99 protein-coding genes, 1 tRNA gene and 3 pseudogenes (2 of these 103 cut by a window edge) are annotated in these 115,343 nt (G+C 58.1%); 69 read left to right on the forward strand and 34 right to left on the reverse strand.

What is annotated here, in order from left to right:
* Positions 1-2,970, reverse strand: the 5' portion of a protein-coding gene (rne, locus tag CQ002_RS09625) for a ribonuclease E (protein WP_177431160.1). Its footprint begins 186 nt before the window's first position; 2,970 of the gene's 3,156 nt are visible here — the first part of the coding sequence; its start codon is at positions 2,968-2,970; its stop codon lies beyond the left edge, outside the window.
* A 768-nt stretch (positions 2,971-3,738) separates the two neighbouring features.
* On the opposite strand from rne, the gene rluC reads away from it, so the two are divergent.
* From rluC to CQ002_RS09645, 3 genes are read left to right on the forward strand one after another with little or no spacing between them, the layout of a single operon-like run.
* A complete protein-coding gene (rluC, locus tag CQ002_RS09635) occupies positions 3,739-4,698 on the forward strand; it encodes a 23S rRNA pseudouridine(955/2504/2580) synthase RluC (RefSeq protein WP_033901273.1) in 960 nt (319 codons plus the stop codon).
* Positions 4,685-5,347, forward strand: coding sequence for an HAD-IA family hydrolase (locus CQ002_RS09640; protein WP_034108368.1), 663 nt, complete (start codon positions 4,685-4,687; stop codon positions 5,345-5,347). Before rluC ends, CQ002_RS09640 begins: the two co-directional genes overlap by 14 nt.
* A gap of 21 nt (positions 5,348-5,368) precedes the next feature.
* Positions 5,369-6,358: a S49 family peptidase gene (locus CQ002_RS09645; RefSeq protein ID WP_105162749.1), complete on the forward strand. Its 990-nt coding sequence runs from the start codon at positions 5,369-5,371 to the stop codon at positions 6,356-6,358.
* Positions 6,359-6,491: 133 nt separating this feature from the next.
* Here the strand turns inward: CQ002_RS09645 and CQ002_RS09650 are convergent, their stop codons facing one another.
* On the reverse strand, positions 6,492-7,070 hold the full coding sequence (locus CQ002_RS09650; protein WP_034108364.1) for a nucleoside triphosphate pyrophosphatase: 579 nt from the start codon (positions 7,068-7,070) through the stop codon (positions 6,492-6,494).
* 105 nt (positions 7,071-7,175) lie between these two features.
* On the opposite strand from CQ002_RS09650, the gene CQ002_RS09655 reads away from it, so the two are divergent.
* From CQ002_RS09655 to CQ002_RS09750, 20 genes are all read left to right on the forward strand, one after another.
* Positions 7,176-7,706: a YceD family protein gene (locus tag CQ002_RS09655; RefSeq protein WP_034108362.1), complete on the forward strand. Its 531-nt coding sequence runs from the start codon at positions 7,176-7,178 to the stop codon at positions 7,704-7,706.
* Between the two features lie 13 nt (positions 7,707-7,719).
* Positions 7,720-7,902: a 50S ribosomal protein L32 gene (gene rpmF / locus CQ002_RS09660; protein ID WP_003179396.1), complete on the forward strand. Its 183-nt coding sequence runs from the start codon at positions 7,720-7,722 to the stop codon at positions 7,900-7,902.
* A 4-nt stretch (positions 7,903-7,906) separates the two neighbouring features.
* Complete coding sequence (plsX, locus tag CQ002_RS09665) at positions 7,907-8,917, forward strand: phosphate acyltransferase PlsX (protein WP_080758310.1); 1,011 nt, start codon at positions 7,907-7,909, stop codon at positions 8,915-8,917.
* A 126-nt stretch (positions 8,918-9,043) separates the two neighbouring features.
* Positions 9,044-9,988 carry an ACP S-malonyltransferase gene (gene fabD, locus CQ002_RS09670; RefSeq protein WP_034108358.1) on the forward strand — a complete coding sequence of 315 codons (945 nt, stop codon included), beginning with the start codon at positions 9,044-9,046 and terminating at the stop codon, positions 9,986-9,988.
* 30 nt (positions 9,989-10,018) lie between these two features.
* Positions 10,019-10,762 (forward strand): 3-oxoacyl-ACP reductase FabG, encoded by a 744-nt coding sequence (fabG, locus tag CQ002_RS09675; RefSeq protein ID WP_034108356.1) that lies wholly within the window; start codon positions 10,019-10,021, stop codon positions 10,760-10,762.
* A 191-nt stretch (positions 10,763-10,953) separates the two neighbouring features.
* The gene (gene acpP / locus CQ002_RS09680) at positions 10,954-11,190 is read left to right on the forward strand and encodes an acyl carrier protein (protein WP_003175607.1); all 237 of its coding nucleotides are present in this window, start codon (positions 10,954-10,956) and stop codon (positions 11,188-11,190) included.
* A 128-nt stretch (positions 11,191-11,318) separates the two neighbouring features.
* Positions 11,319-12,563, forward strand: a complete 1,245-nt coding sequence (gene fabF / locus CQ002_RS09685) for a beta-ketoacyl-ACP synthase II (protein WP_034108354.1) — start codon at positions 11,319-11,321, stop codon at positions 12,561-12,563.
* Positions 12,563-13,378 (forward strand): aminodeoxychorismate lyase, encoded by an 816-nt coding sequence (pabC, locus tag CQ002_RS09690; RefSeq protein WP_105162748.1) that lies wholly within the window; start codon positions 12,563-12,565, stop codon positions 13,376-13,378. The genes fabF and pabC overlap by 1 nt, the downstream gene beginning before the upstream one ends.
* A gap of 1 nt (position 13,379) precedes the next feature.
* Positions 13,380-14,525, forward strand: coding sequence for an endolytic transglycosylase MltG (gene mltG / locus CQ002_RS09695; RefSeq protein WP_034108350.1), 1,146 nt, complete (start codon positions 13,380-13,382; stop codon positions 14,523-14,525).
* A 19-nt stretch (positions 14,526-14,544) separates the two neighbouring features.
* Positions 14,545-15,177, forward strand: coding sequence for a dTMP kinase (tmk, locus tag CQ002_RS09700; protein ID WP_034108348.1), 633 nt, complete (start codon positions 14,545-14,547; stop codon positions 15,175-15,177).
* On the forward strand, positions 15,170-16,159 hold the full coding sequence (locus tag CQ002_RS09705) for a DNA polymerase III subunit delta' (RefSeq protein ID WP_105162747.1): 990 nt from the start codon (positions 15,170-15,172) through the stop codon (positions 16,157-16,159). Before tmk ends, CQ002_RS09705 begins: the two co-directional genes overlap by 8 nt.
* Positions 16,160-16,222: 63 nt before the next feature.
* Positions 16,223-17,053, forward strand: a complete 831-nt coding sequence (locus CQ002_RS09710; RefSeq protein WP_105162746.1) for a TatD family hydrolase — start codon at positions 16,223-16,225, stop codon at positions 17,051-17,053.
* Positions 17,054-17,528: 475 nt separating this feature from the next.
* A complete protein-coding gene (locus CQ002_RS09715) occupies positions 17,529-18,197 on the forward strand; it encodes a TetR/AcrR family transcriptional regulator (RefSeq protein ID WP_069078071.1) in 669 nt (222 codons plus the stop codon).
* 115 nt (positions 18,198-18,312) lie between these two features.
* The gene (locus CQ002_RS09720) at positions 18,313-19,281 is read left to right on the forward strand and encodes a GTP 3',8-cyclase MoaA (protein ID WP_105162745.1); all 969 of its coding nucleotides are present in this window, start codon (positions 18,313-18,315) and stop codon (positions 19,279-19,281) included.
* Positions 19,282-19,424: 143 nt separating this feature from the next.
* Positions 19,425-20,030, forward strand: coding sequence for a DUF4823 domain-containing protein (locus tag CQ002_RS09725; RefSeq protein ID WP_034108340.1), 606 nt, complete (start codon positions 19,425-19,427; stop codon positions 20,028-20,030).
* A gap of 16 nt (positions 20,031-20,046) precedes the next feature.
* The gene (locus tag CQ002_RS09730; protein ID WP_034108337.1) at positions 20,047-20,607 is read left to right on the forward strand and encodes a DUF1285 domain-containing protein; all 561 of its coding nucleotides are present in this window, start codon (positions 20,047-20,049) and stop codon (positions 20,605-20,607) included.
* A gap of 70 nt (positions 20,608-20,677) precedes the next feature.
* The gene (locus tag CQ002_RS09735) at positions 20,678-21,391 is read left to right on the forward strand and encodes a GntR family transcriptional regulator (protein WP_034108335.1); all 714 of its coding nucleotides are present in this window, start codon (positions 20,678-20,680) and stop codon (positions 21,389-21,391) included.
* Positions 21,388-22,389, forward strand: coding sequence for an ADP-ribosylglycohydrolase family protein (locus CQ002_RS09740; protein ID WP_098467232.1), 1,002 nt, complete (start codon positions 21,388-21,390; stop codon positions 22,387-22,389). The genes CQ002_RS09735 and CQ002_RS09740 overlap by 4 nt, the downstream gene beginning before the upstream one ends.
* 184 nt (positions 22,390-22,573) lie before the next feature.
* Positions 22,574-24,040: a cytosine permease gene (locus CQ002_RS09745; RefSeq protein ID WP_025854160.1), complete on the forward strand. Its 1,467-nt coding sequence runs from the start codon at positions 22,574-22,576 to the stop codon at positions 24,038-24,040.
* Positions 24,033-24,950, forward strand: coding sequence for a PfkB family carbohydrate kinase (locus CQ002_RS09750; protein WP_105162744.1), 918 nt, complete (start codon positions 24,033-24,035; stop codon positions 24,948-24,950). Before CQ002_RS09745 ends, CQ002_RS09750 begins: the two co-directional genes overlap by 8 nt.
* 119 nt (positions 24,951-25,069) lie before the next feature.
* Here the strand turns inward: CQ002_RS09750 and CQ002_RS09760 are convergent, their stop codons facing one another.
* Genes CQ002_RS09760 through CQ002_RS09770 form a run of 3 tightly spaced genes read right to left on the reverse strand, consistent with a single transcriptional unit; the run spans position 25,070 to position 27,002 of the window.
* The gene (locus CQ002_RS09760; protein ID WP_034108328.1) at positions 25,070-25,336 is read right to left on the reverse strand and encodes a hypothetical protein; all 267 of its coding nucleotides are present in this window, start codon (positions 25,334-25,336) and stop codon (positions 25,070-25,072) included.
* 51 nt (positions 25,337-25,387) lie between these two features.
* On the reverse strand, positions 25,388-25,720 hold the full coding sequence (locus CQ002_RS09765; RefSeq protein ID WP_034108326.1) for a hypothetical protein: 333 nt from the start codon (positions 25,718-25,720) through the stop codon (positions 25,388-25,390).
* A gap of 34 nt (positions 25,721-25,754) precedes the next feature.
* Positions 25,755-27,002: an MFS transporter gene (locus CQ002_RS09770; RefSeq protein ID WP_105162743.1), complete on the reverse strand. Its 1,248-nt coding sequence runs from the start codon at positions 27,000-27,002 to the stop codon at positions 25,755-25,757.
* A 194-nt stretch (positions 27,003-27,196) separates the two neighbouring features.
* On the opposite strand from CQ002_RS09770, the gene CQ002_RS09775 reads away from it, so the two are divergent.
* The 6 genes from CQ002_RS09775 to CQ002_RS09800 all read left to right on the forward strand — a co-directional run bounded on the left by CQ002_RS09775 (position 27,197) and on the right by CQ002_RS09800 (position 33,218).
* On the forward strand, positions 27,197-27,676 hold the full coding sequence (locus CQ002_RS09775; protein ID WP_069078065.1) for a GNAT family N-acetyltransferase: 480 nt from the start codon (positions 27,197-27,199) through the stop codon (positions 27,674-27,676).
* Positions 27,677-27,912: 236 nt separating this feature from the next.
* The gene (locus CQ002_RS09780) at positions 27,913-28,734 is read left to right on the forward strand and encodes an SDR family oxidoreductase (protein ID WP_034108320.1); all 822 of its coding nucleotides are present in this window, start codon (positions 27,913-27,915) and stop codon (positions 28,732-28,734) included.
* Between the two features lie 30 nt (positions 28,735-28,764).
* A complete protein-coding gene (locus CQ002_RS09785) occupies positions 28,765-29,745 on the forward strand; it encodes a substrate-binding domain-containing protein (RefSeq protein ID WP_105162742.1) in 981 nt (326 codons plus the stop codon).
* Positions 29,742-31,241 (forward strand): L-arabinose ABC transporter ATP-binding protein AraG, encoded by a 1,500-nt coding sequence (gene araG, locus CQ002_RS09790; protein WP_105162741.1) that lies wholly within the window; start codon positions 29,742-29,744, stop codon positions 31,239-31,241. The genes CQ002_RS09785 and araG overlap by 4 nt, the downstream gene beginning before the upstream one ends.
* 17 nt (positions 31,242-31,258) lie before the next feature.
* Positions 31,259-32,224, forward strand: coding sequence for an L-arabinose ABC transporter permease AraH (gene araH / locus CQ002_RS09795; RefSeq protein WP_028617559.1), 966 nt, complete (start codon positions 31,259-31,261; stop codon positions 32,222-32,224).
* A gap of 190 nt (positions 32,225-32,414) precedes the next feature.
* Entirely contained in the window at positions 32,415-33,218 is an 804-nt protein-coding gene (locus CQ002_RS09800; RefSeq protein WP_034108310.1) for an IclR family transcriptional regulator, read from the forward strand.
* On the opposite strand, the gene CQ002_RS09805 is transcribed toward CQ002_RS09800, so the two are convergent.
* The gene (locus tag CQ002_RS09805) at positions 33,219-34,271 is read right to left on the reverse strand and encodes an NAD(P)-dependent alcohol dehydrogenase (RefSeq protein ID WP_034108307.1); all 1,053 of its coding nucleotides are present in this window, start codon (positions 34,269-34,271) and stop codon (positions 33,219-33,221) included.
* Between the two features lie 224 nt (positions 34,272-34,495).
* Between CQ002_RS09805 and CQ002_RS09810 the strand changes: the two genes are divergently transcribed.
* The 3 genes from CQ002_RS09810 to CQ002_RS28815 all read left to right on the forward strand — a co-directional run bounded on the left by CQ002_RS09810 (position 34,496) and on the right by CQ002_RS28815 (position 38,029).
* On the forward strand, positions 34,496-35,389 hold the full coding sequence (locus CQ002_RS09810; protein ID WP_105162740.1) for an AraC family transcriptional regulator: 894 nt from the start codon (positions 34,496-34,498) through the stop codon (positions 35,387-35,389).
* A 153-nt stretch (positions 35,390-35,542) separates the two neighbouring features.
* On the forward strand, positions 35,543-37,129 hold the full coding sequence (locus tag CQ002_RS28810) for a hypothetical protein (protein ID WP_177431161.1): 1,587 nt from the start codon (positions 35,543-35,545) through the stop codon (positions 37,127-37,129).
* A 39-nt stretch (positions 37,130-37,168) separates the two neighbouring features.
* Positions 37,169-38,029 carry a hypothetical protein gene (locus CQ002_RS28815; RefSeq protein ID WP_177431162.1) on the forward strand — a complete coding sequence of 287 codons (861 nt, stop codon included), beginning with the start codon at positions 37,169-37,171 and terminating at the stop codon, positions 38,027-38,029.
* Positions 38,030-38,165: 136 nt separating this feature from the next.
* Here CQ002_RS28815 and CQ002_RS09820 read toward each other — a convergent pair whose 3' ends face one another.
* The gene (locus CQ002_RS09820) at positions 38,166-39,830 is read right to left on the reverse strand and encodes an electron transfer flavoprotein-ubiquinone oxidoreductase (protein ID WP_034108303.1); all 1,665 of its coding nucleotides are present in this window, start codon (positions 39,828-39,830) and stop codon (positions 38,166-38,168) included.
* A 522-nt stretch (positions 39,831-40,352) separates the two neighbouring features.
* On the opposite strand from CQ002_RS09820, the gene CQ002_RS09825 reads away from it, so the two are divergent.
* From CQ002_RS09825 to CQ002_RS09890, 14 genes are all read left to right on the forward strand, one after another.
* On the forward strand, positions 40,353-41,102 hold the full coding sequence (locus CQ002_RS09825) for an electron transfer flavoprotein subunit beta/FixA family protein (RefSeq protein ID WP_024076934.1): 750 nt from the start codon (positions 40,353-40,355) through the stop codon (positions 41,100-41,102).
* Positions 41,103-41,104: 2 nt separating this feature from the next.
* Entirely contained in the window at positions 41,105-42,034 is a 930-nt protein-coding gene (locus CQ002_RS09830; RefSeq protein WP_034108301.1) for an electron transfer flavoprotein subunit alpha/FixB family protein, read from the forward strand.
* A gap of 73 nt (positions 42,035-42,107) precedes the next feature.
* A complete protein-coding gene (locus CQ002_RS09835) occupies positions 42,108-42,923 on the forward strand; it encodes an ABC transporter substrate-binding protein (protein ID WP_034108300.1) in 816 nt (271 codons plus the stop codon).
* Positions 42,924-42,932: 9 nt separating this feature from the next.
* Positions 42,933-43,295, forward strand: a complete 363-nt coding sequence (locus tag CQ002_RS09840) for a DUF4398 domain-containing protein (protein ID WP_034108298.1) — start codon at positions 42,933-42,935, stop codon at positions 43,293-43,295.
* On the forward strand, positions 43,292-44,107 hold the full coding sequence (locus CQ002_RS09845; protein WP_034108296.1) for an OmpA family protein: 816 nt from the start codon (positions 43,292-43,294) through the stop codon (positions 44,105-44,107). Before CQ002_RS09840 ends, CQ002_RS09845 begins: the two co-directional genes overlap by 4 nt.
* 248 nt (positions 44,108-44,355) lie before the next feature.
* Positions 44,356-45,795, forward strand: coding sequence for a PLP-dependent aminotransferase family protein (locus tag CQ002_RS09850; RefSeq protein WP_017527404.1), 1,440 nt, complete (start codon positions 44,356-44,358; stop codon positions 45,793-45,795).
* 104 nt (positions 45,796-45,899) lie between these two features.
* Positions 45,900-46,367, forward strand: coding sequence for a translation initiation factor 2 (locus CQ002_RS09855; RefSeq protein WP_105162739.1), 468 nt, complete (start codon positions 45,900-45,902; stop codon positions 46,365-46,367).
* Between the two features lie 162 nt (positions 46,368-46,529).
* A complete protein-coding gene (locus CQ002_RS09860) occupies positions 46,530-46,784 on the forward strand; it encodes a YkgJ family cysteine cluster protein (protein ID WP_034108292.1) in 255 nt (84 codons plus the stop codon).
* Between the two features lie 41 nt (positions 46,785-46,825).
* On the forward strand, positions 46,826-47,431 hold the full coding sequence (locus CQ002_RS09865; RefSeq protein ID WP_098467227.1) for an START domain-containing protein: 606 nt from the start codon (positions 46,826-46,828) through the stop codon (positions 47,429-47,431).
* Positions 47,432-47,534: 103 nt separating this feature from the next.
* Entirely contained in the window at positions 47,535-47,771 is a 237-nt protein-coding gene (locus CQ002_RS09870) for a hypothetical protein (RefSeq protein WP_015885396.1), read from the forward strand.
* 213 nt (positions 47,772-47,984) lie between these two features.
* The gene (locus CQ002_RS09875) at positions 47,985-48,326 is read left to right on the forward strand and encodes a ribonuclease E inhibitor RraB (RefSeq protein ID WP_015885395.1); all 342 of its coding nucleotides are present in this window, start codon (positions 47,985-47,987) and stop codon (positions 48,324-48,326) included.
* 415 nt (positions 48,327-48,741) lie between these two features.
* Positions 48,742-50,151 carry a circularly permuted type 2 ATP-grasp protein gene (locus CQ002_RS09880; protein ID WP_034108288.1) on the forward strand — a complete coding sequence of 470 codons (1,410 nt, stop codon included), beginning with the start codon at positions 48,742-48,744 and terminating at the stop codon, positions 50,149-50,151.
* 4 nt (positions 50,152-50,155) lie between these two features.
* Positions 50,156-51,106, forward strand: a complete 951-nt coding sequence (locus tag CQ002_RS09885; RefSeq protein WP_034108286.1) for an alpha-E domain-containing protein — start codon at positions 50,156-50,158, stop codon at positions 51,104-51,106.
* Positions 51,103-51,906, forward strand: coding sequence for a transglutaminase family protein (locus CQ002_RS09890; protein WP_105162738.1), 804 nt, complete (start codon positions 51,103-51,105; stop codon positions 51,904-51,906). The genes CQ002_RS09885 and CQ002_RS09890 overlap by 4 nt, the downstream gene beginning before the upstream one ends.
* 65 nt (positions 51,907-51,971) lie before the next feature.
* Here the strand turns inward: CQ002_RS09890 and CQ002_RS09895 are convergent, their stop codons facing one another.
* Entirely contained in the window at positions 51,972-52,778 is an 807-nt protein-coding gene (locus CQ002_RS09895; RefSeq protein ID WP_105163159.1) for a cytochrome c, read from the reverse strand.
* A 647-nt stretch (positions 52,779-53,425) separates the two neighbouring features.
* Between CQ002_RS09895 and CQ002_RS09900 the strand changes: the two genes are divergently transcribed.
* The 3 genes from CQ002_RS09900 to CQ002_RS09910 all read left to right on the forward strand — a co-directional run bounded on the left by CQ002_RS09900 (position 53,426) and on the right by CQ002_RS09910 (position 57,617).
* Positions 53,426-54,631 carry an acetyl-CoA C-acetyltransferase gene (locus CQ002_RS09900; RefSeq protein WP_105162737.1) on the forward strand — a complete coding sequence of 402 codons (1,206 nt, stop codon included), beginning with the start codon at positions 53,426-53,428 and terminating at the stop codon, positions 54,629-54,631.
* A 16-nt stretch (positions 54,632-54,647) separates the two neighbouring features.
* On the forward strand, positions 54,648-56,795 hold the full coding sequence (locus CQ002_RS09905; protein WP_105162736.1) for a 3-hydroxyacyl-CoA dehydrogenase NAD-binding domain-containing protein: 2,148 nt from the start codon (positions 54,648-54,650) through the stop codon (positions 56,793-56,795).
* A 96-nt stretch (positions 56,796-56,891) separates the two neighbouring features.
* Positions 56,892-57,617 carry an amidotransferase gene (locus CQ002_RS09910; protein WP_069078056.1) on the forward strand — a complete coding sequence of 242 codons (726 nt, stop codon included), beginning with the start codon at positions 56,892-56,894 and terminating at the stop codon, positions 57,615-57,617.
* On the opposite strand, the gene CQ002_RS09915 is transcribed toward CQ002_RS09910, so the two are convergent.
* The 3 genes from CQ002_RS09915 to CQ002_RS09925 form a co-directional block, all read right to left on the reverse strand.
* Positions 57,614-58,585 carry a magnesium and cobalt transport protein CorA gene (locus tag CQ002_RS09915; RefSeq protein ID WP_034108278.1) on the reverse strand — a complete coding sequence of 324 codons (972 nt, stop codon included), beginning with the start codon at positions 58,583-58,585 and terminating at the stop codon, positions 57,614-57,616. The genes CQ002_RS09910 and CQ002_RS09915 overlap by 4 nt on opposite strands.
* 138 nt (positions 58,586-58,723) lie before the next feature.
* Entirely contained in the window at positions 58,724-59,464 is a 741-nt protein-coding gene (locus CQ002_RS09920) for a 1-acyl-sn-glycerol-3-phosphate acyltransferase (protein ID WP_034108277.1), read from the reverse strand.
* A 211-nt stretch (positions 59,465-59,675) separates the two neighbouring features.
* Positions 59,676-60,368, reverse strand: a complete 693-nt coding sequence (locus CQ002_RS09925; protein WP_034108276.1) for a crotonase/enoyl-CoA hydratase family protein — start codon at positions 60,366-60,368, stop codon at positions 59,676-59,678.
* Positions 60,369-60,689: 321 nt separating this feature from the next.
* On the opposite strand from CQ002_RS09925, the gene CQ002_RS09930 reads away from it, so the two are divergent.
* Positions 60,690-60,779: transfer RNA gene (locus CQ002_RS09930), tRNA-Ser, on the forward strand.
* Between the two features lie 632 nt (positions 60,780-61,411).
* Here the strand turns inward: CQ002_RS09930 and CQ002_RS09935 are convergent.
* Entirely contained in the window at positions 61,412-63,097 is a 1,686-nt protein-coding gene (locus CQ002_RS09935) for a YfjI family protein (RefSeq protein ID WP_146117464.1), read from the reverse strand.
* A 233-nt stretch (positions 63,098-63,330) separates the two neighbouring features.
* Here CQ002_RS09935 and CQ002_RS09940 point away from each other — a divergent pair, with 233 nt between their 5' ends.
* The 7 genes from CQ002_RS09940 (at position 63,331) to CQ002_RS09970 (ending at position 74,348) form a co-directional block, all read left to right on the forward strand.
* On the forward strand, positions 63,331-63,519 hold the full coding sequence (locus CQ002_RS09940) for an AlpA family transcriptional regulator (RefSeq protein ID WP_105162734.1): 189 nt from the start codon (positions 63,331-63,333) through the stop codon (positions 63,517-63,519).
* A gap of 607 nt (positions 63,520-64,126) precedes the next feature.
* Complete coding sequence (locus tag CQ002_RS09945; RefSeq protein WP_305977928.1) at positions 64,127-64,714, forward strand: inovirus-type Gp2 protein; 588 nt, start codon at positions 64,127-64,129, stop codon at positions 64,712-64,714.
* A 534-nt stretch (positions 64,715-65,248) separates the two neighbouring features.
* Complete coding sequence (locus CQ002_RS09950; RefSeq protein ID WP_054920657.1) at positions 65,249-65,431, forward strand: helix-turn-helix domain-containing protein; 183 nt, start codon at positions 65,249-65,251, stop codon at positions 65,429-65,431.
* Positions 65,432-65,448: 17 nt separating this feature from the next.
* On the forward strand, positions 65,449-68,658 hold the full coding sequence (locus CQ002_RS09955) for a helicase-related protein (protein WP_105162732.1): 3,210 nt from the start codon (positions 65,449-65,451) through the stop codon (positions 68,656-68,658).
* A 15-nt stretch (positions 68,659-68,673) separates the two neighbouring features.
* Positions 68,674-69,453 (forward strand): DUF4391 domain-containing protein, encoded by a 780-nt coding sequence (locus CQ002_RS09960; protein ID WP_054920533.1) that lies wholly within the window; start codon positions 68,674-68,676, stop codon positions 69,451-69,453.
* Positions 69,453-71,315 carry a site-specific DNA-methyltransferase gene (locus tag CQ002_RS09965; protein ID WP_054920536.1) on the forward strand — a complete coding sequence of 621 codons (1,863 nt, stop codon included), beginning with the start codon at positions 69,453-69,455 and terminating at the stop codon, positions 71,313-71,315. Before CQ002_RS09960 ends, CQ002_RS09965 begins: the two co-directional genes overlap by 1 nt.
* Before the next feature lie 12 nt (positions 71,316-71,327).
* Entirely contained in the window at positions 71,328-74,348 is a 3,021-nt protein-coding gene (locus CQ002_RS09970; RefSeq protein ID WP_105162731.1) for a type III restriction-modification system endonuclease, read from the forward strand.
* A 170-nt stretch (positions 74,349-74,518) separates the two neighbouring features.
* On the opposite strand, the pseudogene CQ002_RS09975 reads toward CQ002_RS09970, so the two are convergent.
* The 3 genes and pseudogenes from CQ002_RS09975 to tnpB all read right to left on the reverse strand — a co-directional run.
* Positions 74,519-74,851, reverse strand: a pseudogene (locus CQ002_RS09975) (JAB domain-containing protein); the annotation flags it as partial.
* A gap of 140 nt (positions 74,852-74,991) precedes the next feature.
* On the reverse strand, positions 74,992-75,318 hold the full coding sequence (locus CQ002_RS09980) for a hypothetical protein (protein ID WP_105162729.1): 327 nt from the start codon (positions 75,316-75,318) through the stop codon (positions 74,992-74,994).
* Between the two features lie 483 nt (positions 75,319-75,801).
* Positions 75,802-76,157 (reverse strand): annotated as a pseudogene (gene tnpB / locus CQ002_RS28820) (IS66 family insertion sequence element accessory protein TnpB).
* Positions 76,158-76,406: 249 nt separating this feature from the next.
* Between tnpB and recC the strand changes: the two are divergent.
* From recC to recD, 3 genes are read left to right on the forward strand one after another with little or no spacing between them, the layout of a single operon-like run.
* Complete coding sequence (gene recC / locus CQ002_RS09990; protein WP_105162728.1) at positions 76,407-79,877, forward strand: exodeoxyribonuclease V subunit gamma; 3,471 nt, start codon at positions 76,407-76,409, stop codon at positions 79,875-79,877.
* Entirely contained in the window at positions 79,874-83,545 is a 3,672-nt protein-coding gene (gene recB, locus CQ002_RS09995) for an exodeoxyribonuclease V subunit beta (protein ID WP_105162727.1), read from the forward strand. Before recC ends, recB begins: the two co-directional genes overlap by 4 nt.
* A complete protein-coding gene (gene recD / locus CQ002_RS10000; RefSeq protein WP_105162726.1) occupies positions 83,542-85,635 on the forward strand; it encodes an exodeoxyribonuclease V subunit alpha in 2,094 nt (697 codons plus the stop codon). Before recB ends, recD begins: the two co-directional genes overlap by 4 nt.
* Here recD and CQ002_RS28300 read toward each other — a convergent pair.
* The 3 genes from CQ002_RS28300 to CQ002_RS10015 all read right to left on the reverse strand — a co-directional run bounded on the left by CQ002_RS28300 (position 85,623) and on the right by CQ002_RS10015 (position 87,508).
* The gene (locus CQ002_RS28300; protein ID WP_017528830.1) at positions 85,623-85,787 is read right to left on the reverse strand and encodes a hypothetical protein; all 165 of its coding nucleotides are present in this window, start codon (positions 85,785-85,787) and stop codon (positions 85,623-85,625) included. The two genes, recD and CQ002_RS28300, sit on opposite strands and share 13 nt — an antisense overlap.
* A gap of 25 nt (positions 85,788-85,812) precedes the next feature.
* A complete protein-coding gene (locus CQ002_RS10010) occupies positions 85,813-86,529 on the reverse strand; it encodes a hypothetical protein (protein ID WP_177431163.1) in 717 nt (238 codons plus the stop codon).
* Between the two features lie 103 nt (positions 86,530-86,632).
* On the reverse strand, positions 86,633-87,508 hold the full coding sequence (locus CQ002_RS10015; protein ID WP_105162724.1) for a YafY family protein: 876 nt from the start codon (positions 87,506-87,508) through the stop codon (positions 86,633-86,635).
* Positions 87,509-87,610: 102 nt separating this feature from the next.
* Between CQ002_RS10015 and CQ002_RS10020 the strand changes: the two genes are divergently transcribed.
* The 4 genes from CQ002_RS10020 to CQ002_RS28310 all read left to right on the forward strand — a co-directional run bounded on the left by CQ002_RS10020 (position 87,611) and on the right by CQ002_RS28310 (position 89,656).
* Positions 87,611-87,886 carry a hypothetical protein gene (locus CQ002_RS10020; RefSeq protein ID WP_017528827.1) on the forward strand — a complete coding sequence of 92 codons (276 nt, stop codon included), beginning with the start codon at positions 87,611-87,613 and terminating at the stop codon, positions 87,884-87,886.
* Between the two features lie 74 nt (positions 87,887-87,960).
* Positions 87,961-88,791, forward strand: coding sequence for an HNH endonuclease (locus CQ002_RS10025; RefSeq protein ID WP_105162723.1), 831 nt, complete (start codon positions 87,961-87,963; stop codon positions 88,789-88,791).
* A gap of 116 nt (positions 88,792-88,907) precedes the next feature.
* Positions 88,908-89,231, forward strand: a complete 324-nt coding sequence (locus CQ002_RS28305) for a hypothetical protein (protein WP_177431164.1) — start codon at positions 88,908-88,910, stop codon at positions 89,229-89,231.
* 209 nt (positions 89,232-89,440) lie between these two features.
* Positions 89,441-89,656: a hypothetical protein gene (locus tag CQ002_RS28310; protein ID WP_177431159.1), complete on the forward strand. Its 216-nt coding sequence runs from the start codon at positions 89,441-89,443 to the stop codon at positions 89,654-89,656.
* A gap of 300 nt (positions 89,657-89,956) precedes the next feature.
* Here CQ002_RS28310 and CQ002_RS10040 read toward each other — a convergent pair whose 3' ends face one another.
* The 8 genes from CQ002_RS10040 to CQ002_RS10075 all read right to left on the reverse strand — a co-directional run bounded on the left by CQ002_RS10040 (position 89,957) and on the right by CQ002_RS10075 (position 101,096).
* Positions 89,957-90,988, reverse strand: a complete 1,032-nt coding sequence (locus CQ002_RS10040) for a YafY family protein (RefSeq protein WP_105162721.1) — start codon at positions 90,986-90,988, stop codon at positions 89,957-89,959.
* 95 nt (positions 90,989-91,083) lie between these two features.
* The gene (locus CQ002_RS10045) at positions 91,084-93,174 is read right to left on the reverse strand and encodes an AAA family ATPase (RefSeq protein ID WP_105162720.1); all 2,091 of its coding nucleotides are present in this window, start codon (positions 93,172-93,174) and stop codon (positions 91,084-91,086) included.
* A gap of 300 nt (positions 93,175-93,474) precedes the next feature.
* Positions 93,475-94,125, reverse strand: a complete 651-nt coding sequence (locus tag CQ002_RS10050) for a HEPN domain-containing protein (protein WP_105162719.1) — start codon at positions 94,123-94,125, stop codon at positions 93,475-93,477.
* A 130-nt stretch (positions 94,126-94,255) separates the two neighbouring features.
* Entirely contained in the window at positions 94,256-94,594 is a 339-nt protein-coding gene (locus CQ002_RS10055; protein ID WP_105162718.1) for a YkvA family protein, read from the reverse strand.
* Positions 94,595-94,685: 91 nt separating this feature from the next.
* Positions 94,686-96,614, reverse strand: a complete 1,929-nt coding sequence (locus CQ002_RS10060; RefSeq protein WP_105162717.1) for a dynamin family protein — start codon at positions 96,612-96,614, stop codon at positions 94,686-94,688.
* Positions 96,611-98,848, reverse strand: a complete 2,238-nt coding sequence (locus CQ002_RS10065; protein ID WP_105162716.1) for a dynamin family protein — start codon at positions 98,846-98,848, stop codon at positions 96,611-96,613. Before CQ002_RS10065 ends, CQ002_RS10060 begins: the two co-directional genes overlap by 4 nt.
* On the reverse strand, positions 98,845-100,602 hold the full coding sequence (locus CQ002_RS10070; protein ID WP_105162715.1) for a dynamin family protein: 1,758 nt from the start codon (positions 100,600-100,602) through the stop codon (positions 98,845-98,847). The genes CQ002_RS10065 and CQ002_RS10070 overlap by 4 nt, the downstream gene beginning before the upstream one ends.
* A 71-nt stretch (positions 100,603-100,673) precedes the next feature.
* Positions 100,674-101,096: a hypothetical protein gene (locus CQ002_RS10075; protein ID WP_105162714.1), complete on the reverse strand. Its 423-nt coding sequence runs from the start codon at positions 101,094-101,096 to the stop codon at positions 100,674-100,676.
* Between the two features lie 429 nt (positions 101,097-101,525).
* Between CQ002_RS10075 and CQ002_RS10080 the strand changes: the two genes are divergently transcribed.
* From CQ002_RS10080 to CQ002_RS10090, 3 genes are read left to right on the forward strand one after another with little or no spacing between them, the layout of a single operon-like run.
* A complete protein-coding gene (locus tag CQ002_RS10080; protein WP_105162713.1) occupies positions 101,526-102,812 on the forward strand; it encodes a hypothetical protein in 1,287 nt (428 codons plus the stop codon).
* The gene (locus CQ002_RS10085) at positions 102,809-104,800 is read left to right on the forward strand and encodes a hypothetical protein (protein WP_105162712.1); all 1,992 of its coding nucleotides are present in this window, start codon (positions 102,809-102,811) and stop codon (positions 104,798-104,800) included. The genes CQ002_RS10080 and CQ002_RS10085 overlap by 4 nt, the downstream gene beginning before the upstream one ends.
* Before the next feature lie 53 nt (positions 104,801-104,853).
* Positions 104,854-107,424, forward strand: a complete 2,571-nt coding sequence (locus tag CQ002_RS10090) for a DEAD/DEAH box helicase (protein ID WP_158260141.1) — start codon at positions 104,854-104,856, stop codon at positions 107,422-107,424.
* Positions 107,425-108,357: 933 nt separating this feature from the next.
* Here the strand turns inward: CQ002_RS10090 and CQ002_RS10095 are convergent.
* The gene (locus CQ002_RS10095; RefSeq protein WP_234010345.1) at positions 108,358-109,047 is read right to left on the reverse strand and encodes a hypothetical protein; all 690 of its coding nucleotides are present in this window, start codon (positions 109,045-109,047) and stop codon (positions 108,358-108,360) included.
* A 174-nt stretch (positions 109,048-109,221) separates the two neighbouring features.
* On the reverse strand, positions 109,222-109,581 hold the full coding sequence (locus CQ002_RS10100; RefSeq protein ID WP_105162709.1) for a hypothetical protein: 360 nt from the start codon (positions 109,579-109,581) through the stop codon (positions 109,222-109,224).
* Positions 109,582-109,707: 126 nt separating this feature from the next.
* On the opposite strand from CQ002_RS10100, the gene CQ002_RS10105 reads away from it, so the two are divergent.
* A complete protein-coding gene (locus CQ002_RS10105; RefSeq protein ID WP_081007120.1) occupies positions 109,708-109,953 on the forward strand; it encodes a helix-turn-helix domain-containing protein in 246 nt (81 codons plus the stop codon).
* 82 nt (positions 109,954-110,035) lie between these two features.
* Here the strand turns inward: CQ002_RS10105 and CQ002_RS10110 are convergent, their stop codons facing one another.
* The 6 genes and pseudogenes from CQ002_RS10110 to CQ002_RS10135 all read right to left on the reverse strand — a co-directional run bounded on the left by CQ002_RS10110 (position 110,036) and on the right by CQ002_RS10135 (position 114,910).
* Entirely contained in the window at positions 110,036-111,004 is a 969-nt protein-coding gene (locus tag CQ002_RS10110) for a DUF932 domain-containing protein (protein ID WP_105162708.1), read from the reverse strand.
* 94 nt (positions 111,005-111,098) lie between these two features.
* Positions 111,099-111,371, reverse strand: coding sequence for a hypothetical protein (locus CQ002_RS10115; protein WP_177431167.1), 273 nt, complete (start codon positions 111,369-111,371; stop codon positions 111,099-111,101).
* Positions 111,372-111,539: 168 nt separating this feature from the next.
* A complete protein-coding gene (locus CQ002_RS10120) occupies positions 111,540-112,802 on the reverse strand; it encodes an integrase arm-type DNA-binding domain-containing protein (protein WP_105162707.1) in 1,263 nt (420 codons plus the stop codon).
* Between the two features lie 260 nt (positions 112,803-113,062).
* Positions 113,063-113,182 (reverse strand): annotated as a pseudogene (locus tag CQ002_RS28530) (short-chain dehydrogenase); the annotation flags it as partial.
* Positions 113,183-113,392: 210 nt separating this feature from the next.
* Positions 113,393-113,971 (reverse strand): DUF4337 domain-containing protein, encoded by a 579-nt coding sequence (locus CQ002_RS10130; protein ID WP_034108274.1) that lies wholly within the window; start codon positions 113,969-113,971, stop codon positions 113,393-113,395.
* 54 nt (positions 113,972-114,025) lie between these two features.
* Complete coding sequence (locus CQ002_RS10135) at positions 114,026-114,910, reverse strand: LysR family transcriptional regulator (RefSeq protein ID WP_105162706.1); 885 nt, start codon at positions 114,908-114,910, stop codon at positions 114,026-114,028.
* 93 nt (positions 114,911-115,003) lie between these two features.
* On the opposite strand from CQ002_RS10135, the gene CQ002_RS10140 reads away from it, so the two are divergent.
* On the forward strand, positions 115,004-115,343 hold the 5' end (the start) of the coding sequence (locus CQ002_RS10140) for an NAD-dependent epimerase/dehydratase family protein (RefSeq protein WP_105162705.1). Its footprint extends 629 nt past the window's final position; only the first 340 of its 969 coding nucleotides appear in the window; the start codon lies at positions 115,004-115,006; its stop codon lies beyond the right edge, outside the window.

Consider the following 115,343-nt stretch of genomic DNA (forward strand, 5'->3'; position numbering starts at 1 on the left):
AACCACTGGCGCAGCCTCAACGACCGGAGTTGGCTCGACCACTGGGGCTGGCTCAGCCACCACGACTTCGGCAACCGGTGCTGGCGCTTCTTCTACCACTGGGGCAGGTTCTGGCGCTTCAACCGGAGCGGCAGGTTCGGCAGTCCATTGGAAGGCGGTCTGTTCTTCACGAACTTCGCGAGCTTCACGTACTTCTGGCGCTGCTTCGACAGCCGGTGCTTCAACAACGGCTTCAACCACTGGCTGGGGCTCAACTACCGGTGCGGGTTCAACCGCGGCCACTTCAACTTCTGGCTGGGCTTCAGGAGCCTGCGCAACTTCCACTTCCGGAACGACCGGCGCTTCGATTGGGGTGGTGGCTTCTACAACCGGTGCTTCGACGACGGAAGTTTCAGCAACCGGCGCTTCAACCACCGGTGCTTCAACGACTGGCGTCTCGGCAACAGGTGCTTGCACTGCGGCGGTTTCTTCGACAGCGGCAGTCGCGCGTTCAGCCTGCTCGTGAGCCTGGGCTTCAGCCGGGGCGCTGATGACCGAGCTGGCAACGGCAGCGGTAACGGCCAGGCCAGCAGCCAGTTCGGCGCCAGTTGGTTCGCTGGTAGCGGCTTCTGCGTTTTCGCCGGTCTCTTCCGAGCCTTCGATCACGTTGCCGTTGGCATCACGCTGACGCTCACGACGGTTGCTGCGACGACGCTGGCCACGGGAGCGGCGGCGTGGACGATCGCCTTCGGCGCCTTCCTGGCCGTCTTCCTGCAGTTGCTCTTCGCCGGTCAGTACTTCTTCTTCGCTGGCGGCAGCAGCCTGTTCGGCACGTGGTTGACGCTCTTCACGCGGTGCGCGAGGTTGACGTTCTTCACGTGGTGCACGCTCTTCACGCGGCTGGCGAGCCGGGCGCTCTTCAGCAGCAACGGCAGCGCCGGCAACGGCTGGCGCGGCGTCCAGTGGCTCGCGCAGTTCACGCACGCGTTCTTCACGCTCGCCACGTGGCTTGCGGTCTTCGCGCGGAGCACGTGGAGTACGCGGTGCGCGTTCTTCACGCGGTGCACGTTCTACGGTCGGGGTTTCTTCACGGGCTTCGCGAGGTGCGCGTTCTTCACGTGGGGCGCGTTCTTCACGCGGTGCACGTTCCTCGCGCGGCTTGCGCTCTTCGTCACGACGGCCGTTGCGGTTGCGGCTCTGCTGGCGACCGTTGCGACGCTCCTCGTTGCGCGCTGGGCGCTCGGAGGCAGGTTTTTCAACCACTACCGGCGCGGCTGGCTCTTCCTTGGTGGCGAACAGGCTCACCAGCGACTTCACCAGGCCTTTGAACAGGCTTGGCTCAGGCAGGGCAGCTGGCGCGGCAACCGGAGCCGCGGCTTCGGTCGGAACCGGCGCGTTGGCGCGGGCTGGCGCGGTCTTGACGGCAGCTTCCTGGCGAACCAGGGTGCGGGTCGCGGCGGCTGGCTGGACTTCTTCCACTTCGGCAGCGGCAGCGGCGATTTCGTAGCTGGACTGGCCGCTGTGGGCTTCCGGGCTGTCATCACGCAGGCGCTGCACTTCGAAGTGCGGCGTCTCGAGGTGATCGTTCGGCAGGATGACGATGCGGGCACGGGTGCGCAGTTCGATCTTGGTAATCGAATTGCGCTTTTCGTTGAGCAGGAACGCGGCAACCGGGATCGGCACTTGCGCGCGGACTTCGGCGGTACGGTCTTTCAGGGCTTCTTCTTCGATCAGGCGCAGGATCGCCAGGGACAGCGATTCAACGTCACGGATGATGCCGGTGCCGTTGCAACGCGGGCAGACGATGCCGCTGCTCTCGCCCAGGGATGGACGCAGGCGCTGACGGGACATTTCCAGCAGGCCGAAGCGCGAGATGCGGCCGACTTGCACGCGGGCACGATCCGCTTCCAGGCATTCGCGGACTTTCTCTTCCACGGCGCGCTGGTTCTTGGCAGGGGTCATGTCGATGAAGTCGATCACGATCAGGCCGCCGATGTCACGCAGGCGCAGTTGGCGGGCGATTTCTTCAGCCGCTTCCAGGTTGGTCTGCAGGGCGGTTTCTTCGATGTCGCTGCCTTTGGTCGCACGCGCCGAGTTGATGTCGATGGACACCAGGGCTTCGGTCGGGTCGATCACGATGGAGCCACCGGAAGGCAGTTCGACCACGCGCTGGAAAGCGGTCTCGATCTGGCTTTCGATCTGGAAACGGTTGAACAGCGGAACGCTGTCTTCGTACAGCTTGATCTTGCTGGCGTACTGCGGCATCACCTGGCGGATGAAGGTCAGGGCTTCGTCCTGGGCTTCAACGCTGTCGATCAGTACTTCGCCGATGTCCTGGCGCAGGTAATCGCGGATGGCGCGGATGATCACGTTGCTTTCCTGGTAGATCAGGAACGGCGCGGAACGATCCAGGGACGCTTCTTTGATGGCGGTCCACAGTTGCAGCAGGTAGTCGAGGTCCCACTGCATTTCTTCGCTGCTGCGGCCCAGGCCTGCAGTGCGAACGATCAGGCCCATGTCGGCCGGTGCGATCAGGCCGTTCAGCGCTTCACGCAGTTCATTGCGCTCTTCGCCTTCGATGCGACGGGAAATGCCGCCGGCACGTGGGTTGTTCGGCATCAGGACCAGGTAACGGCCTGCCAGGCTGATGAAGGTGGTCAGGGCGGCGCCCTTGTTGCCACGTTCTTCTTTTTCGACCTGGACGATGACTTCCTGGCCTTCGCTCAGGACGTCCTTGATGTTCACGCGGCCTTCGGGGGCTTTCTTGAAGTATTCGCGGGAGATTTCTTTGAGGGGCAGGAAGCCGTGGCGCTCGGAGCCGAAATCGACAAAGGCAGCCTCAAGGCTTGGTTCGATGCGAGTAATACGGCCTTTATAGATGTTGGCCTTCTTTTGCTCGCGTGCACCGGATTCAATGTCCAGGTCGTAGAGGCGTTGGCCATCTACCAGTGCAACACGCAACTCTTCGGGTTGAGTTGCGTTAATCAGCATTCTTTTCATGTTGTACCGTCGGTTTCCGGGCTGCCGGAAACGGCGTTCGGCACACACGACTTCTCACGGTCGGTGTCAGGTGCGTCAAGAGTGGTTGGCCACTCCAGTGTCCAGCAAAACCCGCCAATGTGGGCCGGTATCGCGACGGACGCGTCCTGCTTGTTAGCGGTGGTGACAAAGGCACCACTTCAACAAAAGCTAAGGTCAGGAGGAGGAATCAACCGGCGACTGTGGACGAGATGAAGCGTCTAAATATAAGCCTAGTGCTACACGGTCCGACGGTTGTGCATCTCCACCCTACACGTATCCCTGATAATTCGGGTGCTGCCGCGCGCAGAATCCGCAGCGGGTTGGCATTTACCGTGTGCTCCAATGGGGAGTACACGCTCATGGCTAAACAAGACTAGGTGTGGGCGATTGCGCTCTCACTCAGCTCTTAACAGGCGTTGTTTCCGAAGCATTCGCCGTGGTCTGGCTCCAGACTGACTGCACTTTGTGAACTGGCCGTAAATATCGGCGCAAAACGCGAGTATTCACTCTGCTTTCTGCACTCGCTTCAGGCCTCATGTCACCTGCGCTTGTTACAATCTCGAGCCTTCCAGGGTGGCAAAAGCCCCGTAGGACGGCCTCGCGTCCTGATGAATTGCGATGGTCAGGGCCGGCAGTTTGCCGCATGTCCTCTGTCCAGGCCGCTTTTGGCGGCGTTCGCGACTATAGCAGCAATGATTAAGTGCTTCAATTCCATAAAAAATTGTTATCATCGCCGCCATGACGACTACCGCCCCCCAGACCCCCAGCGTCCAGCTGCTCGAGGTCTCGCCGGAATATGCCGGCCAACGCATCGACAATTTTCTCCTGGCCAGGCTCAAAGGCGTGCCCAAGACCTTGATTTACCGCATCTTGCGTAAAGGTGAAGTGCGGGTGAACAAGGGTCGGATCAAGCCCGAGTACAAGTTGCAGGCGGGCGATATCGTCCGTGTGCCGCCGGTTCGCGTGCCGGAGCGTGATGAGCCCGTGCCTTTGGCGCAGGGGTTGCTGCAGCGCCTGGAAGCCTCGATTGTCTTCGAAGACAACAAGCTGATCGTGATCAACAAGCCTTGTGGCATTGCGGTTCACGGCGGCAGCGGCCTGAATTTCGGCGTGATCGAAGCCTTTCGTCAGTTGCGTCCGGACGCCAAGGAGCTGGAGTTGGTCCATCGCCTGGACCGCGACACGTCCGGCCTGCTGATGATCGCCAAGAAACGCAGCATGTTGCGCCATCTGCACACCGCCCTGCGTGGCGATGGCGTGGACAAGCGCTACATGGCGCTGGTGCGCGGCAACTGGGCCAGCTCGATCAAGAGTGTCCGGGCGCCGTTGCAGAAGAGCAACCTGCGTTCTGGCGAGCGCATGGTGGAGGTGGACGAGGAGGGCAAAGAAGCCCTGACCCTGTTCAAGGTGCTGCGCCGCTTCGGTGACTTTGCCACCATGGTCGAGGCCAAACCTGTGACTGGCCGTACCCACCAGATTCGTGTGCACACCCTGCACGCGGGCCACTGCATCGCCGGCGATACCAAATACGGCGACGAGGATTTCTCCAAGGAAATCCGCGACCTGGGCGGCAAGCGGCTGTTTCTGCACGCCTACATGCTCACCGTGCCGCTGCCCGATGGTGGCGAATTGAAACTGCAGGCGCCGGTCGATGAGATGTGGGCCAAGACCGTGGAGCGTTTGAGTGTCGCACCTTGATTACAAACTGCTGATTTTCGATTGGGACGGCACCCTGGCCAATTCCATTGGCCGCATTGTCGAGTCCATGCACGCCGCGTCGACCCGTTCGGGATTTGCGCTGTGCACCGATCACGCGGTCAAGGGCATCATTGGCCTCGGCTTGCCCGAGGCCATTCGCACCTTGTACCCCGAGATCAGCGATGCTGAACTGGTTGCATTCCGGGACCACTACGCCGATCACTACATCGCCCTGGAGGCCACGCCTTCGCCGCTGTTCGACGGTGTCGTGCAGTCCCTGGACGCGTTCCGTGCCCAGGGCTACCACTTGGCGGTCGCCACCGGCAAGGCTCGTCGCGGGCTGGATCGGGTGCTCAAGGCGCACGGTTGGGAAGATTATTTCGATATCACCCGCGCCGCCGATGAAACTGCCAGCAAACCTCATCCTCTGATGCTGGAGCAGATCCTGGCCCATTGCGGTGTATCGCCACGCCAGGCCTTGATGGTGGGGGATGCCTCTTTCGACCTGATGATGGCGCGCAATGCTGGCATGGACAGTGTGGCGGTCAGTTATGGCGCCCAGGCGGCCGAGGCCTTGCAGCAATATGAGCCCAGGCTGACGATTGATCATTTTTCTGAATTGCAGGCCTGGCTCAGTCGGGCCCAATAAGTCTTTGCTGGGGTTGATGGCATGAGTGACGAGTGGAAAGCGCCCGAAAAGGCTGAAGGCAATAGCCGTGATGACAAGAGCTGGAAGCTGCTGGAGAAAACCCTCCTGGCCAGTATCCAGGAGCAGCGCCGGGCGCGGCGTTGGGGGATTTTCTTCAAGCTGCTGACGTTCGTTTGGCTTATTGCCATGCTCGCACTGTTCAGTCCGCTGGTGGACATGGAGAAAAGCGCGACCCGTGGCGCCAGCTACACCGCCCTGATCGAGGTGCGTGGGGTGATTGCCGACAAGGAGTCCGCCAGCGCCGACAATATCGTCAGCAGCCTGCGTGCCGCGTTCGAGGACCCCAAGGTCAAGGGTGTGATCCTGCGCATCAACAGCCCGGGCGGCAGTCCGGTGCAGTCGGGTTATGTGTATGACGAGATTCGTCGTCTGCGCGGCCTGCACCCGTATATCAAACTGTACGCGGTGATTTCTGACCTGGGCGCTTCCGGTGCCTATTACATCGCCAGTGCCGCAGACCAGATCTACGCCGACAAGGCGAGCCTCGTAGGTTCCATCGGCGTGACGGCAGCCGGTTATGGTTTTGTCGGCACCATGGAGAAGCTGGGGGTGGAGCGTCGTACCTATACCTCGGGCGAGCACAAGGCGTTCCTTGATCCCTTCCAGCCGCAAAAGGCGGATGAAACACAGTTCTGGCAGGGGGTGCTCGACACCACTCATCGTCAGTTCATCGCCAGCGTGAAGCAGGGGCGTGGCGAGCGTCTGAAAGACAAGGATCATCCAGAGCTGTTCTCCGGGCTGGTGTGGTCGGGCGAGCAGGCATTGCCGCTGGGCTTGATCGACGGACTGGGCAGTGCCAGTTCGGTGGCCCGGGATGTGATTGGCGAGAAGGAATTGGTGGATTTCACCGTCGAGGAGTCGCCGTTCGATCGGTTCTCCAAGCGACTTGGTTCAAGTGTGGCTGAGAAGCTGGCCTTGTACATGGGCTTCCAGGGGCCGTCCCTGCGCTGAAGTCCTGAGGCTGGCATAGCTCAAAATGTGGGGGCGGGCTTGCTCGCGAATGCGGTGGTTCAATCAGCACATCAGTGACTGATACATCGTTTTCGCGAGCAAGCGCGCTCCCACATTTGGTTGTGTGATGGGCTTAAGGGATCTGCATGCCCTCAGCCAGCAGCATGTCCACCAAGCGGATCAGCGGTAGCCCAATCAGGCTGGTCGCATCCGGCCCTTCGGTGCTCTGGAACAGGCTCACGCCCAAACCCTCGGCCTTGAAGCTGCCCGCGCAGTCGTACGGCTGCTCGGTCCGCAGGTAGCGCTCGATGCGCCCGGCGTCCAATATCCGCATATGTACGGTGAAAGGTACGCAGTCCACCTGGCAGTGCCCCGTCTTGCTGTTGAGCAGAGCCAGGCCGGTGAGGAAGCTGACGCGCTTGCCGCTGGCCGCCAGCAGTTGCTCGCGGGCGTTCTCGAAGGTGTGAGGCTTGCCGATGATTTGTCCGTCGAGCGCGGCCACCTGGTCGGAACCGATGATTAAATGCCCAGGGTGACTGGCGGCCAGGGCGCGGGCTTTCTGTTCGGCCAGGCGCTTGACCAGCTCGACGGCAGATTCATTTGCGTGGTGGCTTTCGTCGATGTCCGGCGAGCTGCAGATGAACGGCAGGTGCAGGCGGCTCAGCAATTCCCGGCGATAAACCGAGCTGGATGCAAGTAATAAAGGCAGCATGGGCGTCTCCTCAAGGCAGCCAGGGATTCTAGCGGGGCGACCGGCTGACGCACAGGGCCGAATTTCCTTTGACATGGCTGGGTGCATCCCTATAATGCTGCGCCTATGTTGAATGACCCGATTCCACCTCACGTTGACCCGCGCAAATTGGCTGATCGTGGCACCTCCCTTCAAGGTGAGTTGCTGCTGGCCAATTTGGAGAGACTCTGCGACCCGCTTTCCGACACTGTCGGTACGGTGCAGGCCAAATTCGTTTTTGAACGAGATGAACGTAAATCTGTGGTTATTCACAGCTTTATCGACACCGAAGTCAAAATGGTTTGCCAGCGTTGTCTTGAGCTGGTCACCCTGCCGATTCACAGCGAGTGCAGTTATGCTGTGGTGAAGGAGGGTGCGAATACCCAGTCGTTGCCGAAAGGTTATGACGTGCTGGAACTGGGCGAAGATCCTTTGGATCTGCATGCACTGATCGAGGAGGAGCTTCTGCTCGCCTTGCCCATTGTGCCTGCTCATCATCCGGAAGAATGCCAGCAGCCGGCGGGCCTCGATGACGAGCCCGAACCGAGCGAGGACGAGGTAACGCGGTCCAACCCGTTCAGTGTATTGGCGCAGTTAAAGCGTGACCCAAACGTTTAGGAGTTAATCAATTATGGCTGTTCAGCAGAACAAAAAATCCCGCTCCGCCCGTGACATGCGCCGTTCGCACGACGCTCTTGAGGCTAGCACCCTGTCCGTAGAAAAGACCACCGGTGAAGTTCACCTGCGTCACCACGTATCGCCAGAAGGCGTATACCGTGGCCGTAAAGTGATCGACAAGGGCGCTGACGAGTAATCACTTGTCTGCTCTAGTCATCGCGATAGACGCAATGGGCGGGGACTTCGGTCCCCGCAGCATTGTTCAGGCTTGCATTGCCAGCCTGTCAGCAACGCCCTCGCTGCACCTGACCCTCGTCGGTCAACCCTCCTTACTTGAAGACCTGATTGCCAGCCATCCGGCGGTGGATCGCGCGCGCCTGACGATTACGCCGGCCAGCGAAACCATCAGCATGGATGACAAGCCGGCGACGGCCCTGCGTGGCAAACCCGACTCTTCGATGCGTGTGGCCCTGGAGCTGCTGCGTGATGGAAAGGTGCAGGCGTGTGTCAGTGCCGGCAATACCGGGGCACTGATGGCGTTGTCGCGGTTTGTGCTCAAGACGCTGCCCGGCATTGACCGGCCTGCGATGGTGGCGGCGATTCCGACGCAAAAAGGCTATTGCCAGTTGCTGGACCTGGGCGCGAACGTCGATTGCAGCGCCGAGCATCTGTTCCAGTTCGCCGTAATGGGCTCGGTGGCCGCCGAAGCGCTTGGCGTGGCTCGCCCGCGTGTGGCCTTGTTGAACATCGGCACCGAAGACATCAAGGGCAACCAGCAGGTCAAGCTCGCCGCCACATTGCTGCAAGGCGCGCGGGGCCTTAACTACATCGGCTTTGTCGAGGGCGACGGCGTGTATCGCGGCGAGGCGGACGTGGTGGTGTGCGACGGGTTTGTCGGCAACATCCTGCTCAAATCCAGCGAAGGCCTGGCAACCATGATCGCCACGCGTATCGACGCGTTGTTCAAGCAGAACCTGGCATCGCGCCTGGTCGGTGCCCTGGCGCTGCCGCTGATGCGTCGCTTGCAGGCTGACCTGGCCCCGGCGCGCCATAATGGCGCGAGCTTTCTGGGGTTGCAGGGCATTGTGGTGAAAAGCCATGGGTCGGCAGGCGTGGAGGGCTTCCAAAGCGCAATTGCGCGGGCCGTGATCGAGATCCAGGAGAACCTGCCGCAACGCTTGCGCGGCCGTCTTGAGGACCTGTTGCCTTAGGCGAATCGGCTCGGGAGTGCTTAAATGTGACCGGCCAGTTCAATTGACCATCCAATCTGTCAGTTTCGTGCGCTCCCACCGTAGGAGTGCGCGTTTTTGACGACCAGATCATTAGGGGCTTGTTACATGTCTACATCCCTCGCATTCGTCTTTCCAGGGCAGGGTTCGCAGTCCCTCGGCATGTTGGCCGAGCTGGGCGCGCAATACCCGTTGATCCTGGACACCTTCAAGGAAGCTTCCGACGCCCTGGGTTATGACCTGTGGGCACTGACCCAGCAGGGGCCGGAAGAGCAACTCAACCAAACCGATAAAACTCAGCCGGCCATCCTGACCGCTTCGATCGCCCTGTGGCGCTTGTGGCTGGCAGAAGGCGGCGCGCGCCCGGCGTTCGTCGCCGGTCACAGCCTGGGCGAATACAGCGCCCTGGTGGCGGCGGGTAGCCTGACCCTCGGTGAAGCGGTCAAGCTGGTCGAGCGTCGTGGCCAACTGATGCAAGAGGCCGTTCCGGCCGGTCAGGGCGGCATGGCCGCGATCCTGGGCCTGGACGATGCCGTCGTGATCGAAGCCTGTGCCGAAGCGGCCCAGGGCGAAGTCGTCAGCGCAGTGAACTTCAACTCCCCTGGCCAGGTGGTGATCGCCGGTGCGAAGGCTGCCGTTGAGCGTGCCATCGAGGGTTGCAAGGCCCGTGGCGCCAAGCGCGCCTTGCCGTTGCCGGTGAGCGTGCCGTCGCACTGCGAGCTGATGCGCCCGGCTGCCGAGCGTTTTGCCGAGTCCATCGCCGCCGTCAACTGGCAGGCGCCGCAGATCCCGCTGGTGCAAAACGTCAGTGCCGCCGTGGCTGCCGACCTCGACACCCTCAAGCGCGACCTGCTGGAACAGCTGTACAAGCCGGTACGCTGGGTTGAGTCGGTCCAGACCCTGGCGGCCAATGGCGCCACCGAGCTGGTCGAGTGCGGTCCGGGCAAAGTCCTGGCCGGCCTGAACAAACGCTGCGCCGACGGTGTGTCCACCGCTAACCTCAATACGCCGGATGCCTTCGCTGCTGCGCGCAGCGCTGGCCTGAGCTCTTGATCCTGACCCCCGAACTAAGGAGAAGCCTGCATGAGTCTGCAAGGTAAAGTTGCACTGGTCACCGGCGCAAGCCGTGGCATTGGCCAGGCCATCGCCCTGGAACTGGGCCGTCAGGGCGCCATTGTGATCGGCACCGCCACGTCCGCCTCGGGCGCCGAGCGGATCGCCGCGACCCTGAAGGAAAACGGCGTGCAAGGCACCGGCCTTGAGCTGAACGTGACCAGCGATGAGTCCGTGGCTGCCGTACTGGCCGAGATTACCGCACAGTTCGGCGCGCCGGCGATTCTGGTCAATAACGCCGGTATCACCCGCGACAACCTGATGATGCGCATGAAAGACGACGAGTGGTACGACGTGGTCGACACCAACTTGAACAGTCTGTTTCGCCTGTCCAAGGGCGTTTTGCGTGGCATGACCAAGGCGCGTTGGGGCCGAATTATCAATATTGGCTCCGTAGTGGGTGCCATGGGCAACGCAGGCCAAGTAAACTACGCCTCCGCCAAGGCCGGTCTGGAAGGTTTCAGCCGTGCATTGGCACGTGAGGTTGGTTCGCGATCCATTACGGTCAACTCGGTGGCCCCAGGGTTCATCGACACCGATATGACCCGCGAACTGCCGGAAGCACAGCGTGAAGCGTTGCTGACGCAGATTCCGCTGGGCCGTCTGGGCCAGGCCCAAGAGATCGCGAATGTGGTCACTTTCCTGGCATCCGACGGTGCGGCATACGTGACTGGGGCTACAATCCCGGTGAACGGCGGGATGTACATGAGTTAAATTGTGACGGATCGCTTCAAAAAAATGTCATACGAGCTGTCTAAAATCCGTTATAAAGCTGCAACTTAATTTATAGGCAGGTGGCCGACCGGGTACAGGGTGAAGCTTTCAGTTGAAAAGCTGAAATGGCTTTCTATACACTTACCCACTGGCCAGCTGCCTGAATTTGTCCATTAGGAGTTAAACAAGGTATGAGCACCATCGAAGAGCGCGTCAAGAAAATCGTCGCCGAGCAACTGGGCGTTAAGGAAGAAGAAGTGGTCAACACTGCTTCCTTCGTAGAAGACCTGGGTGCCGATTCCCTTGACACCGTTGAGCTGGTGATGGCTCTGGAAGAGGAATTCGAGACCGAAATCCCGGACGAAGAAGCTGAAAAAATCACTACTGTTCAAGCTGCTATCGACTACGTTACTAGCCACCAGGCGTAATAGTTTGTAGTCGTCGCTTGCTGTCAGGGAAAAACCGCACTGCTGTAACGGCGTGCGGTTTTTTCTTTAGCCCTGATGAAAAGTACGCGCTGAAGCAAAAGTGTCGTCATTAGAAAAAGGAGAGTGCTGTGTCGCGTAGACGCGTCGTAGTCACCGGTATGGGTATGTTGTCGCCACTGGGCACGGATGTGCCAAGCAGTTGGCAGGGCATTCTGGCTGGCCACAGTGGTATTGGTCTGATTGAACACACGGACCTTTCTGCCTATTCCACCCGTTTTGGCGGCTCGGTAAAGGGTTTCAATGTCGAGGAATATCTCTCGGTCAAAGAATCCCGCAAACTCGACCTGTTCATTCAATACGGCCTGGCAGCCGGTTTTCAGGCAGTGCGTAACGCTGGCCTGGAAGTCACCGACGCCAACCGTGACCGCATCGGCGTGGCCATGGGTTCGGGTATTGGCGGTTTGACCAATATCGAAGAAACCAGCCGCACGTTGCACGATTCCGGCCCCCGTCGAATTTCACCGTTCTTCGTGCCCGGCTCGATCATCAATATGATTTCCGGTTTCCTGTCCATCCACCTGGGCGCACAGGGACCTAACTACGCCATTGCCACGGCGTGCACCACTGGCACGCACTGCATCGGCATGGCGGCGCGCAACATCGCCTATGACGAAGCCGACGTGATGATCGCCGGCGGTGCCGAAATGGCGGCCTGCGGCCTGGGCATGGGCGGCTTCGGCGCGTCCCGCGCGCTGTCGACCCGCAACGACGAACCTACCCGTGCCAGCCGTCCGTGGGACAAAGGCCGTGACGGTTTCGTCCTGTCCGACGGTGCCGGTGCCTTGGTGCTGGAAGAGTTGGAGCACGCCAAGGCGCGTGGTGCGACTATCTACGCCGAGCTGATCGGTTTTGGCATGAGCGGCGACGCCTACCACATGACCTCGCCACCGTCCGACGGTGCCGGCGCTGCGCGTTGCATCACCAACGCCCTGCGCGATGCCAAGGTCAATCCGGACCAGGTGCAGTACATCAACGCCCATGGCACGTCGACCCCGACGGGCGATCTGGCAGAGGCCGAAGCCATCAAGTCGGTATTCGGCGAGCACGCCTACAAGCTGGCGGTCAGCTCCACCAAGTCCATGACCGGCCACTTGCTGGGCGCGGCGGGTGCGGTCGAAGCGATCTTCAGCGTCATGGCCATCAAGGATCAGGTCGCTCCGCCGACCATCAACCTGGATGAGCCGGATGAAGGCTGCGACCTGAACTTCGTGCCGCACGAAGCGCAACCCATGCCGATCGACGTGGTGATCTCCAACTCGTTCGGTTTTGGTGGCACCAACGGTTCCCTGGTGTTCCGCCGGTTCGCGGAGTGATGCACAGCTGGGTCGACGGTCAGCCAGAGGACAACGTGCCCCTGAAGGATCGCGGCCTGGCGTATGGCGATGGGTTGTTCGAGACCATTGCCGTCAGGGCCGGGCAGCCCGTGCTGCTCGATCGCCACCTGCAACGCCTCGATGAGGGGTGCAGGCGGCTCGCCTTGGCTGTGGATCACGTATTGATCCGCAGCGAAGTGCTGGCTTATGCCGCCGCCCTCGGCGACGGTGTCCTCAAATTGATCCTGACCCGTGGCGACAGCCTGCGTGGTTATGGCATCAACCCTGGCGCGCCGGTGCGCCGCATTCTGCAGGGCAGTCCGCCCGCCACCTATCCCCACGCCCATGGAACCGACGGCATCCGCCTGTTTCCCTGTGCCACTCGCTTGGCCGAGCAGCCAGTGCTGGCCGGTCTCAAGCACCTCAATCGCCTGGAACAGGTGATCGCCCGTGCCGAATGGCAAGACGCTGAGCATGCCGAAGGCTTGATGCTGGACATGTCCGGTCGTGTCATCGAAGGGGTGTTCAGCAACGTTTTCCTGGTGTGCAACGGCTTGTTACTAACCGCTGATCTGACGCGTTGCGGGGTCGCCGGGGTGATGCGCGCTGAGATTCTGGCCCAGGCACACGCCCTGGGCATCCCGGTGGCCGTGGCCGACATCGGTCTTGAGCAGTTGCGGCAAGCCGACGAAGTCTTTGTGTGCAACAGCGTTTATGGCATTTGGCCGGTGCGCGGGTACGCTGCGATGAGCTGGTCGGTTGGGCCGCTCACCCGTAAACTGCAGGGCATTGTTCGCGCGCTATTGGAAATTTGAGTTGATACGAAAACTGGTTGTACTGCTGCTGATCGGTCTGTTCTCGGCGGCTTTGCTGTTGGGCTATTCGGCCTGGAAGTTCGACGCTGCCTTGAAGCAGCCCTTGAACCTCGCCCAGGAGCAATTGCTCGACGTACCGGCAGGGGCGACCCCTACCGGCACTTTCAATCGCCTGGAAGCCGATGGTGTGCTTGAAGGCGCCTTCTGGCTGCGCCTGTACTGGCGCTTCAACCTCGACGGTCAGCCATTGCACAGCGGTGAATACCGCATGACGCCTGGCATGACGGCGCAGGGCCTGATCGGCCTGTGGCAGCGTGGCGAAGTGGTTCAGTACAGCCTGACCCTGGTCGAAGGCTGGAACTTCCGCCAGGTGCGCGCAGCCCTCGCCAAGCATGAAAAGATCGTGCAGACCCTGTCGGGCCTCAGTGACAGCGACGTCATGGACAAGCTCGGTCATCCCGGCGTATTTCCCGAAGGGCGATTCTTTCCCGATACCTACCGCTTCGTGCGTGGCATGACCGACGTCGAGTTCCTGAAAAAAGCCTACAACCGCCTGGACGATGTACTCGCCCAGGAGTGGAGCAAGCGCGCTGCCGACGCGCCGTACACCGACCCTTATCAAGCGCTGATCATGGCCTCCCTGGTGGAGAAGGAGACCGGCGTGCCTGAGGAGCGTGGGCAGATCGCCGGCGTATTCGTGCGGCGCCTGAAGGTCGGCATGCTGTTGCAGACTGACCCGACGGTGATCTACGGGCTGGGCGAGCGCTACAACGGCAAGTTGACCCGCGCCCACCTCAAGGAAGCCAACCCCTACAACACCTACATGGTCGCCGGCTTGCCGCCGACGCCCATCGCCATGGTCGGCCGCGAGGCCATCCATGCCGCGCTGAACCCGGTACCGGGCAGCAGCCTCTATTTTGTCGCGCGGGGCGACGGCAGCCATATTTTCTCCGATGACCTGGATGCGCATAATGCCGCCGTGCGTGAGTTCCAGCTCAAGCGTCGCGCCGATTACCGCTCCAGCCCGGCACCGGTGGTGAAGCCTGCGGGAGATGCCGCGCCACCTGCCGATGGGCCTTCGCAAGCGCCGGTTGAAAAGCCGGCCGAACCTGCGCCGGACGCCGCCGCGCCGCAAAGCCCGCAATAATTCTGACTAAGGACTGCCTGTGACTGGCTTGTTTATTACCCTGGAAGGCCCCGAAGGCGCCGGCAAAAGCACCAACCGCGATTACCTGGCCGAGCGCTTGCGCACCGAAGGCATCGAAGTGGTGTTGACCCGCGAGCCCGGCGGCACGCCGCTGGCCGAGCGTATCCGCGAGGTGCTGCTGGCGCCGGGTGAAGAGCAGATGAACCCGGACACCGAGCTGCTGCTGGTGTTCGCCGCGCGCGCCCAGCATTTGGCCGAGGTGATTCGCCCGGCCCTGGTGCGCGGTGCCGTGGTGATCTGCGACCGGTTCACCGACTCCACCTATGCCTACCAGGGCGGTGGTCGGGGCCTGTCCCTGGAACGCATCGCTACCCTGGAAACCTTCGTGCAAGGCGACCTGCGCCCTGACCTGACCCTGGTGTTCGACCTGCCGGTGGAAGTGGGCCTGGCCCGCGCCAGTGCCCGTGGTCGCCTGGACCGTTTTGAGCTCGAAGGCCAGGCCTTCTTCGACGCAGTGCGTACCGCATTCCTCAAGCGCGCCGCGGCCGAGCCTGCGCGTTATCACCTGCTGGACGCGGCCCAGCCGCTGGCCCGTGTGCAGCAAGCCATCGATGCATTGTTGCCAACACTGCTGGAGCGCGCCCGTGGCTGAAGCCTACCCCTGGCAGGACAGCCTGTGGCAACAACTGGCCGGCCGCGCCCAGCACGCCCACGCCTACCTGTTGCATGGGCCGGTGGGGATCGGTAAGCGTGACCTGGCCGAGCGACTCATGGCCAGCTTGCTGTGCCAGCGTCCGGTTAACCTGGAAGCCTGCGGCGAGTGCAAGTCTTGCCTGTTGCTCAAGGCCGGCAGCCATCCGGATAACTACCTGCTGGAGCCCGAGGAAGCCGACAAGGCGATCAAGGTCGACCAGGTGCGTGACCTCGTCAGCTTCGTGGTGCAAACCGCGCAGATGGGCGGGCGCAAGGTTGTACTGATCGAGCCGGTGGAGGCGATGAACATCAACGCCGCCAATGCCTTGCTCAAGAGCCTGGAAGAGCCGTCCGGCGATACCGTGTTGTTGCTGGTGAGCCACCAGTCCAGCCGGCTGTTGCCGACCATCCGCAGCCGCTGCGTGCAGCAGGCGTGTCCGCTGCCGAGCGAGGCCATGAGCCTTGAGTGGCTGGCGCGGGCGTTGCCGGAGTGCACCCAGGACGAGCGCGTCGAACTGCTGACCCTGGCAGCCGGCTCGCCGTTGGCTGCGGTGAAGCTGCAAGCCCAGGGTGTGCGTGAGCAACGCGCGCTGGTGGTGGACGGCGTGAAGAAATTGATCAAGCAGGAAGTGTCCGCCACCCAACTGGCAGAAACTGCCTGGAAGGACATTCCCTTGCTGTTGCTGTTCGACTGGTTCTGCGACTGGTCGAGCCTGATCCTGCGCTATCAGCTGACCCAGGACGAACACGGCCTGGGCCTGCCGGATATGCGCAAGGTCGTGCAATACCTGGCGCAAAAAAGTGCCCAGGACAAGGTGCTCACGATCCAGGACTGGATCCTCGCCCAGCGCCAGAAGGTGCTCGGCAAGGCCAACCTCAACCGCGTCCTGCTGCTTGAAGCGCTGCTGGTGCAGTGGGTCGGTTTGCTCGGCCGCCGTTAATTTCCGTGGTCGACGGGTGTATCGTCGGCCAGACACTTTTCGTGACTGAAGTTGTAGATACCTATGCTTGTAGATTCCCATTGCCACCTTGATCGCCTCGACCTGGCCCAGCACGGCGGTTCCCTTGACGCTGCACTCGAAGCCGCACGCCAGCGTGGGGTAGGGCACTTCCTGTGCATCGGCGTCAGCGCCGAAAACGCTGCCGACGTCAAGGCCCTGGCCGAGCGTTATGCCGATGTGGATTGCTCGGTGGGTATCCATCCGCTGGACCTCAAGCCCGGTGAAGCCCCGGCCCTTGACTGGCTGCTGGGCGAACTCAATCACCCACGTGTGGTGGCCATTGGTGAGACCGGCCTGGATTACCACTACGAGCCCGAGGCTGCCGAGTTGCAGCAGGCCTCCTTCCGCCTGCACCTGCAGGCCGCCCAGCAGACCGGCAAGCCGGTGATCGTCCACACCCGTGGCGCGCGCGCCGACACCTTGACGCTGCTGCGTGAAGCTGCGCTGCCGCAGGCCGGTGTGTTGCACTGCTTCACCGAGGACTGGGACATGGCCAAGGCAGCCCTGGACCTGGGCTTCTACATTTCCCTGTCGGGCATCGTCACTTTCCGCAATGCCGACGCCCTGCGTGACGTCGCGCGCCAAGTGCCGGCCGACCGCCTGCTGGTGGAAACCGACTCGCCGTACCTGGCGCCCATTCCTCATCGCGGCAAGCCGAACCTGCCCGAGTATGTGCGTGATGTGGCGGATTACCTGGCGATGCTGCGCGGTGAGTCCTGCGAGCGCTTTGCCGAGCAGACCACCGAGAACTTCAAGCGCCTGTTCCCATTGGCTCATGTGGGCGCGGACCTGCTCGCGAAGGGCGTTGACGATGCCGCGGGTCATGCGGTTTAGCGCGTCGTCCGTGAGCTCTTCGCGAGCGCAGTGAAGAAATCGCAGGCAAAAAAAACCCGGGTTCTGGGGGGTGAATCCGGGCTAAGACCATTAGGAGTAAAACAAGGGCACACGGTCCGTTGGTACCCAGGTCGGCGCTTCACTTGGGGGAGATGTCACGCCGACAGTTCAAGTATTGATCAGTATCCGATTCAGTCCAGTCGCGACTGGTCGTTTTTTAAACAGATTTGGAATACGCGCGCTTCGCTTGAGTTCTCATCAGGCAGGTGCACGGGTGCAGTTGTTGCGTATTATTTCTGACTGATACCCACCAAAACGTTGGCGTATTGAAAGTAAAGTGCGTGATGGGGTCACATAGACATTGCCCAACGACCGTTCAGTCGGGATAATCCCTCGCATCGGGTAAATCGTATCGCCACGTATCCGTGGCCGTGCGCAACCCTCCCTAATATCGACCTCTGCAGACCTCTTCCTCATGCACAAAGAACCCCGTAAGGTCCGTGAGTTTCGCCGCCGTGAGCAGGAAATTCTCGACACCGCACTCAAGCTGTTCCTTGAACAAGGTGAAGACAGCGTCACCGTCGAGATGATTGCGGATGCCGTGGGTATCGGCAAAGGCACGATCTACAAGCACTTTAAGTCCAAGGCCGAGATCTACCTGCGACTGATGCTCGACTACGAGCGCGACTTGAACGAGCTGTTGCATTCGGCTGACGTCGACAAGGACAAGGAAGCCTTGTCCCGCGCCTACTTCGAGTTCCGCATGCGTGACCCGCAGCGCTACCGCTTGTTCGACCGCCTGGAAGAGAAGGTGGTCAAGGGCCACCAAGTGCCGGAGATGGTCGAGGAGCTGCACAAGATCCGCGCCTCGAACTTCGAACGCCTGACCCTGCTGATCAAGGGTCGCATCAGTGAAGGCAAGCTTGAAGATGTGCCGCCTTATTTCCACTACTGCGCTGCCTGGGCCTTGGTGCACGGCGCCGTGGCGTTGTACCACTCGCCGTTCTGGAGCAATGTGCTGGAAGATCAGGAAGGTTTCTTCCAGTTCCTGATGGACATCGGCGTGCGCATGGGCAACAAGCGCAAGCACAGCAGCGAGCCAGCAGCACCTGACGCAGCGCCGGCGCAAACCCCGGCCACGTAATGATTTGCTGCTACGCGTAGTACCCCAGGAATATACTCAGGCATGGACTCTTGCTAAAAGCTGATTTTTCAGTCAGCTTTTAGCGCGCCCGAACCATCCTCTGCCGGAGTGATCCATGATCGTTGATCGTCAAGGCAGGCGTTTTCGCAATTTGCGGATCAGCCTGACCTCAGCCTGCAATTACGCGTGTACCTACTGCGTGCCTAACGGCAAGCGGCTGGTGGCTGCCCAGGACGAACTCTCGGCCGAGGCCATGGCCCGTGGCGTGGCTTACCTGATTGAAGCAGCAGGCATCGAGCGTCTGCGCATTACCGGCGGTGAGCCACTGGTCAGTCCCAAGCTGGAAGCCTTCATGGGCGCGGTGGGTGGCATGGGCCTCAGTGATATCAGCTTGACCACTAACGGCCAGTTGCTGGCACGTAAGCTGCCACTGTTGGTGGATGCTGGGATCAAGCGCATCAACGTCTCCCTCGATACCCTGGATGCGGACGCTTTCCGCAGCATCGCCCGTGGCGGTGACCTGGCCACTGTGCTCGACGGCATGGACCAGGCCCGCAATGCCGGGATGAAGATCAAGGTCAACATGGTGCCGTTGCGCGGGCAGAACCTCGACCAGGTCATGCCGCTGCTCGACTATTGCCTGGAGCGTGGCTATGAGCTGCGCTTCATCGAGCTGATGCGCATGGGCCACCTGGCCAAGGACTCCAATGCGTTCCTGCAGCAATTTGTCAGCCTGCAGCAACTGCTCGGGTTGATCGGCGAGCAGTATGAATACCTGCAAGCCAATGCCCCCGTGGACGCCACGGCCGTGCGCTACGAAGTGCCGGGCAAGGGCTTCTTTGGTGTGATCGCCAACGAAAGCGTGCCGTTCTGCCGTACCTGTTCGCGGTTGCGGCTGTCGTCCACGGGGTGGTTGCATGGCTGCCTGTCGTCGAGTAACCGTCACTACGTCGGTGACCTGCTGGACAAGCCGCGCCATCAAGCATTGCCAGCGCTGCAGGGCCTGTTGATGAAAGCGCTGGGCGACAAACAGGAAGTCGCCTTCTCTGGCGGCGCCACCATCATGAAGATCATTGGCGGCTGACGCGATTTCCGAACTCAACATAATTCCCTGTGGGAGCGAGCAAGCCCGTTCCCACATTTGTTTTGCGTCGTCGCTGAATGGCCTGGATTCTGCATCTCACGCCCATTCGCCGGTTTTCCGTCACCGGCTTCTGGAGGATTAGGATGCGTAGTCTGGTTTTGTTGCTGGCGTCGTTGACGCTGAGTGGTTGCATGACCGTCAGCGATATGGCCGAAGGCACCCGTTATCAGATGAGTGATGCCGGTTTGCTGGACCACAGCGATACCCGCCGTACCGCCTCGATTCGCGTTCAGCCGGACTCCTTTATCTTTATCGCCCAGGGCGCCTTCGTTCCACCGGGCAGCGCTTACCCGCGACCGAACGTGGTGGCCGAAGAAGCCTTCAATGGCTTTGTCGAATACTTCCCCATGGTGCGCCGCGCCCGTCAGCCGGAAGGTCTGGAGCAGGCAATGGCTGAAGCCCGGGCGGCGGGTGCTCACTACCTGCTGTACTGCCGCTTCGCCAAGGCCGATGACCGCATCGGCAACGCGGATGAGTGGGCCGATCAGGAAGCCCTGGACCGCGTCGGGCTGGACAGCGGTGTCATCCAGATCATGTTGATCGAGACCAGCACCCAGTATTTGATTGATACTGCACGTATTCGCAGTCGTGGCGGTTTACTGACGTTCCACGACAACAAGCCAGAAGACCTGATTGCCCGCCCGCTGGCGCAGTATGCTCGCGGCCTGCTGGGGATGAGTGATCAGTAAGCACCAGGAGAACCTCATGACCGATTCCGCCAAGGCCAACGATCTGCTGGCCCAACTGCCCAAAGGCAAGGGACCGGCCCCGGTGCACCTGTGGAACCCGGACTTCTGCGGCAACATCGACATGCGTATTGCCCGCGATGGTACGTGGTTCTACCAGGGCACGCCGATCGGGCGTAAGCCGATGGTCAAGTTGTTCTCCAACATCATTCGCCGCGATGGCGATGATTACTTCCTGGTCACTCCCGTGGAAAAGGTGGGTATCACCGTCGATGATGCGCCGTTCGTGGCGGTTACCCTGGAAGTCGAAGGGCAGGGTGAAGCTCAGGTGCTGCGCTTTACCACCAATGTCGATGAGCAGGTCGAGGCGGGCCTCGAACACCCGTTGCGGGTGGTGATCGACCCCGTCACCCAGGAACCTGCGCCTTATCTGCGTGTGCGCACCAACCTCGAAGCCCTGGTGCATCGCAACGCGTTCTACCAATTGGTGGAGCTGGCGGTGAGCCGTCCGATCAATGGTCAGAACTGGCTGGGCGTCTGGAGCGGTGGAGCGTTTTTCCCCATTGGCCTGGAGCCCTGAGGCCGGTTTTTTCATCTCCCTGAAATAATTCGCTTGCTGTCAACGGGCGCTTTCGGTTATCAATTTGTACATGATTAGACATGTTCGATTTGATAAGAAAAAACGCGTCGTCGACGAGCTCATCCGCCGTATCGAGGGTGGGGTGATGGCCGACGGTTTCCTGCTGCCGGGCGAGCACCAACTGGCCGAAGAGTTCGCGGTCAGCCGAGGCACCCTGCGCGAAGCCCTCGCCGAACTCAAGCGACGCAATTACATCGCGACCCAGAGCGGCGTCGGCTCCATCGTCACCTTTGACGGCATGGTGCTCGACCAGCACAGCGGTTGGGCCCAGGCCCTGGCCGACACGGGCGCCCGCGTGAGCACCGACATCCTGCGCCTGGAAGCCGTCACCCGCCCGGACCTGTTCAGCCGCTTCGGCAGCGACCAATTCATCGCCCTCGACCGCCGTCGTCGCACCAGCGACGGCACCGCCGTTTCGCTGGAGCGCTCGCTGATGCCAGCCTCCGGAGGCCTGGAAAGCCTGCCGAGCGTGGGTCTGATCGATAACTCCCTGACGATCACCTTGGCCGCCTACGGTTATGTCGGTGCCGAAGGTGACCAATGGATCGGCGCGGAACCTCTCAGCGATGAAGACGCCGAGCTGCTCGGCCGCCCCGCAGGCACAGTGTTTCTGAAGGCATCGCGTACCACCTATGACCGTCGCGAGCGTTTCATGGAGCATGTCGAAAGCCTGCTCGACCCTCTGCACTTTCGTCTGCACCTCCAGTTTGGAAACTCGAAATGACCCCGCACAATCGCGCCCTCGGTGCGTTCTACGGCCTGGCATTGGGCGATGCCCTGGGCATGCCCACCCAGTCACTGAGCCGTGAGCAAGTCCGCGCGCGTTTCGGTGCCATCACTGGCCTGGAAGATGCCGGCGCCGACCAGCCAATCGCGCCGAACATGCCTGCCGGCTCCATCACCGATGACACCGAGCAGGCCATCCTGGTCGGTGAGTTGCTGGTGGAAGGCCAAGGCAAAATCGAACCCACGGTCCTGGCCCAGCGCCTGATCGACTGGGAAGCAGTGATGCGCGCCAAGGGCTCGCAGGATTTGCTTGGGCCTTCCACCAAGCGTGCGATCGACATGATCCTCGCCGGCCACACGCCGGAAGAGTCCGGCCGCTATGGCACCACCAACGGCGCAGCGATGCGCATCACCCCGGTGGGGATTGCCGCCGATGTCAGCGACCCGGTGCAGTTTATCCAGGCGGTGATCCAGGCCTGCCAGGTGACCCATAACACCACCCTGGGCATTTCCAGTGCCGCGGCGGTGGCGGCGGTGGTGTCGGCGGGTATCAACGGCGTGGACCTGGGCGAAGCGTTGAACATCGGCACTCAGGTTGCCCAGCAAGCGGAAGGGCACGGTCACTGGATCGCTGGCGGGCGCATTTCCACGCGCATCAGTTGGGCGCGGACCTTGAGCGTCGGCAGCGGCGACAAGACGCTGTTCGCCGACCTGTTATACGAATTGATCGGCACCTCCGTCGCTTCTCAGGAGTCGGTGGTGGTGTCGTTTGCCCTGGCCCAGCAAGTGGCGGTGGGCGAGATGGATGCCTTCGAGGCGCTGTGCCTGGCGGCCAGCCTTGGCGGTGACACCGACACCATCGCGGCGATGCTGGGCGCCATGCTCGGTGCGTGCCTGGGCATGCAGTGCTGGCCCGAAGCGCTGATCGAACAGGTCAAGCAGGTCAATGGCCTGGACTTGCAGCCGCTGGTCCAAGGGCTGCTCACGATTCGATGAGCGCCGCCTGCACCCATGTGGGAGCGGGCTTGTCCGCTAAGGCGGTGTGTACGGTTATGCATCGGTGGGCGGGTCTACGCAACCAAGCCCGCTCCCGCATGCGATAGCGTCGAGTCAGGATGACCGTTAACGATTTGATTCTCTGCCACAACCACAACAATACAGGCACTTGGAGCACCCCCTCATGAGCACGACTTCTTCCGGCCAGAGCGCCGGGCAATTGGAAACACGCGGCATCGAACCGGTTCCTGAAGGCGAGTGCAACGGTCACCCGCTGCAACTGTTCTGGGTGTGGTTCGCGGCCAATATCAGCATCCTCGGCTTGCCGCTCGGGGCGACACTGGTCGCGTTTCGCGGCCTGGCGATCTGGCAGGCGATCATCGTCGCGATCCTCGGCGCCGCCGGCTCCTTCGCCGTGGTGGGCATCATTTCCATCGCGGGTCGCCGTGGGCGTGCGCCCAGCCTGACCCTGTCCCGCGCCATCTTTGGCGTGCGCGGCAATATCGGGCCGACGTTGGTGTCGCTGATGTCACGCCTGGGCTGGGAAACCGTCAACACCACCACCGCTGCGTTCGTGCTGCTGTCGTTGTGCTCGATCCTGTTCGGGTCTCCTGTCGAGGCGAAAAGCGCCCCGGTGCTCACCCTGATCTTCATCGCCATCTTTGTGCTGCTGACCTTGTCGGTATCCGGCCTGGGCCACGCCACCTTGCTGGTGATCCAGAAGTGGGCCACCTATGTGTTCGGCGCCTTGAATATCCTGGTCGGCGGCTTCCTCTGCGCCACCATTGATTGGAGTGCCGTATTCAACGCCACGCCGGCACCGCTCAGCGCGATGATCATCGGCATCGGTACCATGGCGGCCGGTACCGGTATCGGCTGGGCCAACGCCGGTGCCGACATGTCGCGCTACCAGCACCGCAGCGTCAAGGCTGTGCGCCTGGTGGCATCCGCCGCGTTTGGTGCGGGCATTCCCCTGGTGTTGCTGATCACCCTTGGCGGCCTGCTGTCGGTGGGTAACAACGACCTGGCCTCGGCCACTGACCCGATCGTCGCGATACGCGACATGCTGCCGACCTGGATGGCGGTGCCGTACCTGATCACCGCGTTTGGCGGGCTGCTGTTGTCCAACAACCTCTCGGTGTATTCGGCGGGCCTCACCACCCTGACCCTCGGCCTGAAGGTCAAGCGCGTGCATGCGGTGATCGTCGACATCGTTGCGATCTTCGCCGGCTCGATTTACTTCATGCTGATCGCCGACAGTTTCTACGGCCCATTCATCACGTTCATCTCGCTGCTGGCGGTACCGATTACCGCATGGGTCGGCATCTTCGTGGTCGACCTGATCCATCGTCACTACTACAGCCCCAAGGACCTGCTGGACGTGAGCCCAAGCAGCGCCTACTGGTATCGCGGCGGTGTGGAGTGGCGTGCGTTCGGCGCCTGGGCCGTGGCGATCGTGCTGGGCTTCAGCTTCACCACCATCGGCACCACCGCCGAAAACATTTGGTTCGCCGGGCCTTTGTCCGACTCGTGGCTGGGCCACAACGGCCTGGGCTGGATCGTCACCTTCCTGGTGGCCGGCGGGATTTATGCGGTACTGGGCGGCGCAGCTGACCGCCGCCCGGCTTTAGTAGAGAGCCCTAATGTCTAGATTGCTGCACACCGGCCAGGTCATCGTCGACTTGGTCATGGCCCTCGATACCTTGCCCGCAACCGGCGGTGACGTGCTGGCGAAATCAGCCAGCTTTGAAGCCGGCGGTGGCTTCAATGTCATGGCCGCCGCTCGGCGTAATGGGCTGCCAGTGGTCTACCTGGGGCGTCACGGCAACGGGCGTTTTGGCGACCTGGCCCGAGCGGCGATGCAGGCCGAGGGTATTGAAATGGCCCTGGCGACCAGTGAAGGCAAGGACACCGGTTTGTGCGTGTCACTGACCGAAGCCACCACCGAACGCACCTTCATTTCCCACATCGGCGCCGAGGGGGAACTGAGTGCCGAGGACTTGGCCAAGGTTGAACCGCAGGCTGACGACTATGTGTATGTCAGCGGCTACAGCCTGTTGCTGGAGGGCAAGGCACAACCGCTGATCGACTGGCTGCTGGCGCTGCCACGGGAGATCGTGGTGGTGTTCGATCCAGGTCCGCTGGTGAAGGCGCCGGACTCGGCCTTGATGTGCGCGTTGTTACCGCGCATCGATATCTGGACCAGCAACGGCCCCGAAGCCCTGGCATTTACCGGCGCAGCGGATATCGCTGCCGCGTTGCCAGCGCTGAGCGAACACCTGCCTGCGCAGACGCTGCTGGTGGTTCGCGACGGGCCGAATGGCTGCTGGGTAGGGCGAGCGAATGCCGTTGAGCACGTGGCCGGCTTCAAGGTGCGGGCGGTTGACAGCAACGGCGCGGGGGACGCGCATGCGGGGGTATTCATAGCGGGCCTGGCCAGAGGCTTGAAGCCTGCTGAAGCGGCGCGCCGTGCGAATGCGGCGGCAGCCTTGGCGGTGACGCGGTGGGGGCCAGCTACGTCACCCGGCACGGCCGAAGTCGATGCCCTGGTGGCTGAATAAACCCGTTCAGGACTGTGGGAGCGGGCTTGCCCGCGATAGCGGTGGTTCAGTCAAGGATTCAGTGACTGACCCTCCGCCTTCGCGGGCAAGCCCGCTCCCACATGGGTTTTTCGTGAAGGCTACTGGCTGGCCTGGCCGTCCAGCTTGCGCGCCTCATCCACACCAGACGCGGTGAGCTTGATCGGCAAGTTCAACGAATATTCACCGGCGTCGTCGGTGGTCACATGCCCATCCTTGATCAATCCACGGTCCTGCAGGAACGCCAAGACACTGGCGACCTCTTTTTCGCCGCGGTAGTTGTCCAGCACCTCCTTGCCCAGTCCTTGCGGGTGAGCGTGCAGCAGGCGGGTGAGGACTTCTTTTTCAAGGTTTCTATCGACGTTCATGCGTACCTCTTCACTGGGAAATGATCGGGTGTTCATCGTGCGTTCGATGGATTACGGCGCAGGTTGTTTCGGGGCGCCAGGCACGTTCGAGTCATCGCCTTTGTTGATCTTTGGCTCATTGACCCCAGGGCCCATTTTGCCGTTGCCGACGGCAGCAGGCGCCTGGCGCTGTGTGTCATTGCCTTTGGTGCGTGGGTCGGCACTGTTGTCGATGACTGCGCCACCGTTGGTGTCGAGGCCGGTGCCCATGGATTTCTGCGACTCGGTGGTGGCGTCAGGCGTTGGATCGGTGGGGCCGGTGGTCGAGCTGGCGGCAAAGGCGCTCAGCGACGCAGCGGACAACAGGCCGGTGAGGGCGAGGGCAGCAAACTTGGAATTTTTCATGAGGGTGTCTCCATATGATTAATGTCCTTACCCTCTATTGGTCCGCCTGCGTTTGGCGTTCGTGCCTTGATGGCGACGAACGGTCTTGTGTCACCTGTAAGATTTTGTGTGCCAGCGCCCGTCGCCCGATCAGTCGTGCGACGGTGATCAGCCAGTTGAACAGGGCGACCGCTGCCAAGCTCAGCAACAGTGATGGCAGGCCGTACGCGACGATGATCTTTCCCGCGAGCAGTGGAAACCCGAATACCCCGATGAAGTACGCCAGGCTGAACAGCAGCAGCGCCTGGGAGGTCGTGCCGGCCGGTGCTTCATTGGCCACCAGCCCGTTGATCACCGAATAGGTCAGGCCATAACCCACGCCCAGGGTGATGGCGGCGAGCAGGTAGCTGGTGCTGCCCGACACCGTTAAGCCGAACATCAACACCGACACCAGCATCAGCCCCGACAGCACGCACGCGCTGCGATAGGCATCGCGCTTGACGACAAACCCCGCTATCAGCAAACGACTGGTGATCGCGGCGCTCAGGAAACCCACGAAGAACAACGAGTAGTCCAGCGAGTGTGCCGCTGCGTAGCTGGTCTGGAAGGAGGACAACCCACCAAAGACACACCCACCCAGGCCCACCATCAGGATCGCGAACGCCGCTTTTGACGACAGCACCTGGCGGGTGGCGACCCAGGAAATTTTGGCTACCGGCGCATTGCCCCGTTGCGTGAGGTGGGCGCCCAGGCGCCAGAACATCACCACTGCGACCAGGCTGGCGATCGCGGCGATGTGGAACGCGGTGGTCAGGGGCCATCCCAGCGCGCTCGCCGCCCGTCCCAGCAAGGGGCCGGAACCGATCCCCGTCATCATGCTGCCCGACAACAGCGCAAAGTATTTCGCCCGTTGCGGCGGCGCCACCAGCATCGCCACGATGATCGGCCCCAACGTGTAGAACACCCCCCAGCCTAGCCCCAGGGCCAGGCCAAACAGCATCAAGCCCTGGCCGAACCCAGGCATCAGTGCAAAGCCCAGGCATGCCACCACCAGCAGCACGCCCATGCCTGCAATCGCCCGCGCTGCGCCCACGGCATCCGATAAATGCCCGGAGACCACCACCGCGACAAAGGTGCTTAGCATGGCCATGGAAATCACGCTGCCCGCATCATGTTCATTGCCACCGCGCGCATGAATCAGCAACGACAGCAGGAAAGTCGAGCCGTACGACAGCGACAACAGAAAACTGGCAACACAGAACAGGGCGAACAGCTGGGTGCTCACCGGCGACTTGGAATGCATGGGAGGGCCTGGCGTCATTGGCGTTATGCCCCACGTTTTACCATGTGCGCCTTTGCCGATTGTTGCGTGGTTGGTGGTGCCAACGTTACCCGCCGACGGAGTAAGGGGGCCAGGACCACGTGCAGCGAAATTGCACTGCAATCAGTCATGAAAGCGCCTTAGTATGTGTGCTTTGAAATTGCCAAGGCTCGCCCATGACCATCGAGATTCGCCCCGCCGTGCCCAGCGATGCTGCGCAGATCCTGACCTTCATTACCGAGCTGGCCGAGTACGAGAAAGCTCGGCATGAAGTGATCGCCAGTGTGGTGGACATCGAGCGCAGCCTGTTCAGTGAGGGGGCCACCGCCCATGGCCTGATCTGCTCGCGCGACGGTATGCCGATTGGTTTTGCGGTGTTCTTTTTCAGCTATTCCACGTGGCTGGGCAGCAACTGCCTGTACCTGGAAGACCTCTACATCAACCCGGAACAACGCGGCGGCGGGGCGGGCAAGAAGTTGTTGCGCCACCTGGCGAAGATTGCTTTCGATAACGGCTGCGGGCGCTTTGAGTGGAGCGTGCTGGACTGGAACGAACCGGCGATCGCTTTCTACAAGTCCATCGGCGCCCAGCCGCAGGAAGAGTGGGTGCGCTATCGCATGGAAGGCGATGCGCTGCGCGACTTCGCGCTCGGCTAGGCCCCCATTGCGTCAAACTGAGGATCAAGTGTGGGAGCGGGCTTGCCCGCGATAGCGGTAGTTCAGTCACAGCTGCGTTGACTGAACCGCCGCTATCGCGGACAAGCCCGCTCCCACATTTTTTTTGATTAATGCTCAATATATGGGATGCAAATTTATATATTGAGATATTTCAAATGATGGGTTTATAGTCGGTTGCATCAGCACTCACTACCAAAAATAAAACAGGTGAAGCGATGCAGGCACAACCGTTGTCACTCCCCGCCGTGCCCGAGCCAACCTATGGCGAGCGGTTGAAGAACAAAGTGGTGATCATCACCGGCGCCGCCCAGGGCATTGGCGAAGCCATCGTTGCGTGCTTCCAGGCCCAGCAGGCGCGGCTGGTCATCGCCGACATCCAAGGCGAAAAGGTCGAGCAAGTTGCCGCCCACTGGCGCGAACGCGGTGCCGAGATCTACGCGCAACCCGTCGATATCACCTCCCAGGAGCAATGGCAGGCGTTGGTCAATGTGGCCATCGAGCGCTTTGGCCGCGTGGATGTGCTGATCAACTGCGCAGGGGTCAATGTGTTCCGCGACCCACTGCAGATGACCGACGAAGACTGGCGCCGCTGCTTCGCCATCGACCTAGACGGTGCCTGGTTCGGCTGCCGCACGGTGCTGCCGTACATGATCGAGCAAGGTATCGGCAACATCATCAATATTGCCTCCACCCATTCCAGCCACATCATCCCCGGCTGCTTTCCTTATCCAGTGGCCAAGCACGGCCTGCTCGGCCTTACCCGTGCCCTTGGCATCGAGTACGCGCCCAAGGGCATCCGCGTGAATGCCATCGCGCCGGGCTATATCGAGACCCAGCTCAACGTCGACTACTGGAATGGCTTTCCCGACCCCCACGCCGAGCGCCAACGCGCGTTCGACCTGCACCCGCCCAAGCGCATCGGCCAGCCGGTCGAAGTGGCGATGACGGCACTGTTCCTGGCGACCGACGAGGCGCCTTTTATCAATGCCACCTGCCTGATGATCGATGGCGGGCGGTCGGTGATGTACCACGACTAAAACTTTTCCAATAACAAGAAGAGGTGGTTCATGTTCAAGAAGACACTCGGCACCCTGGCCCTCGCCGTGGCGTTCAGCGGGTTTGTATCTGCCGAAGAAGTAAAGATCGGTTTCCTGGTCAAACAGGCCGAAGAACCCTGGTTCCAGACTGAATGGGCCTTCGCCGAGAAAGCCGGCAAGGACCAGGGCTTCACCGTGATCAAGATCGCCGTGCCTGACGGCGAAAAAACCTTGTCCGCTATCGACACCCTCGCGGCCAACGGCGCCAAGGGTTTCGTGATCTGCCCGCCGGACGTGTCCCTCGGCCCTGCGATCATGGCCAAGGCCAAGCTCAATAACCTGAAAGTGCTGGCGGTGGACGATCGCTTTGTCGACGCCAAGGGCAAACCCATGGAAGACGTGCCCTACGTCGGCCTCGACGCCTACAAGATCGGCCAGAAACAAGGCGAAGCCATGGCTACCGAAGCCAAGCGTCGCAATTGGGACTGGAAAGAAACCTACGCGGTCATCAACACCTTCGACGAGTTGGAAACCGGCAAGAAACGCACCGATGGTTCTGTCGAAGGCCTCAAGGCCGCCGGCTTGCCTGCTGACCATATCCTGTTCAGCGCGCAGAAAACCCTCGATGTACCGGGCAGCATGGATTCCACCAACTCGGCCCTGGTGAAGCTGCCCAGCGGCGCGAAAAACCTGATCATCGGCGGCATGAACGACAGCACCGTACTGGGCGGCGTGCGCGCCACCGAAAGCGCCGGCTTCAAGGCCGCCCATGTGATTGGTGTAGGCATCAATGGCACGGACGCGATCGAAGAATTGAAGAAATTCGACACCGGCTTCTACGGCTCGATGCTGTTGAGCCCTGACGCGTCGGGCTACAAGACCGCCAGCGCGATGTTCGAGTGGGTCACCAAAGGCACCGAGCCCGCCAAGTTCACCGCCCTGGACAACGTGACCCTGATCACCCGCACCAACTTCAAGGAAGAGTTGAGCAAAATAGGGCTGTGGAAATGAGCGGCGCGGCCCTGCGCTTCAACGGAATCGGCAAGGAATTTCCCGGTGTGAAAGCCCTGTCGCAGATCAGCTTTGAAGCGCGGCCGCGCGAGGTGCACGCGTTGATGGGCGAGAACGGCGCGGGCAAGTCGACGCTGCTTAAAATCCTTGGCGGCGCCTACCTGCCCAGCAGCGGTTCGCTGCAGATCGGCGAGCAGACCATGGACTTCAAGTCTGCCGCCGACAGCATTGCCAGCGGCGTGGCGGTGATCCACCAGGAGCTGCATCTGGTGCCCGAAATGACCGTGGCCGAGAACCTGTTCCTAGGGCATTTGCCGACACGCTTCGGTGTGGTCAACCGCCGCCAGTTGCGCAAACAGGCACTGGCCTGCCTCAAGGGGCTGGCGGATGAAATCGACCCGGAGGAAAAGCTCGGGCGCCTGTCCCTGGGGCAGCGCCAACTGGTGGAAATCGCCAAGGCGTTGTCCCGTGGCGCGCATGTGATTGCGTTTGACGAGCCCACCAGCAGCCTCTCTGCGCGGGAGATCGACCGCTTGATGGCGATCATCACGCGCCTGCGTGACGAGGGCAAAGTGGTGCTCTACGTGTCCCACCGCATGGAGGAGGTGTTCCGCATCTGCAACGCCGTGACGGTGTTCAAGGACGGCCGCTACGTGCGCACCTTCGACGACATGAGTGCGTTGACCCATGACCAGTTGGTGACGTGCATGGTCGGCCGCGATATCCAGGACATCTACGACTACCGCCCGCGTGAACAGGGCGAAGTGGCGCTGAAGGTCGAGGGGCTGCTGGGGCCGGGCCTGCGTGAGCCGGTCAGCCTGAGCGTGCACAAGGGCGAGGTCCTTGGCCTGTTCGGACTGGTCGGCGCGGGACGCACGGAGCTGTTCCGGCTGCTGAGCGGCTTGACCCGCAGCACTGCGGGAAGCCTTGCACTCTGCGGGCAAACACTGCAGCTGCATTCACCGCGCGATGCCATCGCTGCCGGCGTACTGCTGTGCCCGGAAGACCGCAAGAAGGAAGGCATCATTCCGCTGTCCAGCGTGGCTGAGAATATCAATATCAGTGCGCGCGGTGCACATTCCAGGTTCGGTTGGCTGCTGCGCGACGGCTGGGAAAAGCACAACGCCGACCAGCAGATCAAAGCCATGAAGGTCAAGACGCCGAACGCCGAACAGAAAATCATGTACCTGTCCGGTGGCAATCAGCAGAAGGCCATTCTCGGCCGCTGGCTGTCGATGCCGATGAAGGTGTTGCTGTTGGACGAACCCACCCGTGGCATCGATATCGGCGCCAAGTCGGAGATCTACCAGATCATCCATAACCTGGCGGCCAGTGGTATTGCGGTGATTGTGGTGTCCAGCGACCTGATGGAAGTGATGGGCATCGCCGACCGCATCCTGGTGATGAGCGAAGGCGCCCTGACCGGCGAACTCACCCGCGACCAAGCGGACGAAGCACGGCTGTTGCAACTGGCTCTCCCGCGCTCGCGGGCTTGAAGAATCCGAGGTGAAAGATGTCTGAGGTAAAAACTGCAAAGGGCTTCTGGCCGGGTTTCAACCAGCGCAAGTTCCTCGATGATTGGGTGATGCTGCTCGCGGCATTGAGCATCTTTGTGCTCAGCGCCTTGTTTATCGATAACTTCCTCTCACCGCTGAATATGCGTGGGTTGGGCCTGGCGATTTCCACCGTGGGCATCGCGGCGTGCACCATGTTGTTCTGCCTGGCCTCCGGGCACTTCGACTTGTCGGTCGGTTCGGTGATCGCCTGTGCCGGCGTGGTGGCCGGGATCGTGATCCGCGACACCGACAGCGTGGTACTCGGTGTGTCGGCGGCGTTAGCCATGGGCCTGGTGGTGGGGCTGATCAACGGCATTGTCATCGCCAAGCTGCGCATCAACGCATTGATCGCAACCTTGGCGACCATGCAGATCGTGCGCGGCCTGGCCTACATCTTCTCCAACGGCAAGGCCGTCGGCGTGATGGATGAAGGTTTCTTTGTGTTCGGCAACGGCCAACTGATGGGCGTGCCGGTGCCGATCATCATCACCGTGTTGTGCTTTGTGTTTTTTGGCTGGCTGCTCAACTACACCACCTACGGGCGCAACACCATGGCCATCGGTGGTAACCAGGAAGCCGCGCTGCTGGCCGGGGTTAACGTCGATCGCACCAAGATCATCATCTTTGCCGTGCATGGCCTGATCGGCGCCTTGGCCGGGGTGATCCTCGCTTCGCGCATGACCTCGGGCCAGCCGATGATTGGCCAGGGCTTCGAGCTCACAGTGATCTCGGCATGCGTGCTGGGCGGGGTGTCGCTCAGTGGCGGCATCGGCATGATCCGCCATGTGATTGCCGGGGTGTTGATCCTGGCGATCATCGAGAATGCGATGAACCTGAAGAACATCGATACCTTTTACCAGTACGTGATCAGGGGTTCGATCCTGTTGCTGGCCGTGATCATCGACCGCATGAAACAGCGTTAGAAACTCGGTCTAGACAACACAGAAAATCCAGTGTGGGAGCGGGCTTGCTCGCGAATACGGTGTGTCAGTCAATACACCTGTTTCTGACACACCGCATTCGCGAGCAAGCCCGCTCCCACATTAGGATCTTCGCTGTGCTGACGTCCGGCATTTGCCATAATGCCCCCGCTTTCACACGAATAGGCCCGATATGCAGGAAAACGCCCACACCCCCGTCAAAGAAACCGCCCCCACCGGCACCCAGACCCTGCTGCGTGGCCTGGGCGTGGTGCAGGCGGTGGCGGCCGGTGCGCGCGATCTGAAAGAGATCGCCAAGCGCATCGGCACCACCCGCAGCACCACCCACCGCCTGGCCAGTTGCCTGGTGGAAGAGCGTTACCTGCGCGTGGTGCCGCAGGTCGGTTACCTGCTGGGGCCGAAGTTGATCGAACTGGGTTTCCAGGCGCGGGAAGAGCTGCCGCTGGTGACCTTGGCCATTCCGTATCTGGATGAGTTGTCGGCGCTTACCGGTGACACCATCCACCTGGCCATTCGCGAATACGACGACGTGCTTTACCTGCACAAGAACCCTGGCCGTAATGGCCCGGAAATGCGCTCGCGGGTCGGCCATCGCATGCCGCTGGCGCGCACCGGTATCGGCAAGGCACTGTTGCTGGATGACACCGCGCAGGAGTGGCAGCGCCTGTACGAAGTCAGCTTGCCGGTGGGTGGGAAAAACCTGCAATGGCCGCAGCACCCGGAGCAATCCTGGGCGCAGTTCGAGCAGCGCATGCGCGAGTATGTCGAAGGCGGCTATGCGTTCGATCTGGAAGACAACGAACCGTCGATCCGCTGCGTGGCGGCACCGGTGCGCGATGCCAGCCGGCGCATTGTCGCCGGCATCAGCATCGCCAGTACCGTGCCCTACATGCCGCTGGAGAAGATGGCCGAGCTGATCCCTGTGGTCAAACAGGTCGCAGCAAGGCTTTCAGCGGAGTTGGGCGCGAAGGCTTGATCAGGCCTTCAGGGTCGCCATGTCGATGACAAAGCGGTACTTCACATCACCGGCGATCATGCGGCTGTAGGCTTCGTTGATGTTGCGGATGTCGAGCATTTCGATGTCGCAGCTGATGCCGTGCTCGGCGCAGAAATCCAGGACTTCCTGGGTTTCGGCAATGCCGCCGATCAAGGAGCCGGCCAGGACTTTGCGGCCCATGATCAGCTTGGCGGCGTTGACCGGTGGGTCGACCGGTTCGATCAGGCCGACCAGGATATGCACACCGTCAAAGCGCAGCACGTCGAGGTAGGGGTTCAGGTCGTGCTGCACCGGGATGGTGTCCAGCAGGAAGTCGAAGTGCCCGGCGGCGGCTTTCATCTGCTCGGCGTCGGTGGACACGATCACGTGATCGGCGCCCTGGCGACGGCCTTCTTCGGCCTTGCTTGCGGAGCGGGTGAACAAGGTGACTTGCGCGCCGATCGCCTTGGCCAGCTTGATGCCCATATGGCCCAGGCCGCCCATGCCCAATACGCCCACCTTGTCGCCGGCCTTGATGCCGTAGTGCTTGATCGGCGAGTACATGGTGACACCGGCGCACAGGATCGGCGCGGCGCTGGCCAAGTCGAGCCTGGCCGGGATCTTCACCACAAAGTGCTCGCTGACCACGATGCTGTCCGAGTAGCCGCCCATGGTGTTGCTGCCGTCTACGCGGTCCGGGGTGGCGTAGGTCATGGTCGGGCCTTCGAGGCAGTACTGTTCCAGGTCCGATTTGCACGCGTCGCAGTGACGGCACGAATCAACCATGCAGCCCACGCCGACCAGGTCGCCGACTTTGTGCGCAGTGACGTTGGCGCCGACGGCGGTGACCTTGCCGACGATCTCGTGGCCTGGCATCAGCGGGTACACGGCGATACCCCATTCGTTGCGGGCCTGGTGGATATCGGAGTGGCACACGCCGCAGTAAAGGATCTCGATGGCCACGTCATCGACGCGCGGGCTGCGGCGCTGGAACGACATGGGGGCGAGGGGAGTGGTGGCCGACTGGGCGGCATAGCCGATGGCGGTGTACATGGGGAAACCTCGCAAAAGCTTGGACTGGAGAGGTGGCGCATTCTGCGCGCCGACCCAGGGAGCGACCATGGCAAATGCTCCGAGTCTCATGCCTAAAGCTCCGGAGGCGCAGCTAAAAGCGGCAAGCTACAAGCGGCAAGCTATAAACTGCGGGCTTTCTTGCAGCGTGTGGCGTGAAGCCAGCTAGCCTGCACCAAGACGTGATTTTTCCGAGAGCCGCTTTTATGTTGTTGACCCGCCATCTCGATGCCAACGCCACGCTGGTTGCCTTGATTGAGGGGCTTACGCCCCGCGACGGTTTTTCGCCCACCCACCTCCCGGGCGTGCAGGTACTGCGCGCCAGCTGTGACGTAGCGCGCGGGCCGCAGATCTATGAGCCGAGCCTGATGTTCGTGGCCCAGGGCAGCAAGGTTGCCTACCTGGGCCCGCGTACGCTGGAGTATGGCGCCGGCCACTACCTGATCCAGGCGATGCCGGTGCCGTTCGAGTGCGAAACGTTTGCCATGGCCCCGGACGCGCCGCTGCTGGGCGTGACGGTGGGTATCGATCGTGTCGTGCTGGGCGAATTGGTGATGGCCATGGGTATTCAGGCCGGGCCGCCGCCGACGGCGCAGACGCTTGAGTCGATGAGCTCGGTGGTGCTCGATGCTGCCATGCGTGGTTGCGTCGAACGGCTGTTGCAGTGCCTGCACGATCCGCTGGAAAGCCGGATCATGGGCCCGGCGCGGGTGCGGGAATTGCTCTTCACCGCGTTGCGTGGGCCACAAGCCGATGTGCTGCGTGCATTGGTGGAACAGCAGGGACAGTTTTCACGGATTGCCACGTCGTTGAATCACCTGCATGCCCACTACGCCGAGCCGTTGAATATCGAGACGTTAGCGGGGTATGCGCACATGAGTGCGTCGACGTTCCATGAGCACTTCAAGCGCTGCACACTGTTGTCGCCGGTGCAGTACCTGAAGCGTTTGCGCTTGCTCAAGGCCCAGCAATTGCTGCTGGTGGAAGGCATGGGCGTGGCGCAGGCCGCGCACAATGTGGGGTATCAGAGTACGTCGCAGTTCAGTCGCGAGTACAAGCGCTACTTCGAGCGCAACCCCGGCGAGGAACGCGCCGCGTAACCAGCTGTTGCGCGCCCTGGACCCCGAGGGCCGAACCGCTTTTGCAATACTTGATGACCGGATTGTCTGGGTCGCAGGGGAACTGCTCCCGGCCCCTTCTGCACACAGATCGTCTCAGGCATGTCAGTGCCTGCCATCTCAGGAAGGTCTCAAGTGAACGCTCTGTCATTGCTCCAATCAAGTCCCCCAGGTATCCAGCGCGCCATACCCGATCAAGATTCTGGCGCGCGCATGGCGGTGCCTGGACGTCCAACCTCGGCAACAGGTCGGGCTATTTCCCCGAACGATGTGGCCGGTGTTGAGCGCCAGGGGCCGACATCGCCCTCCACCCCTGATCATGAGCTTGATGTGGCCAGGACCGTTATTTACGGGGCCGTCACGCCCTCATCGCCCACGGCCAGTTATACCCCTCAAGAGCGGATGCAACGCATCGACGCTTATGCCGGCCGCGTAGTGGCGCAGATCCAACACATAGAAAGCACTCGCGAAGGCGAAAGCAACATCCGATTCCAGAAGGTTCGCCCGTTCCTGGAGCCTGCGGGTTACTTCAGCGCTGGCTTATTGGCGGCAGGGTTAGACCCGCACGAAAAAATCACCGTGACATTCAGCACTTACACCGGGGTTGGGAGACCGGACCACCTGACGGGCACTGACAAGCGCAGCTACCTTGCCTGGGAAATTGCAGCGGGTAGCCTGGAGCACGATAAAGTGCAGCGAGGTGGCCCGGTCAATTTCAGGTTCATGGAGATCGAGCAGCAAGATTCAAGCAAGGTGGGCGATCTGGAATCCCTTGGCAAGCACCTGCAAGATCACTGGGAACATGAAATCGCCGTGCCCATGCGCGACGCGTCCGGAGTATTGGCGCAGCGCTCCGGGAAGTCAGATGCCTATGTGGTGCGAGGAACGTTGCAGAGCGTGGTGAGTAACAAGGACAGTTTCGAGGCGCTGAGTCTTGAAGCCCAAGGTGCACTCAAGCGTACGTTACAGCGAGATGGCCAGGTCATTATTCCCAATCTCTATGGCTACCCCTTGGCAGGGTACGCATTCATTCCTTATGCCCCCCATGACGGAAACTATCGGCACCGGCCCAATAAGGGCGTGATGATCGACTTGAAGAACGGTGCTGTCCACGAAGTACGGGACGATCAGGACTTTGCCCGTTGGGCTGCAAACAACCGTGATCATTTGCTGCGTAGTTTCAACGCCAGCGACAGGCAAGGTGGTAAGGATGCCCACTGGCCAAAAGCGGGGGATGTGCTCGACAACTTGATTGCAGGCAATCGTGCCACCTATCCGGGCTATCAAAATCTGGTCAAGGATAAGGCTGTCCCGGTCCGCGAGACGTTTAACTACACCGGGTCACGTGGTGGCGATTATCAGTTGAAATACGGCAATCTGGGTGGCGGTATTGCCGCCCACTACCAGGCAGTGAACGCCAAGAGCGCGGTATGGGCCGACCAGACTGAGGTCTTTGGATCCTCGCAGCAACACTGGAAGGCTGCGAAAGCGTTATGGGGCGATACCTTCGGTTACGTACCCATCGTCGGCAACACGGGCACGCTCGTCTTTGGTGTCCATGACTCTCTCTATGGCATGACGGTGGACGACCGCGTCGGCGGCAGTGCCGCCGCCGTCATATCCGGCCTGCAACTGGCACACGAAATTGCCCCGGTAGCGGCAGAGGCCGGGTTGGGTGGGATCGATAACGCTATTGGCCCCAACCTGGGCCGCCCGCACTAAACGTGGACATACAACGAGCAGACCCAGGATCTTGCGTTGGTGCGCGCGCCCGCGGTGCCGAAAACCAATCATGAAGCACCGCGGGATACGGTGCTGGCGCCTCCCGCCAATCCCGTTGCGCACATCCCCTCAGCCTTTCCCGGCATGCGAGAAGTGACGTACAGGGGCAAGCAGTATTTCGCCGCCGAAACGCCCGATGCCGGGGATGGATTGCATTATTTGCTGCGCCTGCGTGACCCCGATAATCCCTCTGAATTGCTCAGCAGTGGAAAGATCGCCCACCCCGATGCCCAAGGGGTGTGGAGACCCCGAGGAGTCGTTGGTGGGAACGTGGATGACTTGGCCGAGCGGTTGATAGAGCCCATCGGGTTTGGTTCCCGTGCGATGGTGTACATCGACCCGGACGATGCGAACTATGTGATCAAAGTGACCTTTCCTCTTCCGGCGGCTCAGCGAGTGACTGAACTCAACAACGAGGTGGCATTATTTAATCAATATTATGGCGAGCAGCGTGCGACGTTTCTGGGGAGTAACGCGGCTGACACGGTTTCCTACATACGGATGCCCAGGATGCCAGGCGAAACGCTTGAAGATTTGATGGCAGGAGGTAATGCGTTGCCCGACGCCGTCTCAGGCAGCTTATTGAATATGTTAGCCGAGCTGGAAAATGCCGGTATTGTTCACAATGACCTGGCCGCCAGGAATATTCTTTATGACGCAGCCACCCAGAAATGTTTTCCCGTGGATTTTGGGGCGGCGAAGTTTGCTGCAAGCACTGCGGTGCGGTCCAGTGACCGTTCGGGTATTTGGCGCCTGAGGGAGCAGATCCGCCCTGATGGGCAGTCTTTTGAGGAAATGATCGAGGTGCTGGAGTCGCTGAAGACCAACGCGATCCAGTGAGCGGTGGGCGTGTATCTGGACCCTGAACGGCGGTCATGATCGCCGCCGCTTGCCCCGTCGAATCGCCGGGCTGCCTTGAACGGCAGCCGGTGATTCGGCAGGACGATGAGGGCCACAACCAATAATCGATGCCGCCTTACATATTCGGGTAAGTCGGCCCGCCCGCGCCTTCTGGCGTGACCCAGGTGATGTTCTGCGAAGGGTCCTTGATGTCACAGGTCTTGCAGTGCACGCAGTTCTGGGCGTTGATCTGGAAGCGCTTCGCGCCGTCTTCCTGAGTGATCACTTCATACACGCCGGCCGGGCAGTAGCGCTGCGCCGGTTCATCGTAGAGCGGCAGGTTGGTGCCGATCGGGATGCTCGCGTCTTTCAACTTCAAGTGGCACGGTTGCTCTTCTTCGTGGTTGGTACCGGAGATGAACACCGAGCTCAACTTGTCGAAGCTCAGCTTGCCGTCGGGTTTGGGGTAATCGATCTTCTTGCTGTCTTTCGCCAGCTTGAGGCAGGCGTAGTCCGGCTTGGTGTCATGCAGGGTGAACGGCATCTTGCCGCCCATGATGTTCTGGTCGAACCAGTTGAAGCCAGCGCCGATGATCGGGCCGAACTTGTGCATCGCCGGGCCGAAGTTACGGCTGGCAAACAGTTCTTCGTAGAGCCAGCTGGACTTGAAGCTGTCGACGTAAGCGGTCAGTTCATCACCGCCTTCGGACTCGGCAAACAGACGGTCGGCCACGGCGTCGGCGGCGAGCATGCCGGACTTCATCGCGGTGTGGCTGCCCTTGATCTTGGCGAAGTTCAGGGTGCCAAGGTCGCAACCGATCAGCGCGCCGCCTTTGAAGACCATCTTGGGCAACGAGTTCAGGCCGCCTTTGCAGATGGCACGGGCGCCGTAGCTGATGCGCTTGCCGCCTTCGAGGTACTGGGCCAGCACCGGGTGGTGCTTGAGGCGCTGGAACTCATCGAACGGCGACAGGAAGGTGTTGCTGTAGGACAGGTCCACGATCAGGCCGACCACCACCTGGTTGTTTTCCAGGTGATAGAGGAACGAACCACCGGTGTTCTCGGCGCTCATGATGTCCAGCGGCCAACCGGCGGTGTGTACCACCAGGCCTGGCTGGTGCTTGGCCGGGTCGATTTCCCAGATTTCCTTCAGGCCGATGCCGTAGTGCTGGGCGTCGGCGTCGCTGTCCAGGTTGAAACGCTGGATCAGTTGTTTGCCGATATGCCCGCGGCACCCTTCGGCGAACAGCGTGTATTTGCCACGCAGTTCCATGCCCGGGGTGTAGACGCCTTCTTTTGGATGGCCTTCGCGGTCAACGCCAAGGTCACCGGTGATGATCCCGCGCACCACGCCGTTTTCGTCGAACAGCGCTTCCTGGGCGGCGAAGCCTGGGTAGACTTCCACGCCGAGGTTCTCGGCCTGCTGGGCGAGCCAGCGGCACAGGTTACCGAGGGAAATAATGTAGTTGCCTTCGTTGTGCATGGTCTTGGGCACAAAGAAGTCGGGCACCTTGGTGGAGGCTTCCGGGCTGCGCAGTACATAGATGTCATCGCGCACCACGGGGGTGTTGAGCGGGGCGCCGAGTTCTTTCCAGTCCGGGAACAGTTCGTTCAGGGCGCGTGGTTCGAACACGGCACCGGACAGGATATGCGCGCCGACTTCGGAGCCTTTCTCGACCACGCAGACGCTGATTTCCTTACCGGCTTCGGCGGCCTTCTGCTTCAGTCGGCAGGCGGCAGACAGTCCCGCCGGGCCAGCGCCGACGATGACCACGTCGAATTCCATGTATTCGCGTTCCACAGGCTATCTCCTACTCAAGGCTCAACAGGCTTTTTTTCTAATGGGTGGAGGTTCGGTGTCGTGTCCATCATCACTGTGCCAAATGGCAGGGGATGACCCACCTTTCTCTCTAGGTGGCGCATTATATCTACACCACTGTCAGCGTCCAATACAAACGTTTGTTTGAATTGCCCGCAGGCTAGGTAAATCAAAGAGGCGCGGCTTATGACTGGCTATTTTGCCGTATTGACCAGAATAGGTGTTCCGGTCAATATACGGTCGGTTTTGCGCTTACCGTAGGCAGACAGCAGGTTTCAAGAGCACGTCCAAAAGCAAGACAGGTGACGCGTGCCCAAACAATGGCGCGCAGTTTACACGCTGCGATAAAGAATGACCTCTCAGTCACCACTGACGAACGGTCGTCATTTCCCGTGAGCAAGGTCATCCGCCGACGTTTTTGGAGGTGCCCTTGTGTGCCGATGAGCATCAACCGCCAGGTTCGCCTAGGCGACTTTCTTTTCACCGGAGAGTAACGAGGAATCCATGAAGGTTCTTGTAGCTGTCAAACGCGTTGTCGATTACAACGTGAAAGTTCGCGTCAAGGCGGACAATTCCGGCGTCGACCTCGCTAACGTCAAAATGTCGATGAACCCTTTCTGCGAAATCGCCGTGGAAGAAGCCGTACGCCTGAAAGAGAAAGGCGTGGCGACTGAAATCGTCGTGGTTTCCATCGGCCCTACCACGGCTCAAGAGCAGCTGCGTACCGCGCTGGCGCTCGGCGCCGACCGCGCTATCCTGGTCGAGTCCGCTGAAGAGCTGACCTCCCTGGCCGTGGCCAAGCTGCTCAAAGCGGTTGTCGACAAGGAACAGCCTCAGCTGGTGATCCTCGGCAAACAAGCCATCGACAGCGACAACAACCAGACTGGCCAAATGTTGGCTGCGCTGACCGGTTACGGCCAGGGCACCTTCGCTTCCAAGGTCGAAGTGAGCGGCGACAGCGTAGCTGTTACCCGTGAAATCGACGGCGGCGCGCAGACGGTTTCCCTGAAACTGCCGGCCATCGTGACCACTGACCTGCGTTTGAACGAGCCGCGCTACGCGTCCCTGCCAAACATCATGAAAGCCAAGAAGAAGCCTCTCGAAGTGCTGACTCCGGATGCTCTGGGCGTTTCCACCGCCTCCACCAACAAGACCGTCAAGGTTGAAGCACCGGCTGCTCGCAGCGCGGGCATCAAGGTCAAGTCGGTGGCTGAACTGGTCGAGAAACTGAAAAACGAAGCGAAGGTGATCTGATCATGGCTATCCTCGTAATCGCCGAACACGACAACAAGGTGCTGGCCCCGGCCACCCTTAACACCGTGGCCGCTGCCGCTAAAATCGGTGGTGACATCCATGTATTGGTAGCAGGTCAAGGCGCTGGCGCCGTGGCTGAAGCCGCTGCGAAAATCGCGGGCGTGAGCAAAGTCCTGAACGCTGACAACGCCGCCTATGCTCACCAGCTGCCGGAAAACGTTGCCCCGCTGGTTGCAGAGCTGGGCGCTGGCTACAGCCACATCCTGGCTGCCGCCACCTCCAACGGCAAAAACATCCTGCCACGCGTTGCCGCGCAGCTGGACGTTGACCAGATCTCCGAGATCATCTCGGTAGAAAGCGCCGACACCTTCAAGCGTCCGATCTATGCCGGTAACGCCATCGCTACCGTACAGTCCAACGCTTCGGTCAAAGTCATCACCGTACGCGCCACCGGTTTCGACCCGGTTGCTGCTGAAGGGGGTTCGGCTGCCGTTGAAGCCGTTGCGGCTGCCCACGATGCTGGCACTTCCAGCTTTGTTGGCGAAGAGCTGGCCAAGTCGGATCGTCCTGAGCTGACCGCTGCCAAGATCGTCGTTTCCGGCGGTCGCGGCATGCAGAACGGTGACAACTTCAAGCACCTGTACGCCCTGGCCGACAAGCTGGGCGCTGCGGTCGGCGCTTCCCGCGCGGCCGTCGACGCAGGCTTCGTACCCAACGACATGCAGGTCGGCCAGACCGGCAAGATCGTTGCGCCACAGCTGTACATCGCCGTCGGTATTTCCGGCGCGATCCAGCACTTGGCCGGTATGAAAGACTCCAAAGTGATCGTTGCGATCAACAAGGACGAAGAAGCGCCGATCTTCCAGGTGGCTGATTACGGCCTGGTGGCGGACTTGTTCGAAGCCGTACCTGAGTTGGAGAAGCTGGTCTAATCCAGTCGCTTCACTTATAAAGAGCCCGGTCCTTGTGACCGGGCTTTTTTTTGACTTGCTGGAGACACTTGCCATGGAACTGCGTCCCTGGACCGTACTGCTGGGCCTCACACTGCTGCCGAGCCTGTCGCTGGCCGCTGGCAAATGCGACCGCCTGGTGATCACCGGCAGCCCGGACGCTCCGCCTTTGCTCTGGCGTGACCCGCAAGACCCCACGCACCTGATCGGCGCCACCGCCGATGTGTTGCAGCAGGTGGCCAAGGACCTTGGGTTGAAAATCGACCTGCTCTACGGTGGCAAACGCGCCCTGGCCCTGGACGAAGTGCGCAGCGGGCGCATGGATATCCTGGCCGATGCGCCGCTGAACCTGGGTGAGCTGGAAACCCTCGACTACATCCACCCGGCGCTGGTGCAGCTCGACTACCTGGTGTGGACGCGCAAGGATTCAGCGCTGGCCTACACCACGGCGGCCGATCTGCACGGGCACAAAGGTGCAGTGTCGGAGCGCGCGCGCTTGAGCGCTGCCTTCGAAACCTTCGCCGGCCAGCAACTGAGCCTGCAACGCCTGCCGTCCCTGACGCCGGCATTCCAGAAGCTGCTGCTGGGGGAAGTGGACTACGTGCTGGCCGGGCGTTATTCCGGCATGGCCATGGCGCAGACGCTGGGCATGAGCAATGACCTGGTCGCCCGTGACGTGCCCATTGATCAGCCGGGCCTGTACCTGGCGATTTCCCACAACTCGGCCTGCAATGATCCGTGGTTGCGCGGACAGCTCGCCAAAAAGATGACAGAATTGCCGACGTCCGGTGTGGCGGAAACCGCGCTGCAGCGCAATCTGGAGCGCTGGAAGGCGCAATTGCAGCAACCCGTCGGCACCCCAACAAAGTAGGGATTTTCAGTGACTCTTCGACCTCTTTTCGCGGCCCTCGCCGTTGTCGCTCTGGCGGGATGTGCAGCCGATCCTGCGCCGAATGAACAAATACGCCTCACCCAGCAAGCCCTGGAGCAAGCCAATGCGGTGGGGGCCAGCGCCGATGAATCACCCGAACTGAAACTGGCCGAAGACAAATTCGCCCAAGCCAAGGCCGACATGGCCGACCAATCCTACAAGGACGCACGCATGCAGGCCGAGCAGGCCGAGCTGGACGCGCGCCTGGCCGAAGCCCAAGTGCTGACCCGCAAGAGCCAGGAACAACTGAACGTGCTTAACACCCGCATCACCCGCCTGCGCAAGCAATTGCAGTTGGGGGAAGCCCAATGAGCCCGATGATCCGTGGTTTGGGTGGTGCCGTGCTGCTGGGCACTGCGGTCTTGGGTGGTTGCGCCAGCCATCCGAGCGGCGAACAGGCCTTGCAGCAAGCGGGCAGCGACTTTCAGAAGGTCAAGGAAGACGCCAATGTGTTGCGCATTGCGCCCAAGGACGTGATTCGCGCCGGGGAGTCCCTGGCCCGCGCCGACCGTTTGTCCAGCTACTGGGGCAGCGGCGCCGACGTGGTGCATTACGCCTACCTCAGCCAGCGCTACAGCGCGATTGCCCGCGAACACACCGAGCAGGCGCTCAACGAAGAGCGCGGCGCCAAGCTCGAACTGGAGCGCCAGCGCCTGCAACTGGCCCTGCGTGAAAGCAAGTTGATCAGCGTGCAGCAACAGGGCAAATGGCTCGAAGAGCAGATTGCCAGCCTGGCCACCACCCAAACCGATCGCGGCCTGGTGATGACCCTGGGCGACGTGCTGTTCGATACCGGTGATGCCGAGCTGAAAAACTCGGCTAACCGCACCGTGCTGAAAATCGTCCAGTTCCTGCAACTGAACCCCAAGCGCGTGGTTCGTATCGAGGGCTATGCCGACAACACTGGCGGCGAGCAGGAAAACCTCAAACTGTCCCGCGACCGTGCGCAGTCGGTGGCCGACGTGCTCGTGGACCTGGGGATCGACGAAAAACGCATCCAGGTTGAAGGCTACGGCGACCAGTACCCGGTCGAAGCCAATGCCTCCGAGCGGGGCAGGGCGCAGAACCGTCGGGTAGAAATCGTGTTCTCGGACGAGAAAGGCCAACTGGGCGCCGCGCGCTAACGCCTCGCAAAGATCGGATGTGGGAGGGGGCTTGCCCCCGATAGCGGCGTGCCAGCCACCGACAGGTTGACTGCACCTCCGCCATCGGGGGCAAGCCCCCTCTGACATTTTCAGGTGTACGCCCTTACAGTTTTTACTGTCACTCCCGCCCGCGCTCGACTATTGTGGCAACTGTCCCCGTACACTTCTAAACTGTGCCGGTATGTTTCACACAAAAATAAAATACCCGTGAAATCGAGTGCTGCGTCATGACCAATCTGTTGCTTTACCAGCGTATTGCCCAGCAACTGGCTGAGGATATCCGGCGCGGTGTCTATCAACCGGGCGAGCGCGTGCCTTCGGTGCGCAAGATGAGCTCGCAGTTGAACGTGAGCCACGCCACGGTGTTGCAGGCCTACGCCAACCTGGAAGACCAGGGGCTGATCCGGGCACGGCCGCAGTCCGGCTATTACGTGCACCAGACACCCGCACTCACGGCACCAACGCCGGACATCGCACGGGTCGAGCGCCCGGGGTTGGTCACCCGCAGCAGCATTATCCAGCAGGTATTGGGCGAGTCACGCCGTGAAGGTGTGTTCCCGTTGGGCGCCGCCGTGCCGAGCGTGGATTACTTGCCGGTACGCGCTCTGCACCAGCAGTTGGCCAAGGTCACGCGGTTCCAGAGCCCACGGGCCTTCAGTTACATGTTCAGCCCCGGTTTCGAGCCGCTGCGCCGCCAGGTAGCGATCCGCATGCGCGATGCGGGCGTGGTGGTGGACCCTTCCGAAGTGGTGATCACCCACGGTTGCGTCGATGCCTTGCAGATGTCGCTGCGGGTGCTGACACGGCCTGGCGACCTGATTGCCGCAGAATCACCGACGTATTACGGCTTGCTGCAGTTGGCCGATCTGCTGGGGCTCAAGGTCATCGAGATACCGAGCGACCCGTCCACCGGCATGAGTCTGGAAGCCTTGCAACTGGCGGCTAACCAATGGTCGATCAAGGCCTTGGTACTGACCACGCGCCTGAGCAACCCGCTGGGTGGCACCATGCCCGAGGAGCGGCAAAAACAGTTGCTGCGCCTGGCCTCGGATTTCGATATCCAGATTGTCGAAGACGATATCTACGGCGAACTGATGTTCGAACTGGGTCGCACCAAGGCCCTGAAAGCCTATGACCGCCTCGACCGCGTGATCTATTGCTCGAGTTTTTCCAAGACGCTGTCCCCCGGTGTGCGTATCGGCTGGATGATCGCCGGCAAGTACCAGCAGGAAATCCAGCGCCTGCAGATGTTCAGCACCCACTCCGCGTGCAGTGTCACCCAGATGGGCGTCGCGGCTTACTTGGAGAATGGCGGCTACGACCGGCATTTGCGCTACATCCGTCAGGAATACCGCAAGAACCTCAGTGCCTTCCAATTGGCGGTGCAGCAGTATTTTCCGGAGGGCACGCAAATGACTCGCCCGACCGGCGGTTTTATCCTGTGGGTCAGTTTGCCGGGTCGGGTCAATACCCAGGAACTGCATGTGCGTGCGCTGCAACAGGGCATCAGCATTGCGCCAGGCTTGATCTTCAGTAATACCGAACAGTTCAACCACTGTATTCGGCTCAACTGCGGCACGCCGTGGAACCGCGAGGCAGAGCGCGCGCTGATGACGCTTGGGATGCTCGCCAGCCAGTTATGCCAAGAGACGGCGGCCGGCTTTTGAGGCACAAAAAAGGGACAACTCCGATAGCTGGCTAGTCACCGCGCTTGTCATGCCGTGCACAACAAGCGAGCATATGTCCCTCTGCCGTTAATGCTGTAGGCAATATGACTCCGATTTTTCGCGCTGTTTTGGTGATTGGCCTCGCAGGCCTGTGCAACGTCGGCACAGCGCTGGCGGCGGCCCCTGTGAGCGAACCCAAGCCCGCCGCGAGCGCCGAGCAGAAGACCCCCGTGAAGAAGCCCGCGTCCGCCGTCAAGAAAAAAACGGCGACGGCCAAGCAGCGTGCGGCGAGCAAGTCCAAGTCCCGCGAAGTGGCTCAGACGCAATTGCCACCAGCACAGTTGGACCTTTCGCTGCCTTCGGACATGGTCAGGCACTTGCAGCCCATTGGCACCATGCCCAAGCCCAAGAGCGTGCCCCTGCTGCCGCCGATGTTCGGCGAGAAGCCCACTGACAACAGTGCATTCCAGATCAACGGCCGCCTGCTCAGCAATGAGATGAGGCTGCAATTGCGCAACGAAGAGCGGCGCGATGTAGAAGGTGCCGCACTGGACTTCGAGTTCAAGCAGTAAACTTTTCCCACAAACGTGACGCGGCTCCTCGACCACCTGTCGCAGACTGGTCAGTCACTTTTGTTTTCTGCGAAAAACCCCTGTTAGACCATTTTAAAACGGCTGTTTTAGGGCGTACTCTAGCCCGGCCATCCACATTGAGTCGTCGAGGACCTGCTGGTCATGAATTGCCGTGAAGGCTGTGGCGCTTGCTGCATCGCCCCCTCCATCAGCTCGCCATTACCGGGCATGCCAGACGGCAAGCCGGCTGGCGAACGCTGCCTGCACCTGTCGGTCGAACACCTGTGCCTGCTGTTTGGGCAACCTGAGCGTCCGTCGGTGTGCAGTGATTTCAAGGCAGATATCGAGGTCTGCGGCACCGACCAGGCCGATGCGATCCGCTTGATCGGCTGGTGGGAGCACATGACGGCGGCTTGATGGGCTTTATTATCGGAACTTCCACAATAAGGAATACAACAATGGGTTCGCTGAAACGAATGGCTGTGTTGTGCGGTTTTACGGTGTTGTTTGCTGCCACTGCCCAGGCTGAGGATTGGCAAGTCGCCAAGGACGAAGACGGTATCAAGGTGTCCCTGAGCGAAATTGCCGGTTCCAAGTACAAGGCCTATCGCGGTGTGACCACGATCAAGGCACCGGTGGCCAAAATCGTCGCACTCCAGGAAGACGTGGCCGGCGCGTGTGCCTGGATCCACGAGTGCAAGTCCCAGAAGCTGGTCGACAAGAAAGGTGACGAGAGCTGGACCTACACCCAGTTCAAAGCGCCGTTCCCCGTGACGGACCGCGATTCCTACTTGCATATCACCACCACCAAGGCGGCTGACGGCACGCTGACTCGTAAGCTCGAAGGCGTCCCGACCTACAAGCCTGAAGAAAAAGGCTACGTACGGGTTGCCCAGGTCGATGGCTTCTGGAAACTCGTGCCAAAAGGCGACAACCAGACCGAAGTCACTTACCAGGTGCACACCGAGCCAGGTGGCAGCGTGCCTTCTTGGCTGGCCAATAAGTTTGTGGTGGACGCGCCGTTCAACACCTTGAAAGCCTTGAAAGAACACGCTGAAAAATAAGCGCAATTGATCCGGTGCCTCCTGACGCGAGTGGAACGTTTGGCGAACCCTCAAGGTCCAGATAGTGGTAAGCCCACACACGGGTTTTATCGAGGAGGCACCGATGCAAAAGTGGCAGATTACCTTCGTTGATGATCACGGCGTTCAGTCGGTCGAGCAGTTCACTTGCGACCAGAAGCCCAGCCTCGAAGATGCGGCACACATGATTCGCAACAAACTGGTGCCCGTCGCCGCTGAGTTGGACCTCAATGACCTGGAGGGCCGCAAGCCCGAGCCTACGGTCAAGATCCTCAAGGACCAGAACAGTATCCAGATCCTCGACATCTCCCCCGCTGCCTGAACATTCCCTGTACGCACCTAAGGCGCCTCTGGTGGAGGTGATAGCTTCGCGCTACTCTGCAACTGAGATCAGCGAATGAATCGCTAAGGTCTGGTCTTGTCAGCTACATGCTTGTTTTCCAGCGGTGATGTTTTTGCCGTAGTCCCCACGCCAGTAAGGCGTGGGCTTCGGGAAGCACGGAAAGTCTATCCATCAATTCGAGGAGCACTTTTCATGAGCACAGCCTATCAAGAAGACATCAGCACCAACGTTCTGCGCCGCATGAAAGAAGGCGGTTTCGACTTCTCGCGTTTTCACCCCATCGAGTTCTACGCCATTTTCCCGGATGAGGAACGGGCGCGCAGGGCTGCGGGTGAGTTTCGTGGGGAATCCCTGAATGCCCAGGTCAGTGCGCGCGACGATGGCGCCTGGTACCTGGAACTGAGCAAAATCATGTTCGCCACCTACGACGGCATAGGAGACTTCGAGCAAGACTTTGAGGCGGTGGTCGAGCCGCTGGGCGGAATCATCGAAGGATGGGGCGTCAAGCAGGAGGTGCGTGGGTTACCCATGTAGCGGCATTTTATGAGCAACACAGTGTATCGGCTGACCTTTTGGGTCGGCCGATTTTGTTTGTGGGGTGGGAAAACTATCCGGAACTTGTGCGCTCTTTTTTCGCACCAAAAAAAAGGCCACCCAAGAGGGTGGCTTAAAGGGAAGAGCGGTTCGCTGAAGCTGTAGGACGCGTCCTGTTCAGCAGATGGAACCGATTATCCGCATGCTTGCCCGGGCAGTGAAATCAACTCTGACTATGCTGTTGATAGTCAAAGCCTGCATTGCGATGAAGCGTGCGGCCATGCGCCGGGCATTCTGCGCACCAGGACGGTGCAAATGGATTCTGGTGGTAATTCAACTCACTGATTTCTAAGTGTTTATGCCGCTGGCACGGGCCTTGCGACGGTTCCTTCGCCCGGGTGACAAGGAGTTCGGCATGATCCGCACTTATTACGATGAAATGTACGACGGGGCAGGGCAGGTCCGGCCTCACTACCGCGAGTTCGCGCGCTGGCTGGCCGAAACGCCTGCTGAGCTACTGGCTCAACGCCGGCGCGAAGCCGATTTGCTGTTTCACCGCGCCGGGATCACCTTCACGCTTTACGGCGACGAGCAGGGCACCGAGCGCCTGATTCCCTTCGACACCATCCCGCGCAGCATTCCTGCCAGCGAATGGCGGATTGTCGAGCGTGGCTGTATCCAACGGGTCAAGGCGCTGAATATGTTTCTCGCCGACCTGTATCACGAACAACGCATCATCAAGGCAGGGATCATTCCCGCCGAACAGGTGCTGGCCAACGAACAATACCAACTGGCCATGCAGGGCCTGGACTTGCACCGCGACCTGTATTCGCACATCTCCGGCGTCGACCTCGTACGCGATGGCGACGGCACGTATTACGTGCTCGAAGACAACCTGCGTACGCCCAGCGGCGTCAGCTATATGCTTGAAGACCGCAAGATGATGATGCGGCTGTTCCCCGAGCTGTTCGCCGCCCAGCGCATCGCGCCCATTGATCACTACCCCAACCTGCTGCTGGATACCCTGAAAAGCTCCAGCCCCCTGGACAACCCGAGCGTGGTCGTGCTGACGCCAGGACGCTTCAACAGCGCGTTCTTCGAACATGCCTTCCTGGCCCGCGAAATGGGCGTGGAGCTGGTGGAGGGCGCGGACCTGTTCGTGCGCGATGACCGTGTCTTCATGCGCACCACCGACGGCCCCAAGGCCGTGGACGTTATCTACCGTCGCCTTGATGACGCATTCCTCGACCCATTGGCCTTCAATCCCGATTCCATGCTTGGTGTACCCGGCCTGCTTGCGGCCTATCGCTCCGGCAATGTGGTGCTGGCCAATGCCATCGGCACCGGGGTGGCGGATGACAAGTCGGTGTACCCCTTCGTCACCGAGATGATCCGTTTTTACCTGGATGAAGAACCGATCCTCAAGAACGTTCCGACCTTCCAATGCCGCAAGCCTGACGAACTTTCCCACGTATTGGCTAACCTGCCCGACCTGGTCGTCAAGGAAACCCAAGGCTCCGGCGGCTACGGCATGCTGGTCGGCCCCGCGTCGACAGCGGCAGAGATCGAGGCCTTCCGGGCGCGTATCAAAGCCAAGCCCCACGCCTATATCGCCCAGCCCACGTTGTGTTTATCCACTTGCCCGACCTTTGTCGAAAACGGCATTGCGCCACGCCATATCGACCTGCGCCCGTTCGTGTTGTCCGGCAAGGAAACCCGTGTAGTCCCTGGCGGCTTGACCCGCGTGGCGTTGCGCGAAGGCTCGCTGGTGGTCAACTCGTCCCAGGGCGGTGGCACCAAAGACACTTGGGTGGTGGAGGACTGATGCCATGCTGAGTAGAACTGCCTCGGATCTGTACTGGATGTCGCGCTACCTGGAACGCGCGGAAAACCTCGCGCGCATGCTCGATGTCAGCTATTCGCTGTCGCTGATGCCCCAGGACGGGCGCGGTGACGGCTTGCATGAACTGGCCATGCCGTTGTTGATCACCGGCACCCTGGACGATTACCACGAACGTCACGGCCAATTGCACGCCGAACGCCTGTTGCACTTCTTTGCCCTGGATGCGGCCAACCCGGCCAGTATCTACAGCTGCCTCGGCGCGGCGCGGGCCAGTGCCCATGCGGTACGCGGGCGGATTACCGCCGACATGTGGGAAAACATCAACGCGACCTGGCTGGATATTCGCGACATCGCCCAGCAGGGCCTGAGCCGCTATGGCATGAGCCGGTTCTGCGAGTGGGTGAAGGAGCGTTCCCATCTGTTTCGCGGTGCCACCTACGGCACCATCATGCGTAACGACGCCTTCCGGTTTATTCGCCTGGGGACCTTTATCGAACGTGCCGACAACACGCTGCGCCTGCTGGACGCCCGCTATGAAATGGCCGGCGATCGCGCCGAGGCGGTCACCGATGGCACGGCCCACGCCTACTATCAGTGGAGCGCCTTGCTGCGCGCGTTGTCATCGTTCGAGGCCTACACCGAAATTTATCGCGATGCCCCCGGCGCGCGGCAAGTCGCCGAATTGTTGCTGTTGCGCGCCGATGTGCCGCGCTCGTTGCGTGCCTGCAGCGAAGAGATCGACCAGATCCTCGCCAGCCTGCCTGGCATCAACGGCCGCCCGGCCCAGCGCCTGGCTGCCGAGATGGATGCGCGCCTGCGCTTTACCGCCATCGATGAAATCCTTGAGGAAGGCCTGCACGCCTGGCTGACCGACTTCATCCCCTTGGTCCGCCAGTTGGGCGACGCCATCTACAGTTCCTACCTGGAGGCGGCATGAGACTCTCCATCAGCCACGAAACCACCTACCACTACGAAGACCAGGTGCGCGCCAGCATCCAGTACCTGCGCCTCACGCCCCACGACAGTGAGCGCCAGCACGTGCTGAGTTGGCAGCTCGACCTGCCGCGTCCAGTGCGCGCCCAGGTGGACCCGTTCGGCAATATCCTGCATGTGCTGACCTTGGACGAACCCCATGACGCCATCATCATCGGCGCACGTGGCCAAGTGGACATCGACGAATTGCGCGAGGCTGAACACGAGAGCCAATCGGCGTTCCCGTTCCTGCGCTGCACCCGCCTGACCGAGCCCGATGAAGCCCTGCGCGGCTTTGCCGAGCAGCATTGTCATCAACGTCGCGACCGCACGGCGTTGATCGACCTGATGCATGCGCTTAACCAGACGATGGTCTACACACCCGGCGCAACCGAAGTTGACACCTGCGCTGCCCAGGCCTTCGCTGGCCGTGCAGGCGTGTGCCAGGACCACACCCACGCGTTCCTGGCCTGCGCACGCAGCCTCGGCATCCCTGCGCGGTATGTGTCGGGCTATTTGTACTCGGAGGACAGCACGCACCTGGCCAGCCACGCCTGGGCCGAAGCCTGGCTGGATGACGCCTGGTACAGCTTTGACGTGACCAACCAGTTGGCCCGTCCGGAGCGGCACTTGAAACTGGCGGTGGGGCTGGATTACCTCGATGCGTGCCCGGTACGTGGCATGCGTCGCGGCGGCGGGCATGAGCAAATGCATGCCAAGGTATTCGTGGCGCCGACACCGGTGATCTCCGTCCAACAGCAATAGTTCGGACCACCACCGATCGGCTGTAGGGGCCGACAAACCGGCTCCTACAGAAGGCATCGCCAGGTTCAGGGATGTTGCTTGCGCCCCGCCATATGCTTCAAATACCCCACCAACAAATCCAGCTCATTGTCCGGCAACACACTGGCGGCGAACGCGGGCATCTTCGCCTGTGGCCAATGCCGCAAGCTCTGCGGATCACGGATATAGCGCTTGAGGAAATCACCGCCGAAATACTCGGTGGGGTTGTAGGGGATATTCAGGTCGGGCCCCACTTGCGCATCACCGGCGCCATTGAGACGGTGACACGCCAGGCAGTTTTTCTGGAACAGCGCAAAGCCCTGGTTGACCGGGTCATTGGCCGCCAGTTTCGGGTCCGGCAACAACGCCGGAAAGCGCTCCGCCACCGTCTTCAATTGCTTGATGCCGGAGATCTGGAACGGCCACTGCTCCGGGCTGATATGCCCGGCTTGCGGGTTGGTCCACACCAGGTAGAACGGGCCTGCACTCGGCTTGCCATCTGCCAGTGCGGGCCATGGCTGGGCCGGATCTTCCACCGCCAGCCAGGCGCGTGCGCCGTGGTTTTCCAACAGCGGCGCAGCCGTGAGTTCGGCGGCGAACCCATCGAGGGCAACGGCCTGCAGGTGGCTCTCAGGATTCACGCCCGATAGCAGCACCGCCAGCGGCACTGCGCGATAAGTCATGGTGCGCTTGTAGGACACGTCATCAATGATCTGCACCGTTTGCGCCTGCGGGTGCTTGAGCAAATCGGCGGTCTGCCAGGTTCTGGTGGTGTGGTCGAGCTCGACGGTCAATTGCGCCGCCGAAGCGGGAAGGCCGATCAGCAAGGCGAGGAGGGCGAGGATGGATTTCAAGACGAAGGCCCGGATCAAAGTGGCGATTAGGCTCACGATACCGGAAATCGGCGCGTAAAAAGACAGCCCCTGCAGGACCGCTATGCGCAATGTCCCGGCAGGTGCTGCCAAAAGCTGCAAGCCCGGTGCTGTGATTGCACGGAATAGGGGCGTGGCGTGGTCACCCAATAACCTTGGTCAAGTTGGGCAAGATCAGAATCAGTGTGGTGGCGAACAGAATGAGTCCCGCCTGACGTACTTTCGAATGCTTGAACATGGCTGACTGCCTTTTGTTGTTATTCCTGAGCGTCAATACGAGCCGGTTTTTATTTCAGTATGGCCAGATGACGTGTCGCTTTTCTTACAGCTGCTCCAGCAAAACCCGGCAGCAACGTCTTACTGATTCAACCTTAGAGCCCTCGTTCTTCGCGGCTTAGAATCATTTCATATCAGCTAATCAGCATTTGAGCTTAAAAAGGCATGAGGCAGATAGCCATATTGGCGCCAATGCCTTGGCTAGACAGCTAAAACGATTAATCAAGCATTTACCTCAAGAGGCTACCGTTCGTCCGAGCGAGGGGGTCAAAAGCAATGAGCGCATCCGTCATTGAAACCGTGTCAATCGGGCCTAAGGTAGAGGCACACATGCACAGCGGTTCGAGGACGTCATGACCCAAGCTTTGATCTTTGATGCGATACGTACGCCCCGTGGCAAAGGTAAGGCAGACGGCGCCTTGCACAGTGTCAAACCGGTGAACCTGGTAGCCGGCCTGCTCACCGCCCTGGCCCGGCGTAGCGACCTCGACACCCTCCAGGTGGACGACATCGTGCTCGGCTGCGTAACCCCGGTGGGCGACCAGGGTGCCGACATCGCCAAGACCGCCGCACTGGTGGCGGACTGGGACATCAGCGTCGCCGGTGTACAGATCAACCGCTTCTGCGCCTCTGGCCTGGAAGCGGTCAACCTGGGCGCGATGAAAGTGCGCTCCGGTTTCGAAGACCTGGTGGTGGTCGGTGGCGTCGAGTCCATGTCCCGCGTGCCCATGGGCACCGACGGTGGCGCCTGGGTGCTCGACCCGCAGACCAATATGCACAGCCACTTCACACCACAGGGGATTGGTGCAGACCTGATCGCCACCCTGGAAGGTTTCACCCGCGAGGACGTCGACACCTTTGCCCTGCATTCACAGCAGAAAGCGGCCAGGGCCCGCGCGGACGGTTCCTTCAACAAGTCGCTGATTGCGGTGCAGGACCAGAACGGCATCGTGCTGCTGGACCATGACGAGTTCATTCGCGGCGACTCCACCCTGGAAGGCCTTGGCAAGCTCAAGCCCAGCTTCGAGATGATGGGGCAGATGGGCTTCGATGCCACCGCGCTGCGGGTCTACAGCCATGTGGAGCGCATCAATCACGTGCACACGCCTGGCAACAGCTCCGGCATTGTCGATGGCGCTGCGCTGATGTTGATCGGCTCCGAGGCCAAGGGCCGCGAGCTGGGGTTGCAACCGCGCGCACGCATTGTCGCCACGGCGGTCACCAGCACTGACCCGACCATCATGCTCACCGGCCCCGCGCCAGCCACGCGCAAGGCCCTGGTCAAGGCCGGCTTGCGCGTCGAAGACATCGACCTGTTCGAGGTCAACGAAGCGTTTGCCTCGGTGGTGCTCAAGTTCATCAAGGACATGGGTATCGACGCGGGGCGCGTCAACGTGAATGGCGGCGCTATCGCCATGGGCCACCCGCTGGGTGCCACCGGCTGCGCGATCCTCGGCACGCTGCTCGACGAACTGGAAGTGCGCCAGCAGCGCTACGGCCTGGCCACCTTGTGTGTCGGCGGTGGCATGGGCATCGCCACCATTATCGAACGCCTCTGAGCCCAAGGAATTTGTCATGATCCAAGCCATTCGTTACGAAAAAGGCCAGGACGGTATCGTCGTGCTGACCCTCGACATGCCCGGCCAGAGCGCCAACACCATGAACGGCGTGTACCGCGAGGCCATGGCGGCCACGGTGGAGCGCCTGGAGGCGGAAAAAGACAGCCTTGCCGGGGTGGTGATCACCTCGGCCAAGAAGACGTTTTTTGCCGGTGGCGACCTCAATGAACTGATCAAGGTCGACAAGGCCCACGCCAACGAATTCTACGACAGCGTGCGGGTGTTGAAAGCACAGCTGCGGCGCCTGGAAACCCTCGGCAAACCGGTGGTGGCCGCCATCAATGGCGCCGCGCTGGGAGGCGGCTGGGAGATTTGCCTGGCGTGCCATTACCGCGTCGCACTGGACGACAAGTCGGTGCAGCTTGGCTTGCCGGAAGTCACCCTGGGCCTGCTGCCGGGTGGCGGCGGGGTCGTGCGCATGGTGCGTATGCTGGGGCTGGAGAAGGCCTTGCCGTATTTGCTCGAAGGCAAGAAAGTGCGACCACAGCAGGCGCTGCAAGCCGGCCTGCTCAATGAGTTGGCGGCGGACCGCGATGAGTTGTTGGCCAAGTCCCGCGCCTGGATTCTGGCCAACCCGGACGCCAGGCAACCGTGGGACAACAAGGCCTACCAGATCCCCGGCGGTACACCGTCGAGCCCGAAAGTTGCGCAGATGCTGGCGATCGCGCCGTCGATCCTGCGCAGTAAAACCAATGGCTGTTTCCCCGCCCCGGAGAAAATACTCTGTGCTGCCGTTGAAGGCGCCCAGGTGGACTTCGATACCGCGCACCTGATCGAAACCCGCTACTTCACCGAACTGGTGACAGGGCAGGTGGCAAAAAACATGATCGGCACCTTCTGGTTCCAGCTCAACGAGATCAACGCCGGCAGTTCACGGCCGCAAGGCTATGCGCCTTATGTCACGCGCAAAGTCGGCGTGCTGGGCGCGGGGATGATGGGGGCGGGCATCGCCTATGTCAGCGCCAGCGCAGGCATCGAGGTGGTGCTCAAGGACATCAACCTGGCCGCTGCCGAGAAGGGCAAGGCGCATTCGGCGACGCTGCTGGACAAGAAGGTCAGCCGTGGGCAATTGACCGCCCAACAGCGGGAAGCCACCCTGGCGCGCATCCATCCTACGGCCTCCGACGGCGACCTGGCCGGCTGTGACTTGATCATCGAGGCGGTGTTCGAAGACCGCGAACTCAAGGCCAAGGTCTCGGCCGCGGCGCAAAGCGTGGTGGGTGCCGACGCGGTGATTGCGTCCAATACGTCCACCTTGCCCATCAGCGGCCTGGCCACGGCCGTGCCGGATCAAGCCAAGTTCATCGGCCTGCACTTCTTCAGCCCAGTGGACAAGATGCCCCTGGTGGAAATCATCAAGGGCGCCCGCACCAGCGATGAAACCCTGGCGCGAGGGTTCGATTTCGTACTGCAAATCAAGAAAACCCCGATCGTGGTCAACGACAGTCGTGGCTTCTTCACCTCGCGGGTGTTCGGCACCTTCACAAATGAAGGCATCGCCATGCTCGGTGAGGGCGTGGCCGCGCCACTGATCGAGACCGAAGCCCGCAAGGCCGGCATGCCGGTGGGGCCGCTGGCGGTGTCGGATGAAGTCTCGCTCAGCCTGATGAGCCATATCCGACAGCAGACGGCCAAGGACCTGCAGGCGGAAGGCAAGCCCGTGCCGACACACCCCGCGACGGAGGTGATCGACTTGCTGGTTAACGAGTACAAGCGCGTGGGCAAGGCGGCGGGAGGCGGTTTCTATGAGTACCCCAGCGGCGCACAGAAACACCTGTGGCCCGAGCTGAAAAGCCGCTTTGAACGGCCCGATCAACGCATCTCGCCGCAGGATGTGCGCGATCGCCTGCTGTTCATCCAGGCCATCGAGACCGTGCGCTGTGTGGAGGAGGGGGTATTGATGTCCACGGCCGACGCGAACGTGGGGTCTATTTTCGGCATTGGCTTCGCGGCGTGGAGCGGTGGCGCGTTGCAGTTCATCAACCAGTACGGCTTGAACGACTTTGTCGCCCGCGCTCGCTACCTGGCCGAGCAATATGGCGAACGCTTCACGCCGCCGGCGTTGTTGCTGGAGAAAGCCGCGCAGGGTGCGGTGTTCAAGTGACCGTGTCCCGGTGATCAAGGGGGCTTGCCTTGAAGGGGTATTTCAAGGCAGGCTCTGGGGTGTGCAATATTCCCATCACCGTGTCAGGTATTTTTTATGTCGCTACGCGTCTGTATCCTGGAAACCGATATCCTGCGTCCAGGCTTGATCGATCAATACCAAGGGTACGGGCAGATGTTCAAGCGCCTGTTCTCCAAGCAGCCGATTCCCGCCGAGTTCGTCGTCTATAACGTGGTGAACGGTGAGTACCCATCGGACGACGAAGTGTTCGATGCTTACCTGGTGACCGGCAGCAAGGCAGACTCCTTCGGCACCGACCCCTGGATCCAGACCCTCAAGACATACTTGCTTGAACGTTACGAGCGCGGCGACAAATTGCTCGGTATCTGCTTCGGTCACCAGTTGCTGGCACTGCTGCTGGGCGGCAAGACCGAACGCGCCGGCCAGGGCTGGGGCATGGGTATCCATGACTACAAGCTCGATGCCAAGGCACCGTGGATGAGCCCTGAAGTGCAAGAACTGACGCTATTGATCAGCCACCAGGACCAGGTGACCACGTTGCCGGAGAACGCCACGGTCATCGCCTCCAGCGCGTTTTGCCCGTTCGCGGCGTACCACATCGGTGATCAAGTGCTGTGCTTCCAGGGACATCCGGAATTTATCCACGATTATTCCCGCGAGTTGCTGGAGATTCTTCAGACAACCCTGGGCGAAAAGGTCTACACCAACGGTGTGGCCAGCCTGGAGCGCGACCACCACGGCGCAACCGTGGCGGAATGGATGATGCGCTTTGTCGCACACAAATCCGAAGCCCAGGTTTAAAGCCAACCCGAACGCTTGAAACTGGCCCACAAGCCGGTACAACCCGCCGCAATAAACCCGAGCACCGCAAAATAGCCGTAGTGCCATTGCAGCTCGGGCATGTTCTGGAAGTTCATCCCGTAGATCCCTGCCACTGCGGTGGGGAACGCGAGAATCGCCGCCCACGCGGCGAATTTGCGCTGCACCACGCTCTGGCGCGAAGCCTCCAATAACACCCCGATCTCGATGGTCTGGCTGGCAATATCGCGCAGGGTGGTGAGGTCTTCCATCTGCCGTGTCACGTGGATCTGCACGTCACGGAAATACGGGCGCATGTTCTTGTCGATAAAAGGGAAGCTGAGCTTCTGCAGTTCCTGGCTGATCTCCACCATCGGCGCTACATAGCGCTTGAGTCGCAGCACGTCGCGACGCAGGCCGTGGATCTTCTGGATGTCGCGCTCGCTCAGCGAACTGCACAGCACGTTGCGCTCAAGCTCGTCGATCTCGGCATGGATCGCTTCGCTTACCGGCTGGTAGTTCTCGGTAACGAAATCCAGTAGCGCGTAGAGGACGAAATCTTCGCCGTGCTCCAGCAATAACGGTCGTGCCTCACAGCGCTGGCGTACAAAGCCGTAGGACGCGGAGTGACCGTTGCGTGCAGTGATGATGTAGCCGTTGCCGGCAAAAATATGGGTTTCGATGAACTCCAGCTTGCCGTTCTCGCGCACGGGTGAGTACGTGACGATAAACAGCGCATCGCCGAAGGTTTCCAGCTTGGGGCGGCTGTGTTTTTCCAGGGCGTCTTCGATGGCCAATTCATGCAGGTTGAACTGGCGTTGCAGGTTGGCCAGTTCCTGGGCGTCGGGTTCTTCCAGGCCGATCCACACGAAGTGGTTGGGTTTGGCGGCCCAGGCCGCGCCTTCATCGAGGGTGATATCCGTGACTTTCTTACCGTCGCTGTAGACGGCGGCCGCAACAACTCTACCCATGGTGCTGATCGCTTCTTATTGGGATGACTGGTGTTGGGCAGCTTAGCCTGAATGACGTTCCGTCGTAGCTGCCGTTGCGGCAAGCCTTTTCGTGGTGAGCGAGCGTGCTCGCGCGGGGGGCGAGGCGCGCCCCTCCGGTTAGAGAGGGCGCGGCGCCGAGACGGTTTGCAATTCGCGATCCATTGCCTCTATGCACGCCTGCATCTGCGCGTGGCAAGTCTGCATCAACGCCGGGATGTCATCTGAGGTCAGGCCTGTCGTAGGAATTGGCGGCAACGAGCGTATGAGCACATCACCACTGTTCCAGCGATTGAGTTGCATGTGCGTGACGTAGTTGCTGACACACACCTGCACGATAGGCACACCGGCCGCAATCGCCATATGGAACGCGCCTTTCTTGAACGGCAGCAAACCCTTCCCGAGGTTGCGCGTGCCTTCCGGGAACACCCAGATCGAGGTGTCTTCGTGCTGCAACGTGCGGGTGGTGGTGAGCATCGCGCGACGTGCCTTGTGCGCATTGCCCCGGTCGATCAGCACATTGCCCGCCAGCCAGAACAGCTGGCCGAACAGCGGCACCCATTTCAGGCTTTTCTTGGCGATGCACACCGTGCGATGCGGCACCACGTTGCCGAACACGAACAGGTCATAGTTGGACTGGTGGTTGGCAATGATCACGCAGGTGCCGGGCTTGTTGCGCAGCGAGTCCACGTCGGCCTTCACGTTCAACCGCAATATCCGCATGGCCGGCAGCGCGTAGAGGCGAGCACACAGGCGGCTGTTGTCCGGGTTGAACGGCCGGCAGAGACCCAGCACCACACCCAGCACACCGGCGAGCATAAAGTGCAGGCCCATCAACAACATACGCAACAGAAAAAGCATCGACACGGCCCATCGGGACAAAAGGTGGCGCAGTGTACGGTTGTGCACTGTGTTCGGCAATTACCCCGGCAGAGGTCGGAGATAGGCGATGTTTAAGTGCATGTTTCAACAACTGCCGACACAGGCACGCTAGAGCGGCTGAAGAAGATTCGGATTATGCGTAAGAAAAAGCCCGACTCAAGGTCGGGCTCTGGCGTATCAGAGGCGGGGCTTAACTCAGAATGTGCCCCTGGTCCTGAATGATGGCGTCGTCCAGGGCTTCCAGCAGTTCCTTGCGCACTTTCAACTTGGTGTGCTTGTGGGCGTTCATATTGATCTTCTTCAACTGACGCGCGGCTTCCATTGCGGCGGCATGCAATTCCTCCGGTGCCACCACCTTGTCGAGGAAACCCGCTTGCAAGGCGCCCTGTGGGTCGAACATCTCGGCATTGATCACCGACCGGTGGAATGCCGACTTGCGCAGACGATCCCGCGCCAACTCGATACCGGCATGGTGCATGGTCATGCCAATCGCCACCTCGTTCAGGCCAATGCTGAACGGGCCTTCCACGCCAATCCGGTAATCCGCCGACAACAGCAGAAAGGCCCCTTTGGCCACCGCATGCCCAGGGCACGCCACAATCACCGGGAATGGGTGCGACAACAGGCGACGCGCCAACGTCGAACCAGACGTCACCAGGCCGATCGCCTCTTTAGGGCCGGCGGTCATCACCTTCAAATCATAGCCACCCGACAGAATCCCTGGCGTGCCGGTGATCACCACCACCGCCCGGTCCTTCTCCGCCTGGTCCAGCGCTTCATTAAACGCACTGACCACCGCAGGAGAAATGGCATTCACCTTGCCGTTGCTCAAGGTCAGGGTCGCGATACCGTCTTCGAGGTGGTAGGCAATCAACTCACTCATGACGCGGTTCCTTGTAGGACTTGTTATAGAAGTATGCAGCAGACGTTACCCACCACACCCGCCTCGGTAAAGCGCTGTGACTGACTGGTCAGTCAGACTTTTGCCCTATCAAGGCGTGCTGGAATGCCTGGGGCAGGGCGCAATCACCGTCCCAGACGCACATCGCCGATGCCTGAGAATGGCACAATCACCGCCCCTTGCCGGGCGAGGAACGGGATAACCTGCTAACCGCATGAATATTCTGAAAAAAACCTTTGCCATCAGAAAGGCTTTCGACTACATTAGCGCGCCTCGACAGACTGAACTGGTTTGACGAGATACGGTGAAGTGTCCGAGTGGCTTAAGGAGCACGCCTGGAAAGTGTGTATACAAGAAATTGTATCGAGAGTTCGAATCTCTCCTTCACCGCCATATTTTACTGAAAAGCCCCGTTTTTACGGGGCTTTTTTGTATCTGGTTATTTTGTTCCCCCATCTGTTCCCCCATCTGGATTTCGAGGCATTTCTTTCCTCGGAAGCCTGTCGATAGTTCCGCTGCGAGTCTATCGCATCATGCGACGTGCGGCATTTGCATCGATTCAAGTTGCAGGGAGTCCTTTCCGCACGTGTTGTAGCTTCAACCCAGATTCACCTTTCTCTAGCAGTCATATTTAAACGCAATGAGGTTGAGTTGCATCCTTAGCGTCTTCATCCGTCTTCGGCCTTTCGACGTGCGTCTATCTCGTCGCGATTCAAGGGTGGCTGGCGCGCATCATCGATGAGCCCTCACCAGGCCTCTCCATGCGTCACTCATATGGCTCACCAGTCCAATAATATTCGAGAGTCCTATCTTGGGCGTGCCGTCGATTTTGTGATTTTCCTCAGTTGCTTAATTTGCCTCGGCCTAGTTTGGTTAGATCTGCCTGGTTATAAGCGGACTAAATCAATCACGCTATCGTGATAATTCCGATACAATATGTTATAACGTATCGCATATGTGTAAAAATTTCATCGATGCTGTGAGTGGTTGATGTTAATTGCCTTTGCGCTTTTCCCGCTTGGCAGCTACATTCGGATTTTTATGAAGTAGCCTGATGTATTTACCAACCCGCGGCGCCGCTCAGGTTCCCAATACTCTTGCTCACTGAACAGCGGTAACTCTTTAATGGTGATAATTTCGCCGTTCTTAACTTCAGGTTTTCGTTTGAGCAAAATGGTTTCCTGAAAACGATAGTAGCTTCCTACCTTGTCGACATGCCCGAGCTGGATTAACAACTTAATCGTCGCCTCGAGTCGCTCGGCACTGGCGCGGCCTCTCAGAGTGCTGGGGCCGTACTGTTTTACCTGTGTCAATGTGAATTGGGTTTTTGCCCCCGGCTTCAAATCGTTAGGTCGAGGCATATTAGCGGAACCGCTGATTGGGTTGATTTCATTTTTGCGTGCAGTTCTCGGCTCTTGTTCTGTACGGGACTCTTTGTAAGCCGTTTGCAACAAGTAGTGCACTAAATTATTGGCATCTGTAACAAGTTGCGGCTCATTAGCCAGATGGTCGATGAAGTGTTTTGAGCAAATCTGTGCGAACTTCCAACAAAACTGCAGGGTGGATTCTTCAATCTCGATGTCGTTGTCCAGCTCGCGCTCGAACATATGTAGGATGGCCGCCAGGCGGCTGGTGTTTTCGAGCAACTTGGAGGCGTGATCCTTGAGGTAATAGTAGAGGCCGTTCTCTTGCATCTGCTGTTCGAGGCCTCGACTGCACTGAAGCCAGAATTCTGCTGCTGACTCCGAAAAGCGCAATACCTGGCGGTCAGTCTTAACGGGGGTGGTCAGTCGTTCGTGGATGCGGGTATTGAATGCCTGTTGGCGCGGCAGTGCAGATAGTTTGACCGGACTGCGTTGACCCGCCATTTGACGCGGTTTGACGACCAAGAAGCGAGCGAGGAATCCCGTGCCGCGGGCTTCCTCACCGCGTTTGCCCATGAAACGTGCTATCACGCTCGGCTGCGCCATGAGCGACAGTGTGAGTCGGGCATTTTGGAGAATAAAGCCTGCTCTTGAGACGCGATCAACGATCACGCTGTTGCCATCCCAGAGGGTGTTGAGTTTGTCTAGTTCGCCCAGGGCTTTGCCACTAAAAATACTGCTGGCTTCGCTGGTCAGCAGGCAACCGTTCGGCGAGTTTTCATAGAGCATTTGCACTAGCGCTTGTGGGGTCGTGTCTTCGTAGAGAAATTTGCCCGAGCGCTCAGGTTGCGGTTCAGTCCTGACGTGTTCGGCGACAGCATCCCGAGCGGCGAGCGTTGCGGGTTCGTCTTGTTGAGAGGCGCACTTGCTGTAGGTGCGCTCTAAATGGCGTTTATGCGTGCCCCAGAGATGGTGTTTGACCTTGTGCTCCGCCAGGGCTTCATTGTTGGCCTTATACGCCGAATCATTTCGCGCGTTGATGGCCTTGAAGAAGTAATTCTGCGTCGTGGTCTTCCGCTCACCGGAATCAGCAATGGTCAACAGCATGAGTGAGGTCGGTACTTTATGCCCGGTGGGCATTTCGACATCCACGTGCCCCTGACAGGCTGTTGCCATAGCGCCGAAGGCGCACATTATCGCCATCTCTCGGTGAACCTGCAGTTCTCGGGCAGCCTCTCTCACCGCCCCGTCCAACAAGCTGTTTTCACGGAAACTCGGCCAAATGTCCTGCGAGGCATCTGAATAGGTTTCAATCATGGTGGGAATTTCAACATCAATCGAATTCACTTTTATCTGCTATATCCGCTATTTATAGCGACAATAGCAGACGAAATTAATAATTCCACTCTCTATTATTGAATAAACGACGACGCGACCCTGAGCTCGCGTTGTCTTTGAGTCACGCAGGTTATGCGTTTTAGGTGCGGGAAGCTGCCTCAGCGAAGTAGGTGCAGGAGCCCGGTGTGAGTCATTTTTTACTAACCCAGCCATTCCTCTGAGCCATACAGAGGAGCCCGCTCATGCGAATCATCCGACTGAAGCAAGTCACCGACTCCACCGGCCTGGCACGGTCGACCATCTACAAATACATCGCGGAATGTACCTTCCCGAAACCGGTACCACTGGGAGAGCGCAGCGTTGGTTGGGTGGAGAAGGAGGTACACGATTGGATTCTGGCTCGGATCGAGGAGCGCGACCTGGCCGAATGAGTTGCAGTCTGGCGAGAGCTGACTACCGGGCATAAGTGCCATGACTGGCTAGCTGCCAGTCATGGCACTTATGCCGATTAGCAGTTGGGAGCTCCCCCCAAGGGACTGTCAACGATGCTTGCGTGCCCTGCATTGCATTGAATTGAATTGAGGTCCAGCGCTGGTCTGGTTGGTGCCTAGTTGATATTTCCCCAGAGTAAACCGCCCCTTGAAGACGCCTGCGAATGCTGTGTTTGTGGACGAATTCATTCCGTCAGACCTGTGCGTGCCCGGTGGCTAGTCCTCGGAAAACAGTACTACGCTATAGCTCCTATAACCATTATGTTTATAGCTCCTACAACTCTACTCCTACAGCGCTTATAACCTTTTTAATCCAGTGACTCGGAACCTATATACCCAACAGGGTAATCAGCATCTAGAGATACCAGCCGGCTGAGAGGGGACCCTGGAATCTGAATCCCTCCAGTTAAAAACAACACAATCGGCTTGAGGTATGACCTAACAAACAGGACATACCGTCATGACCCCTTCATTCAAACCCAAACGCATCCCTGGTAATACGAATCTGCGCTACTGGCATGAAAGTACCTACGATGGTTACCCGCTCATGTTGGACAAGGGCCCCTTCATTGAGCAGTACTTGGAAAAGCTGTACCAGACTCTGCAATACGCTCTGTCTGACTACGCCCGTGTATTTGCCTTCAGATTTGACTTGAGGCTGCCCTGTGGGAAGCCGCTGCCTGATGATGCGATGACTAACCAGGTGATACAGCGCTTCAAGGCGTCACTGGACGCGCAGATCAGTCATGATCGTGAGCGGGCACGGATGCGCAGTAGATCATCCCATGACACGTGCGCGAGGCTATTTTGGGTGAGAGAGGTAGGGAAGGGCGGCCGGCCTCATTACCACTGCATCGGGTTTCTCAATCGTGACGCCTACTGCTCGCTTGGCTATATCAAGTCTACGAGCAAGAACATGTACAACCGTCTCACATTGGCTTGGGCTAGCGCGCTTCGTCTACCGGTGGATGATGTGCTGGGTGCCGTACATGTTACTAAGGACGCTACTCATCACTTAGCTCGGCATGACTATCTCGGTCATGATGAGTTCTTTCGCCGCTCTAGCTATCTGTGTAAGTCCGCTACGAAGGTCTTTGGTGATGGTCAGCATGGATGTGGAGGGAGTCGGTGCTAAGGGGCGTTGATATGTAGGCGGCTGGGGTTCAGTTGCAGCCGATGGTCGATGCGTTGCGCGAAGTGGTACTCGGGCAGCAGGTTAAGGGCTAGAAGGTAAGCTGGATGTTGGGTGCGAATTTACCGCCGCCGACTTGTACAGAGAAATTCACTCCTGTGCCTTCATGAGCCTCATGGACAGTGCGTTGTTCGACGCGCATCTGGGTTTCTGCGTCAGTAATGACATCCCACTCAGGGCGCTCAAATAGATTCGGATACACGCGGTATTTTATTGTGAAGTAGCGTTTGGATAGCTCGATTCAGCTCTCACAAACGCAGTTAGATGTTTTGATCACATAAAGGAATGGTGTCTCTAGGTTCTTTTCGCGCCAGTTGTTGCACTTGCGGAGGCTGGAAAACTCGACTGTTAGTTCAAATGCCTCCCATGGCCATCACGTCAGAGAGCCCAACCAAGAGGCGAAAATGCTTACATTCATCATTGGTCATTCCCCGATTTTCCTCTATTCTCTCAAATATCAAGACAGGGGTGCATGATATGCCTGAAGAGATAATGACCCTTAAGGAAGTGGCCGAGTACCTCAAACTCGCGGAAAAGACGGCCTACCGCCTTGCTGCTGAAGGAAAAATTCCGGGCTTCAAGGTAGGGGGCAGTTGGCGGTTCCGAAAGGTTTCCATCGAAGACTGGATTGATCTGCAAACGACCAAAAGTCGCATTTGAATTGGAGTGGACAAGCTTTGTTACTGGACAACAGAAATAACGGCCATGTAGGAAACTCGCTGCGTGAAAACCTCGCCGCAGGGTCGAAGCTATCCGTGCTTTCAGGCCTGTTCACCATCTACGGCTTTTCTGCCCTAAGGAAAGAGCTCTCCCGCATCGATGGCGCAAGATTGCTGCTGTCTGGCTGGGACAGCATATCTCTTCAGGCGCTCATCGGGTTGGATGCCGACCTGCGTCTCGTGAACCAGCTCGACCAGAAGCGCATCGCCAGGGAATGCGCCAAATGGCTCGCCAGCAAGGCCGAGGTCCGGTCAGCCAACGCGGCCCAGAATATGTTCCTTGTTGAAGACGGCAGCCAGGGCAGTTTTGCCGTTCACGGCAGCTCTGCCTTCACCCCCACCGGGCTGGGAGAGGTGCAGTCCGATACCCCGCTGATGAATACCGGCATCAACGAGCCAGAAACGACCAAGCAGCTACTGTCCTGGTTTAACTCTGTCTGGGCAGATGCCCCTAAAGCCCGAGACATCAAGGACGAGCTCCTTGAGAAACTGGAGTTCATTGCCGCCGACCAGCCGGGCGACTTCATTTATTTCCTGACGCTCTACAACATTTTTAAAGACTTCCTCGATGATATCGACGAAGACAGCATTATTAAGACAAAGACTGGGTTCAAGGACACCCTTGTCTGGAACAAGCTTTACAAGTTCCAAAAGGACGGCGTGCTGGGTGCTATCGACAAGCTGGAGAAGCACAACGGCTGCATCATCGCCGACAGCGTCGGTCTGGGTAAGACCTTTGAAGCGTTGGCCGTTATCAAGTACTACGAGCTGCGCAATGACCGTGTGCTAGTGCTGTGTCCGAAGAAGCTTCGGGATAACTGGACGATCTATACCGTCAACGACAAGCGCAACCTTCTTGCGCAGGATCGCTTCAATTATGACGTCCTGAACCATACCGACCTGTCTCGTACGAAAGGCAGTTCCGGCGAGATCAATCTCGAAACCCTGAACTGGGGAAATTACGACCTCATCGTCATCGATGAGTCGCATAACTTCCGCAACAACAATCCCACCAAAGGCACCAAAAACCGCTATAGCCGCCTGATGGAGGACATCATCCAATCAGGCGTGAAAACCAGAGTGCTGATGCTCTCCGCCACGCCAGTGAACAACCGCATGAACGACCTGAAAAATCAGGTCGCCTTCATCACCGAGGGGCGCGACGATGCCTTTATCGATGTCGGCATCAAGAATGTGGAAAGCACGTTGCGCCTGGCGCAGAAGCAGTTCAACCAGTGGGTCAAGCAGCCGCCTGAAAACCGCAGTGTGGCATCCTTGCTGGATACGATGAGCTTCGACTATTTCAAACTGCTCGATATCGTCACCATTGCGCGTTCCCGCAAGCATATTCAGAAATACTACGGCACGGCAGATATCGGCGAGTTCCCTGTGCGACTGCCACCACAGAACATCTATGCCGATCTCGATTCAACGCACGAATTTCCGCCGCTGAAGGAAGTAAACAAGACGATCCGCAGGCTTTCACTGGCGGGCTACTCGCCCATGAAATTCGTCCGGAACGATAAGAAGGATGAGTACGCCCGTCGCTATGACAACGCTGTTGGCGACGGCAAGGGCATGTTCAAACAGGTTGACCGGGAGGAGAGCCTGATCCACCTGATGCGGGTAAACCTGCTCAAGCGCATGGAAAGCTCAATCAACTCTTTCACGCTGACCTCGCAAAAGCTTCTCGCACAAGTGGAAGTGTTGTTACGGAAGATTGACGCCCATGAAAGCGGCGATATTGAAGCCTTGAATATCGAGGATATTCACGATTTTGAAATGGATTCGCCTGAGCTTGAGCCCTTCATGATCGGCAACAAAACACGCGTCCTCCTCCAGGATATGGATCTCATCCGGTTCAGGCAGGAGCTTGAGGCGGACAGGATTTTCTTGACCACTATCGTCGAAACCGCGCAAGCCGTGGACGAACATCGCGATGCCAAGCTGGAAAAGCTTAAAGAGGTCATTGCCAAAAAAGTCCGGGAGCCTCTCAACCCCGGAAACAAGAAGGTCATCGTCTTCACGGCCTTTGCCGATACCGCGAAATATCTCTATGCCAAACTTGTCGGCTGGGCGCAGGACGAGCTCGGAATCCACAGCGCCCTCATCACGGGTGGTGGCACCAACAAGACGACCCTGGCCGGAGCGGGCTCGGATCTGAACAATCTCCTGACGGCTTTCTCTCCTGTATCGAAAGAGCGCGGAAAGATCGATCCCGACGCCAAGGCTGAGATTGACCTACTGATTGCCACCGATTGCATCAGCGAGGGGCAAAACCTTCAGGACTGCGACACGCTCATCAACTACGATATTCACTGGAACCCTGTACGGATCATCCAGCGTTTTGGCCGCGTTGACCGCCTGGGCTCGAAAAACACCAAAATTCAGCTCATAAACTTCTGGCCAAATATGGAGCTAGACGAGTACATCAATCTTGAAGCCAGGGTGGCAGGCCGCATGATGCTTCTGGACGTCTCGGCTACTGGAGAGGAAAACGTCATTGACGCCAACGCCCAGGAAATGAACGACCTGGAGTATCGCCGCACGCAGCTTCAGCAGCTCAAAGATGCCGTGGTCGATCTGGAAGACATGGCGGGCGGCGTCTCCATTACGGACTTAACCCTGAACGACTTTCGCATGGATCTTTCAGGCTACATGAAGAAGGGCTTGCACAAGCTGGCACAGGCTCCTCACGGCCTTTATGCCGCCGTTACCATAGATGCCAATCTCAAAGCGGATGGCCTCAAGCCCGGCGTAATATTCTGCTTGAAGAGCATCAGGGATGGTCATCGGGCCGTCCAGGTGGATGAAAACTACCCCTTGGCACCATATTTCTTGGTTTATGTCTCGGATGAAGCTGTTGTCGAGCTCAACTTCACGCAAAGCAAGAAGGTTCTCGACCTCCTGAAGAAACAGGGGCTCTCAGCAACATCCATTGATAGGGAGGCTGCTGGGCAGGTAAACGACCGTACAAGGAATGGTTCCGACATGGAACAGTACCAGCAGCTGCTGGCAGTCGCGGTAGATAGCATTGCAGGCAAGAGCGAGGAGAAGGGCGTACAAAGCCTCTTTACTAGAGGCGGTACGGTACTGACCGCTACCAGCAGCCAGGGCATTGAGGATTTTGCAGTTGTAACCTACCTGATCATCACGGACGCTCCGTAAGGCAAAGGAAACGCTATGTCGCCAGGTACACTGGAAGCCTTCATTGACCATCTTTCAATTCCCAGATCCTGTGAATTGAACAAACCCGTTTTTAAGAAACTCTTTCTTGAAAACGGGGTGCTGGACATCGCCGATAAAACGGCCCTGAAGGACGACGTTGATAAGATCCGCTGGCTCTACACCCTAAAAGCCGCGACTATCAACGTCGCTGCGTATGTTGATAGCGAGCGCGACTTCTCTGAAATCGCAGTTCTCCAGGTGGATCTGACATCGACTAAACGGTTGAAGCGAATTGCGACCTTCATGCAGCGGTCGATCCCATACCCGCTCATCCTGCTGTTCACCCATGAAAACCAGATCTGCCTCAGCCTGTCCGACAAGCGCATCAACCAGGCGGACAAGGAAAAATGGGTCGTCGAAGACCCCCTTTATACGGATTGGATAGACCTTGCCATGCCAACAGCGACGCAGGCAACCTTTCTGGAAGACTGTAATATCAACAGCTTTTCCTTCACCAATTTCCTTAGTTTCTATAAAAGTCTTACTGAGCGTGTCATAGCTATTAGTTGTGCTGCTCATAGCGGACATTATGAGCGGGGGGCAGCAGAAGGCGAAGGTACGAGACCACGCGAGGGCCGATTAGATCGGCTCCGCGAATTTGAAAGGCTCACCCTGCAAAAGACAGAAATCGCCAATAAGCTGAAGAAAGAACGGCAGATGGGGCGACAGGTTGAGCTGAATACCAAGATCAAACAGATTAATGACGTAATTGAAAAAATTAGAGAGAGCATTTAATGAGCAAGCCCGCTATTGATTTGGTTACTCTACAGGACGGTGAAAGCGCGAACATCGTCAACGAAAATATTGAACAGCTTAAAAGCATATTCCCTGAGGCCTTCGGAGAGGGTGGGGTGAATTTCGATACGCTACGACAACTTCTGGGTGATGCCGGGGCTGTTGACGAAGGCGAAGAAAGGTATGGTCTTAGTTGGCACGGAAAGAAAAAGGCTCGTCAGATTGCACTAACGCCATCGACGGGCACGTTATTACCTTGCCCGGAGGAAAGTGTCGATTGGGATACGACTAAAAACCTAATTATTGAAGGCGATAATCTTGAGGTGTTGAAGCTCCTGCAAAAGAGCTATGCTGGCAAGGTCAAAATGATATTTATTGATCCGCCATATAACACTGGAAATGAATTCATATATCCCGATAATTTTCAGGATAATCTAGATACATATTTGCAGTATACTGGGCAGAAAGACAGCGATGGCTTGAAAGTGTCCAGCAATACTGAGGGCTCTGGTCGATTTCACACCAATTGGCTCAACATGATGTATCCAAGATTAAAGCTATCAAAGTCGTTGCTGCAAAACGATGGCGCAATATTTATATCCATTGACGATAGTGAAGCACCGAGATTGAGAATGCTTTGCGATGAAGTGTTCGGCGAAGAGAATTTCATTACCAACATCATTTGGCAGCATAGTGTTCAGCCAAAAGGCTACTCCGGAATATTTTCCGTGCATCATAATCATATATTGATGTATAGAAAGTCGGAGGACTTTGAGCTGATGTCCCTTGAAAGAACGGACGAGGACAATAAAGCTTACTCAAACCAAGATAATGATCCAAAGGGGGATTGGCGAACGGGCGATGTTAGAAACGCTCTGTATAGGAAAAATCTTAAGTATCCAATTACAACTCCGTCCGGAAAGATAATTAATCCTCCTGATAACGGATGGCGATGGAGTAAGGAGACTCTTAGTAGCAAAATTGCTACGGGAGAGATATTCTTCAGTGAAGACGAAACAAGAATTATCAGAAAAATCTACCTCGCTGACCTTGATGGGCGTACGCCAGAAACAATTTGGTTTGCAAAAGACTCTGGAACCACCAGGTCAGGCGTAAAAGAGCTAAAAGCCACCTTTGAAGGTGAGGTTCCTTTTGATACGGTAAAGCCTACAGAGCTAATAAAGCGAATGATGAAAGTATCTGGCGTTAACGCAGGAGATATTGTTCTCGATTTTTTCGCGGGCTCTGGAACTACCGGCGCAGCTGTTTTTGATACCGAACAGTCTAGGTTCATATTGGTGCAGTTACCAGAAGAAATCGATGAGAGCAAACCTCATGGTATTACTGCCAGAAAGCTTGGTCTGTCAAAAATTTCGGATGTCACAAAAGAGAGACTAAAGCGCTGTTCGGTTAATAAGTCTCCCTCTAATGCAGGATTTAAAGTTTTCAAACTTTCAAGCTCCAACATCCGTGCATGGAGCCCGGATCGTACCGATCTCGAACAGACGCTACTTTCTCATCAGGAGCACTTGATTGAAGGGCGTACCGAGCAAGATGTTCTTTATGAGCTTCTAATCAAGCGCGGCATCGATCTGGCTGTGCCAATCGAAAGCAGGAATGTATCCGGCAAAGAAGTCTACAGCATTGGTTACGGTGTATTGTTCGCGTGCCTTGATGAGTCTATCACCCGGGCCGATGTTGAAAATATTGCCCAGGGAATTCTCAAATGGTACGGAGAGCTGAGTCCGTCCTCAGATACGCATGTCTTTTTCCGCGACAGTGCATTCAGTGATGACATAGCGAAGACCAACATGGCAGCCATTCTGGAACAGAATGGCATTACCCATGTTCGCAGCTTGTAAGGAGTGTCACTGATGAAGCTGCATTTTGAAGACAATCTTGACTATCAGATGGCGGCAATAGAATCCGTCGTCAGCCTTTTTAAAGGGCAGGAAATCTCGCGCTCGGAATTCACGGTTACCTATCGTACAGAATCTGGGCCACAGTCCTCACTTGGTCTGGCGGAAAATGAGCTTGGTGTTGGTAATCGCCTGCAATTGGTTGATGAAGAGCTTCTCGATAATTTACATGCTATCCAGCTCGCTAACGGTTTACGCCCTGCTGGTAACCTCGCCAGTGGCGACTTCACGGTAGAAATGGAAACGGGCACAGGTAAAACCTATGTTTATCTGCGCACGATATTTGAGCTGAATAAAAATTACGGCTTTACAAAGTTTGTAATTGTCGTGCCTTCTGTTGCCATTAAAGAAGGCACGAATAAAACGCTTAAAATCACGCGCGACCATTTCGAGAATTTATATCCCAAAGCGAAAGGCTACGAGTATTTTCTCTACGACTCATCTAAGCCCGGGCAAGTGCGTAGTTTCGCCACCAGTTCCAATATCCAGATCATGGTGACGACTGTTGGCGCTATCAACAAAAAGGAAGTCAATAATCTCTATAAAGAACATGAAAATACGGGCGGCGAAAAGCCCATAGACCTGATAAAGGCCACCAGCCCGATCATTATCGTGGATGAACCGCAAAGCGTGGATGGTGGTCTGCAAGGGCAGGGTAAAAAGGCTTTGGACGCCATGAACCCACTTTGCACACTGCGTTATTCGGCAACGCATGTCGATAAGCATCACATGGTTTATCGTCTAGATGCGGTTGACGCTTATGACCAGGGCCTGGTCAAACAGATTGAGGTTGCCTCCCTCCAGATCGAGGGCGGTAACAACAAGCCTTATATAAAGCTCGAATCCACTCATAACCGTAAAGGTTCGATCACTGCAAAAATCGAAATCGATGTGCAGCGTGGGCAAAAAATCAGCCGCGAGACACTGACAGTTGAAGATGGTGACGATCTGGAGCAGATTGCTAATCGTGCCATTTACGAAAACATGCAGATTGGCACGATCACTTGCGGCAAGAACAACGAGTCTATTCAGATCAAGGCACCGGGAATCGACGAGACTCTGCGCCCTGGTGACGCCGTAGGCGGCGTTAGCCCTGATGAGATTAAGCGTCTGATGATCCGCCGGACAATCAAAGAGCATCTCGATAAGGAGCTGACCTTTGCTGCCAACAAGCAGCCTATCAAGGTCTTAAGCCTGTTCTTCATCGATAGCGTTGAGCATTATCGTCAGTACGACGAAGATGGCCAAGCAGTCAAAGGCAAATATGCCACGATGTTTGAAGAGGAATATACCAAACTCGCAAACTCCAGCGACTACCAAAGCCTCTTCAAGGAAATTGACCTAGAGACAAATGCTTCCGAAGTCCATAACGGTTATTTTTCCATCGATAAGAAGGAAAGGCTCGTAGATACTGCGGAAAATAACCAGGCCGGTCGTGATAACTCTGAGCGTGCCTATAATCTGATTATGCAAGAGAAAGAGAAACTGTTGAGCTTCGATACCAAGCTCAAATTCATCTTCTCTCACTCTGCTCTGAAAGAAGGCTGGGACAACCCGAACGTCTTCCAGATTTGCGCATTGCGCGATATGGGTTCGGAGCGAGAGCGCCGTCAGACAATCGGGCGAGGCTTGCGCCTTTGCGTCAACCAGGACGGGCAGCGCTTGCGCGGGTCTGACATCAATACGCTGACAGTCATTGCGACTGAGAGCTATGAAGAGTTTGCCGAAAATCTTCAGAAGGAAATTGAAGAAGATACCGGCATCCGCTTCGGCATCGTTGAGTCTCACCAGTTTGCGACGGTGCTAATAATCGACGATAACGGCGAGGCGGCACCACTCGGCGTGGGCCAATCTGAAAAGATTTGGAAATTCCTGAAAGCTGAGGGCTTTGTTGATGCCAAAGGCAAGGTTCAGGACTCGCTTCGCACGGCCCTGAAGGATGGCAGCTTTAAGCTACCAGACGATATCAAAGCTGATCTTGGCAGCAAGGCGGAGATAGCCGAAGAAGATATCCAGGGCATTCTTAAGAAACTGGCAGGCAAGCTCGATATCAAAAATGCGGATGACCGCAGAATTATTTGCACCCGCGAGGCCGTTCTTCAAAGCGAAGCATTCAAGGCGCTCTGGGAGCGTATCAAGTACAAGACCACATACCGGGTTGACTTCAACAACGATAAGCTCATTACCGATTGCGCAAGGGCTATTCTGGACTGCCCGCCCATCACCAAAACTAGGGCGCAATTCCGGAAAGCTGACATCGCGATTGGCAAGGGCGGTGTGACATCAGAAGAGACATTCAAATCCGGCTTCACCACTATTCATGAAAATGACATCGAACTTCCGGACATTATCACCGACCTCCAGGACAAGACTCAGCTCACCCGCGGCAGCATTGTCAAAATCCTTAAAGAGAGCCATCGTCTGCAAGATTTTGCCCGCAATCCGCAACAGTTCATCGACTACGCGTCAGAGGCTATTAACCGCACCAAGCGATTGGCCCTGGTCGATGGTATCAAATACAGCAAAATCGGCGATGAACACTTCTATGCGCAGGAGCTTTTCCAGCAGGAAGAGCTGAAAGGGTATTTGAAGAATACCTTGGAAGCGCAGAAGTCAGTCTACACACACGTCGTCTATGACTCGGCAGGCGTAGAGAAGACCTTCGCCGAAGATTTGGAAAAAAATGAAGCCGTAAAGGTGTACGCGAAGCTGCCGTCCTGGTTCAAAATTCCAACACCACTTGGCACCTATAACCCGGACTGGGCGGTGGTCGTCGAAGATGAAGGCCAGGAAAAACTGTACTTCGTGGTAGAAACCAAAGGCAGCACATGGTGGGGCGATCTGCGCCATGTTGAGGGTGCTAAAATAAAATGCGGTGAAAGGCATTTTGAGGAAGTCGCCAATGACGACAACCCTGCACAGTACATACGTGCGGTTGATGTCAATGGCATGATGTCGCACATTGATCAGGACTAACATTCAGAAAAATCTGCTGAAAACACTCATGCAAACACCTCAATCGAAGCATTTCGATTGAGGTGTTTTTGTGAACCACTTACGGTTGAGTGATCTACTTGCGAGATGTCCCCATTGGTGGTTTATCCCTGATTCACCCGAGGGTAACCATTTCAGGCGGAAGAAGCAGGCTATAGGTAACCCAACTCTGCCAGTGATACACAGCCCTCACAGGCCACGACGATATGATCAAGCGTCCGTGTGCCCACCATATTGAGGGCATCTTTTAACTTGATGGTCAGCTCGCGGTCTGCCCGGCTTGGTTCTGGATTTCTTGATGGATGGTTGTGGATCAATAGCACGGCTGCTGCGTTGCGCTCTAAGGCCGTCTTGACTACCTCCCTTGGGTACACGCTGGCGCTGTTCAGTGTGCCTCGAAAAAGCTCCCTAAAGGCAATTACTCGGTGCTGGGTATCGAGCAGTAGCAAAGCAAAGACTTCGTAGTCATGGTATTGCAATGACGTAAGTGCCGGATTTTTTCTCCGGCTCTGAGTTTATGGTATTTCATTAATAAGCTCCTGATAGCAGGTGCATGGTGTGAGTCAGCACGCATAAAAAATTTGTAGTAATGAAGGTGCGGGTTCATCCGGAAGTTGGTCTATTTCTAGTTGCGAACACTGAATGTGTATCCGCAATGCAAGCGCTGGTGGTTATCTAGAAACTTCTCATCAATTTGTTCTCCGATCGCTGCTCCAGCAATACCTCCTGCCGCGCCTCCAAATAATCCGCCGAGAATTGCTCCAGCGATGCTGCCGACAGCAATCCCTACAGGTCCTCCGAGCCCGATTGCAGCACCTACTTCTGCTCCAGATAAGGCGCCAGCAGCACCACTGGCTGCACCGCCTACAGAGCCAATAACACCACCAGTTTTTCTTCCAGCGTTTATTGTCGTTACGCGATTGGGTTTACAATTTGGACATTGGGTATGCATTCAAAAATCCTCACTATCACACGTGTTAGGGGTTAATGGAGCGCTCTCGTTGAGCGTTCATTTACGTGATATAGGTTTGATTTTTTTTTGAATGAGGTTCAGAGCGGATTTAGTGGGTGTTTCCTATATAAAAAACGATCGAGGAACTGCTTACTTAGCTATTTCATAGGGCGAATGTCGCTGTTAATGGTCGCATTGAGCATCAGGCCGTGACCTGTCTATAAACAGCACAGGTTTTTACGTGTTTTGCTACTTTTTAGCTGCTTTATCAGCACAGATGGCTAGGTATGTGGCTGAGAAGTTGTCCTGTGCAAACAGCCAGCTTTTTCGTAAGCGCTCCATAAACCCCACGGATCTCGGAGCCGACGGACTGCGCCTCGAGAAAACCGACTCGCGACTGCATCTTCCCAAGCATTTTCTTGAGCAATTGAAGCTCGTCAGGGAGGTTTCGGGCACGGAATTCATGCCCCGGATCACACCGAATCAGGCCACGAATCGCGGCGTCAAAACCTGATGAGGTCGATTGCGCCAGAGATCAAAGCCGTCGAGTATCCAGTTGGGTTCCTGGACAGTGAGGACAATCGTCTCGTCGGTGACATCGGGCGATGTTTTGAAGCGCTCGGATTCTAGACGCTTGAGCCAAAGACAGAAGCCATTGCGCTTCCAGTACAAGATCTTCACTTGGTTGCGCGGCTTGTTGAGAAAACGAAGAGCACGGGGTCGAACACGGCGACTTTGATATCCAGCTCGACGAGCGCAGCCAGGCCATCGATGGATTTTCGGAAGTCGACGGGCTTGGTGTAGAGATAGATTTTTTCGACTTTTGCGTCGGGGCGCATCTTGACGAACGGGCTCCAGAAAGAAATCGGGAGCACAACATCCGGGATCACGCGGGTGCTTTGAATGTGGGGTTCATGGAGCGGTTACGCTTTTTCTAGCAACATTGAGCAGCCTATCTTCCGCTCCCATGGATGGTGGTGGTGCAGACCTTCGTAGAGGTGGTGACGCATAGCCATATCGGATTAAAGTGATGGCCTTTTGCTGCTCTATATCGCAGAGCTGAGCGTTCAGACCTGAGGGAATCGTTTATGCAGGATGCGGACTCGTTGAAGCCCGGCTTCATGATTATTCACGGTAATCGCTTGGACGATTTGCGTGAGCTAGCGGTAAGCTGGATGCAGCGCTACCCGTTGGCCCCGTTGGAAAATGAAGTCGTGCTGGTGCACAGCAACGGTATTGCTCAATGGTTGAAGCTGGCGTTGGCTGATGATCCTAATAATGGTGGCTGCGGTATCGCCGCAGCGTTGGATGTGCAACTTCCTGCGCGTTTCCTTTGGCAAGCCTACAGGTCTGTATTGGGGGCTGAGACGACTCCAGAGTCCTCCCCGCTGGACAAGGCGGCACTGAGTTGGCGACTCATGCGCTTGCTGCCTCAATTACTAAGTAAAGCCAATTTCAGCAATTTGCGGCGATTCCTTCAGGAGGATGACGATCAGCGCAAACTCTACCAACTCTCCGAGCGGCTGGCGGACCTGTTTGATCAGTATCAGGTCTATCGTGCCGATTGGCTGGAGGATTGGGCGGCCGGGCGTGATCAGCTAAAGCACATCAAAGGCGGTGTGAAACCGCTGGATCCCGATAACCTGTGGCAAGCGGAGCTGTGGCGGGAAGTATTGGCGGATGTTGGTGAGGGCGCTCTTGAGCAGAGCCGCGCCGGTGTTCACAAGCGTTTTGTCACACACCTGCGTGAAGCAGGGCAGGCCCCGGCTAGGTTGCCTCGGCGTGTGGTGGTGTTCGGTATTTCGTCTATGCCGGCACAGGTTCTCGAAGCTCTGGCCATACTCTCGCGCTACAGCCAGGTATTGCTGTGTGTGCACAACCCTTGTCGCCACCATTGGGGCGATATCGTCGCTGACAAAGACTTGCTGGGCCATGCCTATCGCCGCCAGCCAAACAGAAGCACATCTATAGCGGCGAGCCAACATGGCCAGCCATTGCTCGCCGCTTGGGGTAAGCAAGGTCGCGACTACATCAATTTGCTCGACTACTATGACGAGCCGACTAGTTATCGACACCTGTTCGAGGGCCTGAACGGCGGACGTATCGACCTGTTCAATGACGAGCCACCTTCAAGCCTCCTAGGTCAATTGCAAAGCGACATTCTTGAATTGCGTCCTTTGGCTGAAACCCGCGAAGTATGGGACCCTGTCGATGTTGCACAGGATCGTTCGGTACGCTTTCACGTGGTCCACAGTGCGCAACGTGAAGTGGAAGTGCTGCACGATCAGTTGCTTGCTCGCTTCAGTGCCAATCCTGAGCTAAGCCCGCGTGATGTGATTGTGATGGTGCCGGACATCAATACGTATGCACCGCATATCGAGGCCGTGTTCGGTCAGGTGCCGCGTCATGACCCTCGTTATCTGCCCTTTACCCTGGCCGATCAGGGGCAGCGTGGCCGCCAGCCATTGCTGATCGCCCTCGAACACTTGCTCAAACTGCCCCATAGCCGCTTCGCCGTCAGCGATATTCTCGACCTGCTGGATGTGCCGGCGCTGCGGGCGCGCTTCGGCATCAAGGAAGCGGATGTGCCGATCCTGCAGCGCTGGATCGATGGTGCCGGTGTGCGCTGGGGACTCAATGCGCAACAGCGCGAGAGCCTGGACATGCCCGCAGGTCTTGAGCAAAACACCTGGCGTTTCGGGATGCGCCGCATGCTGTTGGGCTACGCAGCCGGTCAAGGGCCCGAGCTGAATGGCATCGAGCCTTACGATGAAGTGTCCGGGCTGGAGGCGGCATTGGCAGGGCCTTTGTTGACCCTGCTCGATCACCTGGAAGTCGCCCGCGAAGACCTGCAGCAGCCAGCGACACCGGTGCTCTGGGTCGAGCGCCTGCAATCGCTGTTGAAGGTGTTCTTCCGTCCGGTGGGGGATGGCGAAGAATTACTGCTCAACCAGTTGCTCAAACTGCTCGATGACTGGCTGCGCACCTGTGAGTCCGCGCAATTCAACGAGCCATTGCCGCTGAGCGTGATGCATGAAACCTGGCTATCCGGCATCGAGGATGGCGGCTTGTCGCAACGTTTCCTCGCCGGTGCGGTGAACTTCTGCACGTTGATGCCTATGCGTGCGATCCCTTTCAAAGTGGTGTGCCTGCTAGGCATGAACGATGGCGATTATCCGCGCCAACGGTCGCCAGTCGATTTCGACCTGATGCGCAACGATTACCGTCCCGGCGATCGCTCGCGCCGCGAGGATGACCGCTACCTGTTACTGGAGGCCTTGTTGTCGGCCCGGGAACAGCTGTATATCAGTTGGGTTGGCCGCAACATCCGCGACAACAGTGAGCGCGTACCTTCGGTACTGATCGGGCAACTGCGTGATCACTTGTCCAGCGGCTGGCGCTTGGCGCAGCCTGGCAAATTGCTGCATGCCTTGACCCGGGAACACCCGCTACAGCCTTTCAGCGCCGCCTACTTTGCCGACAAGCCGGGGCCGGACGGGCTGTTCACTTACTCTCACGAATGGCGTGAGGTGCATGATTCGCCAGATCAGCAGCCATCGGAAAACCTGTTGCCAGCACTCGCCCAAGACACGCCTTTAACCCTGCGCCAACTGGCCGGGTTTGTGCGCGACCCCGTCGGGGCGTTCTTCCAGCAACGGCTCAAGGTCAACTTCGACAATGACGAATTGACCAGCCGCGACGACGAAACCTTTCAGCTCGACGGGCTTGAGAACTGGCAGCACCAGGACCGGCTCAGCCAGGCGCTCAAGCGTTGGGTTGAAGAGGATTATCAGCCTGAAGGCGCCGGGGCTGAGCTTGATCTGCAGCTTCAGCGTTTGCAGCGCGAAGGCAAGTTGCCGTTGGGTGGCTTCGGCACGTTGAGCGCATCGGCCCTGGCCGAGCCGCTGCCGGATATGCTCGAGCGTTACCACGTGCAGTTGAAGGCGTGGCCGGAGGTCGAGGAGGGCCAAACCGCCGCAACGATCGCCGCTCATGAATCGGCCCCGGGATTGAGTGACTGGCTGGGCGGTATTCGCCGCAATGCCCAAGGTGAGCGTGCCTACTTGCAGCTGGACAGCAAGAAGCTGTGCAACGACGACAGTTGGCGCTGGCACAACCTGGTTCGTCCCTGGGTGCGCCATCTGGCGTTGCAGCTGAGTGAGCCGGGCTGCACCTCGATTCTGGTCAGTTTGAATGGGGACGTGGTGTTCCGGCCAATGGCCCCGCAAGAGGCGCAGACGCAGTTGAAATCGCTGCTCGAGGCCTGGGTGGCGGGCATGCGTGAACCGCTGCCAATCGCCTGTAAAAGCGCATTCGCCTGGCTCGAAGAAGCGAAGGAGGGTGGGGAAGACAACGACTCGGCATCCGAAAAGGCCCGCGAGACGTTCGAGGGCGGGTACATGCGCTCTGGCGAGGCAGACAGCTCCTTCGCCTTGCGCCGTGCGTACGCGGATTTCGACCAACTGTGCGCCTCCGGTCATTTCACCTCATGGGCCAAGCGCCTGTATGGCGGCCTGTTCAATCATCTTTCTTCGAGCCGCGCAGGGAGCGACCAATGAATCCGCTGAATCTGAACCCCCTCGACTTTCCTTTGCATGGCAGCCGACTGATCGAAGCGAGTGCCGGTACCGGCAAAACCTTCACCATCGCCTTGTTGTACGTGCGCCTTGTGCTGGGTCATGGAGGCGAGGCCGCCTTCAAGGATCAGCTGACACCTCCGCAGATTCTGGTCGTAACCTTTACTGATGCCGCGACCCAGGAACTGCGCGACCGTATTCGTGCGCGCTTGACCGAAGCGGCGCTGTGCTTCCTGGAGCCTGATCACGAACACGACAATTTACTGGAGCAACTGCGCGCCGATTACCCGCCGCAGGAATGGCCCAATTGCGCGCGCCGGTTGCAACTGGCAGGTGAGTGGATGGACGAGGCGGCGGTCTCGACCATTCATGGCTGGTGTTATCGGATGTTGCGTGAGCACGCCTTCGACAGTGGCAGCCTGTTTACTCAAACACTGGAAGCCGACCAGAGCGAGCTGCTGGCGGAGGTGGTCAGGGATTATTGGCGTCGGCATTTCTATGCCTTGTCACCGGCGCTCTCCAAGGTGGTGGCCGATTGCTTCAAAACCCCGACTGATCTACAGAAGGCGCTCAGTCCTCTGCTATCGCGGGCAGACGCGGAGTTCCGGCAGGCAGGGGCATCGATCAGCGCTCCGGCACGATTGGATGCGCTTCTGCAGTCCCCTATCGATTGGGAGCAGCGATGTGTTGCGCTTGAGGACCGTGCCAGAGCTGAGTGGTCGCGAGATGTCGCCGGGATAAATACGCTGCTGCGTGATGTACGAACGAAGTTGAGCGGAAAATCCTATCCAACCAAGACTCCCGAAACCTTCGAGCAGATGCTTGGTGAAATCGCGAAATGGAGCCTGGGAGACGAAGCCTGTGCTCATGTTCAAAAGTGTGGGCAAACCCGGTTCAGTGTTAACAAAGGCGGCGTTGTCAGCGTGCACCCCGCTTTTCAGGCCATCGATACGTGGGTCGATCATCTGGAGTCAAAAACCGAGGTGCGTGCGCAACTGCTGCTGCATGCACTGCGTGAGGTGCAATGTTCGTTCAATGCCGAGAAAGTGCGCAGGGCGCAAATCGGTTTCGACGACCTGCTCAATCGCCTTGACCAGGCCTTGCAAGGCCCGTCGGGCCCGCGTCTGGCCGAGACCATTCGCAAGCAGTATCCGGTCGCCCTGATTGATGAATTCCAGGACACCGACCCGGTTCAGTACAGGATCTTCGAAACCATTTACCGCATTCCCGACAACCTGGATGACTGCGGCGTGTTCATGATTGGCGACCCGAAACAGGCGATCTATTCCTTTCGCGGTGCGGATATTTACACCTACCTCCAGGCGCGAAAAGCCACGGCTGGCCGTCACTACACACTGGGGACCAACTATCGTTCCACCAAGGCGATGGTCGAGGCGGCCAACCATTGCTTCCGCTACGCCGAAGCCCAGCCTCGGGGCGCGTTTCGGTTTGCCACGCAAGATCAGGACAACCCGGTACCGTTCATCAGCGTCCATGCCAATGGGCGCGAGGATGTGCTGCAGGTCATCGGTACGAATCAACAGGCCCTCACGTTCTGGCAGCTGAAAACCGAGGGTGTGATCAATAACGCCACCTACTTGCGTAAAGCCGCTGAAGCTTCGGCGTCGGCGATTCAGGCCTGGCTTGATCCCGCTGCAACCCAGCGTTCCGGTTTACTGAAGGGCAACGGTGAATTTGTTGCTCTGCGGCCCGCCGATATCGCCATTCTGGTGCGCAATCGCAAGGAGGCCGAAGCCATCCGTAAAGCCCTGGCCCATCGGCAACTGGCCAGCGTCTATCTCTCCGACAGAGACTCGATCTTTGAAAGCGAAGAGGCCAAGGACCTTTTGTATATCTTGCGTGCCTGCGCTCAACCCACCAGCGATCGGCTGCTGCGAGCGGCAATGGCGACCCGCAGCGTCGGGCTGACATGGCAGACCCTGGAGCAATTGAATCAGGATGAGCTGTTCTGGGAACAACAGGTTCTGCTGTTCAGGGATTTTCGCGTGTTGTGGCAGCAACAGGGCGTGCTGCCGATGCTGCGAAAACTGCTTGCCACGTTCAAGGTCCCGGCCCGTTTGCTTCTGGAAGACCAGGGGGAGCGTCGCCTGACCAACCTGTTGCACCTGGCCGAGTGGTTGCAGCGCAGCGCCGCCGAACTCGATGGCGAGCATGCGCTGATCCGTCATCTGGCCGAGCAGGTGGATGGCCAGAGCGAAGAAGAAATTCTGCGCTTGGAAAGCGATTCGGACCTGATCAAGGTCATCACCGTGCACAAATCCAAAGGCCTGGAATACCCCTTGGTGCTGCTGCCGTTCGCCTGTAGCGCAAGGGAGATCGATGGCAAAAGCACAACACCGCCGATGTTTCACGACAACATGGATCTGGTCATCGAGCTGGCCAAAGGTAAACAGGCCGAGACGGCACAAGGGTGTGCCAACGATGAGCGCATGGGCGAAGAAATGCGCCTGCTTTACGTTGCCCTGACCCGAGCCCGTTACGCCACCTGGATCTGCGTAGCGCCCAAGGGATTTAAGACCGGAGGAAAATCGACAGATCTGCATAAGGCAGGCCTGGGTTACATGCTGGCGGGGGAGAAGCCGATAGCCCCAGAGAGTCTGCCCGGCGTGGTCGAGGCACTGGCCAGTGGCTGCCCGGACATTGAGGTGTGCGCAGCGCCAGCACCATCGGAAAATGTCCACACGGCACCCACTACACCACCGGTGGGGCCAGCCTTGCGGCCCTTGCACAAGCTCGCGGCAAATTGGTGGATTGCCAGTTACTCGGCCTTGGCCATTGCCGACGGATATGTCCTGAAGGGGGCGGAGCCGGGTATCAGCCTGGAGCCGGCGACCGCGCTGGAAGCCAACTTGCAGGAAGAGGACGAAGCTGAAGCCTTGCCGGCAGGGGCCGGGATTCACGGTTTCCCTCGGGGCGCAGGACCTGGCACCTTTCTCCATGGACTGTTCGAATGGGCCGGTCGCGAAGGTTTTGCCAAGACCGCTGGAGATCCAATAACCCTCCATAACACCGTTGCCCGACGCTGCAACCTGCGCGACTGGGAAACCTGGATCGAGCCACTGTCCGCCTGGCTGGGCAGCTATCTGAATGCACCGCTGCGGTTCAACGGTACCCAATGCAAACTCTCGAACCTGAGCACCTATCAGGTGGAGATGGAGTTCTGGTTTTCCAGCCGGTCAGTGAACGTTCAGCGCCTTGATGCACTGGTGCGCCAATACACGTTGGGTGGTGCACCGCGTCCAGTACTGGCCGCCAACGAGTTGAACGGCATGTTCAAAGGCTTCATCGACCTGACCTTTGAACATCAAGGTCGCTACTACGTGGCGGACTACAAGTCCAACTGGCTGGGCGGTAACGATCAGGCCTACGACGCCGAGGCGATGGCCGAGACCATGCTGAACAAACGTTACGACCTGCAGTTGTGCCTCTACCTGCTGGCGTTGCATCGTCAGCTCAAGCTGCGCCTTGCGGGGTATGACTACGAACAGCATATGGGCGGGGCGGTATACCTGTTCGTCCGTGGGCACCAGGCGCCCACCCATGGTGTGCATTTCGAACGACCGCCACGGCAGTTGATTGAACAACTGGACCAACTCTTCATGGGCCAACACGCGGAGTTCAGCGCATGAGCCAGACCCTTAAGCAACTGAGCAACAGCCAGCGCAACGTTGATCACCCGCCGTTGTTCGTTGGCGATGCCGACAGCAGCGAGCTGCTGCATCAACTCGACAATTGGGTGAGCCGAGGCTGGTTGCGCGCACTGGATCGCTCATTCGCCACCTTCATCTTTGAACAGGATCCTCAGGCCCAGGCCAGTGTGTTGTTGGCCGCCGCGATGACCAGTCATCAACTGGGTCGCGGGCATTCCTGCCTAGATCTGGTCGCTACCCTGCAAGCGCCTGACTTTGTGTTGTCGTTACGTCCTGAAGGGGAGGAGGGCGGCCAATTACCGTCGCAATGGTTGCTGGGCCTGGATGTCGCGCAATGGCGCCGGGCGTTGGCCTTGAGCCCGCTGGTGGAGGATCGGGACGGGGCACAGCGTTTTCCGCAACGGCCGTTGGTGTTGACCGGACAGCGCCTGTACCTGCGTCGTTACTGGAACTACGAGCGCAACATTGCCCAGGCGTTGAGTGCCCGCTTGAGCGTGGACGCGGTAACACCGGAAAAACTTTCCAGTCGGCTCGATGCCTTGTTCCCTGACACCTTCGAAGTTAACGGTGAACGCCGCAGCGACTGGCAAAAAATTGCTTGTGCGCTGGCGGCACGAGGCAATTTCAGTGTCATCACCGGCGGCCCCGGCACCGGCAAGACCACTTCGGTCGTGCGCTTGCTGGGGCTGCTGCAAACACCGGCCGTGGAGGAAGGAAAACCGCTACGCATTCGCCTCGCCGCCCCCACCGGCAAGGCAGCAGCACGCTTGTCCGAGTCCATTGGCAAGGCCGTCCGTGAGCTGCCGGTCAGCGCCCCGGTGCAGGAGGCGATCCCGACGGATGTTTCCACATTGCACCGTCTGTTGGGCAGTCGACCGGATTCGCGCAACTTCATTCACCACCGGGATAAGCCACTGGAGCTGGATGTATTGGTGGTCGACGAAGCGTCGATGATTGACTTGGAAATGATGGCTTGCTTGCTCGATGCCTTGCCTCGGCAGGCGCGCTTGATTCTGTTGGGTGACAAGGATCAGCTGGCATCGGTGGATGCAGGCTCCGTGTTGGGCGACCTTTGTCGCAACGCTGAAGCCGGCGGCTATAGCGAGCAAACAGTGGCCTGGCTGGAAGCCCACAGTGGCGAGTCGGTCAGCGCTCCGGGGTTGCAAACGGCAGTCGGTGCTGGCGATCCGCTGGCCCAGCAAACCGTCATGCTGCGCTACTCCCGACGCTTCGACGCCCAGCAGGGCATTGGGCGTCTGGCCAAGCTGGTCAATGAGAAAAACGCCCCCGAAGCACGAAGCCTGCTTGATCAGCAATTGCCTCAGCTGTTCAACCTCAAGTTGCGAGGCGAGCATGATGCCGCACTCACAGAGTTGATTATCAACGGCAAAGGCGATGCCCCGGGTTACCGTCATTACCTTGAGCAGCTACGAGACCAGCGTCCTGCGAAAGACACTCCCTGGGACAGTGCCCTCTGGGCCGGTTGGGCTGGCAAAGTATTGGGCGCGTTCGATGAGTTCCGCCTGCTCTGTGCGCTGCGTCGCGGGCCTTGGGGGGTTGAAGGGCTGAACCAGCGAGTGGCCGCCGAACTGCGCCGCTGTGAGTTGTTGTCGGGGGATCAGGGTTGGTACGAAGGGCGACCGGTACTGGTCACCCGCAATGATTACAGTCTGAGCTTGATGAATGGTGACATTGGCATTGCACTCTGGGTACCAGGCTCCTCTGCAGAGCGTGTGCTACGTGTGGCCTTCCCGCGAAACGATGGCAGCGGCGGCGTACGTTTCGTGATGCCGAGTCGGTTGGTGGAAGTTGAGACTGTCTTCGCCATGACGGTGCACAAGTCCCAGGGATCAGAGTTCAACCATACGGCTTTGGTGTTGCCCGATGCGCTGAACCCTGTGTTGACCAAGGAACTGTTGTACACCGCCATCACCCGTGCCAAACAATGGTTCAGCCTGGTTGAAGCCAGTCCAGGGGTGTTTGAAGGAGCGGTGAGTCGCAATGTGCAGCGAACCAGTGGGCTGGCGCTGCAACTGCAGGATGAACTGGCAAGACTTCAACGCACCTGAGTGGGTGCGTTCAGGCATTTGTAGCCTGGGTACTGGGCTTCAGCGGTGACCTTTGCCATGGCAGAGGTCACCGCTTGAACCGTGATGGTGAAGTTGGCTTGGGGGCCGGCGGTGGCAACCACTCGTTGCATAAAGGCTTTGTAGGTTTTCATGGCGCTGTCCTCGATGGCGATGGGATTACGCTGCTTCACCGTTGCCGCGCTTGCTGGTGATCTTTACCGCTCGACCGAGCGCGAAGAGCGCCATGTCGATGTTCACCACGAATCCAGGTTCGGCATCCTGACGCTCTTTGAAGTGCTCGCAGAGCCAGCGTTTGTAGCGCTCGATGCAGGCGACATCCTTGTCCCAGTTGATCTTCTTGCGAATGGTCTTGATCTTGGAAAAGTCTGGGTCGTTGATCTGCTCATAGAGTTCGAAGGCCCGAAGCACGTGCTGATCGACAATGGATTCCGAGCGATCGGCCAGGTGCCGGCCGAACTGTCTGAATACCTGGCCTGGGCCGTTAGTCAGCGATGTTGGTCTGACATCGGCTGCACCTTTGATGATGTGCGCCACCTTTTGCAGGTCGCCATTTTTCCAGACCAGGGCGTAGAGCAGCTTTTCCAGAGGAGTTTCCAGTTTGGCGCTGAGGTCCGCATGCAAGCGAAGATCGTTGCCAACCTTAGTCATGAGGGAACTGATGTCTTGGTCCGTCAGTTTCAACTGCAATTCTGGGTACTTGTTGCGGTCCATCTGCCATTTTTCCAGCAGGGAATCGGACGTCAGCATCTTTTGCAGGTCGGACACTTTGTCGGCGTTCAGTATCTCGGTGAACTTGGTTTCCACCAGCTTCAGGGCTTCCAGATTATTCAATATCGTGTTCTCTCGTTGGGTCTGATACAGAGCTTGATTCACTCGTGCGACAGATCATGTCGCACTGCGTCAGGGCTCGGTATTTTTTGGAGTCGAGTGCCAGCGGCAAGGTTGTCGCGAACAGGGCTGTCGAAAGGGACCGGTATCAGTCATACAGCCAAGGTTTCAACTCCTTCAGGTTCTCCACCACGATCTGTTGCGCCTCTGGTTTCGGGTCCATGTTCTTTGGATCAATCTGATAGCGCTGCAACACATACTTGACCAACGCCTGGCGACAGGGAATCTGCAGTCGCCCATCGACCATCCCGAAATCCTCCTGGATTATCGCTTTTTGCATCACCGTCAGACGCTCATCGGGTTTGATGATGACGTTGACTTCGCTATTCCACTGGGCGTCGCACGAGAGGCCATTCTCGGTCTCGCCGTCCATCAGTTCAGGAACCCCACGCAGTCGGCTCAGTACAAAGTCCCGGTACTCGCGGTTTTTTTCGCAGTAGGCGCGCACATGCCAGCGCATGCCTGTGTAAACCAGCGTATGCGGTGCAATGGTTCGCCCTTCAGGTTCGGGACTGTTGAGCGAAACGTAGTCGATGTCCAGGCGTAGATGCTCCCGGCAAGCCTTGAGCAGTGGGCGCAGTATCTCGGCCTTGATCGAGCGATCAGGCACCTCCAGTACTTTGGTATGGGCGTAGGCCAACGCCAGCCCCTCGACATGTGGCGCTCGAGCATTGTTCTGGTAAAGCAGGTGCAGGTATGCGCTGGCGCTGTCGTCGATGAACAGTGGCTTGAACTGTTTACTCGGCACGTACCCCTTGATCTGTCGATCATATGTAAGGTTTTTAGGCGCATGCTCGGTGATGTAGGTGTTGATGTCCTTGGATGCCTGCTGACGGCTGATGCCGAAGCTCTGCGTCAAGTGCACCGTGGTCAGCCGGCCTTCCCACCATGCGACGGTTTCAATCAGACGATAGCGAAGGGCGAGATCCCAACGGACCTGCGCGATGGTTTGCTTGCGTTTCATGTCGCCTCCATGTGAGTGAATACTTTACCTGTATAAGTCTACATTCTAGACGTGTCGCTTAACACTACATATCGTGACTCTGGCAAATTTGGAGTTGACGACATGAGGGACATGTTTATGGATGGTTGGGATTGGACGGCGTCGGTAGCGATGCTGATGCTGTTGATGATCCTGCTGATGCTTTTGGTGCAGTATCTGCAGACTAACAAAGCCTGGAGGTTGCTCGAGCATTGGCATGCGACCACGAAGGAGCGCCAGCAGCGGCTGAGCTGGCACGCCGAAGAGAATCGCGAGTTGAAATCGGCGCTTCGGGCGGAGAAGGCTCATGTGGAGCAGTTGCAGCGCAAGGTGGAGATTCTGCAGGCTTTACTGCCCTAGGTGTGAGGCACGAGGGCCTTGGTGCAAGGCCCCGTGATTTGGCTCCGATACTGTGTAGACATTAGGAGGAGTACATGCTCGATTCGCTGGAAATTTGCAGGCTTCTGGAAGGCCATGGTTGCAGCTTGAAGTATAAAGGGAAGGCCTACGCTAGAGGCTATGTGCACCCGGCGCTTGAGTACCCGCTATTCGTCAAGCATAAAGCTACCGGCGCCGTAGGACTCCAACCATTGGTTTTGCACCCGGCATTCCGCAAGTCAGTGCATTGGGAGCAAATCAAGGCATTTACGCAGAGCGCTCCCAATGAGACCTATAAAAGCACCAGCCTGGAAGTATTTCCGCTCGCGCTGGGCTCAACCAGCAATACCGGTATTGCGGTCAATTTGGAGGATGATGAAGACTTTCGCAGCCTGTTCGCAGTGCTTACCGGCGAATCGACGGCCAGCGAGCAGCGATTGGAAGATGAATTCAGCCTGATTGAGTTATTCGAGCAATCATCATTTGGGCAGCAAATTGAGAGTACCGAGCGCGAAGCCATTATTCGAGCGCGAGTGGGACAAGGCGTTTATCGCCACGCTCTGCTCAAGCATTGGCAAGGTTGTGCTGTCAGCGGTATAGCGCTCGCTTCCATGCTGCGCGCTTCTCACATCAAGCCTTGGCGTGACGCGACGCATCCGGAGCGACTCGATCCCTTTAACGGACTGCTTCTAACGCCCAACCTGGATCAAGCCTTTGACCAGGGGCTGATCAGCTTCACCGACGAGGGCAATATTGTTATTGCGCAAACCTTGACGACTGAACTGCAACTGGCACTTGGGATTAACCCGCAATGCCGATTGCGTAGCCTTCATGACCGTCATTTGAAATACTTGACTTGGCACCGTGAGCACGTATTCAGTGGCTAGCCGCTCATGTTAATCGTTTGCCCGAAAGATGATGGGTCAGGAGCCCGTGTCACAGGCTGGATTCTCCTGGGGAGGGTGTAACTTCGCATGCAAATATATAGCAAAGACTGTATTAGGTGCGCTCGCCCAACAGGACAATAAGGGGCATGGCTTGTGGCGGTAATCTGAAGGATGACGCAAATCTCAAGGCAGCCTGTGAAGCAGTGTTGGCTCAGCATCGTGAGTTGTCGTGGTATCAAAACTGGTTGAAAAAGCTGTCGGAGTTCCTGCGCAAGGTTCAGGACGCCGATCAAGACGAGTTTTGCAGCCCCGCGTTTAAGGAGCAGCTATGGGGAAGTGAGGTCATCACTAAAAATGGGCATGGTAACGGTCAAGGTGTCCGAGGTAATCGCCGACCCTCACGTCGCCAAATGCCTTTGGAGTATTCGGGCATCGCTTAAAACGGGTGATGCTCACCTTCATGATCAAGTGCTCAAGGAAGGCTGGCGCGAGTTGAATCAACTGGTGGCACCACCACTTGGACGGCGCAACCCTCGGCTTAAAAAGTATCGTCTGTTCGCCGCGCTGTGCCCAACTGAACTGACCACGCTTGCGCACTATCCGAAATTGCGTACTTTGGCGTCGTTGAGTCATCCGATTACGACACGTCTTGTCGCGCATCGCCCTCATGCTCGCCTCATCAGCAGGACGAATGGTTTACACCAAACCGAACCGCTTGGGTCAGGCAACCATAAGGGACCGCAGCATGAAAAATCTGTTCGCAATTATTGGCGTCATCGTTGTTATAAAAAAAGGCTACGAGTTCTTCCGTGAATACAACGAAATGAAACAGGAACTGGACAAACGCGCCGGTGATTCGGCCTGACGCCGTGCAGCGTCGACGATTTCATTTTTCTACGACTGACGGATTATCTCCATGCCTTGGCCGCCCCATCCCTTCACATTCAGCTGTCCCCAATGCCACTGGAAAAAAACAACGGTGCCGCCCAGCGATGCGTTGCGTGAGGAGATCGATTGGTTTTCCATTTGCCCCTCATGCCGACACACTTCATTGGATGTACGGCCGGCTTCTCGGCTGGAAACTTTCAAGGCCAGGCTGGCGCGACCGTTTCGCTAGAACCCGCAAAGTGCATTGATCCCGCCAGGCTGGAGCCCTCCTGGCGAGTCACGCCAGGCCCGCCTTGCCTTCCTCATGTTCATATGCTGCAGCTGCCCGCCGCAATGTGTCTCCCATCTGCTGGCGCAACTCCGGCGGTTCCCGCACGACCACCGAATCTCCCAAAGACAAAATCCACCAGTGCAGCTGCCAGGTATTGTTGACGGTCGCCTGCACCTGATAACCATCCGACAGCGCCTCCAGCACCATGTCCGTGCTCAAGGGCGTTTCACGAATCAACCTTGCCTGATGTTCGCTCACCCAGGCCTTGAGTTGAATCTTCTCCGGTTTGCCAAACTGCAAAGCGTCGGTGGCAAGGTAGGTTTGCAGGTCAAACGTCTCCAGCCCCTGGCATGGCGTGTCGAGCACCGTCACCGCACGAAAGCGATGCACCGCGAACTGACGGACATCGGTATACGGCGCGGCAGTGGCGATGAGATAGGTGATCAGCCCACGCTGGACAATCGCCAGGGAGTTGAGCGTCATTTCACTAAGTTTGTCGGTGTGCGCCGAGTAATACTGACAATGAACCTGTTGCTCGCTGATCAGGGCCTGTTGCAGTGCCTCCAGCGTTTCTGCCTGGATTTCCGGCGCTCGAAGATTGAAGTCCGGCCGAACGCTCGCAACTTTGTCGGGCCAGCGGGCGGCGGGGTTGCCGTCTTCGAGGCCTTTGAGTTTTTGTCGTGCATGCTCGAAGCGCGGTTCCAGCACGCTCAACATGCTGCCCGGGAGTAGCGGGCGCACGGCATCTTCGACCAGCGCAAGGCTGACGGCTTCAGTCAGGGTAATGCCCTGCAGCTCGACGCTCACGCCCGGCTTCCAATACCAACCGAAGGGCGTTCCCCCATCGTTGCATTGCAACGGAAACACCAGGGACAGGTCACGCAGGTCGCGCTCGATGCTGCGGCGGCTGATGGAGTAGCCTGCGGCCGTCAGGCGGGTCAGCAACTCACTCACTGTGATTCCGGGGGCGCGTTTTGGCAGATGTTGCAGCAGCTCCCATTGTCGACTCAACGCGGTATGGGTCTTGGCTGATGGCAAGAGAAATCATCCTTGTAGTGTTGAAGCTGGCCTGTGGCTAGCGAATTTGCCAATTTGTCTGCCTATCGGCGACAACCCGGCAACCTTTAGGCTGGTTAATGTATGAAACCGATTGGGCGCTGCTGCCCCGCGGATTTGAGTCGGCACTCGGCCAGCAACGCCTCCGCAAGCTCGTCGGCACTGGCAAATGGCTTGAAACGACCTCGGCGCGCCACTGCCGCAAAGTCACCCGGGGTCAGATGCGCCTCACCTCGCAAGCGATTGGCTGCGCTGTGCTGCGGGTCTTTCAAGGCCAGCGCTTTCAAGTGTGCGGCAAACAACGCCTGGGCCTGGGCGGTGACAAGGTAGCCGAAATGTACCTTCAGATCGAAGCGCCGCAAGGAAGCCTCGTCCAGGTCTCGGATCAGGTTGGTCGAGGCAATGAACAGCCCTTGATAGCTCTCCATTTGCGTGAGCATTTCATTGACCGCGGTCACCTCCCAGCTCTGCCGCGCCTTGCGCCGGTCCTGCAAAAAACTGTCAACCTCATCGAGTAGTAGCACTGCGTCTTCCTGTTGTGCGCGCTCGAAGGCGCCCGCCAGATTCTGCTCCGTCATACCGACATAGGGTGAAACCAGGTCGGAGACGCGCTTGACCATCAACGGCTTGCCCAGTTCTTGCGCCAGCCATTGGCCAAAGGCAGTTTTACCGGTGCCTGGCGGACCGTAGAAGCACAGGCGTGCCTGTGGATGGACACGTAGTCCGTCTACTAGGCCGTCAAGAGCATGATCTGCGTTGATCCATTGCGGAGAGTAGAAGGTGGGCAAGCTGCTACCGCCGTCATGTTGCAGCTTGTCGAGACCCTGTGCTTTCAAGGTTCCGTCGACGATGCAACGGATCGTCGTGTCCAGCGTCTTGCTCGCGCGGTTTCCTACGCTGCGGCCTACTCGTACGGCTCGCTCCAGCACCGCCGGTGTCACCTGTTCATGGGCACTGAGATGCTCTATCAACTGATCACTCAACTTGCCCCCGCCACACTCATGGAGCATCTGCTTGCGCTGCGCCAAGGACGGGTTGGGGATCTCGATCACCAGATCGAAGCGACGTATATGTGCAGTGTCGATAGCCTTAATGCTATTGCTCAACCAGAAACACGGCAGCGCATTCTCCTCCAGCATGCGATTGATCCAACCCTTCTGTGAGCGACTATGAGCGTCGGTGCTGGCGGTTTGAAAGATGTCTTCGATCTCATCCAGTACGAGCAGGGCCCGTTGCGAGCGCAGCACGCTATTGGCCGCGCGCAGGGAGCACAGACGCTGTTTTGCATGCACGGGGTCGCCATCGCTGTCCGTGCAGGCCACTTCATAAAGCGCGCTGCTCAGGCTCTTTGCGAGCAGTCGACTGAGCTGAGTCTTGCCGGTGCCTGGCGGACCATAAAGCAGAATGTTCACTCCTTGACGGCCCTGTGCCAAGGCTTTGGCCAAGTAGCGTTCGGCGATGTTCAGTGGCTGTTTGATGTGTCGGTAGTGCTCCAGGCTCAGGCTGCCTGGCGGACTCAGGCGAAAGGCATAAGCAAACAAATTCAGTGATGTGCCTTTGCTGAATCGCAGCAGGCCGGGAAGCTCCTGATTACTCACCGATAACATCGAACTCAGTGCTGTTGAGGCGCGGGAATTGCTCCCCACCTCCAGCAAGCCCGCCCGGATCAGGGGGCTATTACTCGCCAGGCAGGCCTCGACCTTGGGGAGTTGCAGACCTAACAATACCGCGAGGACTTTCATGGCACGGTTGAATCCCACCATGCCCAACTGATCGGTAGCATCACAGAGCACCGGGTCGATATGCATCAGTACGCAGAAACCCAGTACCCGCAACTCTGCCTCTTCCAGCCCCAACAATGTCCCCAATGCCTCCAGATTGCGCCCCAGGCGATCCGGGTAAGGTGTATCCGGATTGCTTGCCTCGAAAGCGCGAGCGGCTCGACGGAGGGCCGACAAGGCCTGCGGTGGGCTGTACTCGTCTCGGTCTACCCATTTGGCCAGACCAACCTCACGGGCCAGATCATCATCGTTGAAGCCGTGTCGACTGATTAAATTCCGATGCCCCCCCAGGTCCAGCAGCAGTTGGTAACTCCACTTCAGCGAGAGTCCACAAGTGTCGGCAGCCCGGCGGCTGTCGTGGGCGAAGGGGGTGAGGCGGGTTCCCATGCTGAATGTCCTGATGCTGTGGAGATGACAGGATGGGCTGAGGGGTGGTCAGAATGTGTCGTGGTAGTTGAGGGCAGTGAAGATTCCGGCCCGACACAATCTGTCGTTCCTGAGTCTTAATCTGAAATCCACAAAATGAACCAGAGAGAGTGGCGATGCTAAAGAACGTACTAGCATCTGTGGGTTTGGTCGTGGTACTCAAAAAGAGCTTTGATCTTTACCAGAAGTACAAGCAGATGGAGCGAGAGAACGATGTCTGGCGCAAGGCCGCCAGTGGCAGGGATTGAATAACCCTGACACTCAGGACTGCACGACCGGATAGCAGGCATCACCCCAGAGCGTGTCGGGATTTTCCAGCATCAGATGGATGATCAAAGGCACGAGCTTGCTGAGTAGTTTGCCGCAATCGCGCAATTGTGGTCGGTTGATACTGCTATCCCAGGTCGCACCGCCATGCATGATTTGATTGCGCAAGGTGTAGATGCGATTGAAAAGTACCGCGAGTACATCGGCTGTATCTCGTTGTGCCAGGGCAGACTGCGCTCTGCGTCGGCCGTCGGCGAAACGCTCGCTCCATTGTTGTTCGGTAATCTTACCGTTTTGGTGATCCCAGAAACTCTGGAAAACGTATGGGTTATCCAGCAACACGCGGATGCTTCCCGAAAACTCGGACCAGACCAGTTTCTCTATCTGCCGTTCGCGATCCAGATCGCAAAGCTTGCGCAGAAAGGCTCGGAAGGTTTCCTGTTCGGATAGCCGGTAGTTCTCGTCGATGTCTGTTGCGTAAGCGGCGTTGAAGGCAATCCATAGGAACACGAAGCGACCGTCCGGATCGTCAGCTTGTTCGGCGCGTTGCAACCAGCTCAAGGATCGGTGCACACGCAATGTCAGGTTAACGTGATGGTTGTCGCGTTCAAGTCGGTGACGCGCCTTGAGGGTTTGGTAATCCATGAGATTGACTCTTCAGGAAAGATGGAGGGGGAGCTATGGATCGGGGCTACGCCAGGAAGCTGATGGGTTGTATCTGTTCATGCCGAAGCCTTACCCCAAGGGATATCTGGGGTAGGACTTCACGGTCAGATCAGGAAAACCACTGCTTCAAAGTTTCCTTCGCCTTGGTCACATGCTCTGCCTTGATATGGGTCGCGGTCGCGGCCAACGCTGCACATAACACGCCGATGTCGTCGGTGTAGCCTAGAATAGGTGTGATATCTGGGATGACGTCAATCGGCGAAATGAAGTAGCCAAGGGCGCCATAGATAGTGGTCTTCGCCCAGGTCGGGGTGTCAACTTCGGTTGCCGCGTAGTACATTTTCAGTGCTGGCTCCAGCGCGGACTCGCCTGCAGATTTTGCATAGGTTTTCACTTTTTCCCAGAATGAGTCGTCCGAGTATTCTTTTTCAAAGGCCTTGTCTGACATGTTGCGCTCGCTTGCGTTGTCGAAGTTTGTGTTGGGTCTGTGGCAGAGGTTGCGAGGCGACCGGTTTTTTCCCAGCGCTCGTGACCGTCCTCTAGGTCTGTGTTTCTTGTAGTTCTGCGGTCATGCGCACCGCGGTGCTGAAGTCTTCTAGCAACCGCCTGGACTCCTTGAGCCAGCTTTCCTGGGGCGCTGTGTCCAGCTTGCGGTCGAGTTTGGCAATAGGCTCTAGCATCCGTCCGTAGACATCCGTGCCGCCGATCTCCAGACAGTCGAGCCGCAGTCCGTTGACGGCAGTTTTTTGTGCGCGAATCCCATCGATGTCCGCTTGGATAGCATCGTCATACATGGTGAACACCTCCAGAAGTCGACCTTCAAGGTGTTGCCGCGCGTCGCCGGGCTGGTTGATACGGGAGAAATACTCCAACAACGGGACGTCCCGATAGGCAACTTCATTACGCAGAGTGGAGCTGTAAGCGCTAATCCCTACGACGCTGATACCTTCGCTGAACAACACTTCCTGCACTTCATCCATGATGTCCTCGATGTCGTCGTCGGGACGCAAGTCGGCTTTGGTCAGCACGACATACACCGAGCGTTGGTCCACGCCGATGTCCTGGATAAAGCTCAGGTCGGACACCGGTACGGTGCCGTTGGCGTCAAGGCCGATCAACCAGATGATCGCCTCGGACTGCTGGGCGAACTGGATAGCGGTCCCCCGGTCTCCCTGGCTATGTTCCGCGGCAGTGGCGGGTGGGTTGTAGCCCGGTGTGTCGATGAAGCAAATGTTGCTGAAGTACTCCGGGGCCATCTGCACGCCTACGCACATGAAGGGCATCAAGCTCTTCAAGTCGAAGCTGAACGAGTTGATAAAGGCATGGGAGATATTTTTGTAGAACGCGACATCCAGCTCTATATGGCCGCCGTTTGCCGAGTACCCGCGAATCATTCGCTGGTCAGTCGCCAACACATAGCTAGGGATCGCAGTGACAGGTTGCAAACCGACGGGCAGGCGCACCTCGGGATCGCGGATAAAGCTGTTGATGAACTCTGATTTACCGCTGCTGAAACCCCCGACAATCCCGACAATCGTCCGCTCGTGAACATCTGGGAAACCTACCAGCAACGCCAGTTCCTGCTCGATAGACTGGAGCATCTTGACCGCCTTGGCCTCCGCGCCCAAGGAGGACTCACTGTCGGCAAATGTCATGTAGTCGTTCGTCAGCAAATCTCTGAAACGAGCGAGCCCTGCGCTGTCGCGGGGGCGTGCGGCGAGCAGGCGCGAGATCAGTTGGAAGCGGGTCCAAGTGTCGCCGTGACGTTGGTTCAAGACTTGGAACTCGTTTGCCAGTTGCGCGTGTTGCTGCAGCTCCTGGGTATGCGCCTGTTGCAACAGATCCAGTGCTTCGCCGCTGGCGTGCAGTTCGACGCGCGATTGTTCCAGCGTCTGCTGCACCTTGCTCAACTCGGCGACAGTGGACTCGTGGCGGGCGCTCAGTAGTTCATGTTGCAGGTTCAGGGTGGCGAGACGGGTCTTGAAGTCTAGGCAATCCTCGGTCAGTTCATCTGCGCGGTTTTTTTCAGTTTGTAGCGCCAGGCAGGTCTGATGTAGGTCCTGTTCGAGCGCTTCGCGTGCAGTCTCGATGCTGTTGCGCTCTTGGACCAGTTGTGCATGGCGTGTCGACAGGTTATCAAAACGCACTCGCGCTTGCTCCCGGTCCTGTTGCTGCTGGTCCAGCGCCTCGGTCAGGGACTGATGTACGCGTTGCAATGTCTGGTGGGTGTCGCTCAGTTCGGCGGCGGTGCTGGCCTGGTGCTCGGTCAGTTGGTCGTGCTTGACCGTCAGGGCTTCCAGGCGTGCCAGGGTCAACTGATAGTCGAGCATCAGTACCTGATGGCTACGATCCGCCGCCTGCAGTGTTTCGAGCACACTGTCGCGCAGCGCCTTTCGCCGCCAGACGAATAGCTGGCCGATCTTGTCCAGTTGCGCCAGCAACGCCGGTGCGAATAGTTCGGTGTTCATGCAGCCTCCAGTTCCTGGGCCATACGATTCAGTCGGTCCAGGGTCAGCAGCGCGTTCTCGACCTGCGCTTCCAGCTGGGCGATACGCTCGTGCATGTCGCTGAAAAACTGATCGCCGTAGGAAGGTGGCAGCTTGTCGGTGACATCATCCGTCAAATTCCGAATCTGACGCTTGGCTTGGCCCTTGAGCTCATCGAGCAGATGCCTGGCGTCATCGAGGAACTGGCGCGCCTCGTCGTTCAGCAGAATGCTCTTGGTCGTCTTGAGTTTGCGCAGTTCCTGGCTTTTGAGTTCGAACACCGGCAGTGTGAAACCCGCAACCAGCGCTTCGTTGGTGCTGATCACGAACCCAGCGTCGAGCTCGTCCCCCAAATGCTGTCGGGCGACTCTGGTCGACTCCCGTACCAGGTTTTCGCGGAATGCCTTAGTCAGGATTGCACTTGATTGCTTCAGGGTACTGCTCAACCCTTCAGCGAACTCTTCCAGCTCATTGCGCACTTGGCAGCAGTGCAATTTGAAGATCTTGTAGTGCTCGGTTTCGGTGCCGCCCCCCCAGGCCCAGTTGGCGAACCTGGCGGTCATGCTGTCGCGCACTACTTCCCTGGTCTTGGAGGTTTCTTCGGTGGCACCAGCGACGCCCTGGCGCGAGGCGGTATAGGCCGACTCAAGATCCCGGGTAAGGTCGCGCTTGAGTTGCTCGCGAAACTCGGTCAAGCATTTGCTCAGCATGCTGTCCAGTTCAAACTTCGCGACCTTCATCAGACTGCCGAGTTTGCGACGCTGAGACTTGAGGTCTTCGATATCGGCGTTGCGGACTTCCTGGCCCTTGGCGTGGGTGAAGGCCATCAGGTCGGCGCGGAAAGCTTCGAGGGCTGCCGACTTGGCACGCACCAGTTCGTCACGGCGTGTGGCGATGATCCGGTCTTTCTCTGTACGCACCGTGTCCAACGCCGCTCGCAGTCTGGCGGTGTTCGCCAGCAAGTCGAGGTTGCCACGGCAGCGTTCGGCATGGTCCGGGGTAAAAAAGTCAGCGTAGTTGCTACGCAGGTTATCCCAAGCTTTTTGCTCTGCACTGTCCCAGCCTTGCTGCTGGTCGAATCGCACCGATAGGCTGTGGCACATGCCAGAGGTGTACAGCACCTTACCGTTGCCTCCTTGAATCAGGTTGTCGAAGGTCGAGCCGATCTCCGGATGCTGGGCCTTCAAGCGTTGCAAGGTGTCCACCATGTGCACGCTGAGGGTTTGGGTGATCTTGTCGAGCGCTCCCTGAAGTGTTGGCTGACGGATGTCGCTGCCATACAGTTGGCTGTCGACCTGGCTAGCAATCAGTATCAGCTCCTGGACGCCTTCTTTCTTGGTGATGCGGCTCATCACCTCAATATCCTGCTCACTGAGAAACTGCCCGGACGGGCTGACGATAAACACCACGTCGCAGCTTTTCAGCAGAGCCGAGGTGCGCTCTTCACGTGATTGCACCGGGTCGTTGAGGCCCGGTGTGTCGATGATGCGCACGTTACGGAGTGAGTTCAGGGGTAGGGAGATATCGACGCTTTTGGTCAGCGGCATGTAATTGCCGCCCACTGCGACATAATCGCTCAGTAGCACCGCCAGGGCGGCGGCGTCCGGCGCATGTAAGCTGCGTATGCTTTCGAGTGCGCCAAGATCGACGTTGGATTGGCGGATGTGTTGCCACTGCTCGTGAGCCGCCACCAGCGTATGTTCGCCCATCAGCGCACGCCGCGCGCTCTTCTCGACGTCGCTGTAAAACCCCTCGTCTTCGATCAGGTGGCCGCTGCGTTGGCGCCGCTGGCGCAAGGCTTCCAGGGCCTTGGATTTTTGTTCCTGGTATCGCTGTTCATAGCGTTGGGCGTCCTGCTGGATGTTGTCTCGATCCGCCGCCGTGTAGAACTCCACGTTGGCACTGAACGTGTCGCCGTAGGTCAAGGTGGTCAGCGCGGCGGTCATGGGTGTCGCGGCCTTGGGGAGAATTGCGTGGCCGTCGAAGACCAGGGCATTGAGCAGCGACGATTTCCCAGCCTTGACGCGTCCCACGACGCCGATCTGCAGCAGGCGGTTCTCCTCGACCAGTTCGTCGAAGGCTTTGCTCAGTTCTTCAGGCCTGTCAATGGCATGCTTACGCAACAGCGGCGCCAGGTCTTTTGCCAGCTCCGAGTTATAGTTCTGCATCCAGAGATGGAGGCGTTGATTCAGTTCAAGAACATGTTGCGGGTTCATGATTGCACCTCGTAGAGGGCTTTTTTGGCCAGCACCTGTAGCTGTTCGCGGGCGCGCGTCAACAGCTCGATCTGCTGTTCTGCGGCGGCGGTATCGTCGTGACGCGTGGCGGTCATTTGGTCGATCAATGTTTGCTTTTGCGCGATCTCGCGCTCGAATTCACTGCTGATCTGGCTGACCATGGCGTCCATCTGCTCATTGAGCAGCGTGCGTAGGCGCTCGCGCATTTCACGCTTGACCGACGGAATTACCTCGTTGATCACCTTTTGGCGCAGTTGCTCGCGTTGTCGACCCTCGTTGAAAAACTCGAGGATGTTCGGCAGGAAAATGATTGCCAGCTCAATCACCGGGTTGACTATCGAGGTGGTGACAGCTAGCACTGTGGCTAATCTCTGGTACGTCACACGGGGAAGTGGCTTGCCATCCTCCCAGCCGGTCTCTTTTTTCAATTGTTCGAGCTCGCGGGCGTTACGCTCTGCCAGGGAGCCATTCCAGTGCCCCAAGGCTTGCTCGGTTTTTTCCAGTGTGCGGCTGATTTTGTCCGTGATCTGGCCGAGCCAGTTTTGTTCATTGTCAAACTGCCCCATGTCCTGGCCCAGCTCACCGATTGCCTGGGCAAAGTCGGCGACCACCGTGCGGCTGAGATTGTCCATCTGATCCTTGATCGTGCGCGTCATGGTGCCGCGGACGACTTCGGAAACTATGCGCGAAAAACCTTCCTGGTTTCTCGCCAGGCCTGCACTGACCAGCTCCGATTGCACATTGTCCAACTCATGACCGACGGCGCTCAGGCAATGCTCCACGGTCCGGTCCAACTGTTGGTCGCGCAAGTCTTCGAGAAGGTTATCTCGCTTGCGTGCTATCTGCCGTATGCCGTTGGCTAACTCGCTCAGGGTGTGTTCGTTTTCGGCTTTGCTTTTCTTCAGCGATGCAATTGACAGGTTGATCTGGTTGAGCAGCGAGTGGGTCACGTCCTTCAGGCGATCCTCGAACAACTGTCGGATGATCTGTTCCGGATTAAGGTGGGTCAGGACTTCCTCGAAGCGGACATCCGCGTTGAGCCCCACGCGTATCAGGGGGCGGCTATTGACGAAGTTGATCCTGATCTGTTCATCCATCAGATCCGCCACGTCCTGTACTTGTTCGTCTGAACGCAGGTTGGTCTTGTTCAGCAGAAAGGTGAAATCCCGCTCGTAAGTCAGCAGGTCATCCAGTTGACGCAACATCGACTGAGTGATGTTGCCGTCTTCCACGCTGGTCACCACGATGAAGTGCACGCCACGGGGCAGGTAATACGCGATCGCTTTGTTGTGGTTGGCCAATGAGGAGCCGAAGCCCGGCATATCAACCAGCACCAGCGAGGGCGAAGCTTTGAGTCGCGGGTTATCCAGGTACAACTGAAGGTGAGTGAATTCGTTGGCGCGTGTCTTGATACCGGCAAGAGCGCTGACGTCCAGGCGTTCACTGCTGCCATCCAGGCGAATGGCCAGGAGATGCGGGTCATTGCTGAAGCGCAACTCAGTGGCCAACTCGGTTTCGGGAGTCAGGCCAATACCCAGGACGTTTTCCCCAAGAAAAGCATTCAGCAAGCTGCTCTTGCCCGCGCTGAACGCACCAATGACGGGGACTAGCAGTTCGGTATGTTCGATATCGCTCTGCAGCCGCGTCACCTCATCGGGCTGGATCGAGGTTTCTACAATGAGCGGCAAAATGGATTTCAGATAGTTGAGGTAAGTGCTTTGAGTTTTCAACATGATCGGTACGAATCCTTGCGTATATCAAAAAAGTTTATGGACATCGTTGTGGGTGAGGGGCTCCAGTCGTTTCACAACTTAAGCTCCCTCCATTCATAGCCGTTGTATTTCTCCCAGACTGCGCCGTTCTCAAAGTGCAGGTACACCCGCCACTCATCCGGATTGACCTGGATTTCTCCACCAATACGGGCGCAGTTACCGAACTCTGAGCATAGAAAGCTCTCCAGTTGCTGATAAAACGCATCGGGCAACCTGGAGCTGCCGGAGACGTAGCAAGACGATCCATTGGCAAAAAGGCTGCAGGGTTGAACGCTTGACCATAGCGTCGCCGTTGCCTGGTCTGGATGTTTCTTGCTCCAGTCCAGAGCGAATCTGTGTAGCAGGACATGCCAGTTTCCGTCGGCGTACTCACCTTCAATCCCCCACATGTCGATGGCCAGGAACAAGGTGGGCTGCTTCGAGCGTTTCTGCGACGGATAGAAGGACTCATGCATGGGAATATCTCTCGCTGGTTCAGAGGTAAAACAAGACGAGTAAATGTCGAACATGCCCACGACATATTGTGTCGCGCGCGACCTCTGGATCGTATGAGCCGCGGTGTGTAGTACTCACCGCGAAGTCAGCCGGGTTGTGGCCAGTCTTTCAGCGACAGGGCAGCGGGCTACGAGAAGAGAGATGAGGCGTGGATAAATCAGAATGGCCACAGACATTCGCAACTTCCTTGTGCGTGTAGGCGTGAGTGCCTGCGAGAGATCTACTGCACGATATCGGCATGGGGCAGACAAGCTTTAGTTGGGACTTGCAAGGTCGATCATGAAGTTCCCTGCGAAGCCGACGTGGACGAGATTATGGCATTTTGCTACCTTTAATGGCCATGCGCTAGCCCACATGCTGACTCGCTGCAACCGCAAAGGAAGCCTTTTATGAGCATGACCTGGGGACTCTCTGGTCCTGAGCAATTGGATGGCGAGAGACGCACCCGCACGCTTGATATTGGCGCCGCAGTGCGTGAGTACAACGAGCGCGCTGTCCCTGGCATGGGCGGCGTGTGGTACGCCAAACAGCTGTTCTTGGCGATGCTGGGTATCGCACTCGCGCAGAAGTTGCGCGAGCGCAAATCGAATGTCTCGAATATTGACGCGGCCAACGCCATTGAAGCGTTGGGCTGCTACTACGCGCTCAAACAGAACAATGGCCAGGGTGATGCCCGGGTGCGGGGTTCGGAAAAACTGCGCGGCAAGGCGAATTTCAACTTCAAGACACTGTGCAAGCCAGGGTTCTATGTCAGCCAACCGATGCGAATGGGGACCGGCCAGGCATTGTTGGCCCTGGGGCTGGTGCGCGCGCAGGGTGAGCGATTTAATGCCTTTGCCTGCACGGCCTTTGGTCATGAATTCGTTAACGCTTGCTGTGGGGATGACGGAGCGCTGTTAGAGGAGTTGGCGCAGTGGGCACAACGAGGCGATTCTGTAGATAGGTTGAAAGCCCCCGTTTCCGGGCTGCTCTCGCCTCTGCAAGTATTACCCGCACAGGCCCGTGCGCTGTTGTCTCGCCGCATCGATGCGGAGCTCTCGCCAGCTAGCGGTGGCTTGCGACGTGCAGCCATACGTGGCTGGGTACGGGCTCGTCACGCCAAACCGGAAGCCGTGTTCGATTGGGCCGAGCGACCCGATGAAATCGATCCCGAACACTGGAACGACTTGCATTATGGCGCTCTGTTTTTTCAAGTGCAGGATGCCGCCTACGACGTGCTGAACGCGGTGGAGCAGCACATGGCGGTGTTGAGCACGCAGCGGTTCGAGTTAGGGTGTGTCCTGCCCGAACGCATCTCGACGCACATCACCCATTTGCGCGAAATGGCCCGATTGTTTTTGGATAACCCTCAGCGGCAGCGAATCGATCCTGTCGCCTCGACCTTCTGCCATGAGTGTACGGATCCTGATAGTTCGAACCTGTTGGCCAGTCTGGTGAGCCGAGACGGTCGGGTTCTGCGTCTGCAAGGCAAGGACATTCTGCCTGGCGGTGCGTTCCAGCATCAGGTTTTGGAGGTCGATATTGGCCAGGCTGTTATCGAGGCCCAAGCCGCTCTGCCAGCCTGGATTTCCCATCGCGTAGGTCGCTTGCATCGACTTGACCTGGATCTCCAGGGTCAATTGAGCGCCTGGCTCACCCCGGCTCCAGCAGTAGCCATTGAAGAGGTAAGTCTATGAGTAATGCTCCTGCCTCTCTGGCCCAACACTTCGAAACGCCGGACGGTTTTACTGGCCACTTCGGTTGGCTGTGCGGCTTTTCGGCTGACGACAGGTTTCTCAACGATGCGCTTGAGCGTTTCAGCCATCAGCAAGCCAATCAGCGTGCCTATGCCGGGGAAACGCTATTGGCACTGATGCTGGACCCGCGCGCGATCCAGATTACCCCGGTCGAAGTGCCGGGCCTGTTGCATTTACCTTGGGCGAAAGCCGATTTGCCATTCAACCTGATGCACGCCAAGGTCGCGGTGCTGGGTTACCGCAGCACTAACAAGAGCGACGCCTGGTGTTTGCGTTTGCTTGTGTCCACCGGCAACTGGACCCGGCAGACATTAGAGCAGAGCCTTGACCTGATCTGGCGCCTGGACGTGTGCAGCGACGAACTAGTAGTACCCACCGAGGCAACGCAGCAGGTCCGGACAGATATCTGCAGTGCCTGGAGTTTACTGCTGTGGCTACGTGAGCATTACGACGACCGTGCGCTGCTTGCCAATCCGCTGACAGCCAAGGCCGTGGCGGATATGGATGCGATCCTGCTCAAACAGGTCAAGCCGAAAGCTTCCGGATTGAACGCGCGTTTCTTCGATAACCGAAAAGCGTCGCTGCTCGCCCAACTGCCAGCCAGAGTCGTTTATGCCTCGGGTCGAGAAACGGCGCGTAACTACTTGGCCATGGGCTCGGGTTTTTATGAGTCTTCAATGCCCGGTGAGCATGCATCGGTCCCGTTGAGCATCATCAGGCGCTTGCGCGGTGAAGAAGGAGAACCGCGTCTGCTGACGGCGACCAGCACCTTAGATCTGTTTGTCAACGAGGCGAGCTGCCAGGGCATTGCAGCGGCAGCCGCGAACTTGACGGCTGCCAGCGTCAGCGTACGACCTGCGGCTCAGCCGGCCTACTTTCCTGACGTGCAAAAACGCACCTTGCATGCCAAATTCATTTTCAGCGCCAGCGAGACCGGGCATTCGGAAAAAACAGCCAGCCCATGGCTGTACCTTGGCTCGGGCAATCTTACCCGGCAAGGCTTCACCCTGAAGATGGGGCGATCGACGGGCAACCTTGAGGCCGGGGTGGTATTCGCTCCGACGCCTTTGAACTGGTACCCGGCAAAATCGGGGGGAACTGATCCCGAATCGATTGGCTATTACCTGCCGATTCAGTGGGAGCAGGAATGCGTCCCTGAGACGTTGCAGCAAGGCAAGGATCTTGAGGTGGGGAGCGAGGTGTTCAGCGCAGCGCCCGTGGCTTACTTGATGTGGCGGGACACGGATACACCAGAGCAAGGCTGGTTGAGCGCCGATGATCGCTCGCGGGGCGATTACTCAGTGCTGGATACGTCGCGACAGCCTTGTGCATATGTTGAGGGTCAAGGCTTCGCCTGGTGCGGACCACGACCGCGGCAGGTGGTTGTCAGCTGGCAAGATGCGGGTACAACGCATGTTATGACGGTGCCAGTGCTGGATGGGTTTGGCCGGTTGGCTGCCACCGAGCTGCCAGAAATCAGCCTGGAGGATGCGTGGATGCAACTCGATAGTTTTCCACAGTCGCCCAGTGAAGAAGAACTGCCCAACGCGTTCGACGATAGCAAGCGCTCTGCCGACAAACAGGTAGCCATTGCGCCAGGAAAAGAAGCGGCGCGTTACCCGATCCGGCAAATTATGGAACTGATCGAAGGCATCGCAGCGAAACAAACTGCTCTGGAGCCTCGGGATTGGCCGGTGTGGTGCGCCCGACTGGAGCAATCACTTATTCAGGCCGCCGGTTGCGGGTTGTTGCAGCAGTTTCTGGCACTCGAAATCAACCCCATTCATGCCTTGCGCCAACCTGCGTTCAGGCCTTGTTTTGCCGAGACAGCGGACCATCCGGAAGGGAAGCGCTACGAAACCGCACTGAGCAATATCGAGGCCCACTGGAAACTCGACACCTCACATCCCCTTGGGGTCCTGCCATGAAGCGGATAGCCTTCAGTTGGGCAGCCGTTGCGGCCTCACTGCGCGAACGGGCGATGCAACAGCAACAAGTCGCAGATGACGCGGGTGAGGCGGCTGCGCACCTGAATCCAGGCCAGCGAGCCAGCCTGCATGCGTTGGCCGATCGTATTGGCGAACACGGGGTAGTGCTGGCCGATGAAGTGGGTATGGGCAAGACCCGTATCGCTGTCGAGCTGATTCGCGCAGTCAAGGACGCTGGCGGTCGAATCGCCGTCATCGCCCCGCCAGGGCTGGGCTATCAGTGGCAGGCCGAGTTGAAACTGGGAGGCGTTACAACTCCCGCTATGTTGCGTGGTCTGCACGGCTACTTTGAAGCCAGAAGTGCCGAAGAGGTTCTTGATAAAAAGCCATGGTTTCAGGAGCCAATCCTGGTGCTGTCCCATACCTTTGCCAACTGGCGTATGGGCGAGAATGCAACGCGCTGGCGCAGAGAGTTGGTGCCGGAAGTCTTCGCGCGCTGGCGCAAGGAGGCAGGTTTCAAGTATCCAAATGGCTACCACCTGTCAGGCTCTTATGATGAAAGGGTCAAGCGAGCCGCTGCCAGCATTGTTGCGCGTATCAGCGAAGACGCCGCGCACCCCGCTTACACCTGGTTGACTGACGTCACGACCGGGCATTTCTGGCCAAACCCCGATACTCAGACCAATTACCGCCGCGGTACTCCTCATCGGAGTTGGCTTGAGCAGGTGGTCGGGTTTGGCCTGGGCTCCTTCGACCTGCTGGTGATCGACGAGGCCCACAAAAGTCGCGGCACCGACAGCGGCCTGAGCCGGTTGCTCGGTAACCTGGTGCAGGGAACTCAGCACAGCCGTCGCTTGTGCATGACAGCGACTCCTGTGGAGCTGGATGCCGAGCAATGGCGGCAAACCTTCGAACGGCTTGGTCTCGACGAAAAAGTGCGCGATCAACTTCAGCCTGTGATCAACGACTTTGCGCAGGCCATCCGTCATCTACGAGCTCATTGGCGTTCCAGCGACACGGCCCGTCAACAATATCAGGCTGCAGCGAGTGCCTTTCAATCGACGTTGAGCCCCTATCTGCTGCGCCGGGATAAACGTGAAGACGCCGACGTTTCACGCTTCGCCCAAGAAACTCAAGGGGAAAGCTATCGCAACACCCAAAAGCCCGTCATTGTGGATGTACGCACGCTGAAGTTACCTTGGCGACAGGCTGTGTGCGCAACCGAGGCGCTGTCCGTGGCCTCGCGACTGGACGAAAACTCAACGGCCAAACGCTTGCGATTGACCCTAGCCAATGGGCATGGCATCGCTGACCTTCTGGCGCAAATTAATGAACCAGCGGGGCCTTCTGCCCTGCCGAATGACGGACAGTCCAGCGCGGTCGATGACAAGCGCCAGCAACGCGTGCAGTGGTGGTTGAAGACGGCTGCTCAGGCGTTTCAGAATCCCCACCACTTGTTCGAGCACCCGGCAATCCTGGCCACCATCACGGCCATCGAAGCCGCACACGAACAAGAGGAAAAGGTGCTGGTGTTCGGCCGTTTCACCGCACCCATGCGGGCCTTGGTCCGGCTGCTGAACGCGCGTGAAATGCTACGTAGCCTTGAGGCCGGCCGTTACTGGCCGCAGAGCGTAATCCATGCTCGTGCCGACGAGTCCGATGACCATTCGGAATGGGTAGCAGTGGAGATTGCGCACCGTCAGCTGAATTGCCGGCTGAAACTCAGCTCCATCCCTGAGTTGCTGGCCAATCAATACAGCACCCACAGCACACGTCGTGAGCAGCTACGCCGGCGTCTGCTCGGCTGGTTGGATGCGGGCCTCCCCGAACATGAGCAGGTATCCCGCGCAATGTTCAAACGCCTTCAGGAGGCTGAGCTCAACAAGGATCTGGTGGGCACCGCCGAGAAACATCCCGTAGCGCTGTTTACCCGGGCGATCCTCGACTTCACTGGCGGGGACGTCGAACATCTGACGCCTGAGCAAGCGTGCACCGCCTTTTGCCAACTGCTGAGCGCTGCCGGCGACCAGCACACGGACGACAATCCCCACACACCGGATACCGGCGAAATTGCGTTGCAATGGGAACTGCTACTCGCCCGTCTACAGCCTGAGTTTGCCCACCAGGAGGGAGGTTTCGCTCGCCTGATGTACGGCGGCACTGAACAATCTACCCGCCGCTTGTTGCAACTGGCCTTCAACCGCCCGAATAGCTTTCCCCGTGTTCTCGTAGCCCAATCTACCGTCGGCCGCGAAGGCCTCAACCTGCATCTGGCATGCAAGACCGTCATCCTCATGCACCCGGAGTGGAACCCCGGGGTGGTCGAACAACAGATAGGCCGAGTCGATCGTGTGGGCAGTCATTGGAGCCGCCGGTTGGATGAGGCGCTGGAACGGGGGAGTCCAGCTTCAGAGCTGCCGCGTATTGATGTGCATCCGGTGATCTTTCGAGGGACTTACGACGAGCATAACTGGAAGGTTCTGTTGGAGCGTTGGGATGACCTGCGTGCTCAGTTACATGGAGAAGTGATCCCTGCTCGAGAGGCTGAGGGGGATTTGGCGTACCAGAAGGTGTTAGAGAAACTGCAGGCAAGTGCGCCTAGCTTTTCGCCTTCGCGGCGATAAACGCAGGTAAAACGGAGATTGTCGCCGCGGCGATGTGTTGATCGAGTTCCTCGCTCGAATGCGCGTCAGTTTAGGTCCCTCTTCTATAGAACTATCCTGGCTTTGGAAAGAGGAGGGCTTAAATTATTAACTAGTTCGAGCATGATAAGGAACATTAGATTCAAGTGATGCCGTCATGAGTAAGTCCAAGAGTAATCATGGCTCGAAAAAAAATACTGGGCGAAGTTGGGTTTTTGACTCGAGGCGCTCAAACTCGTGACTGAAACTCAAACGAAGCATGTGGATACCAATGAAAAAGTTTTTTTGGAGCTCCGGGATGAACGAGCTGCTATAGCGTCTGGAGGAATAAGAGCGTGGAGGTTGGAAACAAAGCTTACCGCGCAGGGGGCAGGGTGGGTCGATAATATTGTCAATCGTTTACCCCTTCAACAGCAACGACGCGTCGAAGAGAAGCGAATCCGATCTATGAAGAGGCTTGACCTAGCTGCCGTCCTTCGCGTGCCTGATTAGAGGTGGAGCGCCAGTGTCGAGCGTTTCACGAGAGAGGCGCGAAACTGGATCAAGGAGTTGCGGAGCATTCGTAATCAGTTGGTTCACGCACCAGCAGGGGGCTGAGTGTTTGAGGGAAGAGCTTCTTAATAAACTTTTGGTAAGTATGCGAGTTTGTGACTGTTTTGATCGCTTTTAATTAGTTTTAAACTTTTTAGCCGCAGGCTTTTGGGTGTAAAATAAGGTGATGCCATGCTGTTGGAGGCGGTCACTCTTGCGCGGTATATATGTCGGTTGAAATTTGCTGCGGGCATGTTGCTGTGCATTAGCGGTATCAGATGAAGGTAAATGAGTCGGCTGCTATTGCTTAGTTGCTTTAAATTAAATCTGCTATCTTTGCATTTTAAGAAAAAATAAAGGCACGAAAAACTCCGTGCCTTTACGTTAGTTGATGCCAATCGGTTTGTCATTTTTGTCATAGCAAATCGGGTGCTCACAATACCCACCCGCATTGAGTACTTCTAGTTCATAAACCGCTGGCAGGTATTGCTTTAGCTCAGACTTTGCTACTTTCTTCCCATTTATGGTGCACTCATCGTCTGCACGCGGGTTGCACCAAGCTTCTTTTACTTCGATGATTTTTGTGGGTTTTGTCATTGGTGTTTTTTCGACCTGTGGCACCTCATCGACTGACGAATCACTCGTCGTATCCAACGAGTAGGCAGCAATAGCGTCTTTTGCGCTCGTTTTGCTGATGCCGTGATCAAGAAAGAAGTCCTGAAGTGTTGTACGGGCTTGAGCGTAGGTAACCTCTTTCCCCTTTTTATTTGGCCCGCCATCCATACGATAGGCAATCGGATAACCATCCTCACTTTCATAGATGTAATAGTAAATGGAGAGACTAAAGCGGAGATCTTGGCCGTACATTCCATAGATACCTGAGCCATTGGATGCACGGCAAGTGCCTCGTACACATTTGCCGCTGATATGGTTGCTGAAAGTAACGTTACGCTGTTGCTGTGCATTCCACTGTGTAATATTCCTTGGAAGGGCATACCAAGTGCAACGGTAAAATTTTGCTCCAAACTGATTTTTAGCCTCTGCACACGGAATAGCATAAGGTAAATCGTTCATGCTTTGTTCATTTGGTAGCATGGGCGGATACATGTACCCGTAGTCAACTTCTGCTTGGGCGTTTACAGAGAGTGCGAACGAAATAAGGCTGGCTGTTTTTAATATGACAGATTTTGTATTCAATTTATTAAGCTCTGAAGTGTGCGCAGGAGTGGAGTTTGATTTCGTCGGCTGCTATTTCTTGTAGATGACTTTTAGTTTTTTATTGGCGTAGTCTTTTATGATTTCGTAGTCGGGATTGTAAGTTGCTAGAGTGTGGCCAGCGCTGACCACAGTAGCCGTGGCGGCTAAGACGGCGCCGAGAGGTAAAGAAGATATTCCAATTATAGTGCCCAGAATGCCGCCTTGAGCTATAGCACCTTTAATATCGATTTTTACCCGACACTTTAAATCTAAGCTTTCTATCTTTTTTTCAACAATTATCACGCTTTTAGTAAATTGGCTTCGCAAGCCTACAATCTCAAAAGATTTTTTGGCTTTTAGAAGGGTTTCTATTTGAAATTCATTCAATCCATTTACTGTTGGTAGAGACATATTTCAAATTCTCCGTATTGGTGGGTAGGAAGGCCTTCTGCTAGCTCTACTCAGAGTCACAGAAATATTAAAAAAGGGTCGTAAATGCCGTGGTCGTGAAAGCATCATAGCGCGACGATTTTCGACATGGCAAGAATCTCTGCAAACCACGATAAAGACGGTGACCTGGTAGCGCTTGGTGCGGTAGTACGTGCGCGACGACTAGGACATATGCTGTCGCAAGAAGCCTTGGCAGATGCTGCTGGGATTGATCGTTCCCACATGGGGAAAATTGAGCGGGGAGAGAGAAATGTTACTTTTTTGAACATTCTCCGAATTGCAACGGCGTTGCAATGTAAGCCGTCAGATTTGCTTTTCGAAGCAGGTTTGTGATTTCGTCATATGGTTGCGGACATAAAAACTCCCGTTGAGCTCGGTGCTGAACGGGCGTTATGGTTGGAGGGGAGAAGGCATTTCAGGTCGCGAGTTGCAGGGCTGCCTCCAATGCCCTTTGCTTGATTTGCGCCCCCTGGCCGAACCAAGCGGAGTCCATGCGGTACTCGGTGCTACGTGCTCTGCGCTCGTGGTCGACATACTCGGTCACGGCGTTCAGCAGACCCCAGGCAGTGCCTTGCGCCGACTCAAGCGTTGCGCCACGACCGAGTCCCTCGTACAGGCTTTGTACCTTGCGCAGGGCGCGTTCGTTGGGCAGGACTTCAGGTAATTTGCTATTGGGCGTTACGTCACACAGTACGTTCATGAAGAACCCCATTGCCTCATGCCACTGGACTTTACGCTCGGCCAGCACGCGCATGCGATACATGAACTCGTCCCATTGCGAGACTGCTACACCCAACTGCTTTTTGACGACCCGAGCATCGAAGCGGGTGCTATGCGGCACCTTGATTGCGCGAGTGGTGCCATCCAGTGCGATGGTCAAAGTGTTGTTGCAGACCACGCGAACGCTGGTCGGCGTGGCCGTGGTGGCGAGCGTGCCGTCACAGGAGGTCGCGAGCAACAAATAGCCATTGACTTGATCATTGCCCTTCAATGCGGTGTTTTGTCCCGTTCGCGCTAGCGCCCAGAACTTACGACCGCCTTTGAGCACTCCAGCGGTTTCCAGCTCATAGCCGGACACTTCAGTCAGGTCTCGGTAAAATTCCAAGACTTCGCGGGGCTGGACCACTTGGTAGCGTTGAGATACTACTGATAGTGGGGCTTTGGAGTCAGAACGAAAGAGCACCTTCTGTTCTGCAAACGAATGAATGGTGCCCAGGTGTCCGATGGCGTCAGCTTTGAAGTGAACCGGGCTTTCCTGAATCTGCCAATCCATGCCGGCTTCACGCTGCCAGATTTCCAAAGGTTGTTTTGGTGAAAGGGCAGAGCCGAGACCATGCCATGGTGCTTGTCCGACGTAGGCCATTGTTTCGATAAGGTGAGCCATGATTACTTTTCCTTGGGGGGCTAGCCGGCATAAGCTCCACGCATCGCGTAGTACCGTCCGGGCGGAGATAAAAAGAGGGGGAGGAGTAAGGGGGTTAAACCGGTATATTGAAGCGATGGCCACAGATCAGGCAGAGGTTGTGGGCGAGTACATGGCGATCTAGCGACTCACCAAATTGGGCGCCGAGCGCACAGCCGCCGACAGCGCCGGCCAAGCCACCGAGGATTGCGCCTGATACCGAGCCGAGGGTTATGCCGACAGGACCGGCCATAGCGCCGATGAGTGCACCTGCCTGACTGCCTGCAAGTGCGGCGCTGGCGCCACGAGCAGCGCCGCCTAGGGTGCCAATGGCCGCGCTAATTTTCATAGCCTGATGGAGTGAGGCGATTTTAGGTGAGTTACAGCGAGGGCACTGCAATGACATGGTTTGAAACTCCATGGTGGGGATGTCATTACGGTGATGTGTGACTGAATTATTTTTCAATTGAATCGAGCGGCATTGCGCCATTCATTTCATCCTACGAGGGTCCAGAAATTACTCAGCAGTGGTTGATCCATGCACCTTGAGGGTTACATAGTCGGCCCAATCAGCCATCAGTACACGGCGCTTTTCCAGCAAGTCGCTGCGCCAGTAAGCGGCCTCGGCACCGTTAGCGACAACGTGAGCCAAAGCCATCTCGCAGACTTCGCGTGCATGGGGCGTACATTCAGCAGCCCAGTCCCTAAATGTGCTGCGAAACCCGTGAGCAGTAATAACCCTGTCATTGCTATCTCGCCAGCCCATGCCGCCATCATCCAGGTCTTTTTGGTCCATGCGACGCAAGGTCATTAACATAGCCATATTGCTAATGGGTCGACCTTTACGAGCCCCTGGAAACAGCAATGAGCTACCTTTGATTCGTGGGAGAGTTTCGAGCAGTGCGATTAGCGCATCAGATAGCGGCACGGTATGAGTTTTCCCCGCCTTCATTCGTATCGCCGGAATCGTCCATAGCTTGGTTTTCAAATCAACCTCACTCCAGTCAGCCTCAAGAACCTCACTGGTTCGGCAGGCAGTGAGGATAGTCATTTTGAGTGCGCAGGCGGATTGTCCTTCGACACTATCAAGTGCCTGTATGAAGCGAGCCAATTCCGAGTAGGGTAATGCCGGGTGGTTTTGGGTACGTTTGGCCTTGGAACTCGGCGGCAACAACTTGTCGAGGTGTCCACGCCAACGTGCTGGGTTTTCACCGTCTCGTAGTCCACGCGCTTTGGCGGCATCGAGCACTAGTTCGATTCTGTTGCGAACCCTGCTAGCTGTTTCGGCTTTGCTGCCCCAGATGGGTTTTAGAATTTCAAGGATGTTCTCGGTGGTGATCTGGTTGGTGGCGAGGTCACCGATGACGGGAGCGGCGTAAGTAGCTAGTGTGTTAGTCCACTGCTGGGCGTGTTTGACGTTTTTCCAGCCAGCACGATGAGCCTCTATGTAATCAACTGACACGTCCTGGAACGTGATGGACCTGCTTTTACGTTGCTGCTCAGCGGCCACCTGTGCCGCTCGTTCATCGTCACGGGCCTGTAAGGGGTCAATACCATCGCGCAGTAAACGGCGCTTGTCGCTGCTGTTTTGTCGAGCCTCCTTTAGGCCGATTGCAGGATAGGTGCCTAACCCCATCTCCCTGCGCTTTCCGGAGAGCTGGAAGCGCAGTACCCAGTATTTTTTCCCATTGGGCTTGATCAGGAGACGTAGGCCATCTCCGTCCTCGTAGGTACCCGGGGTCGTCAGATTTTCAATTTGCTTAGCGGTCAGCTTTCCCATGGGAATATCCTTTAACTATATTGTTCCCCCATTTGTTCCCCCACAAAGGCTAGGAAGGTGGCGAATTTTGGTGGATGTCTTGAGACGATGATAGGCTTAAAAGTGCCTAAATATAAAGGGTTGTAAGGCTTATTGAGTTTCTGGTGGACTTTAATTTGGCGGACTCCTTCACCGCCACATTCAGTAAACAAAACCCCTGGTTTCGAGAGAAACCAGGGGTTTTGTGATTTCTGGGGTTTGAAAAACTTTCCCTCATAAATTCAAGCGCTCGGCATATCCATTCGCCGCCGTATGACATCCAGCAGGTCACACCCGTCGCGCAGCGGGATTGAGCACAGCATGGCAACGTCGCTGAGTACCACCGCGTCGCTGCTTATCTCAATTCATTGTCGGGTTGCTTGAACAGGCAGTAATCAACAGACAGCACAGCGATAAAAGCAGACTTCGCATCCTTACGTCCCTGTAATCGTCGTTTTCGAGACGGCGAGACTACCACCCCGCGCGTCAGGCTTGTACGCACACCCAAGCCCTCAACGCCGAAGCTAACGCCACCGCAGCCAAGCCAGCGCCCACCTTTTGACTGCATCGTGTCAGATATGCAGCCACGCCAGGCTGCCCAGCACCACGGCTGCGCCGCCGGCGGTATACGACAGGCGCTTGAGCCATTCCTTGCGCGTCAACAGGGTAATTGCCGCCAACGAAATCGCGATCTGAATCGCGGTCATTGCCTGGGCCCAGCGGTGATGCTGGTGCAGCGCCTGTTCCGACTTTTCATCCCATTGCTTTGAGGTGGCTTCGAGCGTTTCAGCTTGTTTGCGTACGTCTTCCTTCTGGCGCTTGTAGCGTTCGATCTCGTCCTTGTAATGCGCCGCGTCCACACCGGGAATGTGAGTGGCCAGTTCCGCAAGGTTCTGCCGGCTGGATTTGGCCTGGTAGTAGTTCCACTGGTTCGCGGCTTCGGTCTTGATGATGGCGGCGTTGTTTTTGTCCATTGCCGCTTCACTTTCGGTGGAGCCGGCCTGGTAGCTGAGCATGGCGCCGAGCGTTGCCATGAGGGCGGTCATCACGGCGATGCGGCTGGCGAAGTTGTCACCTCGCCCGTGGGCATGTTCGGTGGTGTGCTCGAGGTGTTTTTCGTGGGGGCTGGGGACTTCGAAGGCTTCGGACATGGTGGCGTCTGTGAAGGGACTGAGGGAGCCTGATTCTTCACCAGTGAAGCTGTCTCAATCCTGTACGTAACGCTGCAAACCTTCCACCAGGGCGTCGAACATCACGCGGCAGCGCGGGCTGTTGCGCAGGTCTTCGTGCATCGTCACCCAGGTGTCCAGCATGAGTGCAAAGCCTTCCGGCAGGACTCGGCGCAGGCGTGGGTCGCGCTTGGCCAGTTGGACCTGGCAGCCGCCGATGCCGGCGCCGGCGCGGATCAGTGCCAGTTGCGCCAGGTCGCTGTCACTGCTGCAGGCGAAGGCGCTGCGTTCGAAGCCCTTGATGGCCAGGCTGCGGATAAACGCATTTTCCTGATCGAAGCCGATCAAGGAGTGGCTGGCCAGGTCTTGCATGTGCAGGGGTGTGCCGTGTCGCTGCAGGTAATCATCGCGGGCATGCAGGCCCACTTCGATCAGGCCAATGCGTCGCGCCAGCAGTTGTTCCTGGCTGGGACGGACCATGCGCACGGCGATATCGGCTTCCAGTTGCAGCAGGTCGCTCAGGCGGTTGGTCAGGACCAGTTCAACCTTGAGGTGCGGGTGTGCCTGGCGCAATTGCGTGAGGATCGGCGGCAGCACTTCTACGCCGACCACTTCACTGGCGGATACGCGCACCACGCCGCGCACTTCATCACCTTGGGCAGACGCCGCACGTTCAAGCGCCGCCGCCGTGCGCTCCATGGTTTCGGCATGGGCACGCAGGGTGCGGGCCACGGCCGTGGGCAACAAGCCGTTCGGCGAGCGGGTAAACAGCACCACGCCCAACGCAGTTTCCAGCGCGGCAATGTGCCGACCGACCGTGGGTTGGGTAATGCCGAGCTGCCGTGCGGCCCCCGACAGCGATCCTTCCCGGAGCACGCCCAGGAACGACCGGTAAAGCTCCCAGCCAATCGTCGATGCCATGCATAAATGTATAGCGACTGCATGGTGTTCGGCAATTTATCTATAGCGAGACTGCACACAAAATGGCCTCATCAACCACTGTGGGACACGGTCATGAAAAAGGTTCTGGTATTGGGTGCCACCGGCGGGATAGGCGGTGAAGTAGCGCGACAGTTGAGTGCTGCAGGCTGGGAAGTGTGTGCGTTGACCCGTGATGTGGACAAAGCCCGCAGCCAGAACGCAGTGTTTACGTGGATTAAAGGTGATGCGCTCAATCGCGACGAGGTACTGGCGGCTGCCCGTGGCTGCGCGGTCATCGTGCATGGGGTCAACCCACCGGGTTATCGCAATTGGGCTGAGCAAGTGCTCCCGATGATCGACAATACCATCGCCGCAGCCATCGTCGAAGGCGCCACTGTCGTCTTGCCCGGCACGGTCTATAACTACGGGCCGG

It is taken from the genome of Pseudomonas sp. MYb13 (assembly GCF_002980075.1).
Taxonomy (GTDB): domain Bacteria; phylum Pseudomonadota; class Gammaproteobacteria; order Pseudomonadales; family Pseudomonadaceae; genus Aquipseudomonas; species Aquipseudomonas lurida.

Coding starts and splice junctions, on each gene's coding strand:
- CQ002_RS09980 (WP_105162729.1), bottom strand. CDS start 75,318: ATGCATACCCAATGTCCAAATTGTAAACCCAATCGCGTAACGACAATA.
- CQ002_RS10135 (WP_105162706.1), bottom strand. CDS start 114,910: ATGGCATCGACGATTGGCTGGGAGCTTTACCGGTCGTTCCTGGGCGTG.
- CQ002_RS09940 (WP_105162734.1), top strand. CDS start 63,331: ATGCGAATCATCCGACTGAAGCAAGTCACCGACTCCACCGGCCTGGCA.
- CQ002_RS09740 (WP_098467232.1), top strand. CDS start 21,388: ATGACCCCGCACAATCGCGCCCTCGGTGCGTTCTACGGCCTGGCATTG.
- CQ002_RS10090 (WP_158260141.1), top strand. CDS start 104,854: ATGCAACAGCAACAAGTCGCAGATGACGCGGGTGAGGCGGCTGCGCAC.
- rpmF (WP_003179396.1), top strand. CDS start 7,720: ATGGCTGTTCAGCAGAACAAAAAATCCCGCTCCGCCCGTGACATGCGC.
- CQ002_RS09950 (WP_054920657.1), top strand. CDS start 65,249: ATGCCTGAAGAGATAATGACCCTTAAGGAAGTGGCCGAGTACCTCAAA.
- CQ002_RS09845 (WP_034108296.1), top strand. CDS start 43,292: ATGAGCCCGATGATCCGTGGTTTGGGTGGTGCCGTGCTGCTGGGCACT.
- CQ002_RS09830 (WP_034108301.1), top strand. CDS start 41,105: ATGGCTATCCTCGTAATCGCCGAACACGACAACAAGGTGCTGGCCCCG.
- CQ002_RS10045 (WP_105162720.1), bottom strand. CDS start 93,174: ATGGGAACCCGCCTCACCCCCTTCGCCCACGACAGCCGCCGGGCTGCC.
- recC (WP_105162728.1), top strand. CDS start 76,407: ATGCAGGATGCGGACTCGTTGAAGCCCGGCTTCATGATTATTCACGGT.
- CQ002_RS28300 (WP_017528830.1), bottom strand. CDS start 85,787: ATGAAAACCTACAAAGCCTTTATGCAACGAGTGGTTGCCACCGCCGGC.
- CQ002_RS09905 (WP_105162736.1), top strand. CDS start 54,648: ATGATCCAAGCCATTCGTTACGAAAAAGGCCAGGACGGTATCGTCGTG.
- acpP (WP_003175607.1), top strand. CDS start 10,954: ATGAGCACCATCGAAGAGCGCGTCAAGAAAATCGTCGCCGAGCAACTG.
- CQ002_RS09715 (WP_069078071.1), top strand. CDS start 17,529: ATGCACAAAGAACCCCGTAAGGTCCGTGAGTTTCGCCGCCGTGAGCAG.
- CQ002_RS09880 (WP_034108288.1), top strand. CDS start 48,742: ATGATCCGCACTTATTACGATGAAATGTACGACGGGGCAGGGCAGGTC.
- CQ002_RS10120 (WP_105162707.1), bottom strand. CDS start 112,802: ATGGGAAAGCTGACCGCTAAGCAAATTGAAAATCTGACGACCCCGGGT.
- CQ002_RS09720 (WP_105162745.1), top strand. CDS start 18,313: ATGATCGTTGATCGTCAAGGCAGGCGTTTTCGCAATTTGCGGATCAGC.
- CQ002_RS10050 (WP_105162719.1), bottom strand. CDS start 94,125: ATGGATTACCAAACCCTCAAGGCGCGTCACCGACTTGAACGCGACAAC.
- CQ002_RS10100 (WP_105162709.1), bottom strand. CDS start 109,581: ATGTCTCTACCAACAGTAAATGGATTGAATGAATTTCAAATAGAAACC.
- araH (WP_028617559.1), top strand. CDS start 31,259: ATGTCTGAGGTAAAAACTGCAAAGGGCTTCTGGCCGGGTTTCAACCAG.
- CQ002_RS10080 (WP_105162713.1), top strand. CDS start 101,526: ATGAGCATGACCTGGGGACTCTCTGGTCCTGAGCAATTGGATGGCGAG.
- CQ002_RS09850 (WP_017527404.1), top strand. CDS start 44,356: ATGACCAATCTGTTGCTTTACCAGCGTATTGCCCAGCAACTGGCTGAG.
- CQ002_RS09800 (WP_034108310.1), top strand. CDS start 32,415: ATGCAGGAAAACGCCCACACCCCCGTCAAAGAAACCGCCCCCACCGGC.
- CQ002_RS09835 (WP_034108300.1), top strand. CDS start 42,108: ATGGAACTGCGTCCCTGGACCGTACTGCTGGGCCTCACACTGCTGCCG.
- CQ002_RS09760 (WP_034108328.1), bottom strand. CDS start 25,336: ATGAACGTCGATAGAAACCTTGAAAAAGAAGTCCTCACCCGCCTGCTG.
- CQ002_RS10130 (WP_034108274.1), bottom strand. CDS start 113,971: ATGTCCGAAGCCTTCGAAGTCCCCAGCCCCCACGAAAAACACCTCGAG.
- CQ002_RS10020 (WP_017528827.1), top strand. CDS start 87,611: ATGAGGGACATGTTTATGGATGGTTGGGATTGGACGGCGTCGGTAGCG.
- CQ002_RS10015 (WP_105162724.1), bottom strand. CDS start 87,508: ATGAAACGCAAGCAAACCATCGCGCAGGTCCGTTGGGATCTCGCCCTT.
- CQ002_RS09810 (WP_105162740.1), top strand. CDS start 34,496: ATGTTGTTGACCCGCCATCTCGATGCCAACGCCACGCTGGTTGCCTTG.
- CQ002_RS09735 (WP_034108335.1), top strand. CDS start 20,678: ATGATTAGACATGTTCGATTTGATAAGAAAAAACGCGTCGTCGACGAG.
- CQ002_RS10060 (WP_105162717.1), bottom strand. CDS start 96,614: ATGAACACCGAACTATTCGCACCGGCGTTGCTGGCGCAACTGGACAAG.
- CQ002_RS10115 (WP_177431167.1), bottom strand. CDS start 111,371: ATGAAAATTAGCGCGGCCATTGGCACCCTAGGCGGCGCTGCTCGTGGC.
- CQ002_RS10085 (WP_105162712.1), top strand. CDS start 102,809: ATGAGTAATGCTCCTGCCTCTCTGGCCCAACACTTCGAAACGCCGGAC.
- CQ002_RS09805 (WP_034108307.1), bottom strand. CDS start 34,271: ATGTACACCGCCATCGGCTATGCCGCCCAGTCGGCCACCACTCCCCTC.
- pabC (WP_105162748.1), top strand. CDS start 12,563: ATGCACAGCTGGGTCGACGGTCAGCCAGAGGACAACGTGCCCCTGAAG.
- CQ002_RS10110 (WP_105162708.1), bottom strand. CDS start 111,004: ATGGCTCACCTTATCGAAACAATGGCCTACGTCGGACAAGCACCATGG.
- CQ002_RS09915 (WP_034108278.1), bottom strand. CDS start 58,585: ATGGGTAGAGTTGTTGCGGCCGCCGTCTACAGCGACGGTAAGAAAGTC.
- CQ002_RS09730 (WP_034108337.1), top strand. CDS start 20,047: ATGACCGATTCCGCCAAGGCCAACGATCTGCTGGCCCAACTGCCCAAA.
- CQ002_RS09770 (WP_105162743.1), bottom strand. CDS start 27,002: ATGCATTCCAAGTCGCCGGTGAGCACCCAGCTGTTCGCCCTGTTCTGT.
- CQ002_RS10075 (WP_105162714.1), bottom strand. CDS start 101,096: ATGCATGAGTCCTTCTATCCGTCGCAGAAACGCTCGAAGCAGCCCACC.
- CQ002_RS09870 (WP_015885396.1), top strand. CDS start 47,535: ATGCAAAAGTGGCAGATTACCTTCGTTGATGATCACGGCGTTCAGTCG.
- CQ002_RS09890 (WP_105162738.1), top strand. CDS start 51,103: ATGAGACTCTCCATCAGCCACGAAACCACCTACCACTACGAAGACCAG.
- CQ002_RS09925 (WP_034108276.1), bottom strand. CDS start 60,368: ATGAGTGAGTTGATTGCCTACCACCTCGAAGACGGTATCGCGACCCTG.
- CQ002_RS09775 (WP_069078065.1), top strand. CDS start 27,197: ATGACCATCGAGATTCGCCCCGCCGTGCCCAGCGATGCTGCGCAGATC.
- CQ002_RS09910 (WP_069078056.1), top strand. CDS start 56,892: ATGTCGCTACGCGTCTGTATCCTGGAAACCGATATCCTGCGTCCAGGC.
- CQ002_RS09645 (WP_105162749.1), top strand. CDS start 5,369: ATGAGTGACGAGTGGAAAGCGCCCGAAAAGGCTGAAGGCAATAGCCGT.
- CQ002_RS10055 (WP_105162718.1), bottom strand. CDS start 94,594: ATGTCAGACAAGGCCTTTGAAAAAGAATACTCGGACGACTCATTCTGG.
- CQ002_RS09780 (WP_034108320.1), top strand. CDS start 27,913: ATGCAGGCACAACCGTTGTCACTCCCCGCCGTGCCCGAGCCAACCTAT.
- CQ002_RS09750 (WP_105162744.1), top strand. CDS start 24,033: ATGTCTAGATTGCTGCACACCGGCCAGGTCATCGTCGACTTGGTCATG.
- CQ002_RS09725 (WP_034108340.1), top strand. CDS start 19,425: ATGCGTAGTCTGGTTTTGTTGCTGGCGTCGTTGACGCTGAGTGGTTGC.
- CQ002_RS09920 (WP_034108277.1), bottom strand. CDS start 59,464: ATGCTTTTTCTGTTGCGTATGTTGTTGATGGGCCTGCACTTTATGCTC.
- CQ002_RS10105 (WP_081007120.1), top strand. CDS start 109,708: ATGGCAAGAATCTCTGCAAACCACGATAAAGACGGTGACCTGGTAGCG.
- CQ002_RS09900 (WP_105162737.1), top strand. CDS start 53,426: ATGACCCAAGCTTTGATCTTTGATGCGATACGTACGCCCCGTGGCAAA.
- rluC (WP_033901273.1), top strand. CDS start 3,739: ATGACGACTACCGCCCCCCAGACCCCCAGCGTCCAGCTGCTCGAGGTC.
- fabD (WP_034108358.1), top strand. CDS start 9,044: ATGTCTACATCCCTCGCATTCGTCTTTCCAGGGCAGGGTTCGCAGTCC.
- CQ002_RS09825 (WP_024076934.1), top strand. CDS start 40,353: ATGAAGGTTCTTGTAGCTGTCAAACGCGTTGTCGATTACAACGTGAAA.
- CQ002_RS09860 (WP_034108292.1), top strand. CDS start 46,530: ATGAATTGCCGTGAAGGCTGTGGCGCTTGCTGCATCGCCCCCTCCATC.
- CQ002_RS10095 (WP_234010345.1), bottom strand. CDS start 109,047: ATGAACGATTTACCTTATGCTATTCCGTGTGCAGAGGCTAAAAATCAG.
- CQ002_RS09965 (WP_054920536.1), top strand. CDS start 69,453: ATGAGCAAGCCCGCTATTGATTTGGTTACTCTACAGGACGGTGAAAGC.
- araG (WP_105162741.1), top strand. CDS start 29,742: ATGAGCGGCGCGGCCCTGCGCTTCAACGGAATCGGCAAGGAATTTCCC.
- recD (WP_105162726.1), top strand. CDS start 83,542: ATGAGCCAGACCCTTAAGCAACTGAGCAACAGCCAGCGCAACGTTGAT.
- CQ002_RS10070 (WP_105162715.1), bottom strand. CDS start 100,602: ATGTTGAAAACTCAAAGCACTTACCTCAACTATCTGAAATCCATTTTG.
- fabG (WP_034108356.1), top strand. CDS start 10,019: ATGAGTCTGCAAGGTAAAGTTGCACTGGTCACCGGCGCAAGCCGTGGC.
- CQ002_RS09945 (WP_305977928.1), top strand. CDS start 64,127: ATGTTGGACAAGGGCCCCTTCATTGAGCAGTACTTGGAAAAGCTGTAC.
- CQ002_RS10065 (WP_105162716.1), bottom strand. CDS start 98,848: ATGAACCCGCAACATGTTCTTGAACTGAATCAACGCCTCCATCTCTGG.
- CQ002_RS09655 (WP_034108362.1), top strand. CDS start 7,176: ATGTTGAATGACCCGATTCCACCTCACGTTGACCCGCGCAAATTGGCT.
- CQ002_RS09970 (WP_105162731.1), top strand. CDS start 71,328: ATGAAGCTGCATTTTGAAGACAATCTTGACTATCAGATGGCGGCAATA.
- CQ002_RS09855 (WP_105162739.1), top strand. CDS start 45,900: ATGACTCCGATTTTTCGCGCTGTTTTGGTGATTGGCCTCGCAGGCCTG.
- recB (WP_105162727.1), top strand. CDS start 79,874: ATGAATCCGCTGAATCTGAACCCCCTCGACTTTCCTTTGCATGGCAGC.
- CQ002_RS09875 (WP_015885395.1), top strand. CDS start 47,985: ATGAGCACAGCCTATCAAGAAGACATCAGCACCAACGTTCTGCGCCGC.
- CQ002_RS09865 (WP_098467227.1), top strand. CDS start 46,826: ATGGGTTCGCTGAAACGAATGGCTGTGTTGTGCGGTTTTACGGTGTTG.
- CQ002_RS09710 (WP_105162746.1), top strand. CDS start 16,223: ATGCTTGTAGATTCCCATTGCCACCTTGATCGCCTCGACCTGGCCCAG.
- CQ002_RS09960 (WP_054920533.1), top strand. CDS start 68,674: ATGTCGCCAGGTACACTGGAAGCCTTCATTGACCATCTTTCAATTCCC.
- CQ002_RS09885 (WP_034108286.1), top strand. CDS start 50,156: ATGCTGAGTAGAACTGCCTCGGATCTGTACTGGATGTCGCGCTACCTG.
- CQ002_RS09650 (WP_034108364.1), bottom strand. CDS start 7,070: ATGCTGCCTTTATTACTTGCATCCAGCTCGGTTTATCGCCGGGAATTG.
- CQ002_RS09745 (WP_025854160.1), top strand. CDS start 22,574: ATGAGCACGACTTCTTCCGGCCAGAGCGCCGGGCAATTGGAAACACGC.
- CQ002_RS10025 (WP_105162723.1), top strand. CDS start 87,961: ATGCTCGATTCGCTGGAAATTTGCAGGCTTCTGGAAGGCCATGGTTGC.
- CQ002_RS09785 (WP_105162742.1), top strand. CDS start 28,765: ATGTTCAAGAAGACACTCGGCACCCTGGCCCTCGCCGTGGCGTTCAGC.
- CQ002_RS09765 (WP_034108326.1), bottom strand. CDS start 25,720: ATGAAAAATTCCAAGTTTGCTGCCCTCGCCCTCACCGGCCTGTTGTCC.